A 114,274-nucleotide genomic window follows, 5' to 3' on the forward strand; every position below is an offset into this window, starting at 1 on the left:
GCCCCGCCCCGGGCAGCACCCGGGCGCGTACGCCGAGCAGCCGCCCGGCGGCCGGGACCAGTCGGCGCGGCGGCAGGAAGACGTCGTGCTCGCCGACGGCCACCGCGGCCGGCACCCGGCGGCACCGCGCCGCCACCGGGCGCGGCAGCGGGGGCGGGGCGAGGGTGGAGCGGCAGTTCCGGGCCACCAGCGTCATCCATTCGGCCAGCTCGGCGGACGGCTCCGCACCCGGCCCGGACATCACCCGCAGCAGGGCCGCGCTGCGGGCCTCGTCGGGGCGCAGCAGCCAGGGCAGGGTGGCGCCCAGCACCCGGCCCGTGACCCGCAGCCGGACCAGCCCGGCGGGGGAGAGCGCCACCCGGCCCACCAGGTGCGGCGAGTCGCAGGCCAGCACGGCGGCCCCGCCGAGCGAGTGCCCGACCGCGACGGCCGGCCGCCCCACGGCGCCGTCCAGCACCTCCGCCAGCCACCGCCCGTACCAGGCCGTGCGGTTCCGGCGGGGGCGGCCGGGTGCGCTGAGCCCCGGCTGGCCGGGCAGGTCGGGCACGTACACCGGCCCGCGCGCCGCCAGCGCCGCGGCCAGGGGAAGGCAGGCGGCGGCGCCGAAGTTGGTGCCGGGCACCAGCACCACCGCCGGCCGGTCCGCCCGGCCCGCCTCCGCACCGGCGACGAGGACATGGGTGTCCCCGGCCCCCGTGGAACGGACCAGGGTCCGGTGCGGCGCCGGCCACCGGCCGAGCCGGTCGGCGCACCACTCCCGGACGGCCCGGCGGGCGGCGTCGTCCCGGTACACGGAGGCCGTCACCGAGGACGGCGGGCTCGCGGGGGTCTCGGAGGTCATGGACGAAGCCTCCCCGACCCCGCCCGCCCCCGGCACGGCGGGGCCCCGGCGGCGGCCGTCACCCGTCCGTGTGAACGTCACCGCGGTGCGGCACGACCCCGGCTCCGCCGTTACCGTGCGCACGGGGCGGCGGGCATCCCGGTGCACCTGCTGGGCGACCGGGAGGGCAGGAGCTCGTCGTCCACTCCCGCCCCGTCCGGGGCCGTTATCGGGACGTGCACAGCACGGCCGGGCTCGGTGAGGCTGCGGCTGCCCGACCCGGTGGGGATCGTGCTGGAGACCGGGCAGCTCAAGGAACTGTGATGGCCTGACGGTCGGCCCGCGAGACCAACGGCAGTCGTACGGGAGCCGGTCGAGGGTGCGTTACCGCCGGGCGGTGTCCCCGGGCCCCGCTGCCCGGACGCGGACCGGAACCGATAATGCCGGTACGCGACCGAAGGAGAGGCGCCATGAACGCCGAGGAGTACCGGGACCACGGGCCACGGCCGTACGTGCTGGACATCGAGCGGGCCACGCTGGCCAACGACACCTTCCGCACCGCGCTGTGGACCGGGAGGCAGTTGCAGCTGACGGTGATGAGCATCGACCCGGGCGGCGAGATCGGCCTGGAGGTGCATCCCGACCGCGACCAGTTCCTGCGCGTGGAGGCGGGCCGGGGACGCGTCGTGATGGGCCCGGAGAAGGACCGGCTCGACTTCGACGAGGAGGTCCGCGCCGACTGGGTGGCCCTGGTGCCGGCCGGCTCCTGGCACAACGTGCTCAACACCGGTGACGAGCCGCTGAAGCTCTACTCCCTGTACGCGCCGCCCGAGCATCCGCACGGCACCGTGCATCCCACGAAGGCCGAGGCGGACGCCGCCGAGGAGGCGGAGGAGGAGGCGTAGCCGGGGGAGCGGTAGCCCCCGGGGCGGGGTTGCGGCGGCCCGGCCCGGCGGGGATCGTGCCGTACGGGGGCGGTGCGGGGCCGCCGCGGGGAGAGGGGGACGTATGCCGGTACGGGGTGTGCTCTTCGACGTGGACGACACGCTCTTCGACTACTCCGGTTCCGACGAGACCGGATTCCTCGCCCACCTCACGGCGGAGGGGCTGCTGGACCGCTTCCCGGACCCCGCCGCCGCCCTCGCGCTCTGGCGCGAGATCACCAGGGCGGAGTACGCCCGCTACACCTCCGGCGAGATCACCTTCGCCGCACACCGCCACGCGCGGGTCCGCGCCTTCCTCTCCCGCGCCGGGGACCGGGCGGCCGGAGCCATACCGGACGAGGCGGCCGCCGCCTGGTTCGCGGCCTACGTGTCCCACCGGGACGCCGCCTGGCGGGCCTTCGACGACGCCGCGCCCGTCCTGGCGCGCCTCGCGCCCCGCCACCGCCTCGGCGTCGTCTCCAACGCCGCCCGCGCCGCCCAGCGCCGCAAGCTGGCGGGCACCGGTCTGCTGGCGTACTTCGAGCGTTCCGGGGAGGTGCTCGTGTGTTCGGAGGAGCACGGCGAGGCCAAGCCCGCGCCGGGCATCTTCCTGGCGGGCTGCGCGGCCCTGGGACTGGAGCCGCACGAGGTGGCGTACGTGGGGGACAACCACGCGGTCGACGCGGTGGGCGCCCGGGACGCGGGCCTGCGCGCGTACTGGCTGGACCGCGCCGGCACCGGCCCGGTCGCGCCCGGCGACGGGATCACGGCGCTGCGCTCCCTGGCGGAGCTGCCCGCCGCCCTCGTCGGCTGACCGGACGCGTGCCTCGTGCCCTGCCGTGCCTCTCGCGCGGCGGGTGCCCGGCGGCCGGAGCGGTCACGGTCACCTGCCACCCGCTGCGGTCCGGCCGGGTGGCCGGACGCCTCGGACCGGTCCCGGGAGCCGGGCGGGGCGGCGCCGGCCGCGGGCATGTGCCCGGACACGCGCCCGTCCGGGAGCCGGTGGGCGGACGGGGAGACGGGACGGTACGCGGTGCGTCCGGCACCGCGTACCCGGCCGCACCGGCCGCCCCTCACGTCACGCCCGCCGCAGCGACTCCGGCGACAGCTCCGCGGGGGAGCGGTGGCCCGACAGGCCCAGCGTCAGGTCCAGGTCGGCGAGCAGGCCGCGCAGCACGTGCCGTACGCCGTCCTCGCCGCCGTGGGCCAGGCCGTACGCGTACGGGCGGCCGATCAGCACGGCCTTCGCGCCCAGCGCCAGCGCCTTGAGGACGTCCGAGCCCGTCCGCACCCCCGAGTCGAACAGCACCTCGGTCCGGCCGGCGACGGCCGCCGCGATCTCGGGCAGCATCTCCAGCGAGGCCGCCGCCCCGTCCACCTGCCGGCCGCCGTGGTTGGAGACCACGATGCCGTCCATGCCGGCCGCCACCGCCCGCCGGGCGTCGTCCGGGTGCTGGATGCCCTTGAGCACGATCGGCCCGTCCCAGTGGTCACGCAGGAACGGCAGCCGGTCCCAGGACCGGTCCGTGCCCGTGAACATCGGCACCCAGCGCAGCACGGCGGAGATCAGGTCCTCCTCCGGCGACTTGGCCAGACCGGCGAGGAAGGCCGGGTCGGAGAAGGGGATGGCGGTGCCCACGCCCCGGACGAACGGCAGGTAGGACAGGTCCAGGTCGTGCGGGCGCCAGGCCAGCGTCCAGGTGTCCAGAGTGACGACCAGGGTGGTGAAGCCCGCCGCCTTCGCCCGGTTCAGGATGCTGACGCACACCTCGTCGTCGTTGGGCCAGTACAGCTGGTACCAGCGGGGGCCGTCGCCGCTCGCCGCCGCCACGTCCTCGATGGTGTGGGAGGAGGCGGTGGACAGCACCGTCGGCACGCCCAGCGCCGCCGCGGCCCGCGCGGTGGCGAGCTCGCCGTCCGGGTGGATGATCGACTGCACCCCGATGGGCGCCAGCAGGACGGGGGCGGGCAGGTCGGTGCCCAGCACGGTGGTGCGCAGGTCGCGCACGGTGGCGTCGCGCAGCACGCGCGGCACCAGGCGCCAGGCGTCGAACGCGGCCCGGTTGGCGCGGGCCGTGGCGCCGGAGCCGGCCGAACCGGCCACGTACCAGAAGGGGCCCGGCTCCAGCCGTTCGCGGGCCGAGTCCTCCAGGGCGGTGAAGTCGGTGGTGAACGGCGGGAGCTGCCCGCCCAGGCCGTTGAGGTAGAGCTCGCTCTGGTAGGCGCCGAAGTTCCCGCCGGTGAGGCCCGGCGTGCCCGCCGTGCCCGCCGCCTCCGGCCCGCCGCTGTCGCTCATCTTCCGTCCGTCCGTCCTTCCTGTCCGTCCCGTCCCGTACCGCCCGTCCTGCCCGGGCGGCTCACCCGATGCGGGCGGCCGTCCCCGAGACCCGCACCCGTACGTCGTCCGGGCGCAGCTCGACCTCCAGCAGCCCGGGGCGCCCCATGTCGTGCCCCTGGTGCAGGGTGAGGGTCACCGGCGCGGTGACCGTGACCAGGCCCAGGGCGCGAAGATACCCTCCGAGCGCCGCCGCGGCGGCCCCCGTGGCCGGGTCCTCCACCACCCCGCCGACCGGGAACGGGTCGCGGACGTGGAAGACCGTACCCGTCTGCCTGCCCGCCTCCGGGCCCGCTCCCGGCTCCCGCCACACCAGCTGGACGGTGGTCAGGTCCAGCCGCAGCATGAGGGCCCTGAGCCGCTCGAAGTCGTACTCCAGCGCCGCCAGCCGCTGCCGGGTCGCGGCGGCGAGGACCAGGTGCCGGGCGCCGGCGAAGGCGATGCGCGCGGGCAGCGCCGGGTCCAGTTCGTCCGCCCGCCAGTCCAGGGCGGCCAGGGCCTCGGCCAGGTCCGCCGGGGCAGCCTCCGCCACATACGGTTCGACGCTGGTGAGCGTGGCGCGCAGCGCCCCGCCGGGCCCCGCCGCGACGGTGACGGGGACGGTCCCGGCCGGGGTGGCGAACAGCAGGTCGCCCGGCCCGGTCCGCTCGGCGAGGGCCACCGCGGCGGCCACCGTGGCGTGCCCGCAGAAGGGGACCTCGGCCAGCGGGCTGAAGTAGCGGACGCCGAAGCCCCGGCCGGGCGGGGCGGCCAGGTCCGGAGGCGGCGGCAGCAGGAAGGCGGTCTCGGAGTAGCCGACCTCGGCGGCGACGGCCCGCATCCGCTCCTCGTCCAGGCCCGCGGCGTCCAGGACGACCCCGGCCGGGTTGCCGCCGTCCGGGTCGGTGGAGAAGGCGGTGTAGCGCAGTACGTCCGGGGCTCCGGCCGGGTGCCCCGCCGCGGGGCCGGGTGTGTCGTTCGTCGTCATGTCCGGCCAACTCCGCCCGGCCGGGCGGGTATTCCGCAACCGGCCGGATGTCCCCTGTTCAGAGGGCGTACGACGGCCGCTCCGCGCGTGGTCGGCGGCCCGCCACCGGAGTGTCGCGTACGCGACAACGTGGCGCCGCCGGGACGCCGCCCCGGACCGCTGCAATCGACCGCATGACGCACTCGCCCGGCGCCGACGCCGAACTGAGAGCAGCCGCCCGCCATCTGACCCGCCTGGACCGCCGCCGCTTCCTCACCGTCTCCGGGGCCGCCGCCGCCCTGGCCCTGGGCACCAACCTGCCGTCCGCCGCCCACGCCGCCACCGCCCTCGACCCGGACCGTGTCACCTCCGACCCCTTCACCCTGGGTGTCGCCTCCGGCGACCCGCGCCACGACTCGGTGGTGCTGTGGACCCGGCTGGCCCCCGAGCCGTACGCCCCCGACAGCGGGCTGCCCGCCCGCCCGGTCCCCGTCCGCTGGGAGCTCGCCCGCGACGAGCGCTTCCGGCACACCGTCGCCCGGGGCACCGTCCTGGCGCACCCGGAGTTCCACCACGCCGTGCACGTGGAGGTCCCCGGCCTGGCTCCGGGCCGCGACTACCACTACCGCTTCCGCGCCGGCCGCTGGACCAGCCCGGCCGGCCGCACCCGCACCGCCCCCGCGCCGGGCGCCCTGCCCCGCGAGCTGCGCTTCGGCCTGCTGTCCTGCCAGGCGTACCACCAGGGCTACTACACGGCCCTGGGCCACCTGGCCCGTGAGGAGGACCTCGACGCCGTCCTCCATCTGGGCGACTACCTCTACGAGTACGCCGTGAACGCCGCCGGCGGCGACCGCAACTACACCGACCGCACCCTGCCCGAGGTGTTCAACCGCGAGACGGTGACGCTGGAGGACTACCGGCTGCGGTACGCCCTGTACAAGACCGACCCGGACCTGGCCGCCGCGCACGCCGCCCACCCGTGGATCGTCACCTGGGACGACCACGAGACGGAGAACAACTACGCCAACGGCGTCCCCGAGAACGGGGTGCCGCCGGAGGAGTTCCTGCTGCGCCGCGCCGCCGCCTACCGCGCGTACTACGAGAACATGCCGCTGCGCCGCCCCCAGCGCCCGCACGGCCCCGACCTGCGGCTGTACCGCCGGCTGCACTACGGGCGGCTGGCACAGCTCGACGTGCTCGACACCCGCCAGTACCGCGACAACCAGGCGAACGGCGACGGCTGGAAGGTGCCCACGCCCGAGTCCGAGGAGCCCTCGCGCACCATGCTGGGCGCGACCCAGGAGCGCTGGCTGACCGACGGCTGGCGGCGCTCGCGCGCGGTGTGGAACGTGGTGCCGCAGCAGGTCGTCTTCTCCCGCCGCCGCAACCGCGTCGAAGGGCCGTGGCCGCTGTCGATGGACTCCTGGGACGGCTACCCCGGTGCCCGGGAACGGGTGCTGGCGGGCGCGGAGTCGGCCGGCGTCGACAACCTGGTGTTCCTCACCGGCGACGTCCACGTCCACTACGGCTTCGACATCAAGCGGGACTTCGACGACCCGGACTCCCGTACCGCCGGGGTGGAGATCGTCACCACCTCCGTCTCCAGCGGCCGGGACGGCGCGGAGAAGCCCGCCAACTGGCAGGCGCTGACGACCGCCAACCCGCATCTGCGCTACTACAACGGGCAGCGCGGCTACGTCGTGCTCGGTCTGGACCGGGAGCGGCTGCGGGCGGACTACCGCACCGTGTCCGCGGTGACCACCCCGGGCGCGCCGATCCGCACCGCGGCGTCCTTCGTCTCGGAGGCGGGGCGGCCGGGTCTGCTGCCCGCCTGACCGGCTCCGATGTCTGGTTGATCACATCGGCAGCATTTTGATCGGTTATTGAACAAAAAAGAGTGCGCCGGGGGCGGGACACCTGTGATGATTGGACGGTCCCACGACTTTGGAGAGGTGCATGTCCAACCCCTGCCCGTCCCCGGCCGCCGATTCCGGAACCGCCCGGCAGACACTCCGGCAGGAGCCGAAGGCGTACCGCGCCGGTGCCCCGGCGGACGGCGGCAGACCTCCGGCGCCCCCGGCCGCCGCGTCCGCCGGGAAGGCCGCCGCCCCGACCGGCCGCGCCCGCGCCGGGCTGCTGATCACCCTCATCCTCGGCAGCCTCACCGCCCTCCCCCCGCTGTCGCTGGACATGTACCTCCCGGCGCTGCCCGACATCGGCACCGCCTACGGCAGTCCGGCCGCCCAGGTGCAGCTCACCCTCACCGCCTGCCTGCTGGGCCTGGCCGTCGGCCAACTCGTCGTCGGCCCGATGAGCGACCGGTTCGGCCGCCGCCGCCCGCTGCTGATCGGCATGGGCGGCTACGTCCTGGCCAGCGTCGCCTGCGCGCTCGCCCCCGGCGTCCACAGCCTGACCGCCTTCCGGCTGGTCCAGGGCCTGGCCGGGGCCGCGGCCGTGGTGATCTCCCGGGCGGTGGTCCGTGACCTGTTCGACGGACTGGCCATGGCCCGCTTCTTCTCCACCCTGATGCTGATATCCGGCGCCGCCCCCATCCTGGCCCCGGTGCTGGGCGGCCAGATGCTGCGGTTCACCGACTGGCGCGGCGTCTTCTTCGTCCTGGCGGGCTTCGGCCTGGTCCTGACCCTGGTCACCGCCCGCAGCCTGCCGGAGACCCTGCCGGCGGAGAAACGTCACAGCGGCGGCGTCCGCAACGCCCTGCGCACCATGCGCGGCCTGTACGCGGACCGGGTCTTCACCGGCTACCTGCTGGTCGGCAGCTTCGCCTTCGCGGCGCTGTTCGCCTACGTCTCCGCCTCGCCGTTCGTCATCCAGGAGATCTACGGCGCCTCGCCGCAGACCTTCAGCCTGCTGTTCATGGCCAACTCCATCGGCCTGGTGGCCGCCGGCCAGGTCAACGGCAAGCTCCTGGTCGGCCGGGTCTCCCTGGACCGGGTCATCGCCTTCGGCCTGGGCCTGATCCTGCTGTGCGCCACCGCGCTGCTGCTGATGACCTCCGGCCTGTTCGGGAAGGTGGGCCTGCTTCCGGTCTCCGCGGCGCTGTTCCTGCTGATGTCCGCGATGGGTCTGGTGATGCCCAACGCCAACTCCCAGGGCCTGATGCGCACCCCGCACGCCGCGGGCTCCGCCTCCGCGCTGCTGGGCACCTCGATGTTCCTCCTCGGCGCGCTCACCCCGCCGCTGGTGGGCGTCGCGGGCGAGAACACCGCCGTGCCGATGGCGGTGGTCCAGGTGGTGTGCGTCCTCGTCGCGATCACGGCCTTCCTCACGCTGTGCCGCCCCTGGCGGACCCGGGCGTAGCGGTCCCCGGCGGTGGCGTACCGGCGTCAGCGCCGGAGAGCGCGCAGGCCGTCGGCGGCCCGGGCGATCTGGACGACGCCCAGGAGACCGACCGCGATCATGAGGGCCGTGAGCGGAGCGGAGAGATCGGCGGTGAAGAAGTTGAGCAGACTGATCACCACCAGCAGGATCCCCGTCAGCAGGATGAGATACCCCTGGTTCCTGTTCTTCGGAACGAACCTCCACCACGGTTCCGTGGCGGACTGCCTCCCGTTCCGGGACGTCTCCGTCGCCATGCTCCGTACCTCCGTTCCGACAGACGTGTCTGACGGGCCGTCTATCCGTATGACGGTGGCGGAAACCCTGCCCGTCCGCACTCCGGCCCCGCTGTGTCGGACCCTCCTTCTACGGTCTGCCCATGACCACTGAACTGCGAGACCATGGGCAGCGTGGTGTACGTCCCCGCCGGCACGGCCGTGGCGGAACGGGACAGACACGCCTGGAACTCCTCGGACATCGACGACTACGAGAGGATGTTCGAGGAGTTCCCGCAGGGGCCGCTGCGGGCGAGGACCGATGTGTCGCTGCCCTGCCACGACCTGGCCGATCTCCCCGGAAAGCGGGGGAGCGCGCTTCCGGGGCACCCCGCGCGGAGGAACTCGCCGAGGTCTGGAGGAGCGTCTGCGGCGACATGGCCCCCGACGGGCCGCTGCAGACCGGGGGATACGCCTCGGAGGAGGTCATCGACACCGATCCGGTCGGCGACGCCCTGTTCCGTGTCCTGGAAGCGGTGAAGGAGGGCCAGTGGGACGGGCCGGTCTCGGATGACGTCTCGGACTGGGTGCTCCTGGCCGACTGGCACGCGGGTATGGACGTGCAGGGCTGGGAGAGCGCCACCGCCCACTGGGTGATCCAGCGTGAGGACCTGGCCGCGCGGCGCTTCGACCGGGCGTTCACCCACGTCTTCTGGAACCCCTGATCCGTCCGTACCCGGGCGGTTCCCCGGACCGGCCGGCTCCGTCTCCGCCGGGTGGATCCGTCCCGGCCCGTCCTCCCTCCCGCATGGAACTCCGTGCGGGAGGACACCCGGTACGGAGAGGAACATACCCGGACAGGGGAGGCGAATCGGTGATGACTGCTCGGACATGGTCGGAGTTCCCACAGGTCGGCGAGCCCCTACCGGCCGGGGACGGGGTGTACGAGAGCCCGCGGGGGCAGCGGTACATCGAGCTCCCGGAGACCGGCCGGGGTGCCCTGCTGGCCTGGATCGCGGGCCCGCGCCGGGTGGTGCGCAGTCCCGTCGGCCGGGAGGACAGGCCGCCGGTGGTCACCACCGTCACCACCGGGGAAGGGGAGACCGAGCGCAGCGAGTCCCCGCGAACCGTCGTCGACCAGGAGGAGATCGACGCCGCCGTCGACGAGTACCTGACCGAGGCGGACCTCCCGCCCCGCCCCCGCGGCTGGCGCTGGTTCCTGGCCCTGCCGCCCTCCTGCTCCGGCCCCGAGGACTTCCACCGCTCCGTCGCCGCCCTGCTGCGGGACAAGCCCGCCGACCGGCGCCCCGCCGACCTGCGGAAGGTGCTGGAGAACGACGGCCGCGACCTCCTGGCCCCGGCCTGAGCCCGCCCGCCACCGCCGCTCGCCTCCCGTCCCGGCGGCACCCACCGGCGCCGGAGCGCGATGCGGTCAGGGCCGGTCGGGGGCCGGACCGCGCCGGGCGGGACGCAGCCGGTACACGACGGCGGCCAGGACGGCGAGCAGCACGACCAGGCCCGTCCACACCTGCCACCGCTCGACGTTCAGCCCGGCGCCGGTGACACCGGGAGTGCGGCCGCCGTCCCGGCCGGTGGCGGCGACCGCGAGCAGGACGACGACGGTGGCCGCGACGGCGACCCGGCCCGCCAGCCGGGACACCATGGACAGCGCGCCGGGCCGCCCCGCGGCGTCACGCACCCGTAGGCGCTCACCGGGGCGTGCGGGGGCCAGCAGCCGGGCCAGCAGCAGGGCGGCGACGGGGAGCTGGAGGAGCCACACCGTGGTGCGGAAGGCGCCGTCGTACCAGACGTTCGTGCCGTACAGCAGCGTGTGCCACACGCTCAGCACGTAGACCACGATCACGAACCGGTGCAGGGCCCGCCACAGCCGGGCGCCGGTGGCCCGGCGCAGGTAGTACGCCAGGCCGAGAGGGACGGCCAGGTAGAGGGCGAGCAGCCCGATCAGGATGGCTACGCGGCCCGTCCCCGAGGAGTACACGCCGGGCACGAACACCTCGGCGAAGGCGGTGGACAGCCGCCCCGCCCAGCCCTTTCCGTCCTCGTTCGCGCGCACCAGCTCCGCGAAGAACATCACCGCGTGCGCGGTCATCAGGCCGATGGTGGTCAGACTGGTGGTGCGGTGCCACCGCTCGATCCGCGCCGCGGACACCCTCAGCCACCCCGGGCGGGCGCTGGAGCGGACCAGGCCGAGCATGACGGTGATCCATGCCCACAGCAGGCCGGACCAGCCGAACGCCTGGCACAGCCAGTACATCCAGTACCGGTCGGCGTCGGCCAGATAGGGCATCACCTGGAGCGTCATGGAAGTGCCGGACTCCACACGCGTGTACAGCCAGGCGAAGACGCCAGCCGTGATCACCAGTGCGGCGGTGGCGTCGGGCACCGCCGCCCGCAGGTCCGCCCGCAGCGCGGGCCGGTCGAACCGGTTCCGGCGGGTCGCCGCCGGAAGAGTGGAGTGGGGGGCTTCGGCCATCGTGCGGCACCGCTTCCTGTGGGGGGACCGCGGGGTTTCCCGCGGGGCGGAGAGGTGGAGAAGGTGCTTCCGGTCGGTCCCCGGCCGGGCGCCCGTACGTACAGGGCCCCCTGCCCCGGGATCACGGCCCGGAGGGTAGCCGGAACGGGCGGTACCGGAAAGACGGCGGGAAGGGGCACCGGGACGGGAGTCGGGGCCGGTCCTCCGGGGAGCCCGGCGGGGCCCGGGCGGCCGGAGCCCGGTGTCAGTGGGCCGCACTAACGTCTCCTCACGAGATCCCGCACACCGAGCCCCTGAAGGAGCCTGGCATGGGCAGCACCGAGAGCAGCACGCACGAGGGATTCACGGCCGAGGAGCGGGCCGCGATGAAGGAGCGCGCCCAGGAGGTGAAGACGGCCGGGCGCCGCACCTCACGTGCGGAGAAGGCGGCGCAGGCGGAGCGGGACGTGCTCGAGAAGATCGCCGGTATGCCGGACGCGGACCGGGCCATGGCCGAGCGCGTCCACGCCGCCGTCACGGCCGCCGCCCCGTCCCTCGCCCCGAAGCTCTGGTACGGGATGCCCGCCTACGCGCTGGACGGCAAGGTCGTCTGCTTCTTCCAGGCCGCGGCGAAGTTCAAGACGCGCTACGCGACGCTCGGGTTCAGTGACCTGGCGAAGCTGGACGAGGGCACGATGTGGCCGAACGCCTTCGCCCTGACCGAGGTGACGCCCGAGGCGGAGGCGCGGATCGCCGAGCTCGTGAAGCGGGCGGTGGGCTGAGGCGCGCTCGGCGGCCGGGTCGGGCCCGCCGTCTCCGCCCGGGACGGTGCCCTTTCGGGTCTCCTGCTCCCGCCCGTCCTCCGGTAGACCTCTTCCGAGGAGGTCCGAGGGAAGGGGAGCGCCGCCATGCACGCGAGCGAACTGCCGGAACACGACCGCCCCGACGCCCGTACGCCCACGCACCGGCCCGAGCGGACCGCCACGCCCGGCCCGGAGCGGGAGGCCCCGGCGGACCCGGGTCATCTCGGCAGCCCGGCAGACGTGCTGCGGCTCCAGCGCGCCGCCGGCAACGCGGCCGTGACCGGGGCGCTGGCGGCCCGGCGGCACGCCCCTGGCGCCGGCCACGCCCCCGGCCCGTCCGTACAGCGGGTCGAGGACGACGACCAGCCCCGCCGCACCCTGGCGAACGACCAGCGGCGGTTCGGCCCCGGCCAGCTCAAGCCGCCCCGGCCGGAGGACCAGGCGAACCTGGAGAAGGTCTTCCCCAAGGACAAGAAAGGCAACTTCAAGCAGTTCCCCGACCCGACCTCGTTCGTCTCCTCTCTCATGGGACCGCTCACCCAGCGGATCAACAAGCTCACCCCCAAGAGTCCGCTGGCCAGTTCCGGCGGCGCCGCGGACTGGGTGAAGGCGATCAATCCCCAGCGGGACGAGGAGGGGGGCGCGTACCGCCGCAACTGCATCGACGCGGTCCGCAGCTTCCTGGCCTCCTGGTCCGGCAACCCCACCGTGGCGGCCGGGATCCACGACCCGACGGGAGTCGAGACCGGTGGCACCGACCGGACGAAGGCGTGGCTGAACACCGAGTGGAGGACCGCGGAGGCGGGCCCGGACGACCGGGTCCAGAACGTGTGGCAGGTGGTGGCGGCCCAGCTGAAGGGCGCGGGGCACGGCGCGGCGAGCATCGTGGTCTTCAGACGGAAGGAGACGGGCCTCGTCCACGCCGTCAGCGGCGTCAACCACAAGGACGACGTGGTGTGGGTCGACCCGCAGCTGGGCCGGGTCAGCGAGATACCGATGTACGAGGGCGACCTCTTCATGACGATCACGCTCGACGCCCAGTTCAACCCGGTCGACGCACCGGCGCCCGCCCCCACGGCACTGACCGGCTGAACCCTCCGGGCCGGCCCCGACGCGATGACCGGGGCACTCGGCCCATGGCCGTCGGCCCTGCCGGCATGCGGGACGGGCCGGCACCGGTCGCGGTGGTGCGCGTACGGCCGCGGTCCGCGGCCGCGGGGGAGGGACGGCCGGAGAGGTCACCAGGGCACGGGGCCGGTGGCGCCGACGAAGGCGGGGCTCGGCGTGCCGGGCCCGGCGGTGGCGGCGGCGACGATCGCCGCGGCGCCTTCCTCGACGCTCTGGGTGCCCTGGTGGCCGTTCAGATCGGTCGCGGTGAACCCGGGGTCGACCGAGACCACGCTGATCTGCGGGAACGACTGCGCGTAGACGGCGGTCAGCATGTTCAGCGCGGCCTTGGAGGAGTTGTAGGCCAGCAGAGGTGCCCATGCCGGGAGCAGATCGCGGTGGGCGGCCGGGTCGGCGTTGATCGTCAGTGAGCCCAGCGCGCTGGACACGTTCACGATCGCGGGCCGGGCCGCCTGCTGGAGCAGGGGCAGGAAGGCGCGGGTGGTGCGCACGGCGCCGAAGACGTTGGTGTCGAAGACGTGTCGCAGGTCGGCGGCGGTCAGTTCGCCGGCCGGGGCGGCCGGGCCGGCGATGCCCGCGTTGTTGATCAGAACGTCGACTCGGCCCGCCTCGGCGCGCACCTGTGCGGCGGCCGCGGCGACGGAGGCGTCGTCGGTGATGTCGATCAGCAGCGGGCGGACCCCGAGGGCCTTGGCGGCCTGCTCGCCGCGGTGGGCGTCGCGGGCCCCGGCGTAGACGGTGTGGCCCGCCCCGACGAGGCGGCGGGCCGTTTCGAATCCGAGGCCCTTGTTGGCCCCGGTGATCACGGTGACTGTTGTCATGCCACTCAGCCTGCGCGCCGCCGGAGGGGACAGGGAGAGCTCTCCTCAGCGGGGGGCCGGCCAGTACCAGGCTGTTCACGGGGAAGCGACGGACAATGGGGAGATGAGCGACGACCCCGTGGCCCTCGGCCGGGCCCTGCGACACTGGCGCGACCGCACCAGCCCCCGAGACCTCGGTCTTCCCCTCGGCGGCGTCCGGCGGGCTCCCGGGCTGCGCCGCGAAGAACTCGCCCAGCTCGCCGGACTGTCCGTCGACTACGTCGTCCGTCTGGAACGGGGTCGGGCCACCTCCCCCTCCCCACAGGTCCTCGCCTCCCTCGCCCGCGCCCTGCGCCTGACCGGGACCGAACGCGACCACCTCTACCTGCTGGCCGGCCAGGCCCAGCCCACCACCGGCCAGGTCTCCCCGCACGTCCCGCCCAGCGTCCAGCGACTCCTCGACCAGCTCGACGGCAGCCCGCTCAGCGTTCACGACGCCGCCTGGAACCTCATCTCCTTCAACCCCCTGTGGGCCGCCCTCATGGGCGACCCCTCACCCTGGCGCGGCAAGGACCGCAACGTCGCCTGGCGGCACTTCACCCACCAGTCCACCCGTGTCACCCACGCACCCGACCAGCAGGACCGCTTCGAGACCGCCCTCGTCTCCGACCTGCGCTCCTCCGCCGCCCGCTACCCCAAGGACAAGCGGCTCTCCGAGCTGATCACCGGTCTCCGCGGTGCCAGCGACCGCTTCGACGACCTCTGGGACTCCCACACGGTCGGTTTCCACACCACCGACAGCAAGACCGTCCACCACCCCGACCTCGGACCGGTCACCGTCGACTGCGACACGCTCACCGTCCCCGGCAGCGACCTGCGCATCGTCGTCTGCTCCCCACCGGCGGGCACCGCCACAGCCGGCCAGTTCGCCTTGTTGAACGCCATCGGGACCCAGGCCCTGAGCTGACTGACACGCCCCGCGTTCGGAGCAGGAGACACCGGGAGGAGCGGACGGGGCCGTCGGCGTCACCGGCGGCGATCCACTCGCTCACGACGGGACGGCAACGCGATGGCTCTGCTTCCCGGTCTCGCGGACATCGAGGTGGAACCCAACACCGAGTGGGGGCAGTGGGATGTCTGGCTCCAGCACAAGCACGAGTACCGCATGACCCCCGTCACGGCGTCGGCGGGGACGCTGCGCGTACTGGCCCAGCTCGCCGCGGCCCACGATTCCGTTCATGAGGGAGTCCTCATGTTCGAGGAGCCGGAGAACGGTCTTCATCCCAACAGGGTTCCGCAACTGCTGTCGAGGCTGCGGGCGAGAACCAGCGATCCCGCGAGCCTCACTTCGGGACACGGTCGGCAGACCCTCGTCATCTCGCATTCCCCTGTCTCCCTCGCCGCCGCGCTGGACGAGACTCCGGAGTCGGTCGTTTTTCTGGACACGGTGACCCGGTTCGGCGACGGGCTTCCGCCCCGCAAGCTGACACGGGCCAGAAAGGTCGCCGACGGCGGCGAGCACGGGACGTTCGTGACACCCCTCGAAGTACGCAAGTACCTCGACCCGGTGGGGCGGTTCGCGCGTGGGGCGTAGGTACTTCAGCCTGCCAAGACTGCCCAATGCGGCGGGCCGGTGTCGGGGTGCAACGACTCCGGGCGGCTGTCCGCTCGGTGCTCCTGTGGGGGCAGAGCGGAGGGCGCGGAACAGGGGCTGGAGAGGGTCGCGAAGCCGCTCCACGAGCCCGGTGACGTACCGGGCCATGCGCTCGGTGAGCGGCTGCTTGTTGCCGGGGACCCGCCGTCCCAGACGACAAGGTCGTAACTCATGTGCGGCAGGCCGCCGCAACGGACTGACAGGGAACGGGCGCCCGGAGTGCGGAACGCAGCCTGCCGCGCACCGTTCGTTGTTCCCGGCTCACCGGTCGGGCTCGGGGGCGGGCGTCTCGGGAGTGGCAGCTTTCCCGGCTTCGGACTGCCAGTGGGCGAGATCTCGCCGGGCGGCGAGGACCATGGGGTGGCCGGGCTCCAGGACGCGTTCCGTTTCGGTGAGGAGTTCGGTCAGTGCCGCCGCGGCGCCTGCTGGGTCCCCGGCCCTCCCCCGCCAGTTGGCCAGGTTGCTCCGGGAAACGAAAGTGTTGGGATGGCTGCGGCCGAGTGCGCGTTCCGTTTCGGTGAGGAGTTCGGTCAGTGCCGCCGCGGCGCCTGCTGGGTCCCCGGCCTTTCCCCGGCAGTTGGCCAGGTTGCCCCGGACCGAGAGGACGTTGGGGTGGTCGGGGCCCAGGACTTGTTCCGTTTCGGTGAGGAGTTCGGTCAGTACCGCCGCGGCGCCTGCTGGGTCCCCGGCCTTCTCCCGCCAGTTGGCCAGGTTGCTCCGGACTGTGAACATCTCGCTGTGCTGGGGGCCGAGTACACGTCTCATGTCGGTGAGGAGTTCGGTCAGTGCCGCCGCGGCGCCTGCCGGGTCCCCGGCCTTTCCCCGGCAGTTGGCCAGATACTCCCGGGTGGCGAAGGTGTGGGTGTGGTCGGGGCCGAGTGCGCGTTCCATGCCGGTGAGGACTTCGGCCAGGATGGTCTCGGCGCCTGCCGGGTCTCCAGCCCTCATCCGGCAGCGGGCCAGGTTGAGCTGCGCGGTGAGGGTGTTTGTGTGGTCGGGGCCGAACCGGCGATGGACGCTTTCGGCCAGCCTGCGGAAGTAGTCGGCGGCAGCCGTGATCTGGCCGGAACCCTCCAGACTGAAACCGGGCTGAAGAAGCACCGGGTGGGGATCGGGCCGGTACAGGGCATCCTCGGTGTGGTGGGTGAGGGCCTCGGCGTTGGCGCGCAGGGACTGGGCGAGGGCGGTGTCGTGCTCGACACCGGGCCAGGCGGCGTACACGGTGTCGGCCGCGACACGGGCGAGGGCGTCCCGCTGTCTGGGGTTCAGGGCGTCGCGGGTGGTGCGCTGGACGAGCTGGTGGACACGTACAGCCTGGTGAGGAGTACCGGGAGTGTGGTCGATCAGGCTCAGTCGGTGCAGGACCCGCAGCGCGCCGTGTGCATCCCGGGCCGAGACCCTGCCGCACTGCCGTCGCGACAGTCGCCCACCGGAGGCTGCTACGGCGGCGGCGCGGTGCCTGGCGAGATAGGCCAGGGCGGGCTTGCCCGTGAGGACCACGGCGGGGATGCCGTTCGGATCGAGCAGCGCGGCCAGGCGCAGCATGGAGCGGGCCAGTCCCACCGGGGTCAGCCGGTCGGCCTGCTCCACCGACAGCGACCAGGCCGCCGACACCGCGAACCGCTGGTCGTCCGGCAGACCGGAGTCGTCGGGCAGCAGTCCGGCCAGGTCGCGGGTGCGGTCGATCAGCAGGCACCGGTAGGCGGCGCAGTCCAGACCGGCGTCGACCAGATAGGCGGCGGCCTGGGACAGTGCCAGCGGCAGATGACCCAGTTCGGCGGCCAGCGCGGCGAGTTCCTTCCCGGGCTCCCAGCGGCCGTGGGCGGCCAGGGACGCGGTGAGGTAGGCGACCGACTCGGCCTCGCTGAAAAGCCCCACCGGCACCAGGCGTCCCCGGCGTGTCAGGGCGGCGTCCCGGCGACGGGTGGTGACCAGGGTACGGCCCACCGGGCTCGCCGGGGGCCACAGCTCGTGCAGGTGGGCGAGGTCGGACACGTCGTCCAGCACCACCAGCCAGCGGCGCCCCTCCAGGGCGGCCCTGGACTCCAGCCAGGCCAGGAACGAGCGTGCCGCCTCCTCGGGCCGGTCCGGGGCGGCGCGCAAGATCTCCACGGCAGCCCGCGCATAGGCGTCCACGACCGCCTCACGGGCGGTGGCGGTCACCCACACCAGCAGCTCCACCTCGCCACCGCGCAGGGCGCGGCGGGCGTGGTGGGCGGCGAGCTGGGTCTTGCCGACCCCGCCCATTCCGGTCAGCACCTGGCACAGTGCCGCCGTACCGCCGCCCTCCAGGACATGCTCCAGCTTCCCGGCCTCGACACGGTCCTGGAAGCAGTCGGCCTGCCGGGGCGGCACGCCCACCTGGTGCGGCCAGGAGACTGCGGGCGGGGAAGCGGCGTGGTGTGTGACGTGTTCGGCGTGGCCGATCGCCAGACTGCCGCGGTCGGCGTGGACCGAGGTGTGCGCGGCGAACCGCGGGACGGTGCCGTGGGGCAACGGTGACTGTGCGGTGGTGCCGGGATCGGTCAGCCCTGGGCCGACCCCGGCGACCGAGGGTTTCCGAAGGAGACGTCCCCCATCTGCCAGGCGGCGGCGGATCCGTCTGTGGCGCTGATATGGACGTCCCCGCCGACGGCTGTCCCGTCCCTGCCGACCGACGTGCCACCGGTTGGGACGTGGCGGGCCAGCAGGGCGCGCAAATCCTCGGCGGCCCTCTCGCGTTCGTTCTCGTCCAGCCGCTCCAACAGGCGCATGACGCGCGTCTGCCAGGCGACCTGCTGGGCGATGCGCTCGTCCGCCGCCTCCTCGGTGGCTCCGGCGGCCTCCAACTCGGCGGCGGTGCGGTCCAGCCGCTCCAGCTCCGCCCGCTCACGCTGTCCGTCGCCCCGGCCGAACCAGCGGGCCACCGCGGCCCGCAGGCCCGTCCACGCGTCCGTGCCCGCCGCCTGCACCACCGCCGTGCCGCCGGCGGCGGCCAGCGCCACGAGCGCCTGCTCCAGCATCCCTGTCCCCCTTCCGTGCCGTGAGGTGTGCACCACGCACCGTAGCGCCATGACGTGCCGTCGGGAAACGCCCGCCGGGCGGGACATGAGGGGCACGGCCGCTGCTTCCGGCCAAATTCCTGATCCGGGCACCGGGCTCTGCATTACTCTACGTATTTATGGCGTCACCTGCCGTCCGGGGGTGCTGCGGTGATGCCGGGAGGGGGAGCGGTGGGGACGGACGCGTTACCGGGGGAGGGTGCCGCCGGGGCGGCGCGGGTCACGCTGGAGGGGCTGCTGTCGGTGGTGGGTGCCGGGGCGCTGGAGCTGTGCGCGGCGCCGCGCGGCCCGGGGGCGGCGGTCGCCGGGGTGACCGTGCTGGACGGGCTGGAGCCCGGGACGGGCCCGGGGGAACTGGTGCTGGCGGTCGGGGTGGATCCGGAGTCGGCCGTCGCCGTCGACGTGGTGCGCCGGGCGGGCGGTGCCGGTGCGGCGGCCGTGGTGTTCGGTCCGGGCCCCTCGGGGCGGCAGCCGCCCCCGGCGCTGCGGACGGCCGCCGAGGAGGCCGGTGTCGCGGTGCTGCTGCGCACGGCGTGGTGCCCCTGGGCGCGGCTGGTGAGCGTGCTGCGGGCCGGGCTGGCCTCGGTGGGCGTCCCGCCCGACCCGCGGACGGCGGCCGTGCCGCCGGGGGATCTGAACGGGCTGGCCGACGCGGTGGCGGCGCTGGTCGGCGGGGCGGTGACGATCGAGGACACCGAGTCGCGGGTGCTCGCCCACTCCGCCACGGAAGGGGACGTGGACGAGCTGCGGCGGCTGACCGTCCTGGGCCGCCGGGTGCCCCGGTGGCGGGTCGAGGCGATGCGGGAGGACGGCTTCTTCCGGGCGCTGTGGGGAGCGGGGGACGTACTGCACCGGCCGGCGGGCGGGGAGAACCCCGAGCGGCTGGTCGCGGCGGTCCGGGCGGGCGGCGAGGTGCTGGGCTCGATCTGGGTGGCGGCCGAGGGCCGGCCGCTGGCGCCGGGTGCCGCCGACGCCCTGCGGGCCGCGGCCCGGTCGGCCGCGGCCCACCTGCTCCACCACCGCACGCGCGGCGGGCACGAGCGACTCGCCGAGGACGCGGCCCGCGCCCTGCTGGAGGGGCGCGGCCCGGCCGGGGTGCTGGCCGAGCGGGCCGGACTGCCGGTACGGGGGAACTGCGCGGTCCTGGCGGTGCGCACCGGTTCCGTACGTGACGCCGGCCCGGACGGGAACGGGAACGGGGGCGGGGACGACGGTGACGGGGATGCGCGGCTGCACGGGCTGCTGGCCCTGTACTGCGCCGCCCACCGGCACCGGACGGTGGCCGTCCCGCTGAACGGCCGCCGGACGCTGGTGGTGCTGGGCGGTCTGGACGCCGACCGGCGGTGTGCCGAGGAGCAGGCGGCGCGACTGGGCAGGTCGCTGGTGGAGCAGGTGTCGGCCGCGTTCGGCGCGGATGTGCGAATCGGGCTGGGCGAGGTGGTCGCGGAACCGGCGGAGCTGCCGGAGTCCCGCCGGTCGGCCGAGGACGCGCTGCGGGCCCTGCTGGCGCCGGGGGAGTCCCGTACCGTCGCGCGGGTGGGCCAGGTGGCCGAACGGGTCGCCCTGGCCCGGGTGCGGGACGCCCTCGACGGGCTGCCGCTGCCGCCGCAGACCCCCGTGGCCAGGCTGGCGGCGCTCGACGACGGCAACGGCGGCACCATGGTGGCGACCCTGCGGGCGTACCTCGACCACTTCGGCGACGTGCCCGCCGCCTCCCGGGCGCTGGGCGTGCACCCCAACAGCCTGCGCTACCGGCTCCGCCGGATCACCGAGGTGTCGGGGCTGGACCTGGCCGACCCCGACGCCCGACTGCTCGCACACCTCCAGCTCCGGCTGCTCGGCGGCGGCTGAGCGGCCGGTTGTCCGCCGCCACCACGGAAGCGGCCCCGCTTCGTCGCCGCGCACAGCGGCGGCGGGCCGCGCCCCGTACGGCTGCCCGGTCGTACGGCCTCCGCCGCGGCATCTCGGAAGGTGCCACGAAGACGCCTCCCCGTGCCCGGGGGCAGCCTGGTGCGGTACCCGGCCGTCCGGCCGGGTAGCCGGGCCGGGGACACCGGCCGAGGAACCCGCACCGGAAGGCGTGCCATGACCGACCTCCCCGCCCCCGACCCCGTCCTCTCTCCCGCCGCCCGGCGCGAACACGTCCTGCGGGCCGCCGTGGCGCAGGGCCTGCTGCACCCCGAGCGGGCCGTGCTGGCCGGGTTCGTCGACCTCGACGGGGTCGCCGCGACGGTCGGGTCCCTGCACCGGGCGTTCCCCGGCCCGGCCCGCGTCCTGCACGCCTTCGCCGCCAAGGCGAACTCCCTGGTGCCCGTCCTGGCGGAACTGGAGCGCCTCGGCATGGGCTGTGAGGCCGCCACCGCCGGGGAACTCGCCCGCGCGGTGGCGGCCGGCTTCCCGCCGGAGCGGATCGTGTTCGACTCCCCGGCCAAGACCGTCGCGGAACTGCGCTGGGCCCTGGCGGCGGGCGTCGCGGTCAACGCCGACAGCTTCCAGGAGCTGGTGCGGATCGCCGCCCTCCTCGACGGCGGCTCCTCCCGGTCGCCGATCGGGGTGCGCGTCAACCCCCAGCTCGGCGGCGGGACGATCGACGCGATGAGCACCGCCACCCGGCACTCGAAGTTCGGCGTCCCCCTGACGGACCCCGGCAGCCGCGAGAAGCTGCTGGCGGCCTACCGGGACCACCCCTGGCTCACCCGGGTGCACACCCATACCGGCTCGCAGGGCTGCCCGCTGGAGCTGATCGCCCGGGGCGTCGCGCAGGCCGCGGCGTTCGCCGACGAGGTCAACCGCCGGCTCGGGCGGCGCCAGGTGACCGGCATCGACATCGGCGGCGGGCTGCCGGTCAACTTCGCCGACGACGAGGTCCGGCCCGGCTTCGGCGACTACGCCGCCGCCCTGCGCGCGCACGCGCCGGCGCTGTTCGAGGGCGAGTACGAGATCGTCACCGAGTTCGGGCGCTCGGTGCTGGCCAAGAACGGCTTCACCGCCGCGTACGTCGAGTACACCAAGCACGCGGGCGGCCGTCCCGTCGCGATCACCCACGCCGGGGTGCAGGTCGCCACCCGGACGGTGTTCGCCCCGGACTCCTGGCCGCTGCGCATCGAGGCGCACCGCCCCGACGGCCGCGCCAAGGACGGGGCGCCGGTGCGGCAGGACGTCGCCGGGCCGGCCTGCTTCGCCGGCGACCTGCTGGCCCGCGACCGGGCCCTGCCGGAACTGGCGCCCCGGGACCTGGTCGTCCTGCCGGACACCGGCGCGTACTACTTCTCCACGCCCTTCCACTACAACAGCCTGCCCGAGCCCGCCGTCCACGGCGTCCGCACCGGCCCCGACGGCGAAATCTCCTTCGAGGAGATCCGCCCCGCGCAGACCCCGGGGGAACTGCCGCTGCCCGTCGGCTAATCCGCCGGGCACGCCGCTCCACGACCACGACAGGCCACGACAGGCCACGACACGGAGGAGAAGACGCTGAGCATGGGAACGCACCCCACCCCACCGGGGGCCGCTGGAGAGGAACCGCCGGTCCCGTCCCGGCGGACCCGCTGCCGCCGGGCGGCACGCGGCTGGGTCCGGTGGGCCGTCCGGCGCCGGAACGTCGCGGCCGACCAGTTCCTGCGCGGCGCCTGCTACGGCGCGGGCGCCACCGCGGTGAGCCTGCTGACCGTATGGGCGCAGACCCGCTGAACGGCCCCGCGGGCCGTCCCGTCACCCCGGTGTCGGCCGGGGCCCGGCGCCGCGCCCGGGGAAGGTGATGACCGCCTCCCGCTCCGGCCCGCCGGAGCGGGAGGCGGACGGCGGGACGGCCGGGCCAGGGCCGGCCCACAGGTCGTTCCACCCGGTGACCGCATTGCGAGGCAGCCGTGGCAGCCGCCCACCGGTACAACGTGCACGAGGCCAAGACGCACCCCCCCGGAGCCCGGAGGAGGTCGCCACGGGCGAGGAGGTCGTCATCAGCGAGGCGGGGTCCCGGTGCCGCGGGGCGTTACGGCGCCGGTCGCGCCGGAGTTCCGGGTTCGGGTTCGGGTTCGGGGGCGAAGGCGCGGCGCACGGTCCGGGCGAGGGCGCGGCGCCGGCCCTCGTGCTCGCTCTCGGGCTCGTCCGGGGCGGCGGCGTGGATCAGACCGGCCGGTGACCAGGTCAGCGCCATCGCCGTGACGATCGAGAGCACATCGGCTGCGTCGAGGGACGGATCGATGTGCCCGGAGCGCTGCGCCGCGGCGATCGCCGCCAGCTTGTGCGCGCTCCGGGCGTCCGTGCCGGTCACCAGGGGGCCGGTGGGCACGCGCTCCAGGCGTGCCCAGGCGGCCAGCCGGACCAGCTCGGGGCGGGCCAGGCAGGCGTCGTAGAGGCGGGTGGCGTAGCCGGGGAGGTCTTCGGCCGTCATGGGCACGGCATGGACGATCTGTTCGACGTGGTCCTCGAAGACCGCGTCGAAGAGACCGTCCTTGTTGCCGTAGTAGGCGTACATCTGCGCCTTGTTCACCCGGGCGTCGGCCGAGATCCGGTCGACGCGGGCGCCGGCGATCCCGTGGGCGGCGAACTCGGCGGCGGCCGCGTCGAGCAGGCGGCGGCGGGTGGCCTGTGCGTCCCTCATGCCTCCAGGGTAACTAACCGGTTTGTTTGACCGGGTGCCGGGAGTGCCCTACCGTCGAAGAGAAGTAACCAACTAGTTTGTTTCCTTTCGGAGGTCACCCATGTCCGTCTCTCCCTCCCCGATCACCACGGCCTTCACCGCGCAGAGCACCGCGGACGAGGTGGTGGCGGGGATCGACCTCTCCGGCACCCGTGCCGTCGTCACCGGTGCCGCCTCCGGCATCGGCGTCGAGACCGCCCGCTCGCTGGCCCGCGCCGGAGCCGAGGTCACCCTGGCGGTGCGCGACACGGAGGCCGGCGCGCGGGTCGCGCGGGACCTGACCGCGACGACCGGCAACGACGGCATCCGTGTCGCACACCTCGAGCTGGCCGACCTGAGCTCGGTCGGCCGCTTCCTCGCCGACTGGAGCGGCCCCCTCCATCTGCTGATCAACAACGCGGGCATCATGGCCACCCCTGAGACACGCACCGCCGAGGGCTGGGAACTGCAGTTCGCCACCAACCACCTCGGCCACTTCGCCCTGGCCCTCGGACTGCACGGCGCGCTCGCCGCCGGTGCCGCCGAGCGCGGCGGCTCGCGCGTCGTGGCGCTCAGCTCCGCCGGGCACATGTACTCGCCGGTGCACTTCGACGACATCCACTTCCACCGGCGGCCCTACGACCCGATGCTCGCCTACGGGCAGTCCAAGACGGCCGTCGTCCTGTTCACGGTCGAGGCCACCCGGCGGTGGGCCGGAGACGGGATCACCGCCAACGCCGTCAACCCCGGCGGGATCTCCACCGGACTCCAGCGGCACTTCCCGCGGGAACTGCACGAGGAGTTCGCCCGGCACGAGGCGGCGGGGGTCTTCAGGTACAAGACCGTGCAGCAGGGCGCGGCCACGACCCTGGTCGCCGCGGTGGCACCGGAGTTCGCGAACAACGGCGGGCACTACCTCGACGACGCCCGCGAGGCGCACACCGTGCCCGACGACACCGACCCCGCCGAGCACCCGCACGCCGTCAAGCGGTGGGCGCTCGACCCCGCGGCGGCCGAGCGGCTGTGGGCCGTCTCGGCCGGACTGCTGCGCGTCCCGGCCTGATCCGCCCGGGGAGTGCCGCGTCAGCCGAAGGCACGGCGGTAGGCGTGGGGGCTGACGCCGGTGACGCGCTTGAAGCGGTCCCGGAAGGCGGTGGGGGAGCCGAAGCCCACCTGGGCGCCGATGCGTTCGACGGACTGCCGGGTGGTCTCCAGCAGGTGCTGGGCCCGGCGGACGCGGGCGCGGTGGAGCCACTGGAGCGGGGTGGTGCCGGTCTGCTCGCGGAAGCGGCGTATCAGGGTCCGGGTGCTGACCCCCGCGTGGGCGGCGATGTCGGCGAGGGTGAGGTCGGCCTCCAGGTTGTCCTCCAGCCAGCCGAGCAGGGGCTCGAGAACGGAGCCGTGCGGGGCCGGCGGATGGTCGTGGACGATGAACTGGGCCTGCCCGCCCTCGCGTTCCAGGGGCATGACGGACAGCCGGGCGGCGTCGGCGGCGACGGCCGAGCCGTAGTCGCGGCGGATCAGGTGCAGGCACAGGTCCAGTCCCGCGGCGGCGCCGGCCGAGGTGAGGAACTGCCCGTTGTCGACGTACAGGACGTCCGGGTCGACCTCGATGTCCGGGTGGGCGGCGGCCAGCAGGCCGGCCGCGTTCCAGTGGGTGGTGGCCCGCAGGCCGCCCAGGAGCCCGGCGGCGGCCAGGACGAAGGTGCCCGAGCAGATGGAGGCGATACGGGTGCCCTCCCCGGCGGCCGCCCGCAGCGCGCGGCGGACGGCGGGCGCGAGCGGGGCCGTGGGGGCGGTGGTGCCGGGCACGATGATCGTGTCCGCGCCCCTGAGCCCTTCCAGTCCCCAGGGCGCGCGCAGGGTGAAGGCGCCCGTGTCGGTCTCCGGGTGCTCCGCGCACACGCGGATCCGGTAGCCGGGGCGGCCGTCCGGCAGCCGGGTACGGCCGAAGACCTCCAGCGGGGTGGACAGGTCGAAGGGGATCACCCGGTCCAGCGCGAGGACGGCGACGGTGTGCATGGCCGGAAGGTACCCGCCCGCGGGACGCCCGGACGAGTCCCGGTGCCTCGGTTCCCCCGCTTCGAGCAGCCCGGACGCGCCGCACGCAGGGCATGGCACTATCCCGTCGGAAGGTGTCGTCAACGCCACTGGGAGAGGGAACGGCGGCCGCCTAGCGTCGGGGGCGATCCCGGAACGGACCGGGCCCGCCGTACCCGGAGGAAGCCTCCATGCACGCCCAGATCGTCCTGTTCGACGGCTTCGATCCGCTCGACGCCATCGCCCCCTACGAGGTGCTGTACGCCGGCGGCACCGCCTCCGGCGGCGCGGTGAGCGTGGAACTGGTCTCCGCCGAGGGGCCGCGCGAGGTGGTCAGCGGCACCGGGGGTCTGGCGCTGCGCGCCACCGCCGCGCTCGACCCCGGGCGTGGGGGCGTGGTCGTGGTGCCCGGTGCCTCGGGCCGTGTCGGTGAGCCCGGCGAGGTCCCCGACCAGGAGGCGGGCGCGGACGCCGGGGAGTGGCGGCGGGACGAGTTCATCCCCGTGCTGCTGGGCCGCACCCTGACCACCGGGCTGCCCGAGCTGCTGGCGGCGGCGGTGGAGGATCCGCGGGTGACGGTCGCCGCGGTGTGCGGCGGCTCACTCGTCCTGGCCATGGCCGGTCTGCTGGAGGGCCGCCGTGCCACCACCCACCACCTCGGCCTGGACATGCTCGACGCCACCGGCGTCCACGCGGTGAGGGCCCGCATCGTCGACGACGGCGACCTCGTCACCGCCGGCAGCGTCACCTCCGGGCTCGACCTCGGCCTCTATCTGCTGGAGCGCGAGGTGGGCCCCCGGATCGCGCACGCCGTCGAGGAACTGTTCGCCCATGAGCGCCGCGGCACCGTCTGGCGCCGGCAGGGCCCGGTGCCCGCCGGTTTCTGAGCACGTGTCCCGTCCGGCACCGTCAGGAAGGGGGAACATGTCCGTCGAAGGCACCTGGGACCTGTCCGTCGCCACCCCCGTCGGCAGGATCAAGGCCGTGCTCGAACTCCTGCGCCGGGACGGCGCCCTGACCGGGACCGCCCGCGGGGCGGGGGAGGAGGTTCCGCTCGACGACGTCGTCCTCGACGGCGACCGGCTCACCTGGAAGCAGGCCGTCACCAGGCCCCTGCGGCTGAACCTGGCCTTCGCCGTGACGGTCACCGGCGACCGCCTGGCCGGCACCGCCCGGGCCGGACGACTGCCGGCCTCGCAGGTCACCGGACGGCGCCGCACCACCCGGGCGGCCACCGAGACCACCGAGACCACGGAGCACCGACCGTAGGCGGGCGCGGGCCCGCCGGGCGGCCGTACGGGGGCGGGCCCGCGCCCGCCTACACTTTCCGGGTGTCCGACCCCCGTACCGCCCCCCGCCCCGCCGCCCCCCGCCCCGCCGCCTCCCGCCGCACCGACGAGGAGCTGCGCGCCGCGCTGGCCGGCCTGCTGGACGGGCTGCCGCCGAGGCAGGCGGCCGGGGCCGTCGAGCGGCTGATCGGCAGCTACCGGGGGAAGGTCCCCACCCACGCGCCCGTCCTGCGGGACCGGGCGGACGTCGCCGCCTACGCCGCCTACCGGATGCCCGCCACCTTCGGCGCGGTCCGCGCCGCGCTGGCGGCGCTCGCCGACCGGGCGCCGGGCCTGGACCCGGACAGCCACCTGGACGTGGGCGGCGGTACGGGCGCGGCCGTCTGGGCGGCCGCCGCCGTCCTCGGTGACGGCGGCGGTACGAGCGGCGGCCGCGTCCGGGAGACCACCGTCGTGGACTGGGCCGAGCCCGCCCTCGCCGTGGGCCGCGAGCTGGCCGCGGCCGCCGGCCCGGCCGCGCTGCGCGGCGCGCGGTGGCGGCGCGAGCGGATCGGGGCGGGCACCCGGCTGCCGGAGGCCGGCCTGGTCACCGTCTCCTACGTCCTCAACGAGCTGGCCGAGGACGACCGCCGGGCCCTGGTGGACGCCGCCGCGACGGCGGCCCGGGAGGCCGTGGTCGTCGTCGAGCCGGGCACCCCGGACGGCTACCGGCGGATCATCGAGGCGCGCGGGCGGCTGATCGACGCCGGGCTGCGCGTCCTGGCGCCCTGCCCGCACAGCGCCGGGTGCCCCATGGAGCCGGCCGCGGACTGGTGCCACTTCGCCGCCCGGATCAGCCGCTCCTCCCTCCACCGGCAGGTCAAGGGCGGCTCGCTGGCGTACGAGGACGAGAAGTTCTCCTACGTCGCCGCCGTCCGGCCCGGCGAGGACGGCGGTACGGACAGCGGTGCGGGCGGTGTGCCCGCCGGGGCGCGGATCGTGCGGAAGCCGCAGATCCGCAAGGGTCAGGTGCTGCTGGAACTGTGCGCCGGACCGGACCCGGAGCGGGGCGGGCTGCGGCGCGAGACCGTCACCAAGCGGCAGGGCGCGGGCTACCGGGCCGCCCGGGACGCCGACTGGGGCGACGCCTGGGGCGAGGCCCGGGACGGCGGGCGGGACGGCACCGGGGAACGGTGAACGGGACGGCCACCGCCCGGCCGGAGGGGCCCCGGTGACACCGGGGTGACATACGCGACCACCCCCGGCCGCCCGCTCACGGCACCGGAGGATGCAGGATGGAAGGGTGGCATCCGAGTTCCCTGGAACGAGTTATCCGGAATCCGCCCGGCTGCGGGCACCCCGTTCCGTACTCTCGGAGTCACCCTCGGATGCCAGTGGTCCCCGGTCGCGAGTGAGGCGGTAGATGGAAAGCGAAAGCAGGTTCTCCCGGTGGCTGCGCCGACGCTCCCGCGACGACGCGCGGACGAGCGCCGCGCAGGAAGCGGCCCGTCACCGCGAGGATCTGCTGCTGAACGCCGCCGCCGCGGGGTTCCCGCTGGCACCCGCCGCGCACCCCGAGGGCTACGGCTGCTCCTGCGACCGCATCGGCTGCCCCACGCCGGGCCGCCACCCCGTCTCCTTCGCCTGGCAGACGGAGGCCACCACCGACCCCGAGCGGATCGCCCGGTGGGCCGCCGGCCGGCCGCTGGCGAACTTCGTCACCGCCACCGGCCGCGCCCACGACGTGCTGGACGTGCCGCTGGACGCGGGGCGAGCCGCACTGGAGCGGCTGGAGGCCGAGGGCGTCGAGGTCGGTCCGGTGGCGGTGTGCGGGGAAGAGCCGTGGTCGGGCCGGATGCTGTTCTTCACCGCCACCCGCGGCACCCCGGACGACGAGGACGAGTGGTGGCCCTGCGAGCTGGACTGCCATCCCGAGACCCTGGACGATCACCCCGGGCTGCGCTGGCACTGCCGCGGCAGCTACGTCCTCGTACCGCCCGCGCGGCTGCCCGGCGACGACTCCGGCGGTCCCTCGGTCGGCTGGCTGCGCGCCCCGGAGCGTCCGCTGCCCGACCCGTTGACACTGCTGGAGGCCCTGACGGACGCCTGCGCGGCCCACGCGGAGGAGGAGCCGGGCCACGACCCGGCGGCCTGGCCGGTGCGCTAGCTGTTCCCTCCCGTGAGGCCGGGGGCCCACCGGCTCATGGCGCCCCCGCGGGCCCGGGCCGCCGGCGCCGTACGTGGACACCGCCGGTTTCCGGCGGACCTCCCCGGCGGCCGGCCTTCCGTCTCCGTCCCGCCGGTCAGCCGCCCTTGAGGGCTGTCACGCCCTGGAGCCGGTAGACCACCGTCACCTTCGGGTCGGCGGCGTCGGCGGCGGGGACGGACGCCGCCTGGACGGCGACGCGGACGTAGGTCACCGACTGCTCGGGCTCGCCCTCCAGCAGCGCCCGCAGCAGCGGGTCCTTCACCTGGGGCTCGAAGCCCTCGGCGACGGTCTGCTTCATCTGGTGGTGGGAGGTGAAGAAGACCAGCGCCCCGCCGTCCTCGGTGCGCAGCCCCACCGGGGCGAACCGGGCGTCCTCGGCGGGCAGGTCGGCCCACTCGGTGCGGGCGCCGGGGGAGTCGGAGTTCTTCTTCCGCTCCTCGCGCAGTCCGCTGGTCAGCGGGCCCGCCGCGAAGGTGTCGCCGCCCTCGCGCAGGTAGTCGGTGTAGCCGCGGCTGAGGTCCCGCGGCGCGACGGCCAGCTTCGCGGTCTCGCCGGTCGGGACCTCCTCGACGTACTCCTCGCCGTCCTCGGCGAAGTCCGGCACCGCCGCCTCGTTCAGCACCGCCAGGTACGACACCTTCCAGTCCTCGTCGATGCCGCCCCGGGTGAAGACGAGCAGCCAGCGCTTGCCGGGGCTGCGGTTGCTGGCGGTGTCCGCGACGAAGAACTTGGGCCAGCCCGCCTGCCGCGGTATCAGGAAGCGGGGGTCGGTCAGTTCCAGCGGCTCGTGGCCGGGTTCGCCGCCGGGGTCGGCGGTGTGCCGGGCCCGCAGCCCGGCCTGGTCGATGGCGCCCAGCGCGCCCGTCTCGATGGTGGCGTTGAGCTCGGCGTCGTGGGTGCGGTTGGCCTCGTTGTTGGTCTCCGTGAAGTGTTCGAGGACCTTCTCCGCCTCGGCCTCGGTGGTCGCCGGTACGACGGCCTCCTCGCCGTGCACCGTGATGCAGCCCGGCGCTCCCGTCAGCACCGCCGCCACCGCCGCCAGCGCCACCGCGGCCCGCCGGCCGCGCGCCTTCGTCCGCACTTCTCCTCGACCCCTCCCGGACGGTTCGTCGGAGCGAACCCTACCGCTGCCCGGGACCCTCCGGACGCCGGTACCGGGCCGGACGGCCGCGCACCGCGGGACGGCGGCCCCGTGGATCCGCCGTCCCGTGGTGCGGTTCCGGAGGTCCGGCCGTCAGGAGGCCGAGCAGGCGCCGCCGTTGAGCGTGAAGGCGGCGGGGCTGCCGTTGCTGCCGTTCCAGGTGCCGGTGAAGCCGATGGTCACCTTCGAGCCCGGGGCGATGTCCGCGGTGTACGGGGCGGGCCGGACGGTGACCGCGCCGCCGCTCTGGCTCGTGGTGCCGCCCCACATGTTGGTGACGGTCTGGCCGTCCGCGAACCGCCAGCCCAGCGTCCAGTCCCCGATGGGGGCGGTGCCGGTGTTGTGGACGGTGATCCTGCCCTGGAAGCCGCCCGGCCACTCGCCGACGATCTCGTAGCCGACGGAGCAGGCGGCCTCCTGGCCGCCGTCCTCGCGGGTGGTGACGGTGACGGTGGCCGACCGCTCGGAGCGGTTGCCCGCCGCGTCCTTCGCGTACACGGCGAAGGTGTGGGAGGTGGCGGGGCTCAGCCCGGTGACGGTGGCCGAGGTGCCGGTGGCGGTCCGCACGGTGGTCTCGGAACCGCCGTCGACGCGTACGACCTCGTACCCGGCCACCCCCGTGTCGTCCGTGGCGGCGGCCCAGGACAGGGTGACGCCGGTGGCGGTCACCTCGGAGGCGGTCGGGGTGCCGGGGCGGGACGGGGGAGTGGTGTCGTCCTCGCCCGGGCCGCCGCCGTAGACGGTGGCCTCCTTCGCGGTCGCGGCGATGCCGTCCGGGCCGTCGAAGAGGCGCTCGCCCCAGGGGGTCATGGCGTTCGGGTCGAAGTTCTCGACCATGTCGAGGTACTCGACGCCGCCGCCGTTGCCGCTCCAGGACCAGCCCAGGTAGCCCAGGCCGAGCCGCTCGGCGGTGGCCAGGATGGCGTCCTCGTCCGGGTTGCCGTCGGAGTGGTCGTGCCCGAACTCGCCGACGACGAGGGGAAGTCCGGCGCTGACGAAGGAGTTCAGGTAGTCCTGGACCCTGGCCGCGGTGTTGTAGACCCCGTACATGTGGATGGAGAAGATCGTGTTGCGGTCGGGGTCGGACTCGAACACCGAGGCGGCGTTGTCGCGCATGGTGTTCGACCAGTCCTGGCCCCAGTTGGGCGCGTCCACCATCAGGGCGTGGTCGAAGCCGGCATCGCGCAGCTTGCGGATGGCGCCGGAGGTGTCGGCGGCCCAGCGCTCGTAGCCGTTGTTGCCGTGCGGCTCGTTGCCGATGTTGACGACGACGTGGTCCTCCTGGCCGTCCAGCGCGCTCTTGACGCTGATCCAGTACTCGGCCGCGCGGTCCAGGGTGACCGCCCCCTCCTGCTCGCCGTAGCCGGTGGTGTCGTGCACCTCCAGCACGCAGATGAGGCGGTTGGCCTTGCACTCGGAGACGACGTTCGCCACGTCGGAGGCGTCGTTGCGGGTCCAGCGGTCGCCGCTGCTGAGGACGACGCGGACGGTGTTGGCGCCCTTGGCCTTGATGTGGGACAGGGAGTCGAGTTCGTTCGTGAACCAGGTGTGGGCGTGGTTGACGCCCCGCATCACGAAGTCGTTCCCGTTGGCCTCCAGCAGCCGGCCGTCCTCGACGCGGAGGCCGGGAGCGTCGGCGGCGTCCCGCGGGGTGGCGGTGGCGGCCGGGCCCGGGCCGAACAGGGAGAGCGCCAGACCGAGGACTAATCCCCCGGCGGCGGTCGTACGGGCGGTGCGTGGTCTCATGGGGCACTCCAGTGAGCCGGTGCATGACAATGTTGCTCTGACAACGATGTCCTCCGTTGGCGGGCTTCTCGGAGGGGATGGATTGGGAGCGCTCCCAATGAACAGCCGTCACCGCGCCACGTCAAGGGGTGGGACACGGATCGCCGCCCGCGCCCCGCCCGCCGGCCCGGTCACGCGCCGTGCGCGAACTCCTCGCCCAGCTCCCGGAAGACGGCGGTGTTCAGCGCGAAGGCGTGCCGGCACTCCTCGACGATGCGCTGCTTCTCCGGCTCGTCCACCGGGATCGCGTCCAGCCGTGCCCGGTACTCGCGTTTGAAGGCGGCCGGGTTGGCGATCTCCTCGAAGGTGTAGAAGCGCACACCGTCGCCCCGGCGTGCGAAGCCCCAGATCCGCTCGGCGGTGCCGCGAATGATCTGGCCGCCGGAGAGATCGCCGAGGTAGCGGGTGTAGTGGTGGGCGACGTACCCGCCCGGCCACTCCCGGCGCACCTGGGTTATCCGCCCGGCGTACGCGGCCGTGGCGGGCAGGGGTGCCCGGCCCGGCCGCCCGCCGCGCAGATGCGCCAGGTCCCTCTCCAGCGCCTCGGTGCGGGCCAGTTCGGGCCGCAGGAACGGCCCCGCCACCGGATCGTCCGCGAGTCGGCCGGCCTCGTCCTCCAGGGCGCGGTACACGAACCACAGCTGCTCCGTGTAGCGGACGTACGCCTCCAGGCCCAGCCTGCCGCCCAGCAGGTCGCCCATGAAGGCGGAGGTCTCCGCCTCCGTGTGCTGCTCCTGGGAGGCGGTGCGGATGAGGGTGGAGAACGGGACCATGGCGGGCGCGACCACTGAGGACCTCCGGAACCGTGGGGCACGAGGAGGCGCCGGCCGGGTGGCGGCGCCGCGCCATGATTTTCTTGACTTAGGCTAGCCTAAGTCAATGCCTTGCCGACGACCTGCCGGAAAGCTACGGCAGGGTCAGGATCTCCGCTCCCGAGTCGGTCACCACCAGGGTGTGCTCGAACTGTGCCGTCCGCTTCCGGTCCCGGGTGACGACCGTCCAGCCGTCCTGCCACATCTCCCACTCGTGGGTGCCCAGCGTCAGCATCGGCTCGATGGTGAACGTCATGCCCGGCCTCATCACGGTGGTCGCGCGCGGGTCGTCGTAGTGCGGGATGATCAGCCCCGAGTGGAACGAGGTGTTGATGCCGTGCCCGGTGAAGTCGCGGACCACCCCGTAACCGAAGCGCTTGGCGTACGACTCGATGACCCGGCCGATGACGTTGATCTGGCGGCCCGGCCGGACCGCCTTGATCGCCCGGTTCAGCGACTCGCGCGTCCGCTCCACCAGCAGCCGGGACTCCTCGTCCGCCTCACCGCACAGATAGGTGGCGTTGGTGTCGCCGTGCACGCCGCCGAGGTAGGCGGTCACGTCCAGGTTCACGATGTCGCCGTCGCGCAGGACGGTGGAGTCGGGGATGCCGTGGCAGATGACCTCGTTGACCGAGGTGCACAGCGACTTGGGGAACTTCCGGTACCCCAGGGTCGAGGGGTACGCGCCGTGGTCGCACAGGTACTCGTGCGCCACCTCGTCCAGCTTGTCGGTGGTCACCCCGGGGGCGATGTGCTCGGCGGCCGCCGCCAGGGCGCGGGCGGCGACGCCGCCGGCGATCCGCATCCGCTCGACGGTCTCGGCGTCCTGTACCTCCGGCCCGGTGTAGGGCGCCGGGGCGTCCTTGCCGACGTACTCCGGTCGGGGGATGGCGGCGGGCACGGTACGCCTCGGGGAGAGCGTGCCCGGAACAAGAAGTGACTGGCCAGACATGTGCGCGAGTCTAACCGTGATAGCGGGCGCCGCTCCGGGGCAGCATGAGGGGCATGGCACTCTTCAAGCGCAGGAAGACGGGCAGGCCCGGCGAGTGGTTCTACTGCCTGGAGCACCACAAGGTCGAGGAGGGCCCGGAGTGCCCGGCCAAGGACCGCATGGGACCGTACGCCTCCCGCGCGGACGCCGAGCGCGCGATGGAGACCGCCCGCGAGCGGAACGCCCAGTGGGAGAACGACCCCCGCTGGTCCGAGCCGTCCACGCCGCGCGGGGACGACGCGCCGTAGCGCACGGCAGGCGTACCCGTCTGCGTGTGCACGGGCCCGGGGGTGCCGCAGTCGCGCCGGGGTGCACTCGGCGACGGGCGGGAGGGGACGGGGAGGGGCGGCCGTTCCGGACACCCCGGACCGGCCCCGACCCCCGCACGCACCCGCACTCACCGCATCTCGCGCCCGGCGCCCTCACCCCTCGGAGCGGGCGATCCTGTCCAGCAACTCGGCGAACAGGGCCGCCTCACCGGGGCTGAGGACGTCGAGGCGTGACACGGCGGTCCGGAGCGCGACGGCGTGGCTGACCGGCGAGGTGCCACCGGCTCCGTCCCCAGGCCCGGGCCTGGTCCCGGTCCCGGAAGCGCCCCCGCCGTCGGTGGTCACCGCGGCGAGGACGGCCTCCCGGGTGAGCCGGGGCAGGTCCGGATCGCGTTCCTCGGGGGCGGCGGAGAGCAGGGTCAGGGTCACCCCGCAGCTCGCTGAGTGGATCATGTGGGCCGCCCGCTCCACCCCGAGGCGGAGCCGCCCGGCCTCGGCCACCCGCTCGACGAGGCCCAGCAGTACCGCGTCGGCCTTCCGGGCGGCGGGAGAGCGCTCGCCCGGCCGGGGGTCGCCGTACATCAGGGTGTAGAGCGCGGGGTGGGCCAGCCCGAAATCGATGTGCAGGTCCCAGCCCCGGCGGAGGTCGTCCACCGGGTCGGGCAGCCGTTCCCGGGTGGTCTTGACCCGCAGGTAGTCCGCCATGCCGTACTCGGCCACCGCGTCGAGCAGCCCCCGCATGTCCCCGAACAGCCGGTAGATGGCGGGCGGCTGCACTCCGGCGGCGGCGCTGACCGCCCTGGTGGAGACCGCCTCGCGCCCGCCCTCCTCCAGGAGTGACACCGCGGCCCGCACGATCCGCTCCCCGGTGGGGATCTTGGTCTCGCTGTTCCCGCTGTTCCCGCTGTTCCTGCCGTTCTCGCCCATGGATACCGATGATATCCGACGGCCGGTAGCGCCTTGACCTTCCACTGTTACCGTGCTTGCATTATCGGTGTTAGCGCCGGTGGGTGTCGCCTCCCCGCACGGGCCCCCGGTGCCGCATGTCCACCTCAGCCCAGCTCCCGCCCCCAGCGCGCGTACCGGTACGTGACGCCCCGGCACGCGCGGGACCACGGACCACCAGGAGGAGACCCGTGCCCGAGAATCCCGTGAGCGAAGCACCACCGGAAGACGGAACGTCCCCGCCCGGAAGGACGCGCCGCGGCTTCCTCAAGGCCGGTGGCGTGACCACGGCCGCGCTGATGGCCCCCGGCGCCGCAGCGGCGCCCGCGCTCGGCGACACCGCCGGAGGAGGAGCGGCCGCCGGGCCGGCGGCGGACATCACCCTTCATGTCAACGGCCGGGCCCGCCGGCTCACCGTCGAGGCCCGGGTCACCCTCCTGGACGCGCTGCGCGAACGCCTGGAACTGACGGGGACGAAGAAGGGCTGCGACCGCGGCGAGTGCGGCGCCTGCACCGTCCTGGTCGAGGGCCGCCGCGTCAAGTCCTGCCTGACCCTGGCGGTCATGGAGGACGGCCGGGAGATCACCACCGTCGAGGGCCTGGCCCGCGGTGACCGGCTGCACCCCGTCCAGGAGGCGTTCGTCCGGCGCGACGCCTTCCAGTGCGGCTTCTGCACACCGGGACAGATCATGTCCGCCGTCGCCTGCGTCGAGGAGGGCCACACCGGATCCGACGCGGAGATCCGCGAGTGGATGAGCGGCAACCTCTGCCGCTGCGGCTGCTATCCGAACATCGTCGACGCGGTGCGCGACGCCGCGAAGGGGAGCGGGAAGGGGAGCCGGCGGTGAAGCCCTTCGACTACCTGCGCACCTCCCGGGCCTCCACCGCCGTCGGCGCGGTCGCGGCCCGCCCGGGAAGCTCGTTCGTGGCAGGCGGCACCGAGCTGCTGAACCTCATGAAGGACCAGGCACTCGCTCCCGGCCTCGTCGTGGACGTCAACGGCCTGCCCCTGTCGGAGATCGCCCTGCGCGACGGGCGGCTGCTCATCGGGGCCACGGCCCGGATGGGAGACGTCGCCGACCACCCGGTGGTCCGGCAGGGGTTCCCCGCCCTGGCCGAGGCGCTGCTCGCCTCCGCCTCCCCCCAGATACGCAACCGGGCCTCCATCGGCGGGAACCTGATGCAGCGCACCCGCTGCTGGTACTACCGGGACCCGGGCTTCCCCTGCAACCGGCGCGACCCGGGCAGCGGATGCCCCGCCCTGGACGGGCAGAACCGCTGGCACGCCGTCCTCGGCGGCAGCGACCACTGCATCGCCGTGCACCCCTCCGACCTGGCGGTCGCGCTGCGCGCGCTGGACGCCCGCGTCCGCACCCTCGGACCGGACGGCCGGCGCACCCTGGCCCTCGACGACCTCTACCGCCTTCCCGGTGCCACCCCGCACCGGGAGACCAACCTGCGGCACGGCGAACTGATCACCGGAGTCGAGATCCCCGTCACCCCGCTGGCCCGCTCCTCCCGGTACCTCAAGCTGCGCGACCGCGCCGGCTTCGAGTTCGCCGTGGTCTCGGTGGCCGCAGCCCTCACCCTGCGCGGGCGCACCGTGACCGACGTCCGGCTCGCGTTCGGCGGTATCGCCCCCAGGCCGTGGCACTCGGCCGCAGCGGAGGAGGCGCTGCGCGGCCGTGCCCTGACCGCCGGGGCCGCCGGGGCCGCCGGCCGGGCACTGGTCCAGGGCGCGAGACCGCGCGAGCACAACGCCTTCAAGGTCGAACTGGTGCAGCGCGCACTCGCCGATGTCCTCGACGACTTCGGAGGTGGGCGATGAGCCGGATCGTGGGCAGCCCGGTCCCACGGGTCGACGGGCGCGCCAAGGTGACCGGCGCGGCCGGCTACGCCGCCGACGCCCGCGTCCGCGGGGCGGCGCACGGGTTCCTGGTGACCAGCACCGTCGCGACGGGCCGCGTCGCCCGTATCGACACCCGGCGCGCCGAACGCGCCCCCGGAGTGATCGCCGTCCTGACCCATCTGACCATGCCCCGCCTGACACGGCCCGCCTCGCCCGGTGCGGCCTTTCTCAAACGGGTGCTTCCCCTGCAGGACGCGGAGATCCACCACAGCGGCCAGCCCGTGGCGTACGTCGTGGCCGAGACGCTGGAGCAGGCCCAGCACGCGGCGACGCTCGTCGACGTCGCCTACGACGCGGGACGGCCCCGGGTCGTCCTCGCCGCCGGCATGGACGACGCCTATGTGCCGCCACGCGGCCTGAGAGGCGAGAACGAGATCTCCCGTGGCGACTCGGCCGCGGGCCTGGCGGAGGCCGACGTCCGGATCGACGCCGAGTACACCAGCCCCATGCACCACCACAACCCCATCGAGCCGTCCACGACGACCGCCGTCTGGGAGGGCGACCGGGTCACGCTGTACGAGTCGGCCCAGGGCGCCAACGCCACCAGGGCGGCCGTCGCCGAGGCGACCGGCGTACCCGTGGCGAACGTCCGCGTGCTCTCCCCCTACCTGGGCGGGGGGTTCGGCGGCAAGGGGCCGGTGTGGCCGCACACCGTGCTCACCGCCGCCGTCGCCCGGGAGGTGGGGCGGCCGGTCAAGCTGGTGCTGTCCCGCGCCCACACCTACACCTCCATCGGCCACCGGGCCGAGGCCCACCAGCGCATCAGGATCGGAGCCAGGAGGGACGGCACGCTCACCGCCGTCGAGCACGTCACCACCCAGCAGGTCTCCCGCACCGAGGAGGAGATCTTCTCCACCAGCGAGTCCACCCGGATGCTCTACGCCTGCCCCAACGTGCGCGTCGTGCAGCGGGCCGTCCGCCTCGACCTGCCGGCGCCGAGCTTCATGAGGTCCCCGGAGGCCGTCGTCTCCCACGCCCTGGAGTCGGCCCTGGACGAGCTGAGCGAGGCGCTCGGGACGGACCCGGTCGAACTGCGGATGCGCAACCACACCCGCGACAACCCCGAGAACGGCGAACCCTTCGGCAGCAAGCACCTCCTGGAGTGCTACCGCCGCGGCGCGGCCGCGTTCGGCTGGGACCGGCGCGACCCCCGGCCCGGCTCGATGCGCGACGGCGGTGACCTGATCGGCTGGGGCATGGCCACGGCGGCCCACACGGCGGGCGGGCGGCCGGGAGCCGGTGCCCGCGTCGTGGTGTCCACGGAGGGCAGGGCCGTGATCCAGGTGTCCACCCACGACATCGGCACCGGCACCTACACGGTGATGACCCAGCTGGCGGCCCAGGTCCTGGGCCTGCCGATGGAGGACGTCACCTTCCAGCTCGGCGACACCGACTTCCCCTTCGCCTTCATCTCCGCGGCGTCGGCCACCGTCCCCGGCGTCGGCGGCGCCGTCAACCGGACCTGCACCCGGGCCCGGCGGGCGTTGATCGAGATCGCCGTCGCCGACGCGCGCTCACCGCTGCACGGTGTCCCCGCGGGCCGGATCAGCGTCGAGGACGGCCGGCTCTTCGTCACCGACGAGCCCCGGCGCCGCACCGGGGTGCGCACGGTCCTGCGCCGTCACGGCAAGCCCGTGGAGATCACCACCGAACCAGGTTCCATGGCCCCGGGCTACTCCACCGGCGCCGTCTTCGCCGAGGTGCGCGTCGACCCCCGGCTCGGGCAGGTCCGGGTGACCCGCATGCTCGGGGCGTTCGACGCGGGCCGGATCCTCAACCGCAGGACGATCCGCAGCCAGGCCGTCGGCGGCTTCGTCTGGGCTGTCGGCTTCACCCTCGGCGAGCACACCCTGGTCGACCCGAATCTGGGACGGATCGTCAACCCGAACCTCTCCGGTTATCTGGTGCCGGTGAACGCCGACATCCCCGAGGTCCAGGCGATCTTCGTGGACGAACCCGATCCGACCAGCGAAGCACTCGGAGCGCGCGGCTTCGGGGAGACCCCGATGACGGGCATGACGGCGGCCATCGCCAACGCCGTCCATCACGCCACCGGGGCGCGCATCCGTGATCTGCCCATCACCCAGGACAAGATCATTCGAGCTCTGGAGCGCTGATGGACGGCACGCGGTATGAGACATGGCACGAACTCCACCGGCGGTGGGAGGCCGGTGAGGCGGTCGGGCTCGCCACGGTCGTGTCCACCTTCGGTTCCGCCCCCCGCCCGCCGGGCTCGGCCATGCTCGTCACCCCGGACGGGCAGTCCGCCGGCAGTGTGTCGGGCGGCTGTGTGGAGGGCGCGGTGTACGACCTGGCCCGGCAGGTGGTGCAGGACGGCACCGCCGTGCTCGAGCGGTACGGCGTGAGCGATGACGACGCGGCCGCGGTGGGCCTGACCTGCGGCGGCACGATCGAGGTACTCGTCGAGCGCGTCGACCGGGAGACCTTTCCCGAACTCGGCGCCCTGCTGGGCCGGATGCGCGCGGGGACGGCCGTCGCCCTGGCCACCGTCCTCGACGGTGAGGGTGCGGACGGGCACGGGGATGGGGGTGAGGGCGGGAGTGGGGGCCGCCGCCTGGTCTGCTGGGCGGACGGGACGGCCGGCGGCACCGGCCGTCCGGATCTCGACGAGCGGATCGCCGCCGCCGCCCGCCGCCTGCTGGCGCGGGGCCGCAGCGGTACGGTCCGTCCCGCGGGCGGACCGCGGGTGTTCGTCAACTGCCTGGTGCCGCCGCCCCGCATGCTGGTCTACGGAGCCGGTGAGTTCGGTGCGGCCCTGGTCCGGCAGGGGGTCCTGCTCGGCTACCGGGTCACGCTCTGCGACGCCCGCCCCGCGTTCACCGTCCCCGAGCGGTTCCCGGAGGCGGACGAGGTGGTCGTGGACTGGCCGCACCGCCATCTCGCCGGGCAGGTGGCGGCGGGCCGCACCGACCCCCGTACCGTGGTCGTCTCACTGACACACGACCCGAAGTTCGAGATCCCCCTGCTGCGGACCGCACTGCGGGTGGAACTGGCCTATGTCGGTGCCCTGGGCTCCCGCCGCACCGTCGAGCGCCGTGCGGCGGCGCTGCGGGCCGCGGGGCTGGGGGACGAGCAGCTGAGCCGGCTGAACTCCCCCGTGGGGCTCGACCTGGGCGGCACCGACCCGGCGGAGACGGCCGTGTCCATCGCCGCGGAGATCGTCCTCCTCCGGCACGGCGGCCGGGGCGCCCGGCTGTCCGACACCACCGGCCCGATCCATGCGGAGGGCCGGGAGGCGGCCCTGGACGCGGCCCTGGAATCCGTGCGGGAACGGGGCCGGGAGCCGGTCCGTGGGGTGGTCGGCACGGCTTCCTGACGGGGCGCGGCGGGTACGGCGCCGGAGGCCGGGTGCGGTGCGCGACGGGTGGCGGAGACGGGTGAGGGGCGTGTCGCTACTCCCCGGTAACAGGTGTCCGTCCCGGGGCTGGCAGGATCGGGGCATGACTTCGAACGACGTATCCGCACAGACCGCCGGCGCCGCCCAGGGCGCACCGAGGAAGGCCCCCGCCAAGGACCCCTGGGAGCTGCCGGACGTCTCCGGCCTGGTGGTCGGTGTGCTGGGCGGCACCGGCGACCAGGGGCGCGGCCTGGCGTACCGGCTGGCCCGGACCGGGCAGAAGGTGATCATCGGCTCGCGGGCCGCCGAGCGGGCCCGGGCCGCCGCGCAGGAGCTGGGACTCGGCGTGGAGGGCGCGGACAACGCCGAGTGCGCGCGCCGCAGTGATGTGGTGATCGTCGCGGTGCCCTGGGAGGGGCACGCCGCCACTCTGGAGAGCCTGCGGGAGGAACTGGCGGGCAAGCTCGTCGTGGACTGCGTCAACCCGCTCGGTTTCGACAAGAAGGGCGCCTACGCCCTGAAGCCGGAGGAGGGCAGCGCCGCCGAGCAGGCCGCCGCGCTGCTGCCCGGTTCCCGGGTGACCGCCGCCTTCCACCACCTGTCGGCCGTGCTGCTGCAGGACCCGGAGGTCGAGGAGATCGAGACCGATGTGATGGTGCTGGGGGAGGTGCGGGCCGACTGCGAGATCGTGCAGGCGCTGGCGGGGCGCATCCCGGGAATGCGCGGGGTCTTCGCGGGGCGGCTGCGCAACGCGCACCAGGTGGAGTCGCTCGTGGCGAACCTGATCTCGGTGAACCGGAGGTACAAGGCGCACGCGGGGGTGCGGCTGACGGACATCTGAGCGGGCGGTGCGGGGTGCGGTGGCGGGCGCGAGTGGAGTACGGGCCGGTCCGGAGCACCCGCCCCTCCCCGTCCCCTCCCGCCCGTCGCCCGACCGCGGGCCGGCTTCGGTACGGGGGACCCCCACCGTCGGGCCGGGTCCCTCACTGCCCGGCTGCGGGACGGGGAGGGGCCGGGCGGGCGCATGGGGGACAATGGGCGTGTCGTACCACTGCTCGTACCGTCTGGAGCCCGCCCCATGGCCCCCAAGCCCCGGCTGTCCCTGTTCGCCCTGGCCGTCTGCGGCCTCGCCCTCGTCGCCGCGGTGGTGTCCTTCGCCAGGGGCAGCTGGCCGGTGGGGATCGTCTGGATCCTGATGGCCGGACTGGCGTCCAACATGGCCTGGTACTACGTGCGGCGCGCCAGGCTGGAGCAGGCCGTGGCCAGGGCGAACGACGGCCTCAGTCGGGAATGACGACGAACTCGGGGTCGCCCTCCCAGAAGCGGAAGTACTCCAGGCCGAAGTGGGTCTCCGCCTCGGAGACGCCCAGTGCCGACATGACCGAGTCGACGCCGTTCCAGAACACGGCGTTGACCTCCGGGATCCACAGGCAGGCGAAGACCGCGATCAGGCCGACGGGGGCGAACGGTTCCACCTGGCGGCGGACCTTGTGGGACAGCCACGGTTCCAGGACGCCGTAACCGTCCAGGCCGGGCACCGGCAGGAAGTTCAGGATCGCGGCCGTGACCTGGAGCATCGCCAGGAAGGCCAGCGCACAGCGGAACGCCACCGGCGTGCCGTCGAGCAGGCCCAGCCAGAAGGGCGCGGTGAGCACCAGGGCCAGGACCGCGTTCGTCAGAGGGCCCGCGGCGGAGATCAGGCTGTGCTTGACCCGGCCCCGGATGCGGTGGCGCTCGATGAACACCGCGCCGCCGGGCAGGCCGATTCCGCCCAGGATCACGAACAGCACGGGCAGCACGATGCTCAGCAGGGCGTGGGTGTACTTGAACGGGTTGAGCGTGAGGTAGCCCTTGGCCCCGATGGAGATGTCGCCGCCGTGCAGCGCGGTACGCGCGTGCGCGTACTCGTGCAGGCACAGCGAGACGATCCAGGCGGAGGTGACGAAGAGGAACACCGCGAAACCGGGCTGGGCCGCGAAGCCCGCCCACACTCCCCAGGCCGACACCCCCGTCACAGCGAGAAGTCCCAGGAATATGGGGCTGATCCGTCTGCCGCTGTGAGTGTGCGTCGCGCTCATGGACCCTGACCGTACCGGACGGCCGGGACGGGGCCGGGGGCGGTAGACAGCAGGAGACAGCGGGGGACGGCAGGAGACGGCAGGAGACAATGGCCGGGTGCGCTGTCGACACGAGCTGACCGTACGGGTGCTGCGCGAGGACGGCACCGCCGTGCCGGTGGGCGGCACGCGGCTGCGGGCGCTGCTGGCCGCGCTGGCGCTCGCGGGCGGGCGGACGGTCACCGCGGGCACGCTGGTGGAACGGGTGTGGTGGGACGTGCCGGAGCCCGCCGATCCGGTGGGAGCGCTCCAGGCGCTGGTCGGACGGCTGCGGCGGACGCTGGGCGGACAGGCCGTGCTCTCGGTGGAGGGCGGCTACCGGCTCGCCGCCGAGCGCGAGGACGTGGACGTGTTCCGTTTCGAGCACCTGGTGGGGGAGGGCACCCGGGCGCTGGCCGGCGGGGAGGCGGGGAAGGCCGCCGGGCTGCTGGCGGACGCGCTGGCGCTGTGGCGCGGCGAGCCGGAGGCCGGTCTGCTGGACGTGGGGCGGGCGCAGCGCCCTCGCCTGCCGCACCACGTCGTACCCGGCCACGGCGGCGGTTCCGGCGTCCGGGGCCAGCAGGGTGGCCAGGCAGCGCACCGGGGTGGTCTTGCCCGCTCCGTTGGGGCCGAGCACGTCCAGCACGGTGCCCTGCCGGACTTCCAGGTCCACCCCGTCGAGGGCGCGGGTGGCGCCGAAGCGCTTGACCAGCCCGCGCACCTCCACGGAGGTCGTCTCTCGTCGTGTCGTGCGGCCAGGCTGGCGGTCACCGCCGACAGACGGCCGACGGCGCACCGGCAGGCGGTCGGCGGCCCGCCGACGGGCGGAGGAGCCGTCGGCGGGCCGCCGGTGGACCGGCCGGCCGGCGGAATCAGTGGAAGGAGTGCTCCTCGGCCGGGAAGGCACCGCCGACCACGTCCCGCGCGAACTCCTTCGCCGCGCCGCCCAGCGCCTCGCGCAGCTCGGCGTACCGCTTGACGAAGCGCGGCAGCCGGCCGGAGGTCAGGCCCGCCATGTCCGTCCAGACCAGGACCTGCGCGTCGCACTCGGCGCCGGCGCCGATGCCGACGGTCGGGATGTGCAGCGAGCGGGTGACCTCGGCGGCCAGTTCGGCCGGGACCATCTCCAGGACGACCGCGAAGGCGCCCGCGTCCTGGGCGGCCTTGGCGTCGCGCAGCAGCCGGTGGGCCGCCTCGTCGCCGCGGCCCTGGACGTAGTAGCCGCCCAGCGCGTTGACCGACTGCGGGGTCAGGCCGAGGTGGGCCATCACCGGGACGCCCGCCTGGACGAGCAGTTCGGTCTGGGGCAGCGAGCGCTCGCCGCCCTCCAGCTTCACCGCGCCCACCCCGGCCTCCTTCACCAGCCGGGTGGCGTTGCGCAGGGCCTGTGCCGGGCCCTCCTGGTACGCCCCGAAGGGCAGGTCGGCGACGACCAGCGCCCGCTTCGTGCCGCGGACGACGGCGGCGGAGAGCACGGCCATCTCGTCCATGGTGACGGGCACGGTGGTCTCGTAGCCGAGGTGGCAGTTGCCCGCCGAGTCCCCGACGAGCAGGACGGGTATGCCCGCCTCGTCGAAGACGGACGCGGTCATCGCGTCGTACGCGGTGAGCATGGGCCACTTCTCGCCGCGCTCCTTGGCGGCGGCCAAGTCCCGCACGGTGATGCGCCGCTGCTGCGTTCCGCCGTACAGCGCCTTGGGGTTGCTGCTGTCGGAGGCCTGCTGGACATGCGTCATTGCACTGGCTCCTGTGAGTCGTCTCGAGGCGCCCTCACGGCGTCCCCGGATCCGTTCCCATGGTGCACCCGGGAACACGGTCGGGAAAGGGGAGAGGTGGGAATCGTTTCATCTCACAGCCATGTGCCGCGGCGGACGCGGGCCGGATTTCTTTACGATACGAGACGGTCTCGTATCGCAATCCGGTTACACTGCCCGCATGACCGCAGTCAGGCCCGCGACCGCGCAGCTCCCGGTATCCGAAGCCGTCCACCGCCGCCGCTGGGCGATCCTGGCCGTGCTGATGCTCAGCCTGCTGATAGTGGTGCTGGACAACTCGATCCTCAACGTCGCGATGAGGACCATCGCGACCCCCGCCCCCGTCGGCCTCGGCGCCACCCAGAGCCAGCTGGAGTGGGCGATCAACTCCTACACGCTGGTCTTCGCCGGACTGCTGTTCACCTCCGGCCTGCTGGGCGACCGGTGGGGGCGCAGGAAGGTGATGATGTTCGGCCTGGCCGTGTTCGGCGCCGCCTCGGCGCTCGCGGGGATGGCCGACTCGCCCGGCGAGCTGATCGCCTTCCGCGCCCTGATGGGCTTCGGCGCGGCCTTCGTGATGCCCGCCACCCTGGCCATCCTGATGAACGTCTTCGACCGCGACGAACAGCCCAAGGCCATAGGGGTCTGGGCCGCGGGCGTCGGGCTGGCCATCGCCATCGGACCCATCACCGGCGGGCTGCTCCTGGAGCACTTCTGGTGGGGCTCGGTGTTCATGGTCAACGTGCCCATCGTGGTGCTCGCGCTGGCCGCGATGGCGCTGCTGGTCCCCGAGTCGAGGGACCCCGCCCCGGGCCGGATGGACCCCCTGGGCGTACTGCTGTCGGTCGTCGGCCTGGTGCTGCTGGTCTACGGCATCATCACGGGTGGCCGGCTCGCAGACTTCACCGACCCCGAGGTGCTGCTGACGGTGGGGGCCGGCCTGGCCGTCCTGGCCGGCTTCGTGCTCCACGAGAGGCGCAGCGCCCACCCGGCCCTGGACGTCCGGTGGTTCCGCAACCCCGCGTTCTCGGCCGCCGTCACCGCACTCGCGCTGGTCTTCTTCGCGCTGATGGGCGTCACGTTCTTCATGGTCTTCTACCTCCAGAGCGTGCGCGGCTTCACCCCGCTCCAGACCGGACTGCTGCTGATCCCGCTCGCCGCCGCCCAGCTGTTCTTCGCGCCCCGGGCCCGGCTGGTCGTGGCCCGCTTCGGCGCCCGCGCGACCTGCGCGGGCGGTCTGCTGACGATCGCCGCCACCATGACCGCGTTCCTGCTGCTGGACGGGGACACCCCGATCTGGGTGCTGGAGCTGGTCTTCTTCTTCCAGGGCGCGGGGATGGCGCACATCGCGCCGCCGGTCACCGTCACGGTCATGCAGGCGCTGCCGCGGCAGAAGGCGGGCTCAGGCTCGGCCGTCAACAACATCTTCCGGCAGGTCGGCGGCGCGCTGGGCGTCGCGGTGCTCGGCTCGCTGCTCTCCGCCTCCTACCGCGGGCGGATCGACGGCGAGCTGGCCGCCGTGCCCGGCCTGTCGCGGGACGCGCGCCACGCGGCGGGCGAGTCCATCGAGAGCACCCTGGCGCTGGCGGACGGGCTGGGCCCGGCGGGGCGCGCCCTGGCCGCACGGGCGGACGAGGCGTTCGTCCACGCCATGCACGTCACGGCCGTCACCGGGGCCGCCGTCGTCCTGCTCGGCGTGGTCGTCGCCGTGCTCTTCCTGCCCGGCCGGCAGCCGGAGGAGCGGCAGGCGCGGGCCGGGGCCGGAGCGGCCGGCGCGGGCGCGCCGAGCCCCGGTGGGGTGAGCGCGCGTACCGGTGGCGCGGGCCCGGGTGACGAGGAGGACGGCGGCCGGGAGCCGGGAGTGAGGGAGACGGGACGATGACCGGGACGGAAGCCGGGCTCGGTACCGTCGTCGGCCCGGGACGCGGCCGGCCGCGCAGCGCGGCCGTCGACCGGGCGATCGTCGACGCCGTACTGCGCCTGCTGGAGCGGGGCAGCGGCGTCGACGCGCTCTCCATGGAGGGCATCGCCCGCGAGGCGGGCGTCGGCAAGGCGACCGTCTACCGCCGCTGGCCCGGCAAGGACGCCCTGCTGCTCGACGTCATGCGCGCCCTGGACGAACCCCTGACCGAGCTGCCGGGGAAATCCGTCCGGGACGACCTGGTGGAGGTCCTGGAGCGGCTGCGGCGGCGGGGCCTGGCCAAACGGGACTCCGCGCTGCTGCGCACCATGATGGGCCACTTCCACAGTCATCCGCGGTTGTGGCAGGCGTATCACGACACCGTGGTCCGTGCCCGGCACGAGCAACTGTACGCGGTGCTGCGGCGCGGCATGGAGCGCGGTGAGATCCGCTCCGACCTGGAGGTGGAGCTGCTCGGTGACCTCTTCCTCGGGCCGATGCTGGCCCGGGCGATGCTGCGCACCGGGCCGGGCGGGAAGCGCGGCGGGAAGGACGAACTGCCCGAAGGGCTGGCGGAGCGGATCGTGGACGGGATCCTGGAGGGTGCCCGGCCGCGGGGGTGAGGCGGGACCGCCGCATGCCGGCGGCGCGCCGGTGCCCGTTCCCGGCGGTTGCCGGCGCTGCCGGAATGTGCGCGTTTCGTTACAGTGGCGGGACGCTGCCGGAGGATCAGGAACCTGCCGCCCGGCCGCGGTCGTCCTGGGGACGTGTCCGCGTGCGGGTCGCCGGGGCCCTCCCCGGAGCGGGCCGGGCATGCGCGCGGCGCGGACAGGGCCGGCCGCCCCCGTTCCGGACCGGGGGGCGGTCCGCGGCAACGGCAAGTGGCAAGCGGCAAGTGAGGGACGGCGATGGCACGGGCGCACACGACGACGGAGGCGGAGTCCCGGACGGAGCAGGACGGAGTGGGCCGGCAGCCCGGTGCCGGCCCGGCCGCCACCGTACGCCGGTTCCTGCGCGGGGCCGTCCGGCTGGGCGGCGAGGGCAGGTGGCGGCGCGGCTGGATGCTCGCCCTGCTCTCGGTGCTGGTCGCGGCGCTGATGCTCCTGCACTCCCAGGTACCCAACCGGATCGGCAGTCTGGGCAGCCTGCTGGAGACGTTCCTGCCGTGGGTGGGGCTGGCCTTCCCGGTGCTCCTCCTGCTGGCCCTGCTGCGCCGTTCGGCCACCGCGCTCGTCGCGCTGCTGGTGCCCGTGCTGGTCTGGACGGGTATGTTCGGCGACCTGCTGATCGACCGGCGGGGCACGGGCGGCGACCTGACGGTCGTCACCCACAACGTCAACGCCCAGAACCCCGACCCGGCGGGCACGGCCCGGCTGCTCGCGGAGAGCGGCGCCGACGTGGTGGCGCTGCAGGAGCTGCCGAAGCGGATGCTGGTGCGGTACGAGACGGTGCTGGGGGAGGCGTACCCCCACCACACCGTGCAGGGCACGGTCGGGCTGTGGAGCAAGTACCCGATCGGCGAGGCCCGGCCGGTGGACATCGGGGTCGGCTGGACCAGGGCGATGCGCGCGACCGTGACCACGCCGCGGGGCGACATCGCCTTCTACGGGGCGCACCTGCCGTCGGTGCGGGTGAAGTTCGAGGCCGGGTTCACCGCCCGCCAGCGCGACATGGCCGCCGATCTGCTGGGCGAGGCCATCGCGGGGGAGCGGATCGAGCGGGTGGTGCTGCTCGGCGACCTCAACGGGACGATGAACGACCGGGCGCTGGCGTCCGTCACCTCCCAGATGCGCTCCACACAGGGCGCGGCGGGCGACGGCTTCGGGTTCAGCTGGCCCGCCTCGTTCCCGCTGGCCAGGATCGACCAGATCATGGTGCGGGGAGTGGAGCCGGTCTCCTCGTGGACGCTGCCGCCGACCACCAGCGACCATCTGCCGCTGGCGGCGTCGGTGCGCTGGGAATCGGAGCGGTAGGGCCGGCCCGACCGGGGCCGGCGCGGGCCGGGGAGGACGTTCGCGGACGCCCGGGTTAACGGGAGTCCGCTGTCCGTAGCACGCCTGTCACCTTTTTGTTTTGCGGCGGAACAAAAAGCCTGACAGGCTTGTTCGTGTTCGGAGCACACCTACTCCGTTCTCAGCTTCCCGCGCCCACCCTCGCGTCGAAAGGCCCTCCCATGCCCCTGGCCCTGCTGGCCCTCTCGGTCGCGGCCTTCGGGATCGGCACCACCGAGTTCGTCATGATGGGCTTGCTGCCCAACGTCGCGGACGACCTGGGTGTCTCCGTACCCGCCGCCGGCCACCTCGTCTCCGCCTATGCCATCGGTGTCGTCATCGGCGCCCCGCTCCTGGCCGCCGTCGGCGTCCGCGTCCCGCGCAGGCGGATGCTGATCGCGCTGATGGGCCTGTTCACCGTCGGCAACCTCGCCACCGCCCTCGCCCCCGGATACGGCACCCTGCTGGCCGGAAGGGTGCTGGCCGGGCTGCCGCACGGCGCGTTCTTCGGCGTCGGCGCGGTGGTGGCCGCCCGGCTGGCCCGCGAGGGGCGGGCGGCGCGGGCGGTGGCCACGATGTTCCTGGGGCTGACCGTCGCCAACATCGTCGGCGTCCCGCTCGGCACGGCGCTGGGGCAGCAGCTGGGCTGGCGCGCCACGTTCCTGGTCGTCACGGTGATCGGGCTGGTGGCGATGGGGGCGCTGGCGGTGCTGGTGCCGCATCTGCCGCTGGAACGGCGGGACGGCGGTGCGGGTGCCGGGGTCGGTGGTGAACTGCGGCGGGAGCTGCGGGCGCTGGGCGACCGTCAGGTGCTGCTCGGACTGCTGACCGCCGTCTTCGGGTTCGCGGGCGTCTTCGCCCTCTACAGCTATCTCGCGTCGATGGTCACCGAGGTCACGGGGCTCGCCGAGTCGTCGGTGACGGTGGTGCTGGCGCTGTTCGGCGTCGGTATGACGCTGGGCGCGCTGGCGGCCGGTCCGCTGACCGACCGGGCGCTGCGGCCCACGCTGTACGGGGCGCTGGGGGCGCTGGCCCTGGTGCTGGTGGCCTTCCGGTTCACGGTGCACGTGCCGTGGGCGGCGCTGGTGACCGTGGTGGTGATCGGCGCGGTGGGGTTCATGACCACCACGCCGCTGCAGATGCTCGTGATGGAGAAGGCGCGGCACGCGCCCACGCTCGCCGCGGCCTCCAACCACTCCGCCTTCAACTTGGCCAACGCCGGTGGCGCCTGGGCCGGTGGTACGGCCATCGCGGCGGGCTGGGGGTGGACCTCGCCGGCCCTGGTGGGTGCGGCGCTGGCGGTGGTCGGACTGGGGATCGCGGTGCTGGCGGGGGTGCTCGACGGCCGCGGGGCGTCGGTGCGGGGTTCGGCTTCGGCGCGGCGGTCGCGGGTGGTCGCCCGCGGCGGCGAGTCCGGTGCCGGTGTGCGGGCCGGCGCTGCGGACGGTGCCGGAGTCCGCTGACCCCGGGGCCGGTGTTCCAGCCCTGTCCCGGGCACGGGGTGTGTGCCCGGGCTGCGCCCGGGTGCGGGTGGGGTGCGTGCCGGGGTCGGGGCCGGTCCGGGGCGACCATTCCGGACGGCATGATTTACGGCCGTGATCGTGCCACGTTTCCTTGCCCATGCATTGGCCGCAAATCACGCTTGAGTGTCCGGAACGGCCGCCCCTCCCCGTCCCCTCCCGCCGCCGCCCGACTGCGGGTCCGATTCCCCTGCGCTCCAGGCCAGGTCCGCTCCCGGGGTGATCACCCGGCCGCATCCCGTACACCCCCGGACCGGGCCCACTCCCGGGACGGTTGCCCGGAGCCGGATCGGGGGTCGGTACGGACCGGGCCGTCGGACGTGCCCGCGGGTCGCCCCGGCCTGCCAAGGGACACCACCGCACACCAGGGACGAGCAGCGCCCCGGCCGCCCTCGCGGATCCGGCCGAACGACCGGCGCCCCGCCCCACGGCAGCGGCACGTCCCCGTCGCCCCTGTGTGTACGGGCGAACGGTCGGTAGCCCGCCTCGCGGCAGCGGCACGTCCTGGTCGCCCTCACGTGCAGGGGCGAGTGGCCGGTAGTCCCGCCGCGGCCAGGGGCGTCACCCGACGTGTACGAGCCGGTGGGCGTGGAGGGCCGCAGGCGCGACGGGGTGCACCCGGCGACGGCGGGGAGGGGACGGGGAGGGGCGGCCGTTCCGGACACTCAAGCGTGATTTGCGGCCAATGAGAGAGTGACAGAACGTGGGGCGGCAACGGCCGTAAATCATGCCGTCCGGAACGGCCGCCCCGGACCGGCCCCGACCCCGGCACGCACCCCACCCGCACCCCGGGCCCGCACCCCGTGCCCGTCGCCGGCCTGCCGGCGCTACCCGGATTCGCGCCAGCGGTTGGTGATCGGCAGACGGCGGTCCTTGCCGAAGCCCTTGCCCGAGATCTTCGTGCCCGGCGGGTACTGCCGCCGCTTGTACTCGGCGGTGTCCGTCATGCGCAGGACGCGGGTGACGGTCTCCGGGTCGAAGCCCTCGGCGATGATCTCCTCGCGCCCCCGGTCCCGGTCCACGTACAGCTCCAGGATCGGGTCCAGGACGTCGTAGTCCGGGAGGGAGTCGGCGTCCACCTGGCCCGGACGCAGTTCGGCGCTGGGCGGCTTGCTGATGGAGTTCTCCGGGATCGGCGGGGTCTCGCCGCGTTCGGCGGCGGCCCTGTTGCGCCACCGGGCGAGGCGGAAGACGGTCGTCTTGTAGACGTCCTTGATCGGGCCGTAGGCGCCGACCGAGTCGCCGTAGAGGGTCGAGTAGCCGCACGCCAGCTCGGACTTGTTGCCCGGGGCGAGCACGATGTGGCCCTCCTGGTTGGACAGCCCCATCAGCAGCGTGCCGCGCAGCCGGGCCTGGAGGTTCTCCTCGGCGAGGCCGGTGAGGTGGAGGGAGTCCATGTAGGCGTCGAACATCGGGCCGATCGGCACCGTGCGGTAGTTCAGGCCGGTGCGCCGGGCCATCTCGGCCGCGTCGTCCCTGGAGTGCTCCGAGGAGTAGCGGGAGGGCATCGAGATCCCGTACACGTTCTCCGGGCCCAGCGCGTCGCAGGCGATGGCCGCCACCAGGGAGGAGTCGATGCCGCCGGAGAGGCCGATGAGGACCGAGCGGAAGCCGTTCTTGAGGGTGTAGGCGCGCAGGCCCGTGACGAGGGCGGTGTAGATCTCCTCGTCGTCGTCCATGCGCGGGGCCTCGGTGCCGGTGAACTCGGGCTCGTAGGCGGGGAGCGGGTCGGCGGTCAGGGTCCGGTGGTCGATGCGCAGGCCGTCCGCGACGGTGCCGGACGGGACCTCGGCGGCGGCGGGCAGGTCGAGGTCGAGGACGAGGCAGCACTCCTCGAACTGCGGCGCCCTGGCCAGGACTTCACCGGCGGCGTCCACGACGATCGAGTCGCCGTCGAAGACCAGGTCGTCCTGGGCGCCGCTCATCGCCAGGTAGGCGGTGGTGCAGCCTGCCTCGCGGGCGCGGCGGCGCACCAGGTCGAGGCGGGTGTCGTCCTTGTCGCGCTCGTAGGGGGAGGCGTTGACGGAGAGCAGCAGCCCGGCGCCGGCGGCGCGGGCGGCGGGGACCCGGCCGCCGTCCTGCCACAGGTCCTCGCAGATCGCCAGGGCCACGTCGACGCCGCGGACCCGGATCACGGGCAGGGTCTCGCCGGGGACGAAGTAGCGGAACTCGTCGAAGACCCCGTAGTTGGGGAGGTGGTGCTTGGCGTAGGTGAGGACGACCTCGCCCCGGTGGAGGACGGCCGCGGCGTTCTGCGGGGCGCCCGCGGGCTGGCCGTAGCGCGGCTGGGCCTTCTCGGCCCGGTCGAGGTAGCCGACGACGACCGGGAGCTCCCCGAGGCCCTCGTCGGCCAGCCGGGCGGCGAGGGCGGTGAGGGCGGACCGGCTGGCCTGGACGAAGGACGGGCGCAGGGCCAGGTCCTCGACGGGGTAGCCGGTCAGCACCATCTCGGGGAACGCCGCGAGGTGCGCTCCCCGTTCGGCGGAGCGCCGCGTCCAGCGGACGACCGCGTCGGCGTTCCCGGCGAGGTCGCCGACGGTGGAGTCGATCTGGTTCAGGGCGAGTCGTAGCTGAGGCACGTGGTCAGTCTAGGCACGCGGTCAGCCTAATCGTCGTATTGACGCAATAAGGGTTCAGGCGAGGAGGCGGGGGCGTCCGTCGGGCTCCCCGGGCCGGTGTGGGGAACGTGTGTGCCGCTCGGTGCATTCGTTCGGGCGAACGTCCTCGGTTCAGGGCGGGACGGGTGGTGCCGCTCTACGATGATGCTCCCGACAACCGGCCGTCAGGAGGAACGCCATGTCCGCCGCAGCAGTCGAGCATCCCTGCGACGACGCGCCGAACCTGTACGGGGAGTACCGGGTGCACGGTGACGCTGGAGGCCGACCGGATTCTCGGGCTGGGGTGATCCGGTCCCGGAAAAACGATTGTTCCGCAGGGGTCCGGCCGTCGGATTGAGAGCGCTCTCACAGTGATGGACAGCCCGAGGATGCCCATGAGTCACCAGGAAGCACCGGTCAAGCCGTACATCCGGCCCTACCGGCCCGCCGACCGGGCGGCGGTGTACGACGTGTGCGTACGCACCGCGGACGCGGGCGGCGACGCGCGGGGCCTCTACCGGGACGACGATCTGATGCCGGACATCTTCGCCGGGCCGTATCTGCACCTGGAGCCGGGGCTGGCCTTCGTCCTGGACGACGGTGAGCGGGTGGTGGGATACGTGCTCGGCGCCGCCGACACCGCGGCCTTCGCCGAGGCGTTCCGCCGCGAGTGGCTGCCGCTGGTCGCCGACCGGTATCCCCGGGCGGAGCGGCCCGAGACTCCGGACGAGCACATGGTCGAACTGCTCCACACCCCGGAGCGGATGGTGCTGCCGGAGCTCGCCGGTCATCCGGCGCACCTCCACATCGACATCCTCCCGGAGCACCAGGGGGCCGGGCACGGCAGGGCGCTGATGCACAGGCTGTTCGCCGCGCTGCACGAGGCGGGGGTGCCGCGCGTCCACCTGGGGATGCTGACGGCGAACACCGGGGCCCGCCGGTTCTACGACCGCCTCGGCTTCTACGAGATCCCGGTGTCCGACGCGGGCCGGGGCACCTATCTGGGCCGGTCCACGCAGACCGGTGCCGGTGGGGCGGCGGCGGACCGGGGCGGCGTAATGTGGCGGTAACCCCTCACCGCGATACTGGTGTGCCAGCCACCCTTGTCCCCGAGCGGTGCGGGGAAGGGCCGTCTGACCAGCCAAGGATTGGGTGACCATGGACAAGCAGCAGGAATTCGTGCTCAGGACGCTCGAGGAGCGCGACATCCGGTTCGTCCGGCTGTGGTTCACCGACGTGCTGGGTTTTCTGAAGTCCGTGGCCGTCGCTCCCGCCGAGCTCGAGCAGGCCTTCGACGAGGGCATGGGCTTCGACGGGTCCGCGATCGAGGGCTTCGCCCGGGTCTACGAGTCCGACATGATCGCCAAGCCCGATCCCAGCACGTTCCAGATCCTCCCCTGGCGGGCCGAGGCCCCGGGCACCGCGCGGATGTTCTGCGACATCCTGATGCCCGACGGCTCCCCCTCGTACGCCGACCCGCGCTACGTCCTCAAGCGCGCCCTGAACAAGACCTCCGACCTGGGGTTCACCTTCTACACCCACCCCGAGATCGAGTTCTTCCTGCTCAAGGACCGTCCGGTGGACGGCACCCGGCCCACCCCGGCCGACTCCTCCGGCTACTTCGACCACACCCCGCAGCACGTCGGCCAGGACTTCCGCCGCCAGGCGATCACCATGCTGGAGTCGATGGGGATCTCGGTGGAGTTCTCCCACCACGAGGGCGCCCCGGGCCAGCAGGAGATCGACCTGCGGTACGCCGACGCCCTGTCGACGGCCGACAACATCATGACGTTCCGTCTGGTCATGAAGCAGGTGGCGCTGGAGCAGGGGGTGCAGGCGACCTTCATGCCCAAGCCGTTCTCGGAGTACCCGGGCTCCGGCATGCACACCCATCTGTCGCTGTTCGAGGGCGACCGCAACGCCTTCCACGAGTCCGGTGCCGAGTACCGGCTCTCCAAGGTCGGCCGCTCCTTCATCGCGGGACTGCTCAAGCACGCCGGCGAGGTCTCCGCCGTCACCAACCAGTGGGTCAACTCCTACAAGCGCATCTGGGGCGGCGCCCAGCGCACCGCGGGCGCGGGCGGCGAGGCGCCCTCGTACATCTGCTGGGGGCACAACAACCGCTCGGCGCTGATCCGCGTGCCGATGTACAAGCCGGGCAAGACCGGCTCCACCCGGGTGGAGGTGCGCTCACTGGACTCGGGCGCCAACCCGTACCTGGCGTACGCGGTGCTGCTCGCCGCCGGGCTGAAGGGGGTCGAGGAGGGGTACGAACTGCCCGCCGGCGCCGAGGACGACGTGTGGGCGCTGTCGGACTCCGAGCGCCGCGCGCTGGGCATCGAGCCGCTCCCGCAGAACCTGGGCGAGGCGATCTCCTTGATGGAGCGCAGCGAACTGGTCGCCGAGACCCTCGGCGAGCACGTCTTCGACTTCTTCCTGCGCAACAAGAAGCAGGAGTGGGAGGAGTACCGCTCCGAGGTCACCGCCTTCGAGCTCCGCAAGAGCCTGCCGGTGCTGTAGCCGCGGTTCGGCGAGGACTCCGGTTGTCCCCGGGCCGTCCCCGGGCCGTCCGGCGCCGAGTAACGGGGTCCGGGACAGGCCGGGGATCCCGCGCGGGCACGGCGTCGCATCGACCGGGTCGGGCGGAGCCGGGAACGGGCCGGCCGGGCGGGTACCCTGCGGGTCCGGGGCTCTACGGGCGAGGAGGGCGGCAGGCGGTGGCGCAGGGCGGTCGGCGGGACAGCCGGTTCGGGCGGTTCGTACGGCAGGGATTCACCGATCCGGCGGCGGCCGGCCGGCTCCTGGACGCCCCCGTCTTCGACCGGGTGCGCGACGACCCGGTGCTGCTGGAGGCGCTGGGCGCCACGGCCGACCCCGATCTGGCGCTGCTGTCCCTGGTGCGGCTGGTGGAGGCGCAGCCGGACGGGGCCGGACGGCAGGAGCTGCTGGGCACCGTGCTGGCGGCCAAGCCGCTGCGGGACCGGCTGCTGGGGGTGCTCGGCGCCTCCGAAGCGCTCGGCGACCATCTGGCGCGGCACCCGGACGACTGGCGGGCGCTCCAGGAGTACGAGGCGTCCGACCTGCATCCGGGCGTCGAGGAGTTCGAGGCCGCGCTCGCGCCCGCGACCGGCCCCGAGGAACTGCGCGTCGCCTACCGCCGGGCCCTGCTCACCATCGCGGCCCGCGACATCTGCGGCACCACCGCCCTGGACGAGACCGCGGCCGAGCTCGCCGACCTGGCCACCGCCACCCTGCGCGCCGCGCTGGCGATCGCCGGACGCGAGGCGCCCGAGGACGCGGCGCTGTGCCGGCTGGCCGTGATCGGGATGGGCAAGTGCGGCGGCCACGAGCTGAACTACGTCTCGGACGTGGACGTCGTCTTCGTCGCCGAGCCGGCCGGCGGCGCGGAGGGCGGGGACGGCAGCGCCGCGGAGAGCGCGGGGCTGCGGGCCGCGACCCGGCTGGCCTCCCGGATGATGCGGCTGTGCTCCGACACCACCGCCGAGGGCACCATCTGGCCGGTGGACGCCAATCTGCGGCCCGAGGGGCGCAACGGCCCGCTGGTGCGCACCCTGTCCAGCCATCTGGCGTACTACCAGCGCTGGGCCAAGACCTGGGAGTTCCAGGCGCTGCTCAAGGCCCGTCCGGTGGCCGGGGACGAGGCGCTGGGCCGGGAGTACTGCGCGGCCGTCGCGCCCCTGGTGTGGCAGGCCGCCGAGCGGGAGAACTTCGTCACCGACGTCCAGCAGATGCGCCGCCGGGTGGTGGCCGGGATCCCCGCCGCACAGCTCGACCGGGAGCTCAAGCTCGGCCCCGGCGGGCTGCGGGACGTGGAGTTCGCCGTCCAGCTCCTCCAGCTCGTCCACGGGCGCAGCGACGCCTCGCTGCGCAGCCCCACCACCCTGACCGCGCTGGACGACCTCGCGGCGGGCGGCTACGTCGGCCGCCGGGACGCCGCCGCCCTCGGCGAGGCGTACCGCTTCCTGCGCACCCTGGAGCACCGCATCCAGCTGCGGAAGCTGCGCCGCACCCATCTGATGCCGCGGGAGGAGGACGAGCTGCGGCGGCTGGGGCGCTCCCTGGGCCTGCGGCAGGAGCCCGTCGCCGAGCTGACCCGGCTGTGGAAGCGGCACGCCGCGGTGGTGCGGCGGCTGCACGAGAAGATCTTCTACCGGCCGCTGCTGGACGCCGTCGCCCAGCTCGCGCCCGGCGAGATCCGGCTGTCGGCCGCGGCCGCCCGGCAGCGGCTGGAGGCCCTCGGCTACGCCGACCCGGCCGCCGCCCTGCGCCATCTGGAGGCGCTGACCTCCGGGGTGAGCCGCAAGGCCGCCATCCAGCGCACCCTGCTGCCGGTGCTGCTGGGCTGGTTCGCCGACTCCGCCGACCCCGACGCCGGGCTGCTGGGCTTCCGCAAGGTCTCCGACGCGCTCGGCCAGACGCCCTGGTACCTGCGGCTGCTGCGGGACGAGGGGGCCGCCGCGGAGAACCTGGCGCGGGTGCTGTCCGCCGGACGGCTCGCCCCCGACCTGCTGCTGCGCGCCCCCGAGGCCGTCGCGCTGCTGGGCGACCCGGAGGGGCTGCGGCCGCGCGGCCGGACGGCGCTGACCCAGGAGGTGCTGGCGGCCGTCGGCCGGGCCGGCGGTCCCGAGCAGGCCGTCGCGGCGGCCCGCGGGGTACGGCGCCGCGAGTTGTTCCGTACGGCGGCCGCCGACCTCATCGGGGCCTACAAGGCGGAGGACGGCGGGGAGCCCGGGGAGATCGCCGCCGCCGTGGACCGGGTGGGCCAGGCGCTGTCCGACCTCAACGCCGCGACCGTCGCCGGTGCCCTGCGGGCCGCCGTGGACGCCCGGTGGGGCGAGACACTGCCCACCCGCTTCGCCGTGATCGGCATGGGCCGCTTCGGCGGCCACGAGCTGAACTACGGCTCCGACGCGGACGTGCTGTTCGTCCACGAGCCCCGCGAGGGCGTGGACGAGCGGGAGGCGGGCGAGGCCGCGCACGCCGTCGCCAACGAGATGCGGCGGCTGCTCCAGCTGCCCAGCACCGACCCGCCGCTGGTCGTCGACGCCGATCTGCGGCCGGAGGGCCGCAGCGGCCCCCTGGTGCGCACCCTGGCCTCCTACGCGGCGTACTACCGCCGCTGGGCGCTGGGCTGGGAGCGGCACGCGCTGCTGCGCGCCGAGCCGGTGGCGGGGGACGCGGACCTGGGCCGCCGCTTCATCGAGCTGATCGACCCGCTGCGCTATCCCGCAGGCGGACTGGCCGAGGACGCGATACGGGAGATCCGCCGTCTCAAGGCCCGGATGGAGGCCGAACGGCTGCCGCGCGGCGCCGACCGCACCACGCACACCAAGCTCGGCCGGGGCGGTCTGTCGGACGTGGAGTGGACGGTGCAGCTGATGCAGCTGTGCCACGGCGCGGCCGAGCCCGGGCTGCGCACCACGCGCACCCGGCCCGCCCTGGCGGCCGCCCGGAAGGCCGGGCTGATCGGGGACGAGGACGCGGCTGTCCTGGACGAGGCGTGGCTGCTGGCCACCCGGGTGCGCAACGCCGCGATGCTGGTGCGCGGCCGTCCGGGCGACACCTTCCCCTCCGAGGCGCGCGAGCTGGCCGCCGTCGGCCGCTATCTGGGGTACGGGCCGGGGCGCGTGGGGGAGATGCTGGAGGACTACCGCCGCACCACGCGCCGGGCCCGGGCCGTGGTGGACCGGCTGTTCTACGGCGTGGACTGAGCCGGCCCGGGACGGCATGAGGGGAACCCGGCCGGACCGCCGAATGTTTTGCCCGTTTTGTTTCGGTTAGGTGGTAGGGAGCAAGGAGAACCCGAGCACGGCTAGGAGGCCGCCATGGGCAAGCTGGGCGACATGGCCAAGAAGGCCAAGGGCATGGCCAGGAAGCACCCCGACAAGGCGGACAAGGGCGTGGAGCGCACCGAGCGGACGGTCGACGAGCGCACCGGGAACCGGTACGACAGCCAGACGGACAAGGCCTCGGACCACGTCCGCCGCACCTACGGCGGCGAGGGGGACCAGCCGCGGTAGCGCGGCTCCCGGGGGCGTTCCCGGGACGGTTCCGCGGGCCGAACGGGGACGGCGCACGTACGCCGGCGCCCCGTCCGGCCCGCGTGCGGAGGGCCCCGCTCAGGAGGAGGAGGCGGGCACCAGCCGGGGCAGGCGGTGGGCCGGGGCGCCGTACCAGGCGCGGGAGACCGCGAAGCCTATGCCCAGGCAGAGCACGCCGCCCACCGCGTCCAGCCAGAAGTGGTTGGCGGTGCAGACGATGACCAGCAGGGTGACGGCCGGGTAGAGCCAGCCGAGGAGCTTCGCCCACAGCGGCGCGGCCAGCACGGCGATCATGATGCCGCACCACACCGACCAGCCGATGTGCATGGACGGCATGGCCGCGTACTGGTTGGAGACGTTCGCCATGTTGCCCGAGGCCATCGAGCCCCAGGTGTCGTGGACCTGCACGGTGTCGACGAAGCGCACGGTCTCCATCAGCCGCGGCGGCGCCAGGGGATAGAGGTAGTAGCCGAGCAGGGCGACGGCCGTGGTGGCGAACAGCACCGTGCGGGCGGCGGAGTAACGGCCCGGGTGTCTGCGGTAGAGCCACACCAGCACACCGATGGTCACGACGAAGTGCAGCGTCGCGTAGTAGTAGTTCATCGACACGATGAGCCAGGTGACGCCGTTCGCCGCCTGGTTGAGGGACTGCTCGACGGCGATCCCCAGGGTGTGCTCGAGCTCCCAGATCCAGTCGGCGTTCCGCAGGGCCTGCGCCTTCTGCTCCGGCACGGCGTTGCGGATCATGGAGTAGGTCCAGTAGCTGATCGCGATCAGCAGGATCTCGAACCGGATACGGGGACGGCGGGGGGTGCGGAGCCGCCGGACCGCGTCGCGGCGCGGCACCGGGACGTCCTCGCGTACGGCCCCCGGCCCGTGTCCGGCCGCCGGGGCGACGGCGGTCGGCCGGTCTTCTTCTCTCGTCCTCACCCTCGGCACCCCCATGGGGCGACAGTCTGCCAGGAATCCGGACCCCGGCCGATCATCCGCCGGTCTGGTCCCGCTCGGCCGGACTCCTCCGTGAGACGGAGGCACGGCCCTGAGGGGCCGAGGCGGTGGAGCCGCGCACCACCAGTTCCGGCAGGAAGACGAACTCGCTGTGCGGGGCCGGCGTCCCGCCGACCTCCTCCAGCAGGGCCCGGACGGCCGCCTGCCCCATCGCCGTCACCGGCTGCCGGATGGTGGTCAGGGGCGGGTCGGTGAAGGCGATCAGCGGGGAGTCGTCGAAACCGATCACCGAGACGTCCCCGGGCACCGACAGGCCGAGCTCCCGGGCGGCCCGGATCGCACCCAGGGCCATCATGTCGCTGGCGCACACGACGGCCGTGCAGCCCCGGCCGATCAGGGCGGTCGCGGCGGCCTGGCCGCCCTCCAGGGTGTAGAGGGAGTGCCGGACGAACTCCCCGGCCCGCTCCCGCGACAGCCCCAGCTGTTCCTGGAGGCCGGTGGTGAAGCCCTCTATCTTGCGCTGGACGGGTACGAACCGGGCCGGCCCGAGGGCCAGCCCGATCCGCTCGTGGCCGAGTGACACCAGATGGGTGACGGCCAGCCGCATCGCCGCGCGGTCGTCCGGCGAGACGAAGGGGGCCCGCACCTTCGGCGAGAAACCGTTGATCATCACGAACGGCACGCCCTTGCCGCGCAGTTGCTCGTAGCGCTGCGTGTCGGCGGTGGTGTCGGCGTGCAGTCCGGAGACGAAGATGATCCCCGCCACTCCCCGCTCCACCAGCATCTCGGTCAGCTCGTCCTCGGTCGAGCCGCCGGGGGTCTGGGTGGCGAGCACGGGCGTGTAGCCCTGGCGGGTCAGCGCCTGTCCGATGACCTGGGCGAACGCCGGGAAGATCGGGTTCTCCAGCTCCGGCGTGATCAGCCCGACCAGGCCGGCGCTGCGCTGGCGCAGCCGCAGCGGCCGCTCGTACCCCAGCAGGTCGAGGGCGGCGAGGACGGACTCGCGGGTGGCCGGGGAAACGCCCGGTTTGCCGTTCAGGACACGGCTGACCGTCGCTTCGCTGACCCCCGCCTGGGCTGCGATGTCAGCTAGTCGTGCGGTCACAGGAGTGGACTGTACCGGCCTCCTCCCGCACTGCCCACCGTACCCGGGAGTTCGCCGGAATCCGCCCGGTCTGTCCGGTCCCCGCCCCCCGGGGGGCGGGCATCCGGGGGACGGCCTTGGCCGGCGCACGGTGGAAGGCGTCGCGGACCGGGCCGGCCGGCACCTTCCCGGTGCGGGCGGTCGTACGGGTCGGCAGCGGGCCGGGGGCGAGGGCGGTGCGCTCCCGCTGCCGGGCTCCGGCCATGTGGCGCGCGAAGAGGTGCGAGGCGTCCGGGGCGTCCGGGGCGTCCGAGCCGGCCGAGACCGCGAGGCCGTGGCCGGAGGGACGGGTGGAGCGCGGGGGAGGCGGCAGGACTGCAAGGTCTTGCGGAGGTCGTTGCAGACTCGTTTGCGGAAAGTTGCCGCAAGGTCTTTCTAAAAGATTGCGCCGCTGTTACGTTCCTCGTCAGCCCGGCGCCGCGACCGATGCGGCCCGCGCGGAGTACGCCCGTGCCCCCGCGAGACGGGCACCGGATCATGGAGGAGTTCACATGCGGCGTGGCATAGGGGCCACCGCACTCGTCGCGGCTCTGGCGCTCGCGGCGACGGCCTGCGGCGGCGAGGACGGCGGCGACGGCGGCAAGAAGGGCGCCGACGGTGAGCTCTCGGGCACCGTCGAGTTCTGGGACACCTCTGGTGACGCCGAGAAGGGCTTCTACCAGAAGGTCGCCGAGGAGTTCGAGGACAAGCACCCCGGGGTCGAGGTCAAGTACGTCAACGTCCCCTTCGGCGAGGCGAACAACAAGTTCAAGAACGCCGCCGGCGGCGGCTCCGGCGCCCCCGACGTGATGCGCACCGAGGTCGCCTGGGTGGCCGACTTCGCCGGTCTGGGCTACCTCGCCCCGCTGGACGACACCGTCGCCGTCGAGGACAAGGACGACTTCCTCCCGCAGGCCTGGGGCAGCACCCAGTTCGAGGGCAAGACCTACGGCGTGCCGCAGGTCATCGACACCCTCGCCCTCTTCTACAACAAGGAACTGCTGGACAAGGCCGGGGTCGAGGTCCCGCAGTCCGTCGCCGACATCAAGAACTCCACCGGGAAGTTCGCCAAGAACGGCGTCACCCCCTTCTACCTGCGCGGTGACGACGCCTACTTCGTCCTTCCCTTCCTCTACGGCGAGGGCGGCGACATGCTCGACGCCGACGCCAAGAAGATCACCATCGACGACCCGGCCGGTGTGCGGGCGTTCGAGACGATCAAGGACCTGGTGGACTCCGAGGCCGCGATCACGGACGTGACCGACGGCTGGGAGAACATGCAGAAGGCCTTCAAGGACGGGAAGGTCGCGATGATGCTCAACGGCCCGTGGGCCATCGAGGACACCCTCGCGGGCGCCCAGTTCAAGGGCAAGGAGGACAACCTCGGCGTCGCCGCCGTCCCGGCCGGCTCCAAGGCCCAGGGCGCCCCGCAGGGCGGCCACAACTACTCGGTCTACGCCGGCTCCGACAACCTGGACGCCTCCTACGAGTTCGTGAAGTACATGAGCTCCGCCGAGGTCCAGAAGCGCACCACCGAGGAGCTGAGCCTGCTGCCGACCCGCGCCTCGGTGTACGAGGAGCAGACCGTCAAGGACAACCAGATGGTCCAGTTCTTCAAGCCCGCCGTGGACAAGGCCGTCGAGCGCCCCTGGATCGCCGAGGGCAACTCCCTCTTCGAGCCCATCCGTGTCCAGCTCGCCGACGTGCTGACCGGCAAGACCGAGCCCGAGGCCGCCGCCGGGAAGATCGGCGAGGAGTACACCAAGCTCCTCAAGGACGGGGACTGGAAGTAACCGGAAGAACGACTCCGAGAACGACTGGGAGAGGCTGACCGACGACCATGGCAGTCGAGACCGGCCAGTCGGTGGCACCGGCCGCGGGCGCAGGCGCCCGCGGCCGCGGCCGCGGAACTGGCGAGAAGTCCGGAAAGGCCCCCGGACCGCTGCGCCGGGCCCTGGCCACCCACTGGTACGCCTGGGCCATGGTGGCCCCCGTGGTGCTCGTCATCACGGTGATCATCGGATATCCGCTGGTCAGAGGCATCTATCTGTCGCTGACCAATGCGGACGAGTCCAATGTCGCCCGCACCATCGGCGTCAACGAGATCGAGGCGACCCACGAGTTCGTCGGTCTGGAGAACTACAAGGCCATCCTCACCGACACCGTCTTCTGGGACCGGCTCGGCTGGACGGTGGTGTGGACGGTCGCCTGCGTCTCCGTCACCTTCCTCCTGGGCCTGGCGCTGGCCACCATGCTCAACCGGAAGCTGCGCGGCCGCGCCGTCTACCGGATCGCCCTGATCCTGCCCTGGGGCATCCCCGCCTTCGTCTCGGTCTTCGCCTGGCGGATGCTCTACAACGAGAAGAACGGCATCCTCAACAGGATCATCGAGGGCGGCGGCATCGACGGCATCCCCTGGCTGGGCGACCCCACCTGGGCCAAGGTCTCCGTCATCGCGGTGAACGTCTGGCTCGGCGTGCCGTTCATGCTGGTGGCCCTGCTGGGCGCCCTGCAGTCCGTCCCCTCCGAACTGCTGGAGGCCGCCGAGGTGGACGGGGCGAACGCCTGGCAGCGCTTCCGCAACGTCACCCTGCCGGGCATCAGCTCGGTCAGCAGCACGGTGGTCCTGCTCAGCACCATCTGGACGTTCAACATGTTCCCGGTGATCTATCTGCTCACCCGGGGTGGTCCCGGTGACTCCACCGAGATCCTGGTGACGTACGCCTACCGGCTGTCCTTCCTGGTCAGCCCGCGCGACTTCGCCACCTCCGCGGCCTGGGGCGTGCTCATCCTGCTGCTCCTGTCGCTCTTCGCGGTGGGCTACCGCCGCTCGCTCCGCAAGCAGGGAGAGGTGTGGTGACGACCGTGAACCCCCGTGAGAACGCGCCCGGGAAGACCACCGTGACCACGACCCCCGACCCCGTCACCACCGGCCCCGTACCGGCCGTGCCCGCCGGGCGCCCCCGGCGGGTCCGCCGGCGCGGCGAGCGCGGACCGCTGGCCTCGGCCGCCCTTCACGCCGGCCTGCTGCTGGCCGCCGTGGTCGCGGTGTTCCCGCCGTTCTGGCTGCTGGTGACGTCCTTCAAGCCCAAGACCGACACCTTCACCACCTCGCTGGTGAAGAACTTCACGCTCGAGAACTACGACCACGTCGTCAACGACACCTACTTCCTGACGTGGTTCGGGAACTCCGTGGTGATCGTGCTGGTGACCACGCTGCTCGGCGTGTTCATCTCCGCCACCACCGGTTACGCCGTCAGCCGCTTCCGCTTCCCCGGCATGCGCCCGCTGATGTGGACCCTGCTGATCACGCAGATGTTCCCGATGGCGATCCTGATCGTGCCGCTGTACAACCTCATGGCGCAGCTGGGGCTGCTCAACCAGCCCGTCGGCCTGATCATCACCTACCTCACCATCGCGGTGCCGTTCTGCGCCTGGATGATGAAGGGCTTCTTCGACACCATCCCCGTCTCCATCGACGAGTCCGGACGGGTGGACGGCCTCAACCCGTTCGGCACCTTCTGGCGGCTGATCCTGCCGCTGGCCAAGCCCGGCCTGGCCGTCACCGGCTTCTACAGCTTCGTGACCGCCTGGGCCGAGGTCGCCTACGCGTCGGCCTTCATGACCGGCGAGGAGAACCTCACCCTCGCCGGCGGCCTGCAGACCTTCGTCAACCAGTACGTGGGCGACTGGGGATCGATGACCGCCGCCGCGGTGATCATCGCGGTACCGGCCGCGATCGTCTTCGGCATCGCCCAGCGGCACCTCGTGGCCGGACTGACCTCCGGAGCCGTCAAGTCCTGACCGGTACCGGGCCGGCACCGGCCCGGCACCCGGACGGGCACCGCCCGTACACCCGCACCTCGCGTCCCCCCACTCACGACCACCAGGGATGACATGACCCAGCACTCCTCAGCCCCCGCCACCGGTACGGCCCCCGCCGCGCGTCCGGACGCCACGGCCGCGGGGAAGCCCACCGGCTGGTGGCGCGACGCGGTGATCTACCAGGTCTACCCCCGCTCCTTCGCCGACGGCAACGGCGACGGCATGGGCGACCTGGCGGGCATCCGCGCCCGGCTGCCGTACCTCGCCGAGCTGGGCGTCGACGCCGTCTGGCTCAGCCCCTTCTACGCCTCGCCGCAGGCCGACGCGGGATACGACGTCGCCGACTACCGCGCCATCGACCCGATGTTCGGCGATCTGCACGACGCCGACGCGCTGATCCGCGAGGCCCACCGGCTGGGCCTGCGGATCATCGTGGACCTGGTGCCCAACCACTCCTCCGACCGGCACGAGTGGTTCCAGCGGGCGCTGCGGGAGGGTCCCGGCTCGCCGCTGCGCGACCGCTACCACTTCCGCCCCGGCCGCGGCCCGGAGGGCGCGGAGCCCCCCAACGACTGGGAGTCCATCTTCGGCGGCCCGGCCTGGACCCGCACGAAGAACCCCGACGGCAGCCCGGGGGAGTGGTACCTGCACCTGTTCGCGCCCGAGCAGCCCGACTTCAACTGGGAGAACGAGGCCGTGCGGGACGAGTTCCGCTCGGTGCTGCGCTTCTGGCTCGACATGGGCGTGGACGGCTTCCGCATCGACGTCGCGCACGGCATGGTCAAGGCCGCGGGCCTGCCCGACATGGGACGGACCGGGCAGCTGAAGCTGCTCGGCAGCCAGGTGCTGCCGTTCTTCGACCAGGACGGCGTCCACGAGATCTACCGCTCCTGGCGTCGCATCCTCGACGAGTACCCCGGCGAGCGCATCGGCGTCGCCGAGGCGTGGACGCCCAGCCCCGACCGCACCGCCCTGTACCTGCGCCCCGACGAGCTGCACCAGGCGTTCAACTTCCACTACCTCAACACCGGCTGGAACGCCGAGGCGCTGCGCGCGGTCATCGACGAGTCGCTGGACTCCATGCGCCCGGTCGGCGCCCCCAGCACCTGGGTGCTGTCCAACCACGACGTGGTGCGCCACCGCACCCGGCTGGGCGGCGGGCTGCGCCGCGCCCGCGCCGCCTCGCTGCTGATGCTGGCGCTGCCCGGCTCGGCGTACGTCTACCAGGGCGAGGAGCTGGGCCTGCCGGAGGTCACCGACCTGCCCGACGAGGTGCGCCAGGATCCGTCGTTCTTCCGGGACAACGGCCAGGACGGGTTGCGCGACGGCTGCCGGGTGCCGATCCCGTGGACGTCCACCGGTCCGAGCTACGGATTCGGCTCCGGCGGGAGCTGGCTGCCGCAGCCGGAGGAGTGGGCCGGGCTGTCGGTCGAGGAGCAGACCGGCGACCCCGGCTCCACGCTGGAGCTGTACCGCCGCGCGCTCGCCGTGCGCCGCGAGCACCCGGCGCTGGGCGCGGGCGACGCCGTGGAGTGGGCGGCGGAGTACCCGGCGGGCGTGCTCGCCTTCCGGCGGCGGGCCGCCGACGGCAGCACCTTCGTCTGCACCGTCAACACCACCGGACAGCCCGTGGAGCTGCCGGCGGTGCCCGGCCGGGTGCTGCTGGCCAGCGGAGAGTACGACGGCAGCGGCACGCTCCCGGCCGACACCACCGTCTGGTGGACGGTGTGACCCGGACGGGCGCGGCTCCCGCGGCACCCGCGGCGTTCCCCCGGGCCGGGACCGAGCCCCCGGCCGCGGGGGGCGCCCCGGGGCCCGCCCGGCTGACCGACATCGCCGCCCAGGCACGGGTCAGCGAGGCCACCGTCAGCCGGGTGCTCAACGGCAAGGCGGGCGTGGCCGCCGCCACCCGGCAGAAGGTGCTGGCCGCCCTGGACGTGCTCGGCTACGAGCGGCCGGTGCGGCTGCGGCAACGCAGCGCCGGACTGATCGGACTGGTCGTCCCCGAGCTGACCAACCCGATCTTCCCGGCGTTCGCCCAGGTCATCGAACAGGTGCTGGCCGGACACGGCTACACGCCCGTGCTGTGCACCCAGCTGCCCGGCGGCGTCACCGAGGACGAGTTGGTCGACCAGCTCGTCGAGCGCGGCGTCAACGGCATCGTCTTCCTCTCCGGGCTGCACGCCGACACCACCGCCGATCCCGGCCGCTACGTCCGGCTCGTCGTGCAGGGCGTGCCGTTCGTGCTCATCAACGGCTTCAACGAGCGCATCAGCGCGCCCTCCGTCTCCGCCGACGACCGTGCGGCGGCCCGGACGGCGGTGCGCCACCTCACCGACCTGGGCCACGACCCGCGCCGCATCGGCCTGGCGGTCGGCCCCGTCCGGGACGTCCCGGTGCGGCGCAAGGTCGAGGGCTTCACGGCGGCACTGGCCGAACGGGGCGTGTCCGGCGAGCGGATCCGGGAGCTGGTGCGGCACACGCTGTTCACCCTGGAGGGCGGGCATGCCGCGGCGGGCGCGCTGATCGGCGCGGACTGCACGGGCGTGGTGTGCGGCAGCGACATGATGGCGCTCGGGGTGGTCCGGGCGGCCCGGCAGCACGGCCTGGAGGTGCCCCGGGAGCTGTCGGTGGTCGGCTTCGACGACTCGGAGCTGATCGCCTTCACCGACCCGCCGCTGACGACGGTGCGGCAGCCGGTCAAGGCCATGGCGAGCGCGGCGGTCGACGCGCTGCTGGAGGAGATCGGCGGCAACCCGGTGCAGCACACGGAGTTCGTCTTCCAGCCCGAGCTGGTGGTGCGCGGCTCGACGGCCCCGCCCCGCGGGTAGCCGCCGGGCGGCGGCGTGACCGTCCACGGCCGGCGACCTGCCGACCGTGGGCACCGGCTGCTCCACCGCACCGGCCGGCGTCCGGTCCGGCCGGGAGCGGATGAGCGGTCCGGCTGGGGAGGCTGCCCGGCAGAGGCCGCCCGCGATCATCCTCCCGGCCGGACCGGGCGGCGGACCGGTGCGGGGCCACGGCCGTGCGCGGACACGCGTGCGGGCCCCGGCCCGGCCGGGCGGGCGCGTGGGGTTCCGCACGGAAACCCCCGGCCGGCCGGGCCGGGAGTGTGCTCGAACGTAGCACCGTGAAACTGCTTGCGAAAGATGTTGCGCGAAGAAGGCGACTTCGTTTCCTCTGTGTGTCCAGGACCTTGACGGGCTGTCGGTGCGGTTCTACGGTCTGCTGCGCGAAGACTTCCAGGCTCTTTCGGTCTTCTTGCAGCAAGAAGCTTCACGTTCTCCGGCCGACAGGGCGCGGCGCGTTGCCCCCAGGCAGGCATTCGCATCGACTCCCCCACAGGAGGAAACGTGGTCAGAAGACCCACGGCCGCCGCGCTTGCGCTTGTCGCGGGCATGGCGGGTTCGCTCGTCACCGTCCCCGGGGAGGCGCAGGCGGCCCCACCCGGTGCCAAGGACGTCACCGCGGTGCTGTTCGAGTGGAAGTTCGACTCGGTCGCCCGCGAGTGCACCACCGTGCTCGGCCCGGCCGGCTACGGCTATGTCCAGGTCTCACCGCCCCAGGAACACATCCAGGGCGGCCAGTGGTGGACGTCCTACCAGCCCGTCAGCTACAGGATCGCCGGCCGGCTCGGCAACCGCGCCCAGTTCAAGAACATGATCGACACCTGCCACGCGGCGGGCGTCAAGGTCGTCGCCGACTCGGTGATCAACCACATGTCGGCGGGCAGCGGCACCGGCACCGGCGGCTCGTCGTACACCAAGTACGACTACCCCGGCATCTACCAGAGCCAGGACATGGACGACTGCCGGTCCGAGATCACCGACTACCGGAACCGGGGCAACGTCCAGAACTGCGAGCTGGTCGGCCTGGCCGACCTCGACACCGGCGAACCCTACGTGCGCGACCGGATCGCCGCCTACCTCAACGACCTGCTCTCCCTGGGCGTGGACGGCTTCCGCGTCGACGCCGCCAAGCACATGCCCGCGGCCGACCTGAAGGCGGTCAAGTCACGGCTGACGAACCCGAACGCCTACTGGAAGCAGGAGGCCATCCACGGCGCGGGCGAGGCCGTCTCGCCGGACGAGTACCTGGGCACCGGTGACGTCCAGGAGTTCCGCTACGCCCGCGACCTCAAACGGGTCTTCACCGGTGAGAGGCTCGCCCATCTGAAGAACTTCGGCGAGAGCTGGGGGTACATGCCCTCCGGCCAGTCCGCAGTCTTCGTCGACAACCACGACACCGAGCGCGTCGGCGACACCCTCAACTACAAGAACGGCGCCGCCTACACCCTGGCGAGCGTCTTCATGCTGGCCTGGCCGTACGGCTCCCCGGACGTCCACTCCGGTTACGAGTGGACCGACAAGGACGCCGGCCCGCCCAACGGCGGCACGGTGAACGCCTGCTACGCGGACGGCTGGAAGTGCCAGCACGCCTGGCGCGAGATCTCCGCCATGGTGGCCTTCCGCAACACCGCCCGCGGCCAGGCCGTCACCGACTGGTGGGACAACGGCGGCGACGCCATCGCCTTCGGCCGCGGGAACAGGGCGTACCTCGCCATCAACCACGAGGGCTCGGCATTGGGCCGCACCTTCACCACCTCCCTGCCCGCCGGCGACTACTGCGATGTGCAAAGCGGCCGGACGGTCACCGTGGACGGCTCCGGACGGTTCACCGCCACCCTCGGCGCGCACACCGCGCTCGCCCTGCACACCGGCGCCCGCACCTGCTCCGGCGGCACGAACGGCGACTCGGGCCGGACCGCCGGCGGCGCGTCGTTCAACGTCACCGCCACCACCGTGCCGGGACAGCACATCCACGTCACCGGCGACCGCGCCGAGCTGGGCGGCTGGAACACCGGCCGGGCGCCGAAACTGGACCCGGCCGCCCACCCGGTGTGGAAGCTGGACGTGGACCTGCCACCGGGGACGACGTTCCAGTACAAGTACCTCCGCAAGGACGCCGGCGGCAACGTCACCTGGGAGAGCGGCGCCAACCGCACCGCCACCGTCCCCGCCGACGGCCGGGTCGTCCTGAGCGACACCTGGCGCCCGTGACCGCCCGCTGACCCGGGACCCGCGTACCGGCCGCCCGGCCCGTCTCCGCATCCCCGCCGGGCCGGGCGGCCCGTCCCCACGGACCCCCCGCACCCCCGCACCGCAACCCACCGCATCCGAGGAGAGAGCGACCCGTGAGAGGTCACCTGGCGCGCAGAGGAGCGGCCGCGAGCATCGCGGCCGCTCTCCTGGCGACGCTCGTCACAGCGGCGGCCCCCGCCGAGGCCGCACCGCCACCGCCGCCGTCCGACGCGAAACTGGCCGCCGAGCCCGCCCGGCACGACCTGACGCGGGAGCAGTTCTACTTCGTCCTGCCGGACCGTTTCGCCAACGGCGACCGGTCCAACGACCGCGGCGGCCTGAGCGGCGACCGGCTGACGACCGGCTACGACCCCACCCGCAAGGGCTTCTACCAGGGCGGTGACCTCAGAGGGCTGATCAACCGGCTCGACTACGTCAAGGGCCTGGGCACCACCGCGATCTGGATGGCGCCCGTCTTCAAGAACAAGCCCGTCCAGGGCACCGGGGACAACACCTCGGCCGGCTACCACGGCTACTGGATCACCGACTTCACCCGGGTCGACCCGCACTTCGGCACCAACGCCGAGCTGCGCGAGCTGATCGACAAGGCCCACGCCAAGGGCATGAAGGTCTTCTTCGACGTCATCACCAACCACACCGCCGACGTGGTGGGCCACGAGGAGAAGTCCTCCTCCTACCTCGCCAAGGGCGCCTTCCCCTATCTGACGAAGGACGGCGCGCCCTTCGACGACGCCGGCCACGCGGCGGCGAGGACGTTCCCGGAGGTGGACCGGGACTCCTTCCCCCGCACCCCGGTGGTGCCCGAGGCCGAGAAGAACGCCAAGGTCCCGGCCTGGCTCAACGATCCGGCGATGTACCACAACCGCGGCGACTCCACCTTCGCCGGGGAGAGCGCCCTGCACGGCGACTTCCACGGCCTGGACGACCTGTGGACCGAGCGTCCCGAGGTCGTCGAGGGCATGGAGAGGATCTACCGGCGGTGGGTGGAGGACTTCGGCATCGACGGCTTCCGCGTCGACACGGTCAAGCACGTCAACATGGAGTTCTGGACCCGGTGGGCCACCGCCCTGGACGCCTACGCGGCGAAGAAGGGCCGGGACGACTTCTTCATGTTCGGCGAGGTCTACTCCTCGGACCCCGCCGTCATGGCCCCCTACGTCACCCGCGGCCGTCTGGACGCCACTCTCGACTTCGGCTTCCAGGAGGCCGCCCGTTCCTACGCCTCCCAGGGCGGCCCGGCGGCGGAGCTGTCGGACCTGTTCGCCCAGGACCACCGCTACACCACCGGCCGGTCCAACGCCTACGAGCAGGTCACCTTCACCGGCAACCACGACATGGGCCGTATCGGCGCCTTCCTGCGGCAGGACAACCCCGGTGCCGGCGACGCCGAACTGCTGAAGCGGGCCGGGCTCGCCAACGAGCTGATGTTCCTCACCCGCGGCAACCCGGTGGTCTACTACGGTGACGAACAGGGCTTCACCGGCGCAGGCGGCGACCAGGACGCCCGCCAGACCCTCTTCGCCTCCCGGGTGCCCGACTACCTGGACACGGAGAAGAACGACCGGATCGGCACCGACCGCACCCACTCCCGGGACGCGTACGACACCTCCCACCCCCTCTACCGCTCCATCGCCGCGCTGTCGAGGCTGACCCGCGAGCACCCCGCCCTGCGTGACGGCGTCCAGACCGAGCGATACGTCGACAAGGGGACACGAGGCGGCGGCCCCGGCGTCTACGCCTTCTCCCGCACCGACACCAAGCGGCGCACCGAGTACCTCGTCGCCGCCAACAACAGCGAGGAGGCCCGCACGGTCCAGATCCCCACCGGCACGCCGGACGCCGTCTTCCGGCAGCTCCACGGCGGGAACGCGACCCCGCGCACCGGCTCCGGCGCCACGCTGACCGTCACCGTCCCGGCCCTGTCCACCGTGGTGTTCAAGGCCGCGAAACCGCTGCCCGCCCCCGAGGCCCGGCCCGTGATCGAGCTGACGGCCCCCGCCGCGGGCGCCACCGGCACCGTCGAGATCACCGCCGGCATCGGCGGAGGCGACGGCCTGAGCCGCGTCGTCTTCGCCGCCCAGACGGGGAACGGGAAGTGGCACACCCTCGGCACCGCCGACCACGCCCCCTACAAGGTCACCCAGTACCTGGGCGAGGACGTGCAGGCCGGAACGCCGCTGCGCTACAAGGCCGTCGTGGTCGACGGCTCCGGCCGCACCGCGAGCGACACCGCGGCCTCCACTGCCGGCCAGGCCCCGCCGAAGCCGAAACCCTCGGCGGTGAAGCGGGACTGGGCCGTCGTCCACTACCACCGCCCGGACGGCGACTACGACGGCTGGAAGCTGGTCTCCGGGGAGCGGACCGCCGCCTTCACCGGCCGTGACGCCTACGGAGCCTTCGCCTGGCTCAAGATCGCCGACGGGCAGTCCGAGCTGACGTTCACCCTCACCGGGGACGGCACGGCCGACGGCCCCGAGCGCACCGTCGATCTGGCCAGGACCGGTGAGGTGTGGATCGAGCAGGGCGAGGAGGAGACGCTGACCGCCCGGCCCGAGGGCGTCTACCCGCCGCAGGACCGGAGCAAGGCCGTCCTGCACTACCACCGCCCGGACGGCGACTACGACGGCTGGGGCCTGCACACCTGGACCGGTGCCGCCGAGCCCACCGACTGGTCCAGGCCGCTGGAGCCGGTGCGGAAGGACGCCTTCGGCGCCGTCTTCGAGGTGCCGCTCGCCGAGGGAGCCACCTCACTGAGCTACATCATCCACAAGGGCGACACCAAGGACGAGGCCGCCGACCAGTCGCTGGACTTCGCCGTCCACGGCCGCGAGGTGTGGAAGCTGTCGGCCACCCCCGGCTACCTGCTGCCCACCACCGGCGGCGCCCCCGACCTGGACCTGACCCGGGCCGAGGCACAGTGGATCGACGCCGACACCGTCGCCTGGCGGACCGGGGCCGGCGGTGCCGGCAGCGAGCAGTTGGTGTACGACCCGAAGGGCACCCTCGCCGTCGAGGACGGCGCACTGACCCACGAGGGCCGCTGGCTGCGGCTGGACCCCGTCCCCGGCGGACTGACCGACGCGCAGCGCGAGAAGTACCCGCACCTGAAGGACCACGCCGCCTTCCGCCTCGACCCGCGCGACCGCGACCGGGTACGCACCGCCCTGCGCGGCCAGGTGATCGCCACCCGGCGCAACAGCGAAGGGGCACTGCTGGCGGCCACCGGCGTCCAGCTCGCCGGAGTCCTCGACGACCTGTACGGAACGAAGGCCGCCAAGGCCGACCTCGGCCCGGTCTTCGACCGCCGCGGCCGCCCCACCCTGTCGGTGTGGGCGCCCACCGCGCAGCGGGTCGCCCTCGAACTCGGCGGACGCACCGTGCGGATGCGCCGCGACGAGACCACCGGCGTCTGGAGTGTGCGCGGCGACCGGAGCTGGACGGGGAAGCCGTACCGCTACCGGGTCACCGTCTGGGCGCCCACGGCGGGCGAGGTGGTCACCAACAAGGTCACCGACCCCTACTCCACCGCCCTGACCACCGACTCGGAGCGGAGCCTGGTGGTGGACCTGGCCGACCCCGCGCTCGCCCCGGAGGGCTGGCGGAAGCCGGCGAAGCCGGCGGCGGTGCCGATGCGCGACGCCCGGATCCAGGAGCTGCACATCCGGGACTTCTCCGTCGCCGACCCCACGGTGCGCGAGCGGCACCGCGGCGGCTACCTGGCCTTCACCGAGAGGTCCTCGGACGGCATGCGGCACCTGAGGAGGCTGGCGGACGCGGGCACCACCCACGTCCATCTGCTGCCCTCCTTCGACATCGCCTCCATCCCCGAGCGCGCCGCCGACCGGGCCGAGCCCGGCTGCGACCTGGCCGCCCTGCCCACCGACTCCGAGAAGCAGCAGGAGTGCGTCGGGAAGGTCCGCGACAAGGACGCCTACAACTGGGGCTACGACCCGCTGCACTACACCGTGCCCGAGGGCTCGTACGCCACCGATCCGGAGGGCACCGCCCGCACCGTCGAGTACCGGAAGATGGTGCGGAGCCTCAACGAGGCCGGGCTGCGGGTCGTCCTGGACGTGGTCTACAACCACACCATGGCCGCCGGGCAGGACGAGAAGTCCGTCCTGGACCGGATCGTGCCCGGCTACTACCACCGGCTGCTGGCGGACGGCACGGTGGCCACCTCCACCTGCTGCGCCAACACCGCGCCCGAGAACGTGATGATGGGCAAGCTGACCGTCGACTCCGTCGTCACCTGGGCGAAGCAGTACAAGGTGGACGGCTTCCGCTTCGACCTGATGGGCCACCACCCCAGGGAGAACATCCTGGCCGTCCGCGAAGCCCTGGACGCGCTCACCCCGGAGAAGGACGGCGTCGACGGTAAGAGCATCGTCCTGTACGGCGAGGGCTGGAACTTCGGCGAGGTCGCCGACGACGCCCGCTTCGTCCAGGCCACCCAGAAGAACATGGCCGGCACCGGCATCGCCACCTTCTCCGACCGGGCCCGCGACGCGGTGCGCGGCGGCGGCCCCTTCGACGCCGACCCCGGAGTCCAGGGCTTCGCCAGCGGGCTGTACACCGACCCCAACTCCTCCGCGGCCAACGGCAGCAGGGCGGAACAGCGCGCCAGGCTCCTGCACCACCAGGACCTGATCAAGGTCGGGCTGTCCGGCAACCTCGCCGACTACACCTTCACCGACACCTCCGGGCGCCGGGTGACGGGCTCGCAGGTCGACTACAACGGCTCACCGGCCGGATACGCGAAGGACCCCGGCGACGCCCTCGCCTACGCCGACGCCCACGACAACGAGACCCTCTACGACGCCCTGGCGTTCAAGCTGCCCGCGGACACCCCGGCCGCCGACCGGGCCCGTACGCAGGTGCTCGCCATGGCCACCGCCGCCCTCTCCCAGGGGCCGGTGCTCAGCCAGGCCGGCACGGACCTGCTGCGCTCGAAGTCCCTGGACCGCAACTCCTACGACTCCGGCGACTGGTACAACGCCGTCCACTGGGACTGCGAGGCCGGCAACGGCTTCGGCCGCGGGCTGCCCCCGGCCTGGGACAACGCGGACAAGTGGCCGTACGCCGGGCCACTGCTGGCCTCCGCCGCGCTCATCCCCTCCTGCCGGGAGATCACCGGCGCCTCCGCCGCCTACCGGGACCTGCTGACGATCCGCTCCACCGAGCCGGTCTTCGGCCGGGCCACGGCGGCGGACGTCCAGGAGACGCTGTCCTTCCCGCTGTCGGGGAAGGAGGAGACCCCGGGGGTGATCACCATGCGCCTGAAGGGCTCCGGGGACGGGAGCGGGGACGGCGGCCGGGACCTCGTGGTCGTCCTCAACGCCACCCCCGAGCGGCGGACGCAGACCGTGCCCTCGCTCGCGGGCGCCCCCTACGCACTGCACCCGGTGCAGGCGGCCGGCTCCGACCCGGTGGTGAAGGGCGCCGCGTACGACGAGGGCAAGGGAGCCTTCACCGTCCCGCCGCGCACCGTGGCGGTGTTCGCCGCCCGGTAGCGGACGGCGACCGGTCCGAGGGGGCGGCGGCTCCGCCCCCTCGGGCTCGTTCCCCCTCGGACTCGTCCGGGCGGCCGTCGGGTGCCGTCGGCGGCGGACTGCCGTCAGTCCCACCAGAACGACCAGTGGGTCCGGTCGACCAGCCACTTCTCCGCGTACCGCACCAGGTCCCCGGAGCCCTGCCGGATCACGGCGGGGCAGAACGCGTAGTGCTCGGCCGCCACCGGCAGCGCCTGCTCCACCGAGCGCGGCGGCGACGCCACCGACAGGTGCAGCACCTCGGTCTCCAGCGCCACCACCCGGGTGCCGAAGCGCTCCTCCCAGGAGCGCAGCACGGCACCGTACGGCGCGGTGTCGGCACCGTGCGCGAGGATGCCCGTCCAGCCGATCGCGTCGGGTATGTCGGCGCTCCGCCGGGCCGGGACCAGGGCGACCCGCGGATCGCGCAGCGTGCCGTAGGCCACCAGCGAGCGGGTCAGCGAGGCCGCCGCCGTGTCGGGGTCGCCCCGCTGTGCGGGGGAGGGCGCGAGCCCCGGCCACCGCCTGCCGTACGGCAGCAGCGCCGTGCCGTCCGCCGGCTCCCGCGCGGTGTGCTCCGCCCACCAGCAGGCCAGGGCGCTCCCGGCGTCGCCGTCCGTACCGGCGGCACCGTCGGGGCCGCCGGTCCCTCCCTCCCCGTCGCGGGTGCCGGACGGGGGCAGCAGATCGTCCTCCACCCGGGCGCCGCGGCTGTGGACGCCCAGCAGTACGGGCCACAGCCCGGTGGCGTCCCGCACCGGGAGCATCCGCCGCCAGCTCTCCGGCCCGGCGGGGAAGTCGGCGCGCCACAGCAGTGGCTCGTGCCATCTTCCGAGCACCGTCCGGTCGACCAGTGTGCCCGGCGGCAGCTGTGCCGAGGCCACGAGCGCGCGCAGATTCCGTGCTTCGGTCATCACCCCGTAGACGCTACCGGCTGCCGCCGACATCGCTGTCGGGCGTCCCGCCGGAGGACGCCGGACCCGCACCGGCGGGTGTGCCGGGAGCGCCGAACGCCCCGGCGGTCAGCGCCGACAGCCGCTCCACCAGCTCGCCGAACGGGCCGTCCGCGGGCTCCTGCCCGGCGACACGGCGGAACACCCGGGCCGTCTCCTCGTCGAACGCGGCCGTCACCGCCGCCAGGGCCAGCAGCTCGTGCACCAGCCGCAGCTCCAGCTCGCCGCGCGGGATGGAGCGCTCCTCCAGCCAGCTCAGCGCCGTGGTCTCGGCGACACCGACCCAGGACCGGATGACCAGGGCCATGCGCGGACCCGGTTCGGAGACCTCCAGATGGGCCAGCAGCTGCTCGTACGCCGCCTGCCGCACCTCGTCGATCACGGCGTCGGCCCGCATCGAGCCGGCGGCCGAACCACCGCGCAGCAGGGCGGAGAAGCCGGGCGCGTGCTGCTCGACGAAGTCGAAGTACCGGTCCATCACCAGCAGCAGGCGGGAGCTGAACGGTCCCTCGTGCGGGACGGAGAAGCGGGCCGACAGCTCGTCGGCGGCCCGCCGCACGGCCGCCTCGTAGAGGCTGTACTTGCCGGGGAAGTAGTGGTAGACCAACGGCCGTGATATCCCGGCCGCGGTGGCGATGTCGTCGATGGACACGTTCTCCGGTGAACGGTCGCTGAATAACCTCAGCGCGACGTCGAGCAGTTGCTGCCGACGTTCCTCGACACCCATCCTGCGGCGTACCCCGGTGGTCATGGGAACACCCTATCGATCGCCACGCTCCGCGATACGCCCCGGCCCCGAGTGGCTGCCCCTTCCGGAGCGCGAAGGGGCAGCTCAGCGGGGGCTGGTGGGAGGCCGGTGCAGGATCGGTGCCGGATCAGTGGAGGGCGGCGAGCCGTCCGCCGTCCGTCAGCTCGGCGGTGATCTCCACCCGGGTGTCCTCCTCGGCCGCGAGGGCCAGCTGCGGGCCCGACTCACTGTGCGTCAGATCGCCGGTCACGGTGATCGACCTGACCTCCTCGCTGCCCGCGGCCAGCAGGTACCAGGTGCCGGACGGGGCCTTCCACAGCACTCCGCCCAGCACCCGCGGCTCCCGCTCCCCGCACGCCGGACTGTCCTCGGCCCGCGCGGCCTCCGCGCCGGGCGCGTCCGGCCTCTGCGCCGGGGGCAGAAAGTGGATCCGGGTCCGCGCGCCGGTGCCCCGCCAGGTGTCCGCCCGTACGCACACCCACCGTGCCAGGCCCGCCCCCTCCGGCAGCCACTGCGTGCCGAACCCCCAGACGTTCACCGTCCGCACGCCCCGGCCCGCCAGCGCGGGCAGCCGGCAGGCGGTGCGGGCCAGCGCCGCGTGCGCGTCGTCCGGGGCCGCCGGGTCCGCCGGGACCCCGGACGCGGTCGCGGCGCCGGCCTGCCCGGGGGCCCCGTGTGTCAGCCGGGCCGGGGTCAGCTCGCCGAGGTCGGTCAGCAGGTAGGGGCCGGCGGCGGCCCCGCTGCCGTCGCCCCCGCCCTCCCCGGCCTCCCCGCCGCCGTATCCGTCCGTCGTCAGCCGCAGCGCGGGCCAGGTCTCGCAGGAGGAGTCCGTCAGCGGCGGCCCGCTGACCGGGTCGGTCAGCCCGTGCCGGGTGCGTTCCACCGGCCGTCCCGCATAACCGGGCTCCAGCAGATCGACGACGGACACGCCGGTCACCCACGGTGCCAGCAGATAACGGGCGTTCCCTCCACTGCGGGAGACCACCAGCGCGGCGGCGGACGCCGCGTCCGCGCCGTCCGTCCGCGCGAAGTCCAGCGCCACCGGTCCGTCCTCCGCGCCGGCGGGCTCGGCGTAGCGCACCACGCGCAGCCCGTCGTACAGCAGCACCACCGCCCCGCCGTCCACCTCGCCCGCGTACAGCAGCCGTGCCGGCCCGGCGGCCGGTCCGGACGGGGTGCCCCGGGCCGCGCTGACCCGCACCCGCGGGCCCGGCCGCGCCCACACCGCCAGCGCCCGCCGCAGCAGCCCGCTGTCGTCGGCCAGCTCGCCCCGGGCGGGCCAGACCGAGAAGTCGGTGCGCGCCGAACGCCGCCACGCCCCGGGCTCCGCGCGGGTCAGCAGCAGCGGGTCCAGGGCGCGCTCCACCGCCGGGTTGCGGGCGTACGCCGGGGCTGCCGCGCCGTCCGGCCCCCAGCCGCCGGTGCCGTCCGGCAGCACCGGCAGCAGTACGCAGGCGGCCAGTACGGCGGCGGCCGCGGCCCGCAGCCGCCGTCGGCGGCGCACCGGATCGGTGGGGCGGGCCCGCAGCGCACACGGGTCGAACTGCTCCGACTCCAGCAGCGCCCGCCCCCGGCCCCCGGCCGGGGGCACCACCTCGTCCGCCCCGGCGAGCGCCGCCTCCGTATCCCGCACCCCGGCCGCCGCCAGCAGCGCCGCCGCGTCCTCGCCGGCCAGTCCGTCCAGGGCGCGCAGCGCGTACGCCGCCCGGGCCGCCGCCGGCAGCCGGGCCAGCGCTTCCTCCAGGGCGAGCGCCTCGTCGCCGGGCGGCTCGGGGGACAGCCGCAGGCCCGGTGTCCGGGGCAGTGCCGGGCGCCGGAGCCCGTGGCGCCCGAGCGGCCGCTCCGCCGCCAGCGCGGCCCGCAGCACCCGCGGCCGCAGCCGGGCGTACACCGGATCCGCCGCGTGGTCCGGAACGCCGCCCGCCGTGCCGTCCGTCACCGTGCCGTCCGCCGCGGCGTCCGGGGCCGGGGGGCGCGGCGGCGCGGGCGCGTCCTTCGCGTCCCGGCCGTACGGCAGCGCGCGCTGCACCAGGGCGTGTGCCGTCAGCACCCGGCGGTGCCGGGCGGCCGAGGGCGACAGGACGAGGTACGCCAGGCGTACCAGCCGTGGATAGTGTCCGGCGAACGCGTCGGCGGGCGCGGATCCGGCCCGCCCGGTGCCGGCGGTCTCGGGGCGGTCGGTCTCGGGGCTGCCGGGCGACACGGGCGCCGACTGGGGGGTTGCATCCTTCAGGGCCACACCGACTGAACGAACGAAACCCCCGTGAGGTCACATCCCGCGCAAACCGCGCTCCGGACCGTCCCGGCCGTCCCGGCCGCGGACCGGGCCGGCTCAGTCCAGGCGCCACCCGGTGAACTCCACCGTGCCGGACCCGCCGCCCGCCGCCGTCATCCCCGGCCCGGCGTCCTGCCGTCCGGCCGCGCCCGGCACCCGTACGGTGCCCACCGTCCGCCAGCCGCGTCCGCCGTCGGTGGACAGCTCACCGGTGTACTCGGTGCCGGAGCGCCGCAGCCGCAGCAGCACCGGTGCCCGCACCCCGGTGATCCGGCGGTAGGCGTCCAGCATGCCGTCGCCGTCGGAGTCGTACGACAGCACCACGCCGTTGCCCGGGGTCACCGACAGGTTGAGGAAGCCGGGCGAGCCCGCCCGCGCCAGGTCGTTCCGGACGAGGATCCCGGCCCGCGCCCACGGACCGGTCTCCTGCTGCGAGACCACCCGCACGGTCACCGTGCCCCGCTCGCCCAGCGCGCCCGGCCGGTACACGGCGCCGAACTCGGCGGTGGTCCGCCACAGGTCCGCGCCGCCGCCGTGGATCGCGTACGCCCCGCCCGCCTGGCCGAAGACCGCCCCGTTGGTGGTGACCGTGCGCAGCCCCGGTTCCAGCGGGCCGGCCAGGAACAGCGCGCCGCGGCGCACCGTGCGCACCCGCCGCCCGCCGGCGGGCCCGTACGCCGCGGCGAGGGTGTACGGCAGCCGCCGCAGCGGCTCCCGCGGCGCGCCCCCCGGCGCGGCCACCCGCCAGCCGGCCTCGGCCCGCCCGCCCGGCGGTACGGCGGGCAGCGAAGTGGGGTCCTGTGCCTCCGCGGTGACTCCCGAGTCCTCGCCGAGCCCGGTCAGGGAGAGCTCGACCGGCCCGGTGGCGCCCAGCCCGCTGGTGTTGGTCAGGGTGGCGGTCAGCCGCGCGCTCCCGCCCGGCGTCAGCACCCCGGGCTCCAGGGCGGCCTCCAGCGTGCCCTGGTAGGGCGCGGCGGCGAGGGTGTCGCGCACCCGGGCGGCGGTGGCGTACGGATCGCCCACCGGCCGCAGCGGGTACTCCTCGCGCCGCCGGGTCCATGACTCCTCCACCGCGTACCAGTCGACCGGCTCCGGCGCCCGCCCGGCCGCCAGGGCGGCCTCCAGCCGGTCCAGCAGCAGCCGCCAGCGCGGCAGGTAGAGGTCGCCGATCAGCCCGTGCCAGTCCCGGTTGGCGTAGTCGTGCAGCTTTCCCGCGTCGGCGGTGCCGCGGTCGCCCCACACCGTCAGCAGCACCCGGGCGGTGTGCTCCAGCTCCGCCGCCTCGTCCGGGGAGCCGGCCGCGCGGCGGGCCGCGTCCGTCCACGGCCCCAGCAGGAAGTGCCGGTGGGTGCCGGACAGTTCGTCGGCCAGGGCCATCAGCCGCAGCCACAGCGCCGACAGCCCCCGGAAGGTCTCCGGGTCGCCGTCGCGGTAGGCGTCGCGGAGCTGGGGGAGCAGCACCCGGCTGCGGTTGGCCAGGGCCTGCCGGGCGACGTCCACCAGGTCGTGCCGGTAGGCGTCGCTGTCGCGCCGCGCGCCCGCGACCGCCAGCAGCCCGGTCAGCGCGGCGTCGAACCGGGCCGGGTCGTAGGTCAGCTCGGTGGGTCCGTACTGCCCGGCCCGGGTGGCGGTCAGGGAGGGGCGGGCGGCGAACAGGCTGTCGTGGGCGAAGCCGTAGAGGTGGGCGCGGTGCCGGTAGGCGGTGTCGTGCAGCGCCCGCCAGGCCTGTGACGCGCCCGGGTCGCCGGGGCGGCCGTAGCGGTAGCCCGCGTACCGGTCGAACCAGCCGGGCAGGTCCACCGGACCCTCGCGCCAGGCCAGCTCGGCGAACAGGTCGAACGCGGCCGGGTCCCGCTCGGCGGCCTCCGGCAGGTAGGCGGTGCCCGCCAGGGCGCTGCCGGGCTTGTCGCGCCAGGCGAAGAACCGCTCGTTCCACACGTGGGTCTTGGCGCCGAGCGTGGTGCGGCCGCCGAAGTTGGGGATGGTGCCGAAGCAGTACGGGGTGCCGTTCCAGTCGGCCTCGCGGTCGGAGACGGTCTCGGTGCGGTCGGAGATGCCGTCCACGATCAGCATGCGCCGCTTGTCGACGGCGTCCACCAGCTCGCGCCGCGGATTGCTCTGCCAGCCCAGAATCACCCAGACGGCGTCCGGACGGGCCCGCCGCAGGGCGGTCTCCACACCCCGCGCGGCGTCCGCCACGGGCACGTCCCCGGCGCTGCCGCCCTCGTGCAGCAGGTCCATCTTGAAGTGGTCCGCGTCGCCGAGCAGCTCCCGCTGGTGCCGGTAGTACGCGGCGGCGACCTCGGCGAAGGCGGTGGTGCGCGGGTCGAGCCAGTCGGGCCGGGCGAAGCCGTGCCAGGTGCCCTGCGGGACGGTGCGGGCCCCGGCGACCCGGGCGGCGAAGCCGCGCGGCACCGTGCCGTAGTAGCCGGGCAGCACCGGGTGCATGCCCAGTTCCCGCAGCCGGGCGGTGATGCGCCGGCCCAGTTCGGCGCGTCTGCCGATCAGCTCCGGGGAGGGCGGGCCGCCGTAGCCGCTGAGGTTCTGCAGCAGCCACCACGGCTGGTGGGAGGGGGCGGGCAGCCAGCGGCGCGCCTCGGTGTCGGAGTAGCCGAAGTCCAGCAGCAGCCGGTGGTAGACGGCCTCGTGACCGGCGATGACCAGCACCTGGTTGCAGCCGTGCAGGGCCAGTACGTCGATCAGGCGCTCCCAGTGCGGCCAGTCGGCGTACGGATCGGTGTAGCCGTCGTTGGTGTCGTTGAGCGCGAAGCGGTTGGGCAGGGTGGTGGAGCGCTCCAGGGGGCGGGACGGCGCGGGCAGGGTGGCGGGCAGCGAGAGCTGCCTGCCCGCCCAGGAGATGTGCGCGGAACACACCTCCTTGAGGTACCAGTGGACACCGGTGAGCAGCACGGCCGGGCTGGTCCCGGCCACCTCCACCCGGCCGACCGCGCCCGTCACCCGGAACCGCTCCGCACCGCCCCGCACGTCCAGCGGGACCAGGTGGAACTGCCCGGCGTGGCCGGGCAGCAGCCTGCGCAGCGCCGCCCGGGCGGGTCCGGTGGGGAAGGGCACGCGGGGGGCGGCGAACGCCCTTCCGCCGCCCGCGGGCCCCGGCCCGAGTCCCGGTCCGAGCGCCGCCGCCAGTCCCGCCGCCACCGTCCCGGCGCCCAGCACGGCGCGCCGGGGCAGCCCGGAGCCGGGGACCGCGGGCGGCGCACCGCCCGGAGAGCCGTTCTGCCCCGCCTGCGCGCGGGAGGGCAGGGGCGGCCGGCGGCTCACCCCCGGTCCAGATAGGCGAGAACGGCCAGGACACGGCGGTTGTCGTCGTCGGACGGCGGCAGCTGGAGCTTGTTGAAGATGTTGGAGGTGTGCTTGGCCACCGCCCGCTCGGTGATCACCAGCTGGCCCGCGATGGCCGCGTTCGACCGGCCCTGCGCCATCAATTCCATGACCTCCTTCTCGCGCGGTGTCAGCCGGCCCATCGGCCGGTCCTTCTCCCGCCGTGTCAGCAACTGCTGGATCACCTGCGGATCCATCGCCGTACCGCCCGCCGCCACCCGGCGGACGGCGTCGATGAACTGCTCCGCGTCGAAGACGCGGTCCTTCAGCAGGTACCCGATCCCGCCCGTGCCGTCGGCGAGCAGCTCACGCGCGTAGAGCTGCTCGACGTGTTGCGAGAGGACCAGCACCGGCAGTCCCGGCCGCTCGCGGCGGGCCTGGAGCGCGCACTGGAGCCCCTCGTCGGTGAAGGACGGCGGGAGCCGGACGTCCACGACCGCGACGTCCGGTTCCAGCTCGGCCAGCGCCCGGGTCAGCTCCGGACCGTTGTCCACCGCCGCCGCGATCTCGAACTCGTACGCCTCCAGCAGCCGTACCAGCCCGTCGCGGAGCAGAAACAGGTCTTCGGCGAGGACAACACGCATGGGGGTCCCTCCACTCATCCGGGCGGCGCCCGGCCGGGGCAACACCGCCCGCGCACCGCCGCCGCACCGTCCTCATGACGGACCACACGATAGAGCGAGCCGGGGGACCGGGACGGCAGGGCCGCCGTCAGCCGCGCGGCAGGACCAGGGACAGCACGGACGGCAGGGGGTACCAGTCGGAGGTGACGAAGGAGGCCCCCTCGGCGGCGAGCCGGGCCACCCGGTCGCGCGCCTGGTCCTCGGTGGGCGAGGTGGCGCTGATGGCGGGGGAGACGCCGTGGGCGTCGGTCATCACCAGCAGGTAGTTGTGGCGCGTGTACCAGCCGGTGTCGATGCCGCCGGCCAGATAGGCCGAGGCGTCGCCGTCGAAGACCACGAACCACGGCCGCAGGGAGGCGTCGGGGTAGCGGGCGGCGCGCGGGTCGCCCGCCTCGGCGCGGTGCACGGCGGGGAAGGCGGCGGCCCGGGAGAGGTTTCCGGCGGCGGCCAGCTCGCGCAGGTGGCGGGCGTACTCGCGGTCGGTCCACAGCGAGTCGAAGGGGTTGGACTCCTCCAGGGTGCCGGGGATGAGGTGGATCAGGAACTTCCCCCGCAGCGCGTCCCGGCTCGGCCAGCCCCGGGCCCGTACGGCCTCGTCCAGGGTGGCGTGTCCGGCGGCCAGCTCGCCGGGCCGGTAGAGGGCGTCGCCGAGCTTCCCGGTGACCAGGGAGTCGAACTGCGCCGGGCCGCGTCCGAGGTTGGCGGCGAAACCGTCCTTCATCTCGATCTTGATCAGGACCGGCCGGTGCCCGGGGTTGGCGTCGTGCCAGGCCCGCAGGTCGGCCAGACAGCCCGCCAGGGGCTGGTCGCGGGACCTGGTGCGCAGCTCGGCGGGGGAGGCGGCGTTCTCGCAGTTGTTGTCGTTGCCCAGCGGGTTGTCGTGGGCGACCCGCCAGGTGCCGCCGGAGAAGTTGGTCCACACGTCCAGCTCCAGCAGCGAGGCGCCGGAGTCCAGGGCGTCGGCGAGATAGCGGTACTTGTCCTTCTCGTAGGCGTTGTGCACCCCGACGCCGGTGGCTCCGGAGTACGGCAGGCCACCGGGGTCGGCCGCGCCCGCGGGCGGCGCGAGGGCCGCCGCGGCCAGCAGCGCCGCTCCCGTTCCCGCCGCCAGCGCCGCCGCCGCTCTGCTGCCGAACTGCTGTCCCATGCGCGTCATGCCTCCTCGGGTGGGGGTCAAGGCGCGCTCACCGTAGGGGAGTTGAGGGATGCCGGGGAGGGGGAAGGCGTGACGCGGGCATGATCAGTGGAGGAACGGCGGGCGTACGGTCACCCGTCGGGAGGGCGGGGCGGGCCGTGATCCGGCCCGCGGAAGCCGCGGCTGCTGCGCGCCGCGCTCGCGGCGTGCGCGGGTCCGGAGCCAAACAGTCCGGAAACCGGCCGGGGGGAAGCCATCATTCGCCCAAGACTGCGACATGGCAGTTAAAAACCGAACATCGCGCTCACGGGCGAAACATAGGCTCGGCCGGGTGGAATCGAACGCGACCGATGCGGTCGGAAAACGGAACAACACCGAGGAAGCTCCCGGCCGTACGGACCGCCGCGCCCTGCTCCGCACGGTGCTGGGCGGCGGCGCGGGCGTCGGACTCGCGCTCACCGCCCCGTCCGTCCTGACGGCCGCTCCGGTCCGGACGGCTCTGCCGTCGGCCCCGGCCCGCGCCCGGCCGTCCACCCCGCGGGCGGCGCTGCGCGAACTGGCCCGCGGCAACCGGCGCTGGCGCGCACTGCACCAGACGCATCCGCACGAGAGCCCGGCCGACCGGGCGGCGGCCGTCTCCGGGCAGGACCCCTTCGCCGTCGTCCTCGGCTGCATCGACTCCCGGGTCCCGCCCGAGCTGGTCTTCGACCAGGGGCTGGGCGACCTGATGACGACCCGCTCGGCGGGCGAGGTCCTGGACGAGGCCGTGCTGGGCAGCATCGCCTACGGCGTCCTGGAGCTGGACATACCGCTGGTCATGGTGCTCGGCCACCAGTCCTGCGGCGCGGTGACCGCGGCGGTCCACGCCGACGAGAGCGGCGAGGAACTGCCCGCGCACATCGACTACATCGCCGAGCAGATCCGCCCGGCGATCGACCACGGCCTGCACGGAGCGGCCCGGGTCGACGCGGCGATCACCGCGAACGTGCGCCTGATACGCGCGCGGCTGGCCGCGGAGCCCGATCTGGCCGCCCGGGTGGCCGGCGGCGACCTGGCGATCGCCGGTGCGCGCTACGAGCTCGACAGCCAACTCGTCCACCGGGTCGCCTGAGGGGCGCGGCCGGCCCGGTGGTGAGCGTGCGCCGGCCCCCGGGCGCCTCTCGGACGCCCGGGGGCCGGCGTGGTGCGGTGCCGGGACGCGGTCAGAAGGAGAAGACCGCGCCGGTGGCGCCCTCCATGACGCAGGCGTTGGCGAAGGTGTGGGTGAAGGAGACCTCACGGCCGTCCCAGATCCCCTGGGCGGTGACCACCACCGGGTCCCAGATCATCGGGCACACCCGGTTGGGGTCGGGCTCGACCAGCGTCTCGAAGTCGCCCTCCACGGCGCGCAGTTCGGCGCACGCCCGGCCCGGGGCCGGGTGGGAGCCGTCCGCGTTCGGCGAGCAGTTCAGTACGGCGGCCCGCTGGTTGGTGGCCAGGCCCGGGTCCTCGCCCTCGCCGACGGTGAGCAGCAGCGCCGAGGGGGCGCCGGGTGCCTGGGGTGCCTGGGGCACCGCCGGGGCGGCGGTCGCGGTGGCTGCCGTACCCGTGAGGCAGGCGGCGGCCACGACGGCGCCCAGTCCTAAGCCCTTGACGGCGTACCGCATGTCGAACACTCCTTGGCTCGTCGTGTCAGCTTCCGGGCAAACGCCTTTCCGGATGACGAACAGGAACACATCGGAATGATTGCTTCCAGTCATCTTTCGTCATGTTTTCGAGGGAAGTGGGGCGTTTGCGGACAAGGGCAGGTCGAGGGGGCCGGCACCCGCGGTCCGACAGGGTCCGCTGGACGGTGATGGCATATGCCGGAGTGCTGAACTGGGGTTTCGCACCTCCGTCCGGTCCGGCGCCGCCGTCAACTCGGCCGGAAAGCGCCGCGTCCGGCCGCGGCGCGGCCGGACGGTGCGGACGGTGCGGACGGTGCGGACGGTGCGGTTCCGTATGGCCCGGGCGGCACGGACCTGGGCCGGAGCCCGGTACACCCCCGGCCGCGGAGTGCTGTCGTCCGCTTCCGGAAACGGAGCTGGCCGCTTGCGGTCACGGAGGGCGCGACGGGTGGGGAGCTCCCGGGATCGTCTGTACCGTGGTGCGCCGCCGGTGCCGACGGCTCCGGCCGCGGGCCGCGTTCCGCGAGGACGCGCGCCCCGGCCGGCGGACCGCCGACCACCGCGCGTCCGCGGGCGGGGCGCCCGGGGTGACCGCCCGGTGCCGCGCCGCCCGCACGGCCATGCTCCCGCACGTTCCGAAAGGTTCCCGATGTTCAGACGTATCGCGGCCGCCCTGACCACGCTGTCGCTGGCGACGGCAGGAATCGTGCTGACCACCGCCCCCGCCCAGGCGGCCACGACGATCTGCAAGACCTCGCCGATCCCGGACGGGTACGTCATCCTCGCCGAGGGCAGCAGCACGCAGTGCTCCGGCGTCTTCCCCAACACCTGGCGGATCGCCCAGCCGGCCGAGCGGGGCACCACGACGGTCTGCAAGGTGTCGGACATCCCGGACGGGTACGTCATCCTCGCCGAGGGCAGCAGCACCCAGTGCCCGTACAACTTCCCCAACACCTGGCGGATCGCCAAACCGGCCGAGCGGGGCACCACGACGGTCTGCAAGGTCTCGCCGATCCCGTCCGGCTACGTCGTGGTGAGCGAGGGCAGCAGCACCCAGTGCCCGTACCGCTTCCCCAACACCTTCAACATCCGCCCGCTGTGACCCCCGGGGCCGGGGTGTGACCGCCCGCGTCCCGCTCCCGGGTCGTCATCGCGGCGCGCTGCGCGGCGGCCGCGGCCGGGCCCAGCACGTAGTGGACGGCGGGCCGCCGGTCGCGCAGCGCCGCGCGGGCGGCGTTGGCCCCGCAGGCACCGTGGACACCGCCGCCCGGATGGGCGGAGGAGGACGCCAGGTACAGGCCGCGCACCGGGGTCGCCGGGCGGCCGGTCCCGGGGACGGGACGGAAGACGAGCTGCTGGTGCACGGCGGCGGTGCCGCCGTTGAGGGCGCCGCCGACCAGGCTCTCGTCGCGCTCCTGGAGATCCGGCGGGGCCAGCACCCGGCGGGCCTCGACCAGCTCGCGGAAGCCCGGGGCGCGGCGCTCCACCTCGGCCTCCACCCGGTCCGCCAGCGCCTCCCGCTCACCCGGCCCCCAGTGGCCGGTCAGACCCGCCCCGCCCGCGTCCTCGCGGATGTCCCGGGGCAGGTGGGTGTAGGCCCAGGCCGACTCGGTGCCGGCGGGGGAGCGGGACGGATCGGCGGTGGTCATCTGCCCCAGCAGGCAGAACGGCCGGTCCGGCACGGTGCCGGTGGCCAGCTGGGCGCTGTGGCGGGTGAGGTGGTCCACGCTCTCGGCCAGATGGACGGTGCCCGCCCCGGCGGCCCCGGGCGCCTCCCAGGGGATCGGCCCGGACAGCGCCCAGTCCACCTTGAACGTCGCGGTGTCCCACTGGAAGCGGCGTATGTCGTCCCGCAGCCGGGCCGGGAGGTGCGCCCAGTCCACCAGGCCGCCGTAGAGCGCCGGGGCGGGTACGTCCGCCAGGACCGCGCGCCGGGCCCGCACCGCGTCGCCGTCGGCGGTGACCACGCCCAGCGCCCGTCCGCCCGCGACGACCACCCGTGTCACCCGGGCCCCGCAGCGCACCGTGCCGCCGCGTGACTCCAGACGCCGGACCAGGGCGCCGGTCAGGGCGCCGGCGCCGCCGGCCGGGACCGGCCAGCCGACCTGCTGGCCCAGCATCGCCAGCAGCCAGCCGTAGACCGCCCCGGCGGTGGACTCGGGGAAGAGGTCCGCGTGCAGCGCGCACCCCGCCAGCAGCAGCGGTCCGCCCGCCCCCGCGAACTCCTCCTCGCCCAGCCGCCGCACCGGCAGCAGCAGCGTCCGCAGCAGCCGCAGGCCCCCGGCCGCCCGCAGCCGGGCCAGCAGCGACAGTGCCGGGCGCACCGGCGGGAAGGGCGACAGGAGCGCCGCCACCAGATCCGGGCCGAGCCGGTCCCACAGCCCGGTCAGCCGCAGGTACGCCTCGCCGTCGCCGGGCGCGAAGGACTCCAGGTTCCGCGCCGTCTCCGCCCGGTCCCGGTGCAGGACCGCGCAGCGGCCGTCGGGCAGCGGATGGGCGAGGACGGCCGGGGCGTGGCTCCACTCCAGGCCCCAGCGCTCCAGTTCCAGCGCGCGGATGGTGGGGGAGACGGCGGCCAGCGGGTAGAAGGAGCTGAACAGGTCGTTGACGTAGCCGGGGTGGACGCCGCGGTCGCTGCGCACGGCGCCGCCGGGCTCGGGCTGGGCCTCCAGGACCAGTACCCGCCAGCCCGCGTCCGCCAGCATGTTCGCGGCCACCAGCCCGTTGGGGCCGGCGCCGATCACGACGGCGTCGGGTGCGTCGGTCATGAGGAGCTCACGGGGGAGTCGGGCCTTCCTGTCGCGGCCGGCGGTGCGGGGACGGGCGTCAGGCGTCCGGGGTGGTGTCGGGCGGGGTGGTGTCCGGGCGCGCGGTGTGGGCGGGATGGCCGTGGGTGCGCCGGGCCTCCTTCATCTCGGCCTCGTACAGGTGCCGCAGGCCGCCCACCAGCCGGTCGCGCACCCGCTTCTCGGCCTCGGTGAACGTCCGGTAGTAGTGGTCGTCGTAGCCCTCGACGATCTGGAACGTCCAGTGGCCGGGGAGCACGTTGCGGCCGAGGACCTCGGTCTCCAGCAGGTCCGCCTCCGCGGCGTGCCCGGCCGCGCGCAGCAGTTCCACCGCCTCGCCCAGCAGCAGGTCGGACCGGCCGGTCAGCTGGTGGAAGGAGTACAGGTGGCCGCGGGCCCGCTCGGTCGCCTCCAGCGCCTCGGAGACCTTGCCGACGGCCTCGACGGTGGCGTCGGACACGCCCGGCGGACGGCGGTGGGCGGCGTCGGGCCGGTCGTCGGGCCGCTCGTCCGGCCGGTCCGCGCCCTGGTCGGTCGTCATACGTGCCTGCCCGCCTCCCGGTCGGCCTCCGACCGGCCGGACTCCACCACGTCCCGCAGCCGCGCCAGCATCAGCCGGTGCCGCAGCTGCAGCAGCACGTCCATGGGCGCGGTGTGCAGCCGGGCCACGGCGCCCCGCAGCGGATGCTCGTCCATGGTGATCAGTGAGCCCTCGCCCCAGGGCCGCACGGAGATGGCGATGCGGGCGCTGCCCAGCCGCCCCGCGGACGCCTCCAGCTCCAGCCGCTCGGGCGGCTCGCAGAGCCGGACGACCGTGTGGCCCTCCACGGTCAGCCGCCCCACCCCGACGTCGTACTCCAGGGTGGTGCCGACCTGGGGCCAGGCGCCGTCCTCCTCCACCGTCGACCGGGTGCCCACCACCCACTCGTGGTAGCGGTCGGCGTCACTGAGGACTCCCCACACCCGCTCGGGCCTTCTGTTCACGAAGACGTGTCGCACTGCCATGCGGCCCGGATACCCGGTTTTCCGCGATGCACCACCCCTGCCCGGGGGCCGCCCCGCCCTCCGGCCCCGCGGACCCCCCGGACGGCCGTACCCGGGTACCGCGGGGGTGCTACGGGCGGCTGCCCGCCCGCCGGTCCGCGGGCCCGGCACGGCCCCCGGGAGCGCAGGGGATCTCCATGGTGGCCATGGTCGGCCCGCCCACCGGACTGCTGACGGCCAGGATGCCGTCGAACGTGCCGAGCCTGCGCTCGACCCCGGCCAGTCCCGTGCCCCGGGCCGGGTCCGCCCCGCCGCGGCCGTTGTCCGTGACCGTGATCCGCAGCATCCCGTCCGCCGCGTCGTGGCCGAGGTCCAGCCAGATCCGGTCGGCCCCCGAGTGCTTGGCGGCGTTGGTGAGCACCTCGCTGACCGCGAAGTACGCCGCCGCCTCCACCGGCTCCGCCAGCCGGCCCGGCAGGTCCACCGTCACCTCCACCGGGATCTCCATGCGCAGTGCCAGGGCCTTCACCGCGTCCCCCAGCCCGCGCTCGGCGAGCACCGGCGGGTGGATGCCGCGCACCAGGTCGCGCAGTTCGGACAGGGCATCGGCGGAGTTCTGCCGGGCCTGCGCCACCAGCTTCCGGGCCTGCTGCGGGTCGCGCTCGATCAGCGCCTCGATCGCGCCCAGACTCATCCCCATCGCCACCAGCCGCGCCTGGGCACCGTCGTGCAGATCGCGCTCGATGCGGCGCAGCTCGGCCGCCGAGACGTCCACCGCGTCGTGCCGGGTCTCGTACAGCCGCTCCACCCGGCGGTTCAGCATCATCTTCTCGGTCGGTGCCAGCAGGGCGCGCGTCAGCCGGAAGTGCAGCCGCAGCACCTCCGCGCCCTTGAGCAGTCCGACGACGGTCAGCGCCCAGCCCAGCGCCATCGCCAGGAAGGCGTTGGACTGCGAGGTCAGCGGGACGAACAGGAAGGAGTCACCCCGTATGGCCCGCCAGGCGCCCGCCGCCACCACCGTGCCCTGCACGCCGTAGAGGGTCAGCGCGGGGGGCAGCAGGGCCAGGAGGAAGCCCAGTGTGGCGTCCACCGCGAGCCACTGCAGATCACGCCAGGTCGCCTGGTCCCGCAGCAGGAACAAGCAGCGCTCGACCTGCCCGGCCAGGCCGGGCCGCCGGTCGTCCGGCCGGGGGAGGTACGGCTCCGGGGTCTCGATCCCGCCCCAGTCGCCGGTCAGCGAGCGCCGCCACCCGGCATAGGACCGCACCAGGCCCAGCACGGCGGGAGTGGTCAGCAGGCCCACGCCGAGCGGGATGAACGCGATCGACAGCACGGACAGGACGAGCAGCGAGAACCCGCAGACGATCGCCACCACCGCCAGCGGCAGCCCGCGTGCCGCCGCCACCAGACCACCTTGCACCCTGTCCCTGTCCACCCGTGCTCCTCCGTCGCGCCGCTCCGGGACGTCCGCCCGGTGTGGGCTCCAGTCTCGGGCACGCGCGGCGGGCGGGTCACGGGGGACGGACACCCGGGGGAGGGTGTAGCCAGCTGTACCTTCCACCGGGTGCCCGGAAGCGCGGTCGCTTCCCGGACGCCCCGGGCACCCCCGGCACCCGGCGGCACGCCGCGGCGGGCGTCCGGCATAGTGGCGGAGCACTCGATTCCCCGTTCGACGGCACATCCGAGGAGACACGGTATGAGATTCGGCCTGCTCGGCACCGGTCCCTGGGCGGAACTCGCCCACGGCCCCGCCCTCCAAGCCCACCCGGAGGCCGAGCTGGTGGGGGTGTGGGGCCGCCGTCCCGAGGCGGCGGCGGACATCGCCGGACGCTTCGGCGCCCGGCCCTACGCGGACGTGGACGCCCTGCTCGCCGACTGCGACGCGGTCGCCGTGGCGCTGCCGCCGGACGTACAGGCGCCGCTGGCCGTGCGCGCGGCGCGGGCGGGCCGCCATCTGCTGCTGGACAAGCCGGTGGCCACCACCGTGGCGGCGGCCCGCGAGGTGGCCGGGGCGGTGGCGGAGACCGGGGTGGCCTCGGTCGTCTTCTTCACCCTGCGGTTCCGGCCCGAGACGGTGCGGTGGCTCGAGGAGCAGCGGGCCGCGGGCGGCTGGCAGCTCGGCCGTGCCGACTGGCTCTCCTCGATCCACGACAGCGGTGGCAGCGACAGCCCGTTCGCCGTCTCGCCCTGGCGGCGGGAGAAGGGCGGGCTGTGGGACGTCGGCCCGCACGCCCTGTCCGTGCTGCTGCCGCTGCTGGGCGACGTGGCGGACCTGGAGGGCTCGGTGGCCGCCGTGGCCGGTCCGGGCGACCTGGTCCAGCTCGCCCTGCGCCACACCTCGGGTGCGGTCGGCACCTGCGCGCTCGGCCACACCGCGGCCCCGGCGGCGGCCGTGACCGCGGTGGAACTGCGCGGTGCCGCGGGTACGGCGGTCATGCCGGAGGGGGAGACGGACGCGGTAGCGGCCTTCGGCAACGCCGTGGACGCCCTGCTCGACTCCGCCCGCACCGGCCGGGCGCACCCGTGCGACATACGGTTCGGCCTGCGGGTGACGGAGATCCTCGCGGCCGCCCAGGACCGGCTCGGGGCCGGCCGCTGACCCGGCCGGGCGGCGGGAACAGCGCACCGGTGTGCCCCCGCCGCCCGGCCCCGGCGGGAGGTCACTCCCGGCGCAGGCTGACCCCGCACTCCGCGCACAGGGTGTGGGTCCAGTAGCCGACGCTCCACGACACCGTGGCGGTCGGCCCGCCGCAGACCCGGCACACCGGGCGGTCACCGGGGCCGGGCGACTCCGGCAGACCGCGCAGCACCCGGCGCACCACCACCGGCAGCGGCTCGGTGGGATGGCGCCCGGGGTCGGGGCAGTAGGCGATGCGGTCACAGCCGCGCTGCCGGGCCCGCCAGGTGTCCCCGGGCGCCGGCCGGCGGCGGCCGGCGCGCTTCTCGCGGGCCCGCCGCTCGGCGTACTCGGTCTCGGCGGTCAGCCACACCAGCCGGGCGGCGTGCAGCTCCTCGACCGCCCGCACCAGTGACTCGGGGTCGCGGCCCGGGCACCGCGGTATCCCGGCACTCGTCCGCAGGTGGTGATAGGTGGCCCGGAAACCGTACGGCGCGAAACGGACCACACACGACCTGAGATCGCTCAGTCTCCACTGCACCGGCCGCGCCGGGTCGTGCACACGGGCCCGGTGGGTACCAAAACTGCTCATCCCCGCCCCCTGTCGTTCTCTCGGATGAGGATGACCGCACCATGCCTCATCCGGAAGGCGGGGCGGGGGCACTTCCCGGCATTTCCCGGAAGGCGTCCGGCACTCGCGGGCCGCCCGGCGGGACGACGGTGCGGATGTTCGGTTCTGGCCATGGTTTTCCGGAGTGTGCACCACCGTAAAACGCCATGAAAGCCCAGCGTTCCGCCGTATCGCCTTTTGTGCGCCCCCGTGCGCAACCGCAGATTCCGGCCGCGTCTGTCAAGTCTCTGCGGCGGCTCCCGGGAAGCCCCTATGCTCCCTGTCACGCAGCGAGTCGTCCCGGTTACGTCTTGTTGCCGCCGTGTGCGGCGCCGTGGCGCCGATGCGCCCCGAACGGGGGCGGCCGGGGGGCTCCGGCACGTTCGGGGCTCCTCCCGGCAGGGATGGCGTATGCCAGAGGCCACCGCCACCGGCATGCGCAGCCCCTGCCGGGAGGGGCCCGGTCACCCGGCCGCCCGCCGCCCCTCACCGCACCCGGCCCACCGTCCACCCCGATGCCCGAGGATGCCCATGGAGCCCATGGAGCCCGCCGACTCGTTGCCGGGCGGCCCGCGCGCCGCCTCCGGCGGTGTGTGGCTCGTCCCCCCCGCGCTGGTCGCCGCCTGCGCGGTCGTGGCCGTGGCCGCCGTCACGGACCAGGCCCGCGCCGCGGTCGCCTGGTGCGGCGCGGCCGCGGTGCTCGCGGTCGCCGCGGCCGCGTACGAGGCGGCACGCCGGGGGCGTGCCGTCGCCGCCGCGGACCGGCGTGCGGAGTGCCTGCTGGAGGACATCGAGCGGTACTGCCGCGAGGTCATGCCGCCGATCGTCACGGCCGTGCAGCGCGGTCAGTCGCCCAACGACGTACTGCCCGACCGGCTGCACCCGGCCGACGCCGACCCGCGGCTGGTCGCCGCCCACGAGAAGCTGACCCGGCTGGTGGTGCGGGCGGTTCAGGACCGCGAGTACCAGCGGGACTCCGCCCGCCGCGCCATCGTCAACATCGCCTGCCGCATCCAGGCCGAGATCCACCGCCTCCAGGCCGACCTGCGCCGGATGCAGTTCAAACACCCCGGCCCGGAGATCCTGGGCGACCTGATGCACCTGGAGCACGGTGTCAACGTGGCCGGCCGGGTGGCCACCAGCCTGGCCGTCCTGGGCGGCGGCAGCCCGGCGCGCCAGTGGCAGAAGCCGATCTCCCTGTACGACGTGCTGCGTGCGGGCAGCGCGCCCATCGCCGAGTACCTCCGCATCGACCTGCACCGCATCGCCGAGGTCGCGGTGCGGGGACCGGCGGTCGAGCCGTTGAGCCTGGTCTTCAGCGAGCTGATGGACAACGCCACCCGCTACTCGCCGCCGAGCACCAAGGTGGTCGTCAACACCGAGGAGGTGGCGTCGGGAATCGAGGTGTCCATCGAGGACAAGGGCGTGGGACTCACCGAGGAGACCCGCCGGCACGCCGAGTTCCTGCTCGCCCAGGCGCTCGACGGCCTGGACCTGGAGGACCTGGGCGAGACGGCCCGGGTGGGGCTGCGCGTGGTGGGCATCATGGCCGGCCGGCTGGGGCTGCGGGTCTCCCTGCGGCCCTCCACCTGCGACGGGGTGCGCGCGGTCGTCTTCGTTCCGCAGGAACTGCTCACCGCCATGCCGATGGACGCCTACCTCAGCCTCGGCGGCCGTCCCCCCGGCATGGTGACCCGGCGCCCGGCGCCGCCGGTGCCCGGGCCGCGCCGGGAGGCGGCGGTGGGCCCGGCGGCGGGCCTGGAAGAGGACACCGTCGTGGAGCGGAACGCCAACGGACTCCCGCAGCGCCGCCGGCGCGTGACCGGGCCGGTCACCGGACCGGGCGGCGCGACCGGCGCGGCAGACCGGATGGCGGCCGGACGGTCGGCCCTGGACGTCCACCCCGACATGGGGCTGTGGATGGGCGCCTTCTTCGCCAACCCCGACGGCGCACCGGACGGTCCCGGCGGCCGGGGAGGGCCCGCGGCACCGGACGCCGCCCCGGGCCCCGGACCAGACGCAGAACCAGTAGCGGAATCAGGTGAGTAGCACGTGACGCAGCAGCGCCTCAAGAACATGGACTGGTTGCTCAAGGACCTGGCCGTCACCGTCCCCTACACCCGGCACATCGTGCTGCTGTCCGCGGACGGACTGTGCATGGCGCAGTTCGGCACCGACAAGGACGCCGCCGACCGGCTGGCCGCCGCCTCCTCGGGGCTCAAGAGCCTGGCCCAGTCGGTGGCCGCGGAGTTCCCGCACAGCGCGGGCGGCGTACGCATGGTCGTCCTGGAGGTGGACGGCGGCTTCTTCTACCTCATGGCCGCCGCCGCCAACTCCTATCTGGCGGTGACCGCCGACGAGGGGGTGGACGCCGCGCTGATGAGCCAGCGGATGAGGGACCTGGTCATCCGGATCGGCGACCATCTCGCCACCCCGCCCCGCGCCGCCGGGCAGGCCCCGTGAGCGGGGGCGGGAGCCGGGAGGAGCGGGGCTGGGAGGAGGGCAACCCCGTCCCCCTGTACATCGTCACCGGCGGACGCACGGAGGCCGGGGACGCCCAGGTGCTGGACCTGGTGACCCTGATCGTGGCCCGGTCCGAGCCGAAGCCGGGCATGCGGCCCGAACACGTCTCCATTCTGCGGATGTGCGCCAACCCGCTCTCCGTGGCCGAGCTCTCGGCATATCTGGACCTGCCGTTCAGCGCCGTCCACGTGCTGCTCGCGGACCTGCTCGCCGACTCCCTCGTCGAGGCCCGGCAGACCCGCGCGGCGGACACGACCGCGGCCAAACCCGACGTCGAGATCCTGAAAGCGCTGATCGATGGACTACAACGACTCTGAACTGCCCCTGGGGCCGCGGCGCGAGGATCTGCTGCCGACCTCGACCGAGCGGTCGGTCAAGGTGGTGGTCGTCGGCGGTTTCGGCGTCGGCAAGACGACCATGGTGGGTTCGGTCAGTGAGATCCGCCCCCTGACCACCGAGGAGACGATGACCCAGGCCGGGGTCGGCGTGGACGACCTCTCGGGCGTGGAGCGCAAGACCGAGACGACCGTGGCCATGGACTTCGGCCGGATCACCCTCAACGACCAGCTCGTCCTCTACCTGTTCGGCACCCCCGGCCAGCAGCGTTTCTGGTTCCTGTGGAACGGCGTGATCGCGGGCGCGCTGGGCGCGGTGGTGCTGGTGGACACCCGTCGGCTGGCGGACAGCTTCCCCGCCATGGACCGTCTCGAACAGACCGGGGTCCCCTTCGTTGTCGCCGTCAACAACTTCCCCGGCGCCCCCGTGCATCCGGTCGCCGACCTGCGGTCGGCCCTGGACCTGCCCGAGAGCGTCCCCCTGGTCAACTGCGACGCCCGCCGGCTCGACTCCAGCCGCGACGTCCTGCTGACGCTGATGCACCACCTGTACGACCTGCACGAACTCCGCGATCCGCAAGACCCAGCCACCGTCTCCCGGGAGGCACTGTGAGCACCTCCTCACCCGGCCCCGATCTGCCGCGCCCCTTCTCCGCGGCTTCCCCCGCGGCTTCCCCCGCGGTCTCCCCCGCGGTTCCCTCCGCCGCCCCGCCGGGCTGTCCCGCCCACCAGGCCGGCCCCGGTGTCCGCGGGGTCCGCGGCGGCGCCCACGACGGCGCCGTCCGGCTGTACGGGCCCGCCGCCTCCGCCGATCCCATGGGGACGTACGAACGGCTGCGGACCCAGCACGGCCCCATAGCCCCCGTCCTGCTGGAGGGCGACGTCCCCGCCTGGCTGGTCCTCGGCTACGACGAGACGCTCCAGGTCGCCCGCAACCCCCGCCGCTTCACCCGCGACTCCCGGCTCTGGCGCGACTGGCGGGAGGGCCGGGTCGCCGAGGACTCCCCGGTCCTGCCGATGCTGGTGTGGCACCCCGACTGCCGCTCCCAGGACGGCCGGGAGCACCAGCGGCTGCGCGGCGCGGTCAAGGAGAGCCTGGAGCGCTTCGACCGCCGCGCGGTCCGCCGTGCCATCCACCGGCTGGCGCACCTGCTGGTCGACGACTTCGCCGGAGCCGGGCACGCCGAACTGCTGAGCCGGTTCGCCCAGCAGCTGCCCATGCTGGTGCTCACCCACCTGTTCGGGCTGCCCGAGGAGGAGGGGCCCGGACTGGTCGAGGCCAGCCGCCAGCTGGTCAGGGGCACCGAGCGGGCGATCGAGGCCGACCGCCTGATCCAGGCGACGCTGACGCGGCTGGTCGCGGACAAGCACGCCTCGCCCGGCCCCGACCTGGCCTCCTGGCTGATCGACCACGAGGCCCGGCTCACCGACGAGGAGGTCCGGGACCATCTGCGGCTGGTCCTCGTCGCCGCCAACGAGACCACCACCAACCTGATGGTGAACACGCTGCGGATGGTGCTCACCGACCCCCGGTTCCGCGGCACTCTCAACGGCGGCCAGATGACGCTCCCGGCCGCCGTCGAGCAGATCCTGTGGGACGAGCCGCCGCTGATGGTGTGCCCCGCCCGCTTCCCGACGTACGACGTGGAGATCGCCGGGCACCAGATCCGCGAGGGCGACCTCCTGCTGCTCGGCCTGGCGGCCGCGAACGCCGACCCGGCCATCCGGCCCTTCCCCGGCGCGGACATGCACGGCAACCGCTCGCACCTGTCGTTCGGCAGCGGGCCGCACGAGTGCCCGGGCCAGGACATCGGGCGGGCCATCACCGGCTCGGGGATCGAGACCCTGCTGAGCAGGCTGCCGGATCTGCGGCTGGCGGTCCCCGAGGAGGAGCTGAGCTGGACCTCCTCCACCTGGTCCCGTCACCTGGACGCCCTGCCGGTGCGGTTCACACCCCGCCACGACCGGGGGCACTCCCCGCGCCCGGCCGCCGCGGCGATCACGGACGTCCCGGGCGCCTCGGACGTCCCGGACGGCACGGCGGACGGGCTGGTGCGGACCGCGCGGCCGGTGGCGTCCCGTACGGCGCCGCGGTCGCCGGCCCGTGGACGGAGCGGCCTGTGGCGTCTGCTGCGGTGGCCGCGGCGCGGATGACCTCCGGGAGAGTTTCCGGGGAGGGAAGGTCCGGTTCCGGCCGCACCCCGGCGGAAGCCTCCCCGTTCCGCCATTCCCTCCCCGGCCCACCTCAGCCGGGTCCGCCCCCTGTCCCCACCCGCTCCGGCGGGGACAGGGGGCGGGTCACGTCCTCCACGAAGTCGGGCCCGGCGCTCCCGGCCGCGTAGCGGGCCGAGGCCACCCCCCAGGCCTGGTTGCCGGCCATCCAGGCGCACAGGCCGTCCAGGTACCGGGTGAGGTCCGACCGCCGGGCGTCCAGCCCCCACCGCGCGGCGCACTGCCCCTCCGCGTGGGCGCGCACCTCCAGGAACCGTTCGACCCGCTCCCGCACCAGTTCACGCACCCACGCCACAGCCCGCTGCCGCGAGCAGCCCGTGGTGCGCTGTCTGACCAGCACGATGTTGTGGGGATCGCCGCGGGCCTCCTCGCGCTCCACCGAGTGCACGTCGTTGCAGAGGAAGACCACGTCCCCCGCGCACCGGTTGAGCTCCCGCAGTTCCGCGCCGCCGTGGACGGCGGGCGGTAACTCGAAGTGGTGGGCGCGCTCGATGAGGTCGAAGCAGGACGCGGTGCCGACCGCCCGGCGCCGCAGCCGGACGTAGGAGTCCTCGTCCAGGGCGACCCGGTGGCGCCGGTTGCGGGCCTCCGCCACGTACGCCCGGAAGAACCGCGCCCAGTTGTCCGCGGCCCGTCTCCGCCAGGCCGGGGACATCCCCTCGGCGCTGCGCCGCCACACGTCCGCGTAGGCGGTGACGATCGGCACGTCGAGCGCGGGCCGGGCCCCCGGCTCCCGGTAGGCGATCGCGGCCAGTTCCCCGGTGAGCCGTGCCGCCTGTGCGGGCTGCCGTCCCAGCGGCCCGTCGAACTGGTCGTCCAGCGGGAACCCCAGGCACACCGCGTCGGTCACCAGGTCGAGGTCCGGCCCGGTGACGTCCGGGTACGCGTAGGCCGCCAGTTCGGGCAGCAACCAGCTCCGGTAGCGGTGCAGCGCGGCCGTGCTCCGTACCAGGCCGCGGCCGTGTGCCCAGGCGATGTGGTGTTCGCGGGCACGGTCCGTGTCGGGGTTGCTCCCGGTGTCGAACGGCAGGAAGAAATCGATGTCCTGCGGCACGCTGCTCTCCCCTCCCGGTGGCCCCGCACTTCGGCCGGGCGCGAAATCCCCATGGGCATGGGCCGAACCGGTGTTCCCGGCGCATGGGCCACCGGTATCTGCCCCGGCGCGACGAGAGGCAACCGGGGGCCGGGGAGCATGTCCGGTTCCCGTCCCCGGGGAGCGGAGGACGGGTGCCACCGGGAGACACGGTGCCGACCGTAACCGGCCGCGGACGTCCGGTTACGGTGTCGGTGCGGCGGAGGCGGGCCCGGGTGGCCGGGACCGCGGAGCCCGTGAGCGGGAGGTGTTTCTCGCCACCGCGGGCGTCGCCGCGCGTTCCGGCCGGAAGCCGGCTGCGGATCCGGGTCGGCCCCGGCCCTCAGTTCCGGACACCGGCACCCGACAGGGTGCCCTCCACCACGTCGCGGAGCTGTGACCGGGCGGTGATGCCCAGTTTGGGGAACACCCGGTAGAGGTGGGAGCCGACCGTGCGCGGCGAGAGGAACAGCTTCTCCCCGATCTCGCGATTCGTCAGGCCCCGGGCCGCCAGCCGGACGATCTGCTGCTGCTGGGGGCTGAGTTCGGCGAACGCGCCGGGCGCGGTGCTGTCGGCCTCGATGCCGGCGGCGCGCAGCTCCGCCCGCGCCCGCTCGGTCCACGGCCGCGCGCCCAGCCGCCGGAAGGTCTCCAGGGCGGCGCTCAGCAGTGGGCGGGCCTCGGCGATACGGCGCTGTCGCCGGAGCCACTCCCCGTAGTCGAGCTGTGTCTGCGCCCGTTCGAACGGCCACTGCTCACCCGCGGCGTCCGCGAGCGCCGCCCGGAAGAACGGCTCCGCGTGCCCGGGATCCGCCAGCAGGGCGCGACCCCGGCCGACCAGTGCGGCCACCCGTGCGGACATGCCCGTACCGAGGCGTCGCACCGACCGCTCCAGCAGTTCCGCGGCCTCCTCCCGCCGTCCCTGGCGGACGGCCGCCGCGGCGAGTTCGGCCAGGAGGGTGTGGGAGACGTGGTAGTGGACCGGATCGCCGTCGTCGGTGAAGGCGGAGCGGAACTGCGTGTACGCGGTGTCGTAGTCGCCCTCGGCCACCGCCGCCAGTCCCAGCGCCCGGCGCGCGAAGACCGCGACGGAACGGCTCTCCAGCGGATCGACCAGGGCCAGCGCCCGCTCGGCGAGCCGGCGTGCGGTGGCCGGGTCGCCGAGCAGACCGACCACCGTGGCGTCGAGCGCGTGAGCGCACGCCGCGGCGTGGTCGAGTCCGGCCGAGGACGCCACGGCCGCGATGTCGGCCGCCACCGAGCGGGCCTCGGCCCACCGGCCCTGCTCCAGATAGGCCCAGCCGGCCGCGCATCCCAGTCCGTCCGGGAGGGGGCCGTGAGCCTGCCACCGGTCGAACGCCTCGTCGAAGGTCCTGGTGGCCAGAGCGGTCCGGTCGAGCAGCCAGGCGACGATGGCCAGCGCGGTCAGACGCCTGGCGTCGCCCCCGGCCCCGGCGATGAGCTCGGGCAGCACCGGTCCGAGGGACGCCCCCGCGCCGCCGGGGTCGGAGACGGCCCGCACCCAGGCGTGCAGCGCCGCCCTGGCGGGATCGTCGGGCACCCGGGAGAGCAGGGCCTGGATCTCCCGTCGCTGGGACTCCGCACCCGAGTAGTAGCGCACCACCGCGGCCGCGGCGAGCGCGTCCAGCACACGGGGCGACCGGGCGGCCTCCGCGTCGCCCGCGACGCGCATGAGCAGGGCGAAGGCCGCCGTGTGGTGGGGGCTCATGGCCATGAGCTGCCCGGTGGCCAGCGAAACCCTGCCCGTCAGCGCCGGGTCGTCGGTGCACTCGCGGACCTCGGCGGCCAGGCGTTCCACCCAGCCGAGCTGACCGGTGAGGACGGCCGCGGCGGCGGCCTCCACCAGGAGCTGTGCCCGGTCCGCACGCCGCGGGCTGAGTTCCGCGGCACGCTCCAGAGCCGCGGCGGCGGCCGCGTGGCCGCCCCGGCGCCGCGCCCGGTCGGCCGTCCGCCGCAGGGCGGCCGACACCTCCCGGTCGGGCCGTACGGCCGCGGCGGCGAGATGCCAGGCGCGGCGGTCGGGTTCCTCGCGCAGCAACTCCGCGAGAGTGAGGTGCGCCCGGCGGCGTTCCCCGAGCGACGCGGCGTGGTAGACGGCCGAGCGGATCAGCGGGTGACGGAAGGAGATCACGGATCCGTCCTGGCGTACGAGACCGGCCCGGTCCGCGGGCGCCCACGCCTCGTCGTCCGCCTCGGGGAGCCCCAGGGAGGCCGCCGGCGCGTCCGCCGCGTCCGCGGCCGCGAGCAGCAGCAGGACGCGGCGGGTCGGTTCCGGCAGGTCCGCCGCCTGCCCGGCGAAGATGCGCTCCAGCCGGTCGGTGACCGGCAGTGGGCCTTCCACACCGCTGCCCTCCGAATGCCGGACCGCGGTGGCGTGGGCGAGTTCGACCAGGGCCAGCGGGTTGCCGGCCGCCTCCTCCAGGATCCGCACGCGGGCCCGGCCGGTGGGCGGCGTCGGCTGCCGGTCGAGCAGCAGGTTCGCCGCCTCGCCGTCCAGCGGGCCGAGTTCGAGGCGCTCGTACCCCTTGTCGAAGCCGGGGAGCGCGGCCGCGGTGCGGACTCCCACCAGGAGCGTGACGGGTTCGCTGTCCATGCGCCGTGCCACGAAGGAGAGGACGTCCAGCGAGCCGCGGTCGATCCACTGCGCGTCGTCGACCACCACCAGGAGCGGGGCCGTCTCCGCCAGGTCCGACAACAGGGTCAGGACCGCCAGGCCGACGAGTACCGCGTCGGGGGGCTCGGCACACTCGTCGAGCCCCAGGACGGCCCGGAGCGCGGAGCGCTGCCGCGGCGGCAGGTTCTCCGCCTCGCCGAGCACCGGGCGGAGCAGCTGATGAAGACCGGCGAACCCGAGGTGCGCCTCGGACTCGCCGCCCACCGCCCGGAGCACCCGGCCGCCCGCGCTCCGCGCGTGGTCGGCCGCGAGGGCGAGGAGCGTGCTCTTGCCGGCGCCGGGGTCGCCCGTGAGGATCACCACGTCGCTGCGGGACCGGCCGGCTTCGACGCGCCGGATGATTTCCGCGGTCTCGGTTTCCCGGCCCACCCCCGGCAGATCCGGATTCCGCCCCGAGCGCTGGGTTCCCACGAGCCCTTCCACCACTTTCCACGGATGCTCCAGGGAATGGAACTCATCCGATGATAGTCCGGGAGCGTCGCAGCCGTGCCCGCGGGCCGCGGCACCGATGCGGTACCGATGCAGTCATGTGACGCATACCGCGGCCGTGCTCCCCGGACGCAGAATCGGAGCGGGCACGGCCGCGCCTCTCCCGGGCCGGTGCGGCCGGCCCGGCGGTGGACCCGCGCCTCCGCGCGGACGGGAACCACCGGAGCCGTACGTCCTGACCGGGAAGGCACTGTCGTGATCACCGAATGTCCGTGGCTGGTGGGTCTCGCGTTCCGCACGCCGTGCGGCCGGCTGGTGCGCCACTTCTGTGTCGTCGACGGCGCGGCCGACCCGGACCGCGCTCGCGAGGCCGCGCTGGAAAGGGCGGACGACCCGCGTGAACGCGCGGCCCGCGGCGGCCTGCGGCGGGACGACGGGTGCGTGGAGATACGCCGGGTGCTGCGTGATCCCCTGGGGACGTGGCGGCTGTCCGCCCCGGTGCCGCGCACCGGGTGAGTCCCCGTGGCCGTGTGCCCCGTGGCGCCCTTTCCGGATCCGCCTTCGCCGGAGCACGCCGGCCGCGACGGACCGGGTCCCCTCCGGCCGGGCGGCACGGCGACGGCCGGTCAGCGGTCCCGGACCGCCGGCCCCGGGCACGATCGTGCACACACGAGAGGACATACGAAGATCCCCATGGTGGCAAGGACGACGGCATCGCCGGGGGACCGCTTCGCCGCCTTCGACCCCGGGCTGACGCGTCTGACCTCGGCGACGCGCGCCGTGCTCGGCGCCGCCGTGACACTCGCCGTGCTGACCGCACTGGGCGGATCCGGCACGACGCTGCTGGTCGGCGGTTTCACCGCGATGGCGACCTCACTGGCGGTCAGCGACCTGCACCCGCGCAACCAGCTCGTCACACTCGGGCTCGGGGCACCGCTCTTCCTCGCGGTGCTGACCGCCGGCGCCGTGCTGGCACCGTACCCGGCGGCGGCCAAGGCGGCCTTCCTGCTGCTGATCCACCTCGCCGTCCAGGCCCGCAGGTTCGGTCCGCGCGGGCTGGGACTGGGGATCTTCGGTTTCATGGCCTTCTTCCTGGCCCTGTTCGCCGAAGTCCGGGCGGACCGGCTTCCGCACCTCGGGGCGGCGGTGCTCGTCGCGTTCGGGGCCGTCGCGGGCGTGTGGTGCTGCGTGGGCCCGGTGACGGCGTCCGGCGTCCTGGCGCGGCTGGGGCGCACCTTCGACGCGCGCCTGCACGACGTCCTGCGGGACACGGCCTCGGTGATCACCGCCGGCCGGGGTGCCGACGCGCGCGTCCGCTCGCTGGAGCGCCATCTGGACGGGCTGCACGCGACCGTGCTGCTGATCGAGGACTTCCTCGGCGAACGCCCGGTCGGCGAGGCCGCCGACGACCTCCTGCGGCGCGTCTCGCGGACGGAGGTGGCCGCGCAGCGGCTGGCCGTCCGCGCGGTCCGCGCGCCGGCGGATCCCGGCGGTCCGGCGGAACGGGCGGTACGGCGGCGGCTCGAGGAGCGGATCCTGGCCCTCGGGCACCGGTCCGTCGCGGGGGCGGCCGGCAGCGGCGGGCAGCGCGGGGAGAAGCACGCCGACGGCGCGGCGGACCACTCGGCCGGATCCGCCTTCCTGCGGGACTGTTTCCGGGCCGTCGACGAACTCGCCGCGGCCCTGCGGACGCCCGTCCCGTGCGCCGGCCTCCGGGTTCGGGGCGGAGCACCTCCGTGCAGGCCCGCCCCGTCCCGGGCGCGTGCCGTCGGGGCCGCGCCGCGCGGGGCGGGGGACGCCGGGAGCCCGGGGCGCGGGGTGACCCGGCGGGCCTGCCAGGTGACCGCCGCCTCGGCACTCGCCATGGCGGGCGGTCATCTCCTGTCCCCGGACCTGTGGTACTGGGCCGTCGTGGCGGTCTGGGCCGTCTTCGTCGGGACCGAGAGCACCGGCGAGGTGCTGCTGCAGTGCGTCCGGCGGCTGACGGGCACGGTCCTCGGCGTGGTGTTCGGCTACGGCCTCGCCGCCCTGGCCGGCGGAGACGGCCCGCTCCTCCTCGGTCTGCTGCTGGTGTGCATGTTCGGCATGTTCTTCACCCCGCCCGCCACCTACTGGGCGGTGACCTTCTTCCTCACCGGCATGCTCAGCATGCTGCTGGCACTGCTGGACACCTTCTCGGCGGACGTGCTGCTCGTGCGCGTCCAGGAGACCGCGCTGGGGGTGTTCTGCGGTGTCCTCGCCGCCGTCCTCGTGCTGCCCACCACGGTCCGCCGGGCCGGCGACGAGGAGCTGGCCGGCTTCCTGCTGACCCTCGGCCGTCTCCTGCGGGCCGCCGCGGAAGGCGGGGAAGCGGGGACCCCGGCGGACCGGATGCGCGCGGCACACGCCCTCGACCGGGCACGGGAGTCCTTCCGGAAGGCCTGCCTGCCGCTCACCCACCCGCTCAATCCGCAGCGCGGCCGCCGCCGCCGCGCCCGCCACCTGCTGGAACTCGTGGGAGCCTGCGCGTACCACGCGCGGAGCCTGGCCGCCGCGGCCGACTGTCCGCCGACAGGGCGCGGCGCGGAGTACGTCCCCCGGCTCGCCGCCGCGGCCGGCCACGCGCAGGAGACCCTGGCACACCTGGTCCGCGTCACGCGCCACCGGCCCGGCGCCGCCCCGCCCGCGGTCCGCCCCGGGGTCACCAGGGCGCTGTCCCTGCTCTCACAGGAGCGGCGGGCGAGCCGCCACCCGCTGTCGCGGGAGCAGCGCATGCTGCTGCACGTCCGCCGTCTCGACGCGACCCTGACCGCGCTGGCGCGCGTCCTGGACCCGTCCGTCCCGGAACGGGCCGGCCGCGCCGCGGGTCCGTCCGGGGGCGCCGGAACCCCGTCCCCGCGCGGTGCGGTCCCGGCGCCGGGGCGCGGGCCGTACGGCGCGCCCGGACCGTGCGCGCGGATGCAGTCACCTGACTGATACCGCCCGGCCGAGACCGCTCGTACGGTCCAGGAAAGCCTCCGAATTCCCAGGGACACACCATGGACCACATCATGCTCGGCAATGTCAGCGTCACCCGGGTACGGGAGTACTTCGGTTCCGTCGACATGACGCCCGACACCTTCTTCCCGGAAAGCCCGAAGGAGGTCTGGGAGGACAGCTCCTCCTGGCTGGCCCCGCATTTCCTGGATCCCGAGAACAACATCGTGAATTCCGCGCTCCAGACCTGGCTGCTGCGCAGCGAGGGCAGGACCATCCTCGTCGACACCGGTGTGGGCAACCACAAGGAGCGTCCGTACGCACCGGTCTGGAGCCACCTGGAGACGGACTTCCTGGCCAATCTCGCCCGGGCCGGCGTCCGCCCCGAGGACGTGGACATCGTGATCAACACCCATCTCCACATCGACCACGTCGGCTGGAACACGTACCTGGACGGCCGGCACTGGGTGCCGACCTTCCCCAACGCCACCTACCTGATGCCGAAGGACGACTTCGAGTTCTGGAACCCGGAGAACGGCCACCGGACGGTGTTCGGCCGCGGCAACCAGAACGTCTTCGAGGACAGCGTCGTCCCCGTCCACCGGGCCGGCCGGACGCTGTTGTGGGAGGGCAGCCACCAGATCGACGCGGATCTGCGCCTGGAGTCGGCTCCCGGGCACACCCCCGGCTCCTCCGTGCTGACCCTCACCTCCGGGACGGACCGCGCGGTGTTCGTCGGCGACATGCTGCACAGCCCGGTGCAGATCCTCGAACCGGACTCCAACAGCTGCTTCTGCGAGGACCCCGCGGGCGCCCGCGCCACCCGCCGGAAGGTGCTCGGCTGGGCGGCCGACAACAACGCCCTCGTGATCCCCGCGCACCTGGGCGGCCACGGCGCCGCCGAAGTGGTGCGCGAGGGCAGCCGGTTCGCCATCAAGGGCTGGGCGCCCTTCGCCCCGTACACCGAGCGGGTCTGAGTCCCGCGGAAGGACACGAGAGATGAACCACCACCCCGAACCCGTCGTGACCACGGCGCAGGGAGCCGTCCGCGGCCTGCGCCGGGGAGACACCGCCGCCTTCCTGAACGTCCCCTACGCCGCCCCGCCCCGCGGCGCCGGCCGGTTCGCGCCGCCGCGGCCGCACGAGCCGTGGGACGGCGTACGGGACGCCACCGTCCCGGGACCCACCGCGCCGCAGGCCGAGCGCAGGCTCGGCGGCATCGACATGGTCCCCTACTTCGGCACCGGCTGGAGCCGCGGCGAGGACTACCTGACCGTCAACGTCTGGGCACCCGCCGCCGGCGGCGGCGGTCTGCCCGTGATGGTGTTCGTCCACGGCGGCGGATTCGTCGCCGGATCGACGCGGTCCGCGCTGTACGACGGTTCCGCCTTCGCCCGCGACGGCGTCGTCCTGGTCACCCTCAACTACCGGCTCGGCATCGCCGGGTTCCTCGACCTCCCCGGCGCGCCCGCCAACCGCGGCCTGCTCGACGTCGTCGCCGCGCTGGGCTGGGTGCGGGAGAACATCGCCGCCTTCGGCGGCGACCCCCGCAACGTCACCCTCTTCGGCCAGTCGGCCGGGGCGACGATCGTCGGCGGCGTCCTCGCCACCCGCGAGGCCGCGGGTCTCTTCCGCCGGGCGATCGTCCAGAGCGGCAGCGGCCTGGGCGCGTTCACGACCGAGCAGGCCGCCCGCGTCACCGCGGCGGCGGCCGGGGTGCTGGGCGTCGAACCGCACGCCGACGCCTTCGCGGACGTCCCGGACGACCGCCTGGTCGAGGCGGCCTCCCGGCTCGCGGGCATCGACCTGCGCACCGACACGCACCGCGATCCGCTGATCGGCCTCAGCCCCTTCAGCATCGTCCTCGACACGCAGCCCGCCGAGTCCGTCGCCGCCGGCCTGGGCGCCGACGTGGACCTGCTCGTCGGGACCAACACCGAGGAGGGGAACCTTTATCTGGTCCCCGTGGGCACGTACGCCACCTCGACCGCCGACGACCTCGACGAGACGGCGGAGCGCTCGCACCCGGATCCGGCGCGGCTGGTCGAGACGTACCGGAAGACACGCCCCGACGCCTCGTACGGCGCGCTGCGCTCCGCCGTCATGGGGGACGCGCTCTTCGGCGCGGGCAGCCGGGCACTGGCCGACGCGCACGCGGCCCATCCCGGGTCGGCCACCCACGCCTACGAGTTCGCCTGGCGTTCGCACGCCCTGGACGGACAGCTCGGCGCCGCCCACGCGGTCGAGCTGCCCTTCGTCTTCGACCTCGCGGGCCTCGACCGGCTGAACGGCCCCGCCGCCCTGCTCGGTCCGGACCGGCCTCCCGCCCGGCTCGCCGCCCGCACGCACGAGACCTGGATCCGGTTCGCCGGGACCGGCGACCCCGGCTGGGACGCGTACGACACCGAGCGCAGGGCCACCATGCGCATCGACGCCCAGTGGACCCAGGTCGACGACCCCCGCGGCGAGGAACGGCGGGCCTGGGGCTGACCGCCCGTACGCCCGTACGGCCCCGCGCCCGCGCCCGCCGCTCACCCGCCCCGCAAGGGACAACCCCTCAGGAAGGACCATGACCAGAACCGTCGTCACCACCGGGAACGCCCCCGCCCCGGCGGCCCCGCTCTCCCAGGGCATCCGCAAGGGCGGTCTCCTGCAGGTCTCCGGACAGCTCCCGCTCGACCCGGACACCGGCGAGATCGTCGGCACCACGGTCGCCGAGCAGACCGCGCAGGCCCTGCGCAACGTCACCGCCGTGCTCAAGGCGGGCGGCGCGGACCTGGCGGACGTCGTGATGCTGCGCGTGTACCTCACCGATCCCGCCCACCTGGCCGGGATGAACGAGGCGTACGCGGCGGCCGTCGGGGAGCCCTTCCCCGCCCGCACCACCGTCTACATGCCGCTTCCGCCGGGACTGCTGGTGGAGATCGACGCCCTGGCGGTGCTGGTGGACGGCTGACGGGGACGGCCGTCCGGGGAGGTGTCCGCGGGCCGCGTCGGCGCGCGGCCGGCGGACGCGGCACTAACGGGACAGCGCCTCGCGCACCGCGTCGTCGGTGCGCGCCACCACCGCCGAGCCGTCGTCGGCGGTGATGATCGGCCGCTGGATCAGCCGGGGGTGCTCCGCCAGTGCCGTGATCCACCGGTCCCGCTCGCCCGGCTGCCTCGGCCACTCCTTCAGCCCCAGCTCCCTCGCCTCGGCCTCCTGGGTGCGGGTGATGTCCCACGGTTCCAGCCCGAGCCGCGCCAGCACGGCCCGCAGTTCGTCCTCGTCGGGCGGGTCCTCCAGATAGCGGCGGACGGTGTACTCGACGCCCTCCGCGTCCAGCAGCCTCACCGCGGTGCGGCACTTCGAGCAGGCGGGGTTGATCCAGATCTCCATGCGGTCACGGTAGCGGGACGCCGACGGGCCCGGACACGTCAGACGGACGGCGGAGGAACGGCCTCCGCCGTCCGACAACCGCTCGGTTTTCCCGCCGGACATCATCGGCCGACGGCGCCGGAGAACCCCCGGAAACCTCTCCGACCTGCACGGACGGCCGGTTGGCCCGGGAAGGTGCGGTGCTTGACGACCGCTCGGAGCCTTCCTATGGTCTCCCCGCTCTACCGGAAAGGTTCCGAAAGCTCCCTCCCCCCACTCTGGGCTGCCGGGAGCGGTGTACTCAGGCCGTGGGCGCCGCTCCCGGCGGTCCGTCAGGAATCAGGAAAGGGCCGCACCGACCATGACGACGAGAACCACCGAAAGGACCGCCCGGGGCCGTCTCGGCCTGCGGCGCCGCATGCGCCGTCTCGCGTTGCCCCTGCTGCTCTCCGCCGGGCTGTGCGCGGGCGCGCTGAGCACGACGGGAACCGCCCAGGCCGTCGACGCCACCGTCATCACCTCCACCCAGAGCGGCGGCCGGACCGTGTCGTTCACCTTCGACGACGGCCCGGACCCCACCCACACCCCGCGGCTGCTGGAGGTGCTGCGCAGGCACCAGGTCAAGGCGACCTTCTGCCTGTGGGGCGACCACGTGCGCCGGCACCCCCACCTGGTGCGGCAGATCGTCGACGACGGCCACCGGCTGTGCAACCACTCCATGGCCCACCAGGACATGGGCGGCTGGTCGCAGCAGCAGGTCCGGCAGAACCTGGAGCAGACCAACGCGGTCATCCGCCAGGCCGTGCCGAACGCGCAGATCACCTACTACCGTGCCCCGTACGGCAGCTGGGGCCAGTCCCCGCAGGTGGCCGCGTCCATGGGCATGCAGCCGCTGGGCTGGCGGATGGACATCGCCGACTGGACGCCGCCGGGCACCGCCGAACTCGTCCGGCGTCTGACGCAGGGCGTCACGCCCGGGGCCGTGGTGCTGATGCACGACGGCGGCGGGGACCGCAGTCAGACGGTCTCGGCCGTCGACCAGGTCATCCCCCAGCTGAAGTCGCAGGGCTACACGTTCGACCAGCCCGCCGTCCGCTGAACCGTCCCTCCTCGTTCCCGTCCCTCCTCTCGTCCGGTTCTCCCGGACCCGGACCCGGCACCGGCCCCGGCGGAATTCTCCCGCCGGGGCCGGTGCCGTCGTGCCGGGTGCGGCGGGTGCCACCGCCCCGGCCGGGGCGTCACACGACGGAGCAGGCGGCTCCGTTCAGGGTGAAGGAGGCCGGCTCCGCGGTGTTGCCGTTGTGCCTGGCCTGGAAACCGATCTGGATGCCGGCTCCCGCCGAGAGGGTCGAGTTGTACGAGACCGCCCGCGCGGTCACCGCGCCGCTGCCGGGGCTGTAGGTGGCGCCCCAGCCGGAGACGATGGTCTGGCCCGCGGGCAGCTCGAACTCCAGCGTCCAGCCGCTGACCGGTGTGTCACCGGTGTTGGTGAGGGAGATGGACGCGGTCAGGCCGCTGTTCCAGGAGTTGGCCGTGTACCCGACCCGGCAGGCTCCCGGCTCCGGCTCCGGCTCCGGCTCGGGCTCCGGTTCACCGGTGCCGTCCAGACCGAAGAACGAGACGGCCCGCGCCGCCATGCCGCCGGCGGGCAGCGAGTGACCGCCGCCCTGGATGCTGATGGCCTCCACCGGGGCCTGGTCGCCGGTGCCGCCGTAACGGGTGCGGTTCCAGCCGGGCTGCGGGGAGTCGGAGGCCGAGGGGGTCTGGCTCAGCCCGTGGACGTTGGTCCACTGCTCGATCTGCTCGTTGAAGTTCGGGTACCGCAGGGTGTCGTCGTTGGTGCCGTGCCAGATCTGGATCCGCGGCCGGGGGCCGTCGTAGCCCGGGTACGCGCCCCGGACCATGTCGCCCCACTGCTGCGGTGTGTGGTTCCGGGTGCCGTTGGCGCAGGAGCTGTTCCAGCTCGACCCGTCGGTGGTCCCGAAGCAGGAGTGCGGCACGCCCGCGAAGGACGCGCCCGCCCTGAACACGTCGGGGTAGTTGCCCAGCAGGACGTTGGTCATCATCGCGCCCGAGGAGGACCCGGTGACGTAGATCCGCCCGGGGTCGGCGTTGTGGCGCTGCTCGACGTAGCTCACCATCGACCGGATGGCCACCGGGTCGCTGCCCCCGTCACGGCGCAGCGCCTGGGGCGAGGAGACGTCGAAGCACTGGCCGCTGCGGGTCGCGGACGGGTAGACCACGATGAACCCGTGCTGGTCGGCGAGCCGGGCGAACTCCGTGCTGGAGTGGAAGTTCGGTCCCGAGCCGGTGCACCAGTGCACCGCCACCAGCACCGGCGGCCGCTCCTGCACCCGGTCGGGCACGTACAGGTGCATCCGCAGGTTGGTCGGGTTGGTGCCGAAGTTGGTCACCTCGACCAGCTGCGCCGCCGAGGCGGGCGGCGCGGCGACGAACAGCGCCGCCACCATCGGTAAGACGGCGCCCAGGAGCGCCGCCAGGCGTGACCGGACGGATCTCCTCCCGGTCCCCGTCGTCGTTGTGTGCTGCACGGATCTGTTGGTCATGTACCCGTCCTTCCTAGACTGCGGGATGTGAAGGGACTGCTGCTGCGGCTGTCGGAGCTGGACTCGGACGCCGCCACCGCCGTACGGGTGATCGCGCACTTCGAGGCACTGCTCGGCGGAGCTCTGGACCCGGCCACCCTGGCGCGGTCCACCGCCGCGCTGGCCGGGTGCGCGGCGGGACTGGAGCTGGCCGACGGCCGCACCGCCCGCTTCGGTCCGGGCGGCGCCGCCCTGGCGGGCACGCCGGGGCGGGTCTCCGGCCGGGTGGACCTGGAACCGGCCGGCCGGGTCTGGCTGGAACGCCCGGGCGAACCGGGGCCGTTCGACGAACTGGTGCTGGAGTGGATGGCCATCGCGGCCCGGGTGCTGGCCGGCCGCCCCCGGGCCGCCCGCTCACCCCGGGCGGCGGATCCGGCGCTGGTGGAACTGGTGCTCTCCGGACGCGAGGACGCCCCGGACCGGGCCCGCGCGCTGCGGCTGCTGGGGCTGGCCCCCCAGGCACCGCTGCGGGTGGTCGCGGTGGCGCCCCGGGAACCGGACCCGGTCACCGGGACGGACGCCGGAGTGGCGGCGGTGGCGCTGTTCGGGCGCGGTGCCCTGCGGGGCTCCGTCCGGGTCGCCCGGGTCGGCTCGCTGGGCGCGGTGCTGGTGCAGCGCCCGGAGGGCACCCCGGGCGGAAACGCCGCCTCACCGGCCGCCGAACTGCGGGCGGCACTGCGCGAGCGGGCCCGGGAGCGGGGCACGGCCCGCAGGCCCGACGGGGGCATCCGGGTCGGGATCGGCGGCGCCGCCGATCCGCTGGCCGCCCATGACTCCTGGGCGCAGGCCTGCTCGGCGCTGCGGTTCGCGGTGGCGGGTTCCCCCCAGGAGGCGGTGGTCGACCACGACGCGCTCGGCCCGGTGGCCCTGCTGGCGGACATCCCGGTGGAACGACTGCGCGCCCAGCCGGACGTACGGCTGCTGGGGGAGCTGGCGCGCAGCGAGCGGGGCGGCGGGCAGGGCAGCGACCTGCTGGCCGCCCTGGCCGCGTTCTGCCGCACCGGCTCGCTGCGGCAGGCCGCCGCGGAGCTCCATCTGCACCACAGCTCGGTGGCCGCCCGGCTGGCGCACGTGGAGAAGGAGCTGGGCTGGCAGCTGCGCGACCCGCAGGACCGTTTCCGTGCCCAGCTCGCGCTGTACGCCCTGCGGCTGGCCGGCGACGGCTGAGCGGGCGCCCCGCCCGCAGCCCCGGTCACGGACCCGCCCGCCGCCTCGCGCGCGGGCCCGTCCACCGTCCGCGTCACCGCCCCAGCGCCCTGCGCAGCACCGCGACGGCCTCGTCGGTCGCCCGCCGGATGACGGCGGCGTGCTCCACCGCCCACGCGCCGTGGAAGGTGCCGGGGAACAGGTGCACCTCGGCGGGCACCCCGGCGGCCAGCAGGGCGCGGGCGTAGTCGAAGCCCTCGTCCCGCAGCGGGTCGAACTCCATCACCGAGACGTACGCGGGCGGCAGCCCCGCCAGGCCGCCCGCCCCGGCGCGGGCGGGCGCGGCGTACGGGGACACCCCGGGGGCGCCGCGCCTGCCGGGCCCCAGATAGGCCTCCCAGCTCAGCAGGGCGTTGCGCCGGTTCCACACCGGGGTGTCGGTGAACCGCCGGGCGCTGGGGGTGTCCAGCCGGTCGTCGAGCGAGGGGCTGCACAGGTGCTGGAAGCAGATCGTGGGCCCGCAGCGGTCGCGCGCCAGCAGCGCCAGACCGGCGGCCAGCCCGGCCCCGGCGCTGTCGCCCCACACGGCGATCCGGTCGGGCAGCACGTCCAGCTCGGCGGTGTTCTCCACCAGCCAGCACAGCCCGGCGTAGCAGTCCTCCAGCGGGGCGGGGAAGGGGTGCTCCGGCGCCAGCCGGTAGTCGACGGAGACCACCAGCGCCGCCAGCTCCCGGCACAGCATCAGGTTCCAGTCGTGGTCGGCGTCCGGCGACCCCAGTACGTAGCCGCCGCCGTGGATGCCGTAGACGGCCGGCAGCGGGCCGCGCGCCCCCTTGGGCCGGTAGAGCCGCAGTCGCACCTCGAGCGCGCCGTCGGGTCCGGGCGCGCCCGCCTCCGTGATCTCCACCCCGGTGGTGTCCGCCGCCGCGACCGCCGCGGCCAGCTGCCACGCCTGCGCGGCGCGGGCCTCGTCGAGATCGGTGATGTCCACCTCGGGCATCAGGGGGAGTGCGGCGGCCAGCTCCGGGTCGAAGCGGTAGCGCATGCCCGTCCTCCGGTGGTCGGTGGGGGGAAGGTGGGAGTACGGCCGGTCGGCGGACCGCCGCGCGTGCCGGGTGTGCGGTGCGGCCGGTGTGCGGGGGTGCCGTGGTGAGACGGTGACACGGGAGTCCTCCCAGGTCATCAGACGGGTGTCGGGAGAACGGCGGGGCCGGCCCGACACCTGCGCGGTTTTCGCGCCATTCTCCGCCGCGCGCGGCTCTCGGGAGTCGCCGGAATCCACTCCGATCTGCGAGGACGTGTCTGTGAAGGGTGCTGCGGGCGGCTCTTGACGCCACCCCGGGGCCTCTCTATGGTCTCCCCGCCCCACCGGAAGATTTCCGAAAAGTTTCGGTCTCGATGCGCGGCTCCCGCGCACGTCTCCGGCGGGGCAACGGCTGTGACGCCGACTGTGACGGCCGGCCGCGGGCCGGCCGTGGCAGGGTGTCAGGAAGGGACCAGCGTTGACCGAGACCACCAGCACCGGCACCGGCACGACCACCGGGGAGACCCTCCGGCCCCCGGAGTCCTCCCGGCGCACCCGCCGGCTGCGCCGCCTCGCGATGCCCCTGCTGCTCACCACCGGCCTGTGCCTGGGGACGCTCGCCGCGGCGGGCACCGCCCAGGCACACGGCGCCGGACAGGGGAAGGAGTACGGGAAGGGACACGGGAAGGGGAAGGCCACGGCCGCCATCGTCGAGACCACCAAGCACGGCGGCCGGACCCTCGCCCTCACCTTCGACGACGGCCCCGACCCCGCCGACACCCCGGAGCTGCTCAGGGTGCTGCGCAAGCACCGGGTGAAGGCGGTCTTCTGCCTGTGGGGCGACCACGTCAGGCAGCACCCCGAACTCGTGCGCGCCATCGTCAGGGGCGGGCACACCCTCTGCAACCACTCCATGCACCACGACGACATGGGCACCTGGACCGAGGAGCGGATCCGCGCCGACCTGGAGCGGACCAGCGCCGAGATCCGCAAGGCCGCACCGGGGGCGCCGATCCCCTACTTCCGCGCCCCGTACGGCAGCTGGGGCAAGTCCCCGCAGGTGGCGGCGTCCCTGGGCATGCAGCCGCTGGGCTGGCGACTGGTGATCGGCGACTGGGAGCCGCCGGGCACCGACGAACTGGTCAGGCGCATCACCGAGGGCGTCGAGCCCGGCGCCGTGATCCTGATGCACGACGGCGGCGGCGACCGCAGCCAGACCGTCGAGGCCGTCGACCGGGTCGTCCCGCAACTGCGGGACGAGGGCTGGCGGTTCACCAGGCCCGCCCGCCGCGCCTGACCTCCCATCCCTCCCGACGTCCAGGAGATCCCACGTGAGACCGAACATCGCGCGCGGCCGGATACGGGGTGCCCTCGTCGCCCTGCTCACCGGCGCGCTGCTGCTGGTGGCGGCGCAGTCCACCCCGGCCACCACCGGCCCGGCCGCGCCCGCCGCGGCCGGTAAGGGGAAGCACGAGCACGACCGCCACCGGGCCTGGGTCGGCACCTGGTCGACCACGCCCACGGCCGTACCCGAGTCCGACACCACCGCCTTCGAGAACCAGACCATCCGCCAGATCGTCCACACCAGCATCGGCGGGAAGCGGGTCCGCGTCCGGCTGTCGAACGAGTTCGGCGACCGGCCGCTGGTCGTCGGCGAGGCCCGTATCGCCCGCCGGGCCGGGGACTCCGGCGGGCGCGTCGACACCCGCACCGACCGCCCGCTCACCTTCGGCGGCCGCACCTCCGTCACCGTCCCGGCCGGCGCCCCCGCCGTCAGCGACCCGGTCGAGCTGGCGGTACCCGCGGGCTCCGACCTGGTGATCAGCATCCATCTGCCCGAACGCACCCCGGGCTCGACGGTCCACGCGTTCGCCTTCCAGCACAACTACGTGGCCGCCGGCAACGTCACCCGCGCCGC

Annotated in this window: 95 protein-coding genes and 2 pseudogenes (2 of these 97 running past the window's edge); 59 read left to right on the plus strand and 38 right to left on the minus strand. The window is 74.2% G+C overall.

Annotated elements, in window-relative coordinates; genetic code table 11:
- Positions 1-841, minus strand: the 5' portion of a protein-coding gene (locus V1L54_RS10685) for an alpha/beta fold hydrolase (protein ID WP_330117684.1). Its footprint begins 107 nt before the window's first position; only the first 841 of its 948 coding nucleotides appear in the window; its start codon is at positions 839-841; the stop codon falls past the left edge of the window.
- Positions 842-982: 141 nt separating this feature from the next.
- Between V1L54_RS10685 and V1L54_RS10690 the strand changes: the two genes are divergently transcribed.
- From V1L54_RS10690 to V1L54_RS10700, 3 genes are all read left to right on the plus strand, one after another.
- Positions 983-1,144 carry a hypothetical protein gene (locus V1L54_RS10690; RefSeq protein WP_330117685.1) on the plus strand — a complete coding sequence of 54 codons (162 nt, stop codon included), beginning with the start codon at positions 983-985 and terminating at the stop codon, positions 1,142-1,144.
- Between the two features lie 146 nt (positions 1,145-1,290).
- A complete protein-coding gene (locus V1L54_RS10695) occupies positions 1,291-1,725 on the plus strand; it encodes a cupin domain-containing protein (protein WP_330117686.1) in 435 nt (144 codons plus the stop codon).
- A gap of 103 nt (positions 1,726-1,828) precedes the next feature.
- Positions 1,829-2,557, plus strand: coding sequence for an HAD family hydrolase (locus V1L54_RS10700; RefSeq protein ID WP_330117687.1), 729 nt, complete (start codon positions 1,829-1,831; stop codon positions 2,555-2,557).
- A 264-nt stretch (positions 2,558-2,821) separates the two neighbouring features.
- On the opposite strand, the gene V1L54_RS10705 is transcribed toward V1L54_RS10700, so the two are convergent.
- Positions 2,822-4,039: a lactate 2-monooxygenase gene (locus V1L54_RS10705; RefSeq protein ID WP_330117688.1), complete on the minus strand. Its 1,218-nt coding sequence runs from the start codon at positions 4,037-4,039 to the stop codon at positions 2,822-2,824.
- 61 nt (positions 4,040-4,100) lie between these two features.
- Entirely contained in the window at positions 4,101-5,045 is a 945-nt protein-coding gene (locus V1L54_RS10710; RefSeq protein WP_330117689.1) for a PhzF family phenazine biosynthesis protein, read from the minus strand.
- A gap of 173 nt (positions 5,046-5,218) precedes the next feature.
- On the opposite strand from V1L54_RS10710, the gene V1L54_RS10715 reads away from it, so the two are divergent.
- Positions 5,219-6,859 (plus strand): alkaline phosphatase D family protein, encoded by a 1,641-nt coding sequence (locus V1L54_RS10715; RefSeq protein WP_330117690.1) that lies wholly within the window; start codon positions 5,219-5,221, stop codon positions 6,857-6,859.
- Between the two features lie 121 nt (positions 6,860-6,980).
- The gene (locus V1L54_RS10720; protein ID WP_330117691.1) at positions 6,981-8,342 is read left to right on the plus strand and encodes a Bcr/CflA family multidrug efflux MFS transporter; all 1,362 of its coding nucleotides are present in this window, start codon (positions 6,981-6,983) and stop codon (positions 8,340-8,342) included.
- Between the two features lie 26 nt (positions 8,343-8,368).
- On the opposite strand, the gene V1L54_RS10725 is transcribed toward V1L54_RS10720, so the two are convergent.
- Entirely contained in the window at positions 8,369-8,617 is a 249-nt protein-coding gene (locus V1L54_RS10725; RefSeq protein ID WP_330117692.1) for a hypothetical protein, read from the minus strand.
- Positions 8,618-9,012: 395 nt separating this feature from the next.
- Here V1L54_RS10725 and V1L54_RS10730 point away from each other — a divergent pair, with 395 nt between their 5' ends.
- Positions 9,013-9,300 carry a DUF1963 domain-containing protein gene (locus tag V1L54_RS10730; protein WP_330117693.1) on the plus strand — a complete coding sequence of 96 codons (288 nt, stop codon included), beginning with the start codon at positions 9,013-9,015 and terminating at the stop codon, positions 9,298-9,300.
- A 152-nt stretch (positions 9,301-9,452) separates the two neighbouring features.
- Complete coding sequence (locus tag V1L54_RS10735) at positions 9,453-9,941, plus strand: DUF5956 family protein (RefSeq protein WP_330117694.1); 489 nt, start codon at positions 9,453-9,455, stop codon at positions 9,939-9,941.
- A gap of 66 nt (positions 9,942-10,007) precedes the next feature.
- Here V1L54_RS10735 and V1L54_RS10740 read toward each other — a convergent pair whose 3' ends face one another.
- Positions 10,008-11,069, minus strand: a complete 1,062-nt coding sequence (locus V1L54_RS10740) for a ferric reductase-like transmembrane domain-containing protein (protein ID WP_330117695.1) — start codon at positions 11,067-11,069, stop codon at positions 10,008-10,010.
- Positions 11,070-11,377: 308 nt separating this feature from the next.
- Between V1L54_RS10740 and V1L54_RS10745 the strand changes: the two genes are divergently transcribed.
- Together V1L54_RS10745 and V1L54_RS10750 are read left to right on the plus strand one after the other, a co-directional pair.
- Positions 11,378-11,830: an iron chaperone gene (locus tag V1L54_RS10745; protein WP_330117696.1), complete on the plus strand. Its 453-nt coding sequence runs from the start codon at positions 11,378-11,380 to the stop codon at positions 11,828-11,830.
- Between the two features lie 126 nt (positions 11,831-11,956).
- Complete coding sequence (locus V1L54_RS10750) at positions 11,957-12,943, plus strand: toxin glutamine deamidase domain-containing protein (RefSeq protein ID WP_330117697.1); 987 nt, start codon at positions 11,957-11,959, stop codon at positions 12,941-12,943.
- A 146-nt stretch (positions 12,944-13,089) separates the two neighbouring features.
- Here the strand turns inward: V1L54_RS10750 and V1L54_RS10755 are convergent, their stop codons facing one another.
- Positions 13,090-13,800 (minus strand): SDR family NAD(P)-dependent oxidoreductase, encoded by a 711-nt coding sequence (locus tag V1L54_RS10755; RefSeq protein WP_330117698.1) that lies wholly within the window; start codon positions 13,798-13,800, stop codon positions 13,090-13,092.
- 103 nt (positions 13,801-13,903) lie between these two features.
- On the opposite strand from V1L54_RS10755, the gene V1L54_RS10760 reads away from it, so the two are divergent.
- Together V1L54_RS10760 and V1L54_RS10765 are read left to right on the plus strand one after the other, a co-directional pair.
- Positions 13,904-14,746 carry a helix-turn-helix transcriptional regulator gene (locus V1L54_RS10760; protein WP_330117699.1) on the plus strand — a complete coding sequence of 281 codons (843 nt, stop codon included), beginning with the start codon at positions 13,904-13,906 and terminating at the stop codon, positions 14,744-14,746.
- 102 nt (positions 14,747-14,848) lie between these two features.
- Complete coding sequence (locus tag V1L54_RS10765) at positions 14,849-15,373, plus strand: AAA family ATPase (RefSeq protein WP_330117700.1); 525 nt, start codon at positions 14,849-14,851, stop codon at positions 15,371-15,373.
- A gap of 321 nt (positions 15,374-15,694) precedes the next feature.
- On the opposite strand, the gene V1L54_RS10770 is transcribed toward V1L54_RS10765, so the two are convergent.
- On the minus strand, positions 15,695-17,929 hold the full coding sequence (locus V1L54_RS10770) for a tetratricopeptide repeat protein (protein WP_330117701.1): 2,235 nt from the start codon (positions 17,927-17,929) through the stop codon (positions 15,695-15,697).
- A gap of 29 nt (positions 17,930-17,958) precedes the next feature.
- A complete protein-coding gene (locus tag V1L54_RS10775) occupies positions 17,959-18,435 on the minus strand; it encodes a hypothetical protein (RefSeq protein WP_330117702.1) in 477 nt (158 codons plus the stop codon).
- Between the two features lie 210 nt (positions 18,436-18,645).
- Here V1L54_RS10775 and V1L54_RS10780 point away from each other — a divergent pair, with 210 nt between their 5' ends.
- The 3 genes from V1L54_RS10780 to V1L54_RS10790 all read left to right on the plus strand — a co-directional run bounded on the left by V1L54_RS10780 (position 18,646) and on the right by V1L54_RS10790 (position 22,161).
- On the plus strand, positions 18,646-20,325 hold the full coding sequence (locus V1L54_RS10780) for a PucR family transcriptional regulator (protein WP_330117703.1): 1,680 nt from the start codon (positions 18,646-18,648) through the stop codon (positions 20,323-20,325).
- Positions 20,326-20,559: 234 nt separating this feature from the next.
- Positions 20,560-21,879, plus strand: coding sequence for a type III PLP-dependent enzyme domain-containing protein (locus V1L54_RS10785; protein ID WP_330117704.1), 1,320 nt, complete (start codon positions 20,560-20,562; stop codon positions 21,877-21,879).
- 72 nt (positions 21,880-21,951) lie between these two features.
- A complete protein-coding gene (locus V1L54_RS10790; protein ID WP_330117705.1) occupies positions 21,952-22,161 on the plus strand; it encodes a hypothetical protein in 210 nt (69 codons plus the stop codon).
- Between the two features lie 298 nt (positions 22,162-22,459).
- Here the strand turns inward: V1L54_RS10790 and V1L54_RS10795 are convergent, their stop codons facing one another.
- Positions 22,460-23,071, minus strand: a complete 612-nt coding sequence (locus tag V1L54_RS10795) for a TetR/AcrR family transcriptional regulator (protein WP_330117706.1) — start codon at positions 23,069-23,071, stop codon at positions 22,460-22,462.
- A 100-nt stretch (positions 23,072-23,171) separates the two neighbouring features.
- Here V1L54_RS10795 and V1L54_RS10800 point away from each other — a divergent pair, with 100 nt between their 5' ends.
- Complete coding sequence (locus V1L54_RS10800; RefSeq protein WP_330117707.1) at positions 23,172-24,152, plus strand: SDR family NAD(P)-dependent oxidoreductase; 981 nt, start codon at positions 23,172-23,174, stop codon at positions 24,150-24,152.
- 20 nt (positions 24,153-24,172) lie between these two features.
- Here the strand turns inward: V1L54_RS10800 and V1L54_RS10805 are convergent, their stop codons facing one another.
- Positions 24,173-25,111, minus strand: coding sequence for a GlxA family transcriptional regulator (locus V1L54_RS10805; protein WP_330117708.1), 939 nt, complete (start codon positions 25,109-25,111; stop codon positions 24,173-24,175).
- Positions 25,112-25,320: 209 nt separating this feature from the next.
- Between V1L54_RS10805 and V1L54_RS10810 the strand changes: the two genes are divergently transcribed.
- The 4 genes from V1L54_RS10810 (at position 25,321) to V1L54_RS10825 (ending at position 28,564) form a co-directional block, all read left to right on the plus strand.
- Positions 25,321-26,016: a DJ-1/PfpI family protein gene (locus V1L54_RS10810; protein ID WP_330117709.1), complete on the plus strand. Its 696-nt coding sequence runs from the start codon at positions 25,321-25,323 to the stop codon at positions 26,014-26,016.
- A gap of 37 nt (positions 26,017-26,053) precedes the next feature.
- Complete coding sequence (locus V1L54_RS10815; protein ID WP_330117710.1) at positions 26,054-26,398, plus strand: hypothetical protein; 345 nt, start codon at positions 26,054-26,056, stop codon at positions 26,396-26,398.
- Positions 26,399-26,532: 134 nt separating this feature from the next.
- A complete protein-coding gene (locus V1L54_RS10820) occupies positions 26,533-27,594 on the plus strand; it encodes a small ribosomal subunit Rsm22 family protein (RefSeq protein WP_330117787.1) in 1,062 nt (353 codons plus the stop codon).
- A gap of 226 nt (positions 27,595-27,820) precedes the next feature.
- Positions 27,821-28,564: a bifunctional DNA primase/polymerase gene (locus V1L54_RS10825; RefSeq protein ID WP_330117711.1), complete on the plus strand. Its 744-nt coding sequence runs from the start codon at positions 27,821-27,823 to the stop codon at positions 28,562-28,564.
- Positions 28,565-28,700: 136 nt separating this feature from the next.
- On the opposite strand, the gene V1L54_RS10830 is transcribed toward V1L54_RS10825, so the two are convergent.
- The 4 genes from V1L54_RS10830 to map all read right to left on the minus strand — a co-directional run bounded on the left by V1L54_RS10830 (position 28,701) and on the right by map (position 33,296).
- Positions 28,701-29,687 (minus strand): SCO2278 family lipoprotein, encoded by a 987-nt coding sequence (locus V1L54_RS10830; protein WP_330117712.1) that lies wholly within the window; start codon positions 29,685-29,687, stop codon positions 28,701-28,703.
- Positions 29,688-29,840: 153 nt separating this feature from the next.
- Positions 29,841-31,493 (minus strand): cellulase family glycosylhydrolase, encoded by a 1,653-nt coding sequence (locus V1L54_RS10835; RefSeq protein WP_330117713.1) that lies wholly within the window; start codon positions 31,491-31,493, stop codon positions 29,841-29,843.
- Positions 31,494-31,663: 170 nt separating this feature from the next.
- Positions 31,664-32,305 (minus strand): biliverdin-producing heme oxygenase, encoded by a 642-nt coding sequence (locus V1L54_RS10840; protein ID WP_330117788.1) that lies wholly within the window; start codon positions 32,303-32,305, stop codon positions 31,664-31,666.
- A gap of 133 nt (positions 32,306-32,438) precedes the next feature.
- Entirely contained in the window at positions 32,439-33,296 is an 858-nt protein-coding gene (map, locus tag V1L54_RS10845) for a type I methionyl aminopeptidase (RefSeq protein WP_330117714.1), read from the minus strand.
- A 53-nt stretch (positions 33,297-33,349) separates the two neighbouring features.
- Here map and V1L54_RS10850 point away from each other — a divergent pair, with 53 nt between their 5' ends.
- The gene (locus V1L54_RS10850) at positions 33,350-33,583 is read left to right on the plus strand and encodes a hypothetical protein (protein WP_330117715.1); all 234 of its coding nucleotides are present in this window, start codon (positions 33,350-33,352) and stop codon (positions 33,581-33,583) included.
- Between the two features lie 174 nt (positions 33,584-33,757).
- Here V1L54_RS10850 and V1L54_RS10855 read toward each other — a convergent pair whose 3' ends face one another.
- Positions 33,758-34,531: a TetR/AcrR family transcriptional regulator gene (locus tag V1L54_RS10855; RefSeq protein WP_330117716.1), complete on the minus strand. Its 774-nt coding sequence runs from the start codon at positions 34,529-34,531 to the stop codon at positions 33,758-33,760.
- Between the two features lie 209 nt (positions 34,532-34,740).
- Here V1L54_RS10855 and V1L54_RS10860 point away from each other — a divergent pair, with 209 nt between their 5' ends.
- From V1L54_RS10860 to V1L54_RS10885, 6 genes are all read left to right on the plus strand, one after another.
- Positions 34,741-35,397, plus strand: a complete 657-nt coding sequence (locus tag V1L54_RS10860; RefSeq protein WP_330117717.1) for a (2Fe-2S)-binding protein — start codon at positions 34,741-34,743, stop codon at positions 35,395-35,397.
- A complete protein-coding gene (locus V1L54_RS10865; RefSeq protein ID WP_330117718.1) occupies positions 35,394-36,377 on the plus strand; it encodes an FAD binding domain-containing protein in 984 nt (327 codons plus the stop codon). Before V1L54_RS10860 ends, V1L54_RS10865 begins: the two co-directional genes overlap by 4 nt.
- On the plus strand, positions 36,374-38,575 hold the full coding sequence (locus V1L54_RS10870) for a xanthine dehydrogenase family protein molybdopterin-binding subunit (RefSeq protein WP_330117719.1): 2,202 nt from the start codon (positions 36,374-36,376) through the stop codon (positions 38,573-38,575). The genes V1L54_RS10865 and V1L54_RS10870 overlap by 4 nt, the downstream gene beginning before the upstream one ends.
- A complete protein-coding gene (locus V1L54_RS10875; protein WP_330117720.1) occupies positions 38,575-39,795 on the plus strand; it encodes an XdhC family protein in 1,221 nt (406 codons plus the stop codon). The genes V1L54_RS10870 and V1L54_RS10875 overlap by 1 nt, the downstream gene beginning before the upstream one ends.
- A gap of 124 nt (positions 39,796-39,919) precedes the next feature.
- On the plus strand, positions 39,920-40,657 hold the full coding sequence (gene npdG, locus V1L54_RS10880; protein WP_330117721.1) for an NADPH-dependent F420 reductase: 738 nt from the start codon (positions 39,920-39,922) through the stop codon (positions 40,655-40,657).
- A gap of 237 nt (positions 40,658-40,894) precedes the next feature.
- Positions 40,895-41,110 carry a hypothetical protein gene (locus tag V1L54_RS10885; protein WP_330117722.1) on the plus strand — a complete coding sequence of 72 codons (216 nt, stop codon included), beginning with the start codon at positions 40,895-40,897 and terminating at the stop codon, positions 41,108-41,110.
- On the opposite strand, the gene V1L54_RS10890 is transcribed toward V1L54_RS10885, so the two are convergent.
- Complete coding sequence (locus V1L54_RS10890; protein ID WP_330117723.1) at positions 41,097-41,894, minus strand: site-2 protease family protein; 798 nt, start codon at positions 41,892-41,894, stop codon at positions 41,097-41,099. The genes V1L54_RS10885 and V1L54_RS10890 overlap by 14 nt on opposite strands.
- Before the next feature lie 388 nt (positions 41,895-42,282).
- Here V1L54_RS10890 and V1L54_RS29455 point away from each other — a divergent pair.
- Positions 42,283-42,402 (plus strand): annotated as a pseudogene (locus V1L54_RS29455) (BTAD domain-containing putative transcriptional regulator); the annotation flags it as partial.
- Positions 42,403-42,423: 21 nt separating this feature from the next.
- On the opposite strand, the pseudogene V1L54_RS10900 reads toward V1L54_RS29455, so the two are convergent.
- Both V1L54_RS10900 and panB read right to left on the minus strand, forming a co-directional pair.
- Positions 42,424-42,639, minus strand: a pseudogene (locus V1L54_RS10900) (ATP-binding cassette domain-containing protein); the annotation flags it as partial.
- A 145-nt stretch (positions 42,640-42,784) separates the two neighbouring features.
- Positions 42,785-43,648: a 3-methyl-2-oxobutanoate hydroxymethyltransferase gene (gene panB / locus V1L54_RS10905; protein ID WP_330117724.1), complete on the minus strand. Its 864-nt coding sequence runs from the start codon at positions 43,646-43,648 to the stop codon at positions 42,785-42,787.
- A 199-nt stretch (positions 43,649-43,847) separates the two neighbouring features.
- Here panB and V1L54_RS10910 point away from each other — a divergent pair, with 199 nt between their 5' ends.
- From V1L54_RS10910 to V1L54_RS10925, 4 genes are all read left to right on the plus strand, one after another.
- Positions 43,848-45,548: an MFS transporter gene (locus tag V1L54_RS10910; protein ID WP_330117725.1), complete on the plus strand. Its 1,701-nt coding sequence runs from the start codon at positions 43,848-43,850 to the stop codon at positions 45,546-45,548.
- On the plus strand, positions 45,545-46,189 hold the full coding sequence (locus V1L54_RS10915; protein WP_330117726.1) for a TetR/AcrR family transcriptional regulator: 645 nt from the start codon (positions 45,545-45,547) through the stop codon (positions 46,187-46,189). Before V1L54_RS10910 ends, V1L54_RS10915 begins: the two co-directional genes overlap by 4 nt.
- Before the next feature lie 438 nt (positions 46,190-46,627).
- The gene (locus V1L54_RS10920; RefSeq protein ID WP_443076585.1) at positions 46,628-47,539 is read left to right on the plus strand and encodes an endonuclease/exonuclease/phosphatase family protein; all 912 of its coding nucleotides are present in this window, start codon (positions 46,628-46,630) and stop codon (positions 47,537-47,539) included.
- Positions 47,540-47,739: 200 nt separating this feature from the next.
- Positions 47,740-49,020, plus strand: coding sequence for an MFS transporter (locus tag V1L54_RS10925; protein ID WP_330117728.1), 1,281 nt, complete (start codon positions 47,740-47,742; stop codon positions 49,018-49,020).
- A gap of 884 nt (positions 49,021-49,904) precedes the next feature.
- Here the strand turns inward: V1L54_RS10925 and V1L54_RS10930 are convergent.
- Positions 49,905-51,656 (minus strand): NAD+ synthase, encoded by a 1,752-nt coding sequence (locus tag V1L54_RS10930; RefSeq protein ID WP_330117729.1) that lies wholly within the window; start codon positions 51,654-51,656, stop codon positions 49,905-49,907.
- Between the two features lie 413 nt (positions 51,657-52,069).
- Here V1L54_RS10930 and V1L54_RS10935 point away from each other — a divergent pair, with 413 nt between their 5' ends.
- From V1L54_RS10935 to V1L54_RS10950, 4 genes are all read left to right on the plus strand, one after another.
- Positions 52,070-52,744, plus strand: coding sequence for a GNAT family N-acetyltransferase (locus tag V1L54_RS10935; RefSeq protein WP_330117730.1), 675 nt, complete (start codon positions 52,070-52,072; stop codon positions 52,742-52,744).
- 88 nt (positions 52,745-52,832) lie between these two features.
- Positions 52,833-54,194 carry a gamma-glutamylpolyamine synthetase GlnA2 gene (glnA2, locus tag V1L54_RS10940; RefSeq protein ID WP_330117731.1) on the plus strand — a complete coding sequence of 454 codons (1,362 nt, stop codon included), beginning with the start codon at positions 52,833-52,835 and terminating at the stop codon, positions 54,192-54,194.
- 197 nt (positions 54,195-54,391) lie between these two features.
- Complete coding sequence (locus V1L54_RS10945; RefSeq protein ID WP_330117732.1) at positions 54,392-57,406, plus strand: bifunctional [glutamine synthetase] adenylyltransferase/[glutamine synthetase]-adenylyl-L-tyrosine phosphorylase; 3,015 nt, start codon at positions 54,392-54,394, stop codon at positions 57,404-57,406.
- 114 nt (positions 57,407-57,520) lie between these two features.
- Entirely contained in the window at positions 57,521-57,715 is a 195-nt protein-coding gene (locus V1L54_RS10950) for an antitoxin (RefSeq protein WP_330117733.1), read from the plus strand.
- 99 nt (positions 57,716-57,814) lie between these two features.
- Here the strand turns inward: V1L54_RS10950 and V1L54_RS10955 are convergent, their stop codons facing one another.
- Both V1L54_RS10955 and V1L54_RS10960 read right to left on the minus strand, forming a co-directional pair.
- Entirely contained in the window at positions 57,815-58,681 is an 867-nt protein-coding gene (locus tag V1L54_RS10955) for a phosphatase PAP2 family protein (RefSeq protein WP_330117734.1), read from the minus strand.
- Positions 58,682-58,718: 37 nt separating this feature from the next.
- Complete coding sequence (locus V1L54_RS10960) at positions 58,719-59,789, minus strand: LacI family DNA-binding transcriptional regulator (protein WP_330117735.1); 1,071 nt, start codon at positions 59,787-59,789, stop codon at positions 58,719-58,721.
- 530 nt (positions 59,790-60,319) lie between these two features.
- Here V1L54_RS10960 and V1L54_RS10965 point away from each other — a divergent pair.
- From V1L54_RS10965 to pulA, 7 genes are all read left to right on the plus strand, one after another.
- Positions 60,320-61,600: an extracellular solute-binding protein gene (locus tag V1L54_RS10965; protein ID WP_330117736.1), complete on the plus strand. Its 1,281-nt coding sequence runs from the start codon at positions 60,320-60,322 to the stop codon at positions 61,598-61,600.
- Between the two features lie 47 nt (positions 61,601-61,647).
- Complete coding sequence (locus V1L54_RS10970; RefSeq protein WP_330117737.1) at positions 61,648-62,667, plus strand: carbohydrate ABC transporter permease; 1,020 nt, start codon at positions 61,648-61,650, stop codon at positions 62,665-62,667.
- An 86-nt stretch (positions 62,668-62,753) separates the two neighbouring features.
- Positions 62,754-63,611, plus strand: coding sequence for a sugar ABC transporter permease (locus V1L54_RS10975; RefSeq protein ID WP_330117789.1), 858 nt, complete (start codon positions 62,754-62,756; stop codon positions 63,609-63,611).
- 93 nt (positions 63,612-63,704) lie between these two features.
- The gene (locus V1L54_RS10980; protein ID WP_330117738.1) at positions 63,705-65,363 is read left to right on the plus strand and encodes a glycoside hydrolase family 13 protein; all 1,659 of its coding nucleotides are present in this window, start codon (positions 63,705-63,707) and stop codon (positions 65,361-65,363) included.
- Complete coding sequence (locus V1L54_RS10985; protein ID WP_443076586.1) at positions 65,348-66,463, plus strand: LacI family DNA-binding transcriptional regulator; 1,116 nt, start codon at positions 65,348-65,350, stop codon at positions 66,461-66,463. Before V1L54_RS10980 ends, V1L54_RS10985 begins: the two co-directional genes overlap by 16 nt.
- 567 nt (positions 66,464-67,030) lie before the next feature.
- Positions 67,031-68,692 carry a carbohydrate-binding module family 20 domain-containing protein gene (locus V1L54_RS10990; RefSeq protein ID WP_330117791.1) on the plus strand — a complete coding sequence of 554 codons (1,662 nt, stop codon included), beginning with the start codon at positions 67,031-67,033 and terminating at the stop codon, positions 68,690-68,692.
- A 134-nt stretch (positions 68,693-68,826) separates the two neighbouring features.
- Positions 68,827-74,247 carry a pullulanase-type alpha-1,6-glucosidase gene (pulA, locus tag V1L54_RS10995; protein WP_330117739.1) on the plus strand — a complete coding sequence of 1,807 codons (5,421 nt, stop codon included), beginning with the start codon at positions 68,827-68,829 and terminating at the stop codon, positions 74,245-74,247.
- Between the two features lie 104 nt (positions 74,248-74,351).
- Here pulA and V1L54_RS11000 read toward each other — a convergent pair whose 3' ends face one another.
- From V1L54_RS11000 to V1L54_RS11025, 6 genes are all read right to left on the minus strand, one after another.
- Entirely contained in the window at positions 74,352-75,179 is an 828-nt protein-coding gene (locus V1L54_RS11000; protein WP_330117740.1) for a DUF4253 domain-containing protein, read from the minus strand.
- 13 nt (positions 75,180-75,192) lie between these two features.
- Positions 75,193-75,969 carry a TetR/AcrR family transcriptional regulator gene (locus V1L54_RS11005; RefSeq protein WP_330117741.1) on the minus strand — a complete coding sequence of 259 codons (777 nt, stop codon included), beginning with the start codon at positions 75,967-75,969 and terminating at the stop codon, positions 75,193-75,195.
- Between the two features lie 124 nt (positions 75,970-76,093).
- Positions 76,094-78,169: a hypothetical protein gene (locus V1L54_RS11010; RefSeq protein WP_330117742.1), complete on the minus strand. Its 2,076-nt coding sequence runs from the start codon at positions 78,167-78,169 to the stop codon at positions 76,094-76,096.
- Positions 78,170-78,298: 129 nt separating this feature from the next.
- A complete protein-coding gene (locus tag V1L54_RS11015) occupies positions 78,299-81,415 on the minus strand; it encodes an alpha-N-acetylglucosaminidase (RefSeq protein WP_330117792.1) in 3,117 nt (1,038 codons plus the stop codon).
- A gap of 101 nt (positions 81,416-81,516) precedes the next feature.
- Complete coding sequence (locus V1L54_RS11020; protein WP_330117743.1) at positions 81,517-82,164, minus strand: LuxR C-terminal-related transcriptional regulator; 648 nt, start codon at positions 82,162-82,164, stop codon at positions 81,517-81,519.
- 127 nt (positions 82,165-82,291) lie between these two features.
- Positions 82,292-83,359 carry a phosphatidylinositol-specific phospholipase C domain-containing protein gene (locus V1L54_RS11025; protein ID WP_443076577.1) on the minus strand — a complete coding sequence of 356 codons (1,068 nt, stop codon included), beginning with the start codon at positions 83,357-83,359 and terminating at the stop codon, positions 82,292-82,294.
- 310 nt (positions 83,360-83,669) lie between these two features.
- On the opposite strand from V1L54_RS11025, the gene V1L54_RS11030 reads away from it, so the two are divergent.
- The gene (locus tag V1L54_RS11030; RefSeq protein ID WP_443076579.1) at positions 83,670-84,449 is read left to right on the plus strand and encodes a carbonic anhydrase; all 780 of its coding nucleotides are present in this window, start codon (positions 83,670-83,672) and stop codon (positions 84,447-84,449) included.
- A 91-nt stretch (positions 84,450-84,540) separates the two neighbouring features.
- On the opposite strand, the gene V1L54_RS11035 is transcribed toward V1L54_RS11030, so the two are convergent.
- Complete coding sequence (locus tag V1L54_RS11035; RefSeq protein WP_330117744.1) at positions 84,541-84,984, minus strand: subtilase-type protease inhibitor; 444 nt, start codon at positions 84,982-84,984, stop codon at positions 84,541-84,543.
- 649 nt (positions 84,985-85,633) lie between these two features.
- On the opposite strand from V1L54_RS11035, the gene V1L54_RS11040 reads away from it, so the two are divergent.
- Positions 85,634-86,086: a hypothetical protein gene (locus V1L54_RS11040; protein ID WP_330117745.1), complete on the plus strand. Its 453-nt coding sequence runs from the start codon at positions 85,634-85,636 to the stop codon at positions 86,084-86,086.
- On the opposite strand, the gene V1L54_RS11045 is transcribed toward V1L54_RS11040, so the two are convergent.
- From V1L54_RS11045 to V1L54_RS11060, 4 genes are all read right to left on the minus strand, one after another.
- Entirely contained in the window at positions 86,067-87,752 is a 1,686-nt protein-coding gene (locus V1L54_RS11045; RefSeq protein WP_330117746.1) for a phytoene desaturase family protein, read from the minus strand. The two genes, V1L54_RS11040 and V1L54_RS11045, sit on opposite strands and share 20 nt — an antisense overlap.
- Before the next feature lie 58 nt (positions 87,753-87,810).
- A complete protein-coding gene (locus V1L54_RS11050; RefSeq protein WP_330117747.1) occupies positions 87,811-88,311 on the minus strand; it encodes a hypothetical protein in 501 nt (166 codons plus the stop codon).
- Positions 88,308-88,775 (minus strand): SRPBCC family protein, encoded by a 468-nt coding sequence (locus tag V1L54_RS11055; RefSeq protein WP_330117748.1) that lies wholly within the window; start codon positions 88,773-88,775, stop codon positions 88,308-88,310. The genes V1L54_RS11050 and V1L54_RS11055 overlap by 4 nt, the downstream gene beginning before the upstream one ends.
- 109 nt (positions 88,776-88,884) lie before the next feature.
- A complete protein-coding gene (locus tag V1L54_RS11060) occupies positions 88,885-90,189 on the minus strand; it encodes a sensor histidine kinase (RefSeq protein ID WP_330117749.1) in 1,305 nt (434 codons plus the stop codon).
- Between the two features lie 261 nt (positions 90,190-90,450).
- On the opposite strand from V1L54_RS11060, the gene V1L54_RS11065 reads away from it, so the two are divergent.
- Positions 90,451-91,353, plus strand: a complete 903-nt coding sequence (locus V1L54_RS11065; protein ID WP_330117750.1) for a Gfo/Idh/MocA family protein — start codon at positions 90,451-90,453, stop codon at positions 91,351-91,353.
- A 61-nt stretch (positions 91,354-91,414) separates the two neighbouring features.
- On the opposite strand, the gene V1L54_RS11070 is transcribed toward V1L54_RS11065, so the two are convergent.
- Positions 91,415-91,963, minus strand: a complete 549-nt coding sequence (locus V1L54_RS11070) for a hypothetical protein (RefSeq protein WP_330117751.1) — start codon at positions 91,961-91,963, stop codon at positions 91,415-91,417.
- 549 nt (positions 91,964-92,512) lie between these two features.
- Between V1L54_RS11070 and V1L54_RS11075 the strand changes: the two genes are divergently transcribed.
- From V1L54_RS11075 to V1L54_RS11095, 5 genes are read left to right on the plus strand one after another with little or no spacing between them, the layout of a single operon-like run.
- Positions 92,513-94,030, plus strand: coding sequence for an ATP-binding protein (locus V1L54_RS11075; RefSeq protein ID WP_330117752.1), 1,518 nt, complete (start codon positions 92,513-92,515; stop codon positions 94,028-94,030).
- A 27-nt stretch (positions 94,031-94,057) separates the two neighbouring features.
- The gene (locus V1L54_RS11080; RefSeq protein ID WP_100205309.1) at positions 94,058-94,444 is read left to right on the plus strand and encodes a roadblock/LC7 domain-containing protein; all 387 of its coding nucleotides are present in this window, start codon (positions 94,058-94,060) and stop codon (positions 94,442-94,444) included.
- Positions 94,441-94,821 carry a DUF742 domain-containing protein gene (locus V1L54_RS11085; protein WP_330117753.1) on the plus strand — a complete coding sequence of 127 codons (381 nt, stop codon included), beginning with the start codon at positions 94,441-94,443 and terminating at the stop codon, positions 94,819-94,821. Before V1L54_RS11080 ends, V1L54_RS11085 begins: the two co-directional genes overlap by 4 nt.
- Positions 94,802-95,452: a GTP-binding protein gene (locus V1L54_RS11090; RefSeq protein WP_330117754.1), complete on the plus strand. Its 651-nt coding sequence runs from the start codon at positions 94,802-94,804 to the stop codon at positions 95,450-95,452. Before V1L54_RS11085 ends, V1L54_RS11090 begins: the two co-directional genes overlap by 20 nt.
- A complete protein-coding gene (locus V1L54_RS11095; RefSeq protein WP_330117755.1) occupies positions 95,449-96,993 on the plus strand; it encodes a cytochrome P450 in 1,545 nt (514 codons plus the stop codon). Before V1L54_RS11090 ends, V1L54_RS11095 begins: the two co-directional genes overlap by 4 nt.
- Positions 96,994-97,084: 91 nt before the next feature.
- Here V1L54_RS11095 and V1L54_RS11100 read toward each other — a convergent pair whose 3' ends face one another.
- Positions 97,085-98,125, minus strand: a complete 1,041-nt coding sequence (locus V1L54_RS11100; RefSeq protein ID WP_330117756.1) for a terpene synthase family protein — start codon at positions 98,123-98,125, stop codon at positions 97,085-97,087.
- 361 nt (positions 98,126-98,486) lie between these two features.
- The gene (locus V1L54_RS11105) at positions 98,487-101,249 is read right to left on the minus strand and encodes a helix-turn-helix transcriptional regulator (protein WP_330117757.1); all 2,763 of its coding nucleotides are present in this window, start codon (positions 101,247-101,249) and stop codon (positions 98,487-98,489) included.
- Positions 101,250-101,522: 273 nt separating this feature from the next.
- Here V1L54_RS11105 and V1L54_RS11110 point away from each other — a divergent pair, with 273 nt between their 5' ends.
- The 5 genes from V1L54_RS11110 to V1L54_RS11130 all read left to right on the plus strand — a co-directional run bounded on the left by V1L54_RS11110 (position 101,523) and on the right by V1L54_RS11130 (position 107,178).
- Entirely contained in the window at positions 101,523-101,783 is a 261-nt protein-coding gene (locus V1L54_RS11110) for a hypothetical protein (protein ID WP_330117758.1), read from the plus strand.
- Between the two features lie 177 nt (positions 101,784-101,960).
- Positions 101,961-104,222 (plus strand): FUSC family protein, encoded by a 2,262-nt coding sequence (locus V1L54_RS11115; RefSeq protein ID WP_330117759.1) that lies wholly within the window; start codon positions 101,961-101,963, stop codon positions 104,220-104,222.
- Positions 104,223-104,284: 62 nt separating this feature from the next.
- Complete coding sequence (locus V1L54_RS11120) at positions 104,285-105,199, plus strand: MBL fold metallo-hydrolase (RefSeq protein WP_330117760.1); 915 nt, start codon at positions 104,285-104,287, stop codon at positions 105,197-105,199.
- A gap of 22 nt (positions 105,200-105,221) precedes the next feature.
- Entirely contained in the window at positions 105,222-106,712 is a 1,491-nt protein-coding gene (locus V1L54_RS11125) for a carboxylesterase/lipase family protein (RefSeq protein ID WP_330117761.1), read from the plus strand.
- 79 nt (positions 106,713-106,791) lie between these two features.
- Positions 106,792-107,178, plus strand: a complete 387-nt coding sequence (locus tag V1L54_RS11130) for a RidA family protein (protein ID WP_330117762.1) — start codon at positions 106,792-106,794, stop codon at positions 107,176-107,178.
- A gap of 63 nt (positions 107,179-107,241) precedes the next feature.
- On the opposite strand, the gene V1L54_RS11135 is transcribed toward V1L54_RS11130, so the two are convergent.
- Positions 107,242-107,601 (minus strand): arsenate reductase family protein, encoded by a 360-nt coding sequence (locus V1L54_RS11135; RefSeq protein ID WP_330117763.1) that lies wholly within the window; start codon positions 107,599-107,601, stop codon positions 107,242-107,244.
- A 340-nt stretch (positions 107,602-107,941) separates the two neighbouring features.
- Here V1L54_RS11135 and V1L54_RS11140 point away from each other — a divergent pair, with 340 nt between their 5' ends.
- A complete protein-coding gene (locus V1L54_RS11140; protein ID WP_330117764.1) occupies positions 107,942-108,679 on the plus strand; it encodes a polysaccharide deacetylase family protein in 738 nt (245 codons plus the stop codon).
- 139 nt (positions 108,680-108,818) lie between these two features.
- Here the strand turns inward: V1L54_RS11140 and V1L54_RS11145 are convergent, their stop codons facing one another.
- A complete protein-coding gene (locus V1L54_RS11145) occupies positions 108,819-110,147 on the minus strand; it encodes an extracellular catalytic domain type 1 short-chain-length polyhydroxyalkanoate depolymerase (protein WP_330117765.1) in 1,329 nt (442 codons plus the stop codon).
- A 27-nt stretch (positions 110,148-110,174) separates the two neighbouring features.
- Between V1L54_RS11145 and V1L54_RS11150 the strand changes: the two genes are divergently transcribed.
- Positions 110,175-111,353, plus strand: a complete 1,179-nt coding sequence (locus tag V1L54_RS11150; RefSeq protein ID WP_330117766.1) for a PucR family transcriptional regulator — start codon at positions 110,175-110,177, stop codon at positions 111,351-111,353.
- A 73-nt stretch (positions 111,354-111,426) separates the two neighbouring features.
- On the opposite strand, the gene V1L54_RS11155 is transcribed toward V1L54_RS11150, so the two are convergent.
- Positions 111,427-112,377 carry an alpha/beta hydrolase gene (locus V1L54_RS11155; protein ID WP_443076587.1) on the minus strand — a complete coding sequence of 317 codons (951 nt, stop codon included), beginning with the start codon at positions 112,375-112,377 and terminating at the stop codon, positions 111,427-111,429.
- A gap of 457 nt (positions 112,378-112,834) precedes the next feature.
- On the opposite strand from V1L54_RS11155, the gene V1L54_RS11160 reads away from it, so the two are divergent.
- Complete coding sequence (locus V1L54_RS11160; RefSeq protein WP_330117768.1) at positions 112,835-113,653, plus strand: polysaccharide deacetylase family protein; 819 nt, start codon at positions 112,835-112,837, stop codon at positions 113,651-113,653.
- Positions 113,654-113,687: 34 nt separating this feature from the next.
- On the plus strand, positions 113,688-114,274 hold the start of the coding sequence (locus tag V1L54_RS11165) for an SGNH/GDSL hydrolase family protein (RefSeq protein ID WP_330117769.1). It continues 763 nt past the right edge of the window; the window shows 587 of its 1,350 coding nt (coding positions 1-587); it begins with the start codon at positions 113,688-113,690; its stop codon lies off the right edge, out of view.

The sequence above is a fragment of the Streptomyces rubellus genome, assembly GCF_036323805.1.
Lineage (GTDB): Bacteria > Actinomycetota > Actinomycetes > Streptomycetales > Streptomycetaceae > Streptomyces.

Excerpts from the sequence above, each read along its gene's own strand:
- V1L54_RS10730 (WP_330117693.1), top strand. The coding sequence starts at position 9,013 with ATGGCCCCCGACGGGCCGCTGCAGACCGGGGGATACGCCTCGGAGGAG.
- V1L54_RS10885 (WP_330117722.1), top strand. The coding sequence starts at position 40,895 with ATGGCCCCCAAGCCCCGGCTGTCCCTGTTCGCCCTGGCCGTCTGCGGC.
- V1L54_RS11115 (WP_330117759.1), top strand. The coding sequence starts at position 101,961 with ATGGTGGCAAGGACGACGGCATCGCCGGGGGACCGCTTCGCCGCCTTC.
- V1L54_RS11090 (WP_330117754.1), top strand. The coding sequence starts at position 94,802 with ATGGACTACAACGACTCTGAACTGCCCCTGGGGCCGCGGCGCGAGGAT.
- V1L54_RS10950 (WP_330117733.1), top strand. The coding sequence starts at position 57,521 with ATGGGCAAGCTGGGCGACATGGCCAAGAAGGCCAAGGGCATGGCCAGG.
- V1L54_RS10785 (WP_330117704.1), top strand. The coding sequence starts at position 20,560 with ATGACCGACCTCCCCGCCCCCGACCCCGTCCTCTCTCCCGCCGCCCGG.
- V1L54_RS10910 (WP_330117725.1), top strand. The coding sequence starts at position 43,848 with ATGACCGCAGTCAGGCCCGCGACCGCGCAGCTCCCGGTATCCGAAGCC.
- V1L54_RS10855 (WP_330117716.1), bottom strand. The coding sequence starts at position 34,531 with ATGGGCGAGAACGGCAGGAACAGCGGGAACAGCGGGAACAGCGAGACC.
- V1L54_RS10890 (WP_330117723.1), bottom strand. The coding sequence starts at position 41,894 with ATGAGCGCGACGCACACTCACAGCGGCAGACGGATCAGCCCCATATTC.
- V1L54_RS11025 (WP_443076577.1), bottom strand. The coding sequence starts at position 83,359 with ATGACGCGCATGGGACAGCAGTTCGGCAGCAGAGCGGCGGCGGCGCTG.
- V1L54_RS11155 (WP_443076587.1), bottom strand. The coding sequence starts at position 112,377 with ATGCGCTACCGCTTCGACCCGGAGCTGGCCGCCGCACTCCCCCTGATG.
- V1L54_RS10870 (WP_330117719.1), top strand. The coding sequence starts at position 36,374 with ATGAGCCGGATCGTGGGCAGCCCGGTCCCACGGGTCGACGGGCGCGCC.
- V1L54_RS11070 (WP_330117751.1), bottom strand. The coding sequence starts at position 91,963 with ATGAGCAGTTTTGGTACCCACCGGGCCCGTGTGCACGACCCGGCGCGG.
- V1L54_RS11050 (WP_330117747.1), bottom strand. The coding sequence starts at position 88,311 with ATGACGACCGACCAGGGCGCGGACCGGCCGGACGAGCGGCCCGACGAC.
- V1L54_RS11130 (WP_330117762.1), top strand. The coding sequence starts at position 106,792 with ATGACCAGAACCGTCGTCACCACCGGGAACGCCCCCGCCCCGGCGGCC.
- V1L54_RS10920 (WP_443076585.1), top strand. The coding sequence starts at position 46,628 with ATGCTCGCCCTGCTCTCGGTGCTGGTCGCGGCGCTGATGCTCCTGCAC.
- npdG (WP_330117721.1), top strand. The coding sequence starts at position 39,920 with ATGACTTCGAACGACGTATCCGCACAGACCGCCGGCGCCGCCCAGGGC.
- V1L54_RS11120 (WP_330117760.1), top strand. The coding sequence starts at position 104,285 with ATGGACCACATCATGCTCGGCAATGTCAGCGTCACCCGGGTACGGGAG.
- V1L54_RS10720 (WP_330117691.1), top strand. The coding sequence starts at position 6,981 with ATGTCCAACCCCTGCCCGTCCCCGGCCGCCGATTCCGGAACCGCCCGG.
- V1L54_RS11035 (WP_330117744.1), bottom strand. The coding sequence starts at position 84,984 with ATGCGGTACGCCGTCAAGGGCTTAGGACTGGGCGCCGTCGTGGCCGCC.
- V1L54_RS11020 (WP_330117743.1), bottom strand. The coding sequence starts at position 82,164 with ATGCGTGTTGTCCTCGCCGAAGACCTGTTTCTGCTCCGCGACGGGCTG.
- V1L54_RS10760 (WP_330117699.1), top strand. The coding sequence starts at position 13,904 with ATGAGCGACGACCCCGTGGCCCTCGGCCGGGCCCTGCGACACTGGCGC.
- panB (WP_330117724.1), bottom strand. The coding sequence starts at position 43,648 with ATGACGCATGTCCAGCAGGCCTCCGACAGCAGCAACCCCAAGGCGCTG.
- V1L54_RS10825 (WP_330117711.1), top strand. The coding sequence starts at position 27,821 with ATGGAAAGCGAAAGCAGGTTCTCCCGGTGGCTGCGCCGACGCTCCCGC.
- V1L54_RS10735 (WP_330117694.1), top strand. The coding sequence starts at position 9,453 with ATGACTGCTCGGACATGGTCGGAGTTCCCACAGGTCGGCGAGCCCCTA.
- V1L54_RS10810 (WP_330117709.1), top strand. The coding sequence starts at position 25,321 with ATGCACGCCCAGATCGTCCTGTTCGACGGCTTCGATCCGCTCGACGCC.
- V1L54_RS10765 (WP_330117700.1), top strand. The coding sequence starts at position 14,849 with ATGGCTCTGCTTCCCGGTCTCGCGGACATCGAGGTGGAACCCAACACC.
- V1L54_RS10980 (WP_330117738.1), top strand. The coding sequence starts at position 63,705 with ATGACCCAGCACTCCTCAGCCCCCGCCACCGGTACGGCCCCCGCCGCG.
- V1L54_RS10990 (WP_330117791.1), top strand. The coding sequence starts at position 67,031 with ATGGCGGGTTCGCTCGTCACCGTCCCCGGGGAGGCGCAGGCGGCCCCA.
- V1L54_RS10805 (WP_330117708.1), bottom strand. The coding sequence starts at position 25,111 with ATGCACACCGTCGCCGTCCTCGCGCTGGACCGGGTGATCCCCTTCGAC.
- V1L54_RS10715 (WP_330117690.1), top strand. The coding sequence starts at position 5,219 with ATGACGCACTCGCCCGGCGCCGACGCCGAACTGAGAGCAGCCGCCCGC.
- V1L54_RS10695 (WP_330117686.1), top strand. The coding sequence starts at position 1,291 with ATGAACGCCGAGGAGTACCGGGACCACGGGCCACGGCCGTACGTGCTG.
- V1L54_RS10775 (WP_330117702.1), bottom strand. The coding sequence starts at position 18,435 with ATGCTGGAGCAGGCGCTCGTGGCGCTGGCCGCCGCCGGCGGCACGGCG.
- map (WP_330117714.1), bottom strand. The coding sequence starts at position 33,296 with ATGTCTGGCCAGTCACTTCTTGTTCCGGGCACGCTCTCCCCGAGGCGT.
- V1L54_RS10750 (WP_330117697.1), top strand. The coding sequence starts at position 11,957 with ATGCACGCGAGCGAACTGCCGGAACACGACCGCCCCGACGCCCGTACG.
- V1L54_RS10800 (WP_330117707.1), top strand. The coding sequence starts at position 23,172 with ATGTCCGTCTCTCCCTCCCCGATCACCACGGCCTTCACCGCGCAGAGC.
- V1L54_RS11140 (WP_330117764.1), top strand. The coding sequence starts at position 107,942 with ATGACGACGAGAACCACCGAAAGGACCGCCCGGGGCCGTCTCGGCCTG.
- V1L54_RS11065 (WP_330117750.1), top strand. The coding sequence starts at position 90,451 with ATGAGATTCGGCCTGCTCGGCACCGGTCCCTGGGCGGAACTCGCCCAC.
- V1L54_RS10705 (WP_330117688.1), bottom strand. The coding sequence starts at position 4,039 with ATGAGCGACAGCGGCGGGCCGGAGGCGGCGGGCACGGCGGGCACGCCG.
- V1L54_RS11045 (WP_330117746.1), bottom strand. The coding sequence starts at position 87,752 with ATGACCGACGCACCCGACGCCGTCGTGATCGGCGCCGGCCCCAACGGG.
- V1L54_RS11040 (WP_330117745.1), top strand. The coding sequence starts at position 85,634 with ATGTTCAGACGTATCGCGGCCGCCCTGACCACGCTGTCGCTGGCGACG.
- V1L54_RS10835 (WP_330117713.1), bottom strand. The coding sequence starts at position 31,493 with ATGAGACCACGCACCGCCCGTACGACCGCCGCCGGGGGATTAGTCCTC.
- V1L54_RS10850 (WP_330117715.1), top strand. The coding sequence starts at position 33,350 with ATGGCACTCTTCAAGCGCAGGAAGACGGGCAGGCCCGGCGAGTGGTTC.
- V1L54_RS11000 (WP_330117740.1), bottom strand. The coding sequence starts at position 75,179 with ATGACCGAAGCACGGAATCTGCGCGCGCTCGTGGCCTCGGCACAGCTG.
- V1L54_RS11135 (WP_330117763.1), bottom strand. The coding sequence starts at position 107,601 with ATGGAGATCTGGATCAACCCCGCCTGCTCGAAGTGCCGCACCGCGGTG.
- glnA2 (WP_330117731.1), top strand. The coding sequence starts at position 52,833 with ATGGACAAGCAGCAGGAATTCGTGCTCAGGACGCTCGAGGAGCGCGAC.
- V1L54_RS11055 (WP_330117748.1), bottom strand. The coding sequence starts at position 88,775 with ATGGCAGTGCGACACGTCTTCGTGAACAGAAGGCCCGAGCGGGTGTGG.
- V1L54_RS10795 (WP_330117706.1), bottom strand. The coding sequence starts at position 23,071 with ATGAGGGACGCACAGGCCACCCGCCGCCGCCTGCTCGACGCGGCCGCC.
- V1L54_RS11125 (WP_330117761.1), top strand. The coding sequence starts at position 105,222 with ATGAACCACCACCCCGAACCCGTCGTGACCACGGCGCAGGGAGCCGTC.
- V1L54_RS10700 (WP_330117687.1), top strand. The coding sequence starts at position 1,829 with ATGCCGGTACGGGGTGTGCTCTTCGACGTGGACGACACGCTCTTCGAC.
- V1L54_RS10935 (WP_330117730.1), top strand. The coding sequence starts at position 52,070 with ATGAGTCACCAGGAAGCACCGGTCAAGCCGTACATCCGGCCCTACCGG.
- V1L54_RS10965 (WP_330117736.1), top strand. The coding sequence starts at position 60,320 with ATGCGGCGTGGCATAGGGGCCACCGCACTCGTCGCGGCTCTGGCGCTC.
- V1L54_RS10840 (WP_330117788.1), bottom strand. The coding sequence starts at position 32,305 with ATGGTCCCGTTCTCCACCCTCATCCGCACCGCCTCCCAGGAGCAGCAC.
- V1L54_RS10745 (WP_330117696.1), top strand. The coding sequence starts at position 11,378 with ATGGGCAGCACCGAGAGCAGCACGCACGAGGGATTCACGGCCGAGGAG.
- V1L54_RS11075 (WP_330117752.1), top strand. The coding sequence starts at position 92,513 with ATGGAGCCCATGGAGCCCGCCGACTCGTTGCCGGGCGGCCCGCGCGCC.
- V1L54_RS10815 (WP_330117710.1), top strand. The coding sequence starts at position 26,054 with ATGTCCGTCGAAGGCACCTGGGACCTGTCCGTCGCCACCCCCGTCGGC.
- V1L54_RS10710 (WP_330117689.1), bottom strand. The coding sequence starts at position 5,045 with ATGACGACGAACGACACACCCGGCCCCGCGGCGGGGCACCCGGCCGGA.
- V1L54_RS10790 (WP_330117705.1), top strand. The coding sequence starts at position 21,952 with ATGGGAACGCACCCCACCCCACCGGGGGCCGCTGGAGAGGAACCGCCG.
- V1L54_RS11145 (WP_330117765.1), bottom strand. The coding sequence starts at position 110,147 with ATGACCAACAGATCCGTGCAGCACACAACGACGACGGGGACCGGGAGG.
- V1L54_RS10955 (WP_330117734.1), bottom strand. The coding sequence starts at position 58,681 with ATGGGGGTGCCGAGGGTGAGGACGAGAGAAGAAGACCGGCCGACCGCC.
- V1L54_RS10915 (WP_330117726.1), top strand. The coding sequence starts at position 45,545 with ATGACCGGGACGGAAGCCGGGCTCGGTACCGTCGTCGGCCCGGGACGC.
- V1L54_RS10925 (WP_330117728.1), top strand. The coding sequence starts at position 47,740 with ATGCCCCTGGCCCTGCTGGCCCTCTCGGTCGCGGCCTTCGGGATCGGC.
- V1L54_RS11080 (WP_100205309.1), top strand. The coding sequence starts at position 94,058 with ATGGACTGGTTGCTCAAGGACCTGGCCGTCACCGTCCCCTACACCCGG.
- V1L54_RS11005 (WP_330117741.1), bottom strand. The coding sequence starts at position 75,969 with ATGACCACCGGGGTACGCCGCAGGATGGGTGTCGAGGAACGTCGGCAG.
- V1L54_RS10725 (WP_330117692.1), bottom strand. The coding sequence starts at position 8,617 with ATGGCGACGGAGACGTCCCGGAACGGGAGGCAGTCCGCCACGGAACCG.
- V1L54_RS10755 (WP_330117698.1), bottom strand. The coding sequence starts at position 13,800 with ATGACAACAGTCACCGTGATCACCGGGGCCAACAAGGGCCTCGGATTC.
- V1L54_RS10875 (WP_330117720.1), top strand. The coding sequence starts at position 38,575 with ATGGACGGCACGCGGTATGAGACATGGCACGAACTCCACCGGCGGTGG.
- V1L54_RS10970 (WP_330117737.1), top strand. The coding sequence starts at position 61,648 with ATGGCAGTCGAGACCGGCCAGTCGGTGGCACCGGCCGCGGGCGCAGGC.
- V1L54_RS10740 (WP_330117695.1), bottom strand. The coding sequence starts at position 11,069 with ATGGCCGAAGCCCCCCACTCCACTCTTCCGGCGGCGACCCGCCGGAAC.